This window comes from Providencia sp. CIM-Carb-044, from assembly GCF_033901115.1.
In the GTDB taxonomy this organism is placed as follows: Bacteria; Pseudomonadota; Gammaproteobacteria; order Enterobacterales; family Enterobacteriaceae; genus Providencia; species Providencia hangzhouensis.
The window spans coordinates 109,608-224,950 of record NZ_JAXADV010000006.1 but is presented as its reverse complement, the minus strand read 5'-3'; the positions used below and the strand labels follow the sequence as shown (position 1 = coordinate 224,950).

Genomic DNA, 115,343 nt, shown 5'->3' with positions numbered 1-115,343 from the left:
GAGCCATTCAGAGGCCCGAGGTAAAGCATGAGCCAACGTATAACAATAGACCCAGTCACTCGTATCGAAGGTCACTTACGCATTGATTGTGAAATTGAAGATGGAAAAGTCACCAAGGCTTGGGCTTCAGGCACGATGTGGCGTGGTATGGAAGAGATAGTCAAAGGAAAAGACCCTCGTGATGCATGGATGATCATGCAGCGTATTTGTGGGGTTTGTACTACAGTGCACGGTATTGTGTCGGTACGCACGATTGAGAGCGCCTTAAATATTGATGTGCCAGTGAATGCGCAGTATATCCGTAATATGATTTTAGCCGCGCATACTATTCAAGACCATATTGTCCATTTTTATCAATTATCGGCGTTAGATTGGGTGGATATCACCTCTGCGCTGAATGCAGACCCAAATAAAGCGGCAGAAATTTTGAGAGGCGTTTCGACGTGGCCACTGAATAGCCCAGAAGAGTTCACGCGAGTTCAAGATAAAATTAAAAAACTGGTTGCCAGTGGGCAATTGGGTATTTTTGCTAATGGATATTGGGGGCACCCAGCGATGAAACTATCGCCTGAGGTGAACTTAATTGCTGTAGCTCATTACTTACAAGCCCTCGAATGTCAGCGTGATGCTAACCGTATTGTGGCATTATTAGGAGGTAAAACGCCGCATATTCAAAACCTTGCTGTTGGTGGTGTCGCAAACCCTATCAACCTTGATGGTGTTGGGGTTCTGAACCTTGAACGCTTGATGTATGTAAAATCCTTTATTGACCGTTTAGGGGATTTTATCGAGCAAGTGTATAAGATTGACGCAGCGGTGATTGCAGCAGGCTACCCTGAATGGCTCGAAGTCGGTCAAGGTGCGAAACATTACATGTGTATGCCTGAAATGCCAATGGACGGTAAAAATGGGAATTTTCTATTACCTGGCGGGTATCTAGAGAACAGTGACTTTAGTACTTATCGCCCCATTACTAGCCATACAGATGAGTATTTGATCAACGGTATCAAAGAAAGTAGCAAACATGCATGGTACAAAGAAAATGAGCCACAAGCACCGTGGGAAGGCACCACGAACCCGGATTACACCGGCTGGGATGATGACGGTAAATATTCATGGGTAAAAGCACCAACTTTCTATGATAAAACCGTTGAGGTCGGGCCGCTCGCTGATTTGTTGTGTAAATTAGCGGCAAAACATGAACCGACAGAAAAACACTTTAATGATGTGGTAAACCTGTATCAAACACTGACAGGTAACAATATTAGTGTGGACCAACTGCATTCCACATTGGGGCGGATTATCGGACGTAGTGTTCGTTGTTGTGTACTGAATGAAACCTTGTCAATTCAATGGCAAGCGCTGGTGGACAACATCGCAAAAGGGGATCACACCACCTTTGTAAAACCCGTATTCCCAGAAAATGCCACCATTAAAGGTGTCGGTTTTGGTGAAGTACCTCGAGGTTTATTATCTCACTGGGTCGTGATCAAAGACGGTAAAATTGAAAATTACCAAGCGGTAGTGCCTTCTACTTGGAATTCAGGCCCACGTAATTTCAATGATGAGCCAGGCCCTTATGAGCAAGCATTGGTAGGAACTCCTGTCGCTGACCCATCTAAACCCCTTGAAGTGGTGCGGACCATTCACTCATTTGACCCTTGTATGTCTTGTGCAGTGCACATTGTTGACCCTGAAGGTGGCGAAGTCACTAAGGTTAAGGTGCTGTAATGCGTATTTTAGTCTTAGGTGTTGGCAATATACTGTTGAGCGATGAAGGGATTGGGGTACGCATCGTTGAGGCTTTAGAACAGCGCTATCACCTACCTGAATGCGTAGAAGTGCTTGATGGTGGAACTGCTGGAATGGAGTTAATTGGCCCAATGGCAGATAGAGACCATTTGATCATTGCCGATGTTGTGTTATCGAGCCAGAAGGCTGGCTCGATTTTAGTCTTGCGTGATGACGAAGTCCCTGCGCTGTTTACACGTAAAATTTCCCCACATCAACTCGGTTTATCAGATGTGCTATCCGCTTTGCATTTAACCGATGAATTCCCACAGCGGCTAACATTAGTTGGCGTTGTACCTGAATCCCTCGAACCGCATATCGGTTTGACGGCAACAGGGCAGGCCGCTTTAGAGCCAGCTTTACAAAAGGTTATTGAGGTTTTGCGAAGCGAAGGCTTGGAAATCATAGCGAAAGAAGAGAGTTTGCATGCCGGATGACATATTAGGTTATGAAACTAACCCTCGGCCTCAGGTTGAGGCCGCATTTACGCGCGTTGCTGAACAATCGATGCATGATTTGTCATTTTTGCATCCAACGATGCCTGTGCACGCCAGTGAGTTTGCCCTGTTTGAAGGGCAATGGGTGGGTGCGGTGATTACGCCATGGATGCTCAGCGCGATTATTCTACCGGGGCCTGAGCAATATTGGCCTCGCCGCGTGGTCGGTGACAAGGTTGGGTTAATCCTCCCCTATGGTGAAATGACTTATACCGTAGGTGAATTAGACGGCTTAACTCAATATTTTGCTTGCTCATTAATGTCGCCATTAGAAAAAAAAATGACACCAGAACAAGGTATTCACCTAACGGATGATTGCCAGCGAATATTGTTATCGCTCCCAGTTAGTGACCCGAATATTCCTCAAGCACCTGAACGTAGAGCATTGTTTGCCCGCCACTTAAGGGGGCAGGATGCATGAGGTTTCGTTATGCCAAAGTACGATAGAAATTATTGAACAGCAGGCGAAAAAAAATGCAGTTAACCGAGTCACCGGTGTTTGGCTTGAAATCGGCGCACTCTCTTGTGTTGAAGAGAGTGCGTTTCGCTTCAGTTTTGATGTCGTTTGCCGTGGTACGGTTGCAGAAGGCTGCCAGCTCCACATTATTTACCAGCCCGCACAAGCATGGTGTTGGGATTGCAGTGAAATAGTGGAAATAGACAGCCACCAATCGGTTTGTCCATGCTGTCAGGGGTTGAACCTGAAAGTGGAAAGTGGGGATAGTTTGCGCATCAAAGAGTTGGAAGTGGAGTAGCTTTTTGAGCTGAGCTTGAGGTGTATCAACTAGACTCAATGGACTATGTATTAATCTAATTTAACAATTTAGCGGTTGGGAGTGAAACTTATGTGTAGTACTTGTGGATGTGCGTCGGGAGAGCGCAAAATTGAGGGGGATGACCACCATCACGGCCATGATCACCACCAAGGTCACAACAATCATGATCACGACCATCACCATGATCATGAACCTAATGGGCAAACGGTGATCATTCATCACCATTATTATCATCAAGGTGATGTCCACAACCATTATCACCAATATGAACCCGCACCTGCTGAAAGCAAGTCTAAAAAGCATAAACACAAACATAAGCATAAACATATTTATCAAACGGCTGAGGCAAGTTTTAAACCGGCTGGGGAGCACCATGACCTTGATTATGGACACGGTGAAGCAGGTACTCATGCACCGGGGATTAGCCAAAAACGCATGCTACAAATTGAGATGGATGTGTTAGATAAAAATAACCATCTGGCGGAACATAACCGTGAGGATTTTTGCCAGAAGAATATTTTAGCGCTAAACCTCGTTTCTAGCCCCGGTTCAGGAAAAACCACCTTGTTGACAGAAACGTTGTTAAGACTGCGTGACAGAATTAATTGCGCAGTGATTGAAGGTGACCAACAAACCACTAATGATGCACAACGGATCCGCGAAACGGGTGTGCCTGCGATTCAAGTGAACACAGGAAAAGGCTGTCACTTAGATGCACAAATGGTCCACGATGCAACAGCACGTTTAGAATTAGCCGATAACAGTTTGTTATTTATTGAAAATGTTGGGAATCTCGTGTGCCCTGCCAGTTTTGACTTAGGGGAACGCCATAAAGTAGCGGTGCTGTCAGTCACGGAAGGGGAAGATAAACCTCTCAAATATCCACATATGTTTGCGGCAGCAGATATCATGTTATTGAATAAAATTGACTTATTGCCATACCTGAATTTTGATGTCGAAGCCTGTATTGCTAATGCCAAACAGGTGAATCCCAATATCCAAGTTATCCAAGTGTCTGCGACATGCGGCGAAGGGATGGATGCATGGCTGGCATGGTTGGAGACACAGCTATGTGCTTAGGTATTCCGGGCAAAATAGTGGCAGTTGGTGAAGATATTCACCAACTCGCTCAAGTGGATGTTTGTGGTGTAAAACGCGATGTGAATATTGGCCTCATTTGTGAAGGGGAAACCGTCGATTTATTAGGCCAATGGGTATTGGTACACGTCGGGTTTGCCATGAGTATCATCAATGAAAAAGAAGCGCAATCTACCTTGGATGCGTTAACCGCGATGAGCCAGCTAGACCATGAAGTCAGCGATTTTAGTGGTTTAAATGCAGGAGCAACAGATGCAGTACGTCGATGAATTTCGCGATCCTGTTCTTGCAAAAGCGCTATTAGCGCGTATTCATCAACGGGTGAGTGAAATACCCCAAGCGAAACGACGCCCATTACAACTCATGGAAGTCTGTGGTGGCCACACCCACGCGATTTTTAAATTTGGAATTGACCAGTTATTACCAGCTGACATTGAATTTGTTCATGGGCCCGGTTGCCCTGTGTGCGTTTTGCCAATGGGACGAATTGATAGTTGTATTGAAATTGCACAGCACCCTGAGGTTATCTTTTGTACTTATGGCGATGCAATGCGTGTTCCGGGGGAAAAGGGGTCTTTACTCGACGCCAAACGCAATGGGGCGGATGTCCGTATCGTTTATTCACCGCTAGATGCTTTGGCATTGGCAGAGCAGCATCCTCATCGGCAAGTGGTTTTCTTTGGCTTAGGCTTTGAAACCACAATGCCGAGTACGGCAATTACCTTGCAGCAGGCGAAGCGACGCCAATTAGCAAATTTTAGTGTATTTTGCCAGCACATTACGATCATTCCTACCTTGCGTAGCTTACTTGAGCAACCGGATGTCCGTATTGACGGCTTTTTAGCACCGGGACACGTGAGTATGGTGATCGGGGCGCATCCCTACCAGTTTATTAGCGAAGACTTCCATAAACCCTTGGTGGTCACAGGGTTCGAACCCTTAGATATTTTGCAGTCGTTAGCCATGCTAGTTGACCAAATCGCTGATGGTCGTTGTGAGGTAGAAAACCAATATAAACGCGTTGTGGCCGATGAAGGTAACCTGTTGGCACTTAAAGCGTTAGAGGAAGTTTTTGAACTTAAACAAACCAGTGAATGGCGTGGGTTGGGGGAAATTGCAGGCTCAGGGGTTCAATTAACTCAAGCTTACCAATTTTTTGATGCTGAGAAGCGTTTTCAGGTACAACCCCATAAAGTGGCAGATGACCCGCAAGCACGCTGCGGTGAGGTGTTAACAGGGCGCTGTAAACCGAACGAATGTACGTTGTTTGGGCGCCGTTGTACGCCACAAACGGCTTTTGGCGCATTAATGGTTTCTTCTGAAGGTGCCTGTGCAGCTTATTACCAATATCGTCGGGAGGCATAAATGAGTCGTGATGCTAACAATGTGGTGACGATGGCCCACGGAAGTGGTGGGCAGGCGATGCAGCAATTGATTGAACAGTTGTTTTTGCAGGCGTTTGCAAACCCAGCGTTGAATGAGAGGGAGGACCAAGCTCGACTTGCCTTGTCGGAAATGACCGCATTGGGTGACCGTTTGGCATTTAGTACCGATAGCTATGTCATCGACCCGATTTTTTTCCCGGGAGGCAATATTGGTAAAATAGCCGTTTGCGGCACAGTGAATGACGTTGCAGTTAGTGGGGCTACCCCCAAATATCTTTCTTGCGGTTTTATCTTGGAAGAAGGTTTTTCCCTGACTGAATTGCAGGTTATTGTCGAATCTATGGCGGCAACGGCAAAAGCGGCCGGTGTGGATATTGTGACAGGCGATACCAAGGTAGTGCAGCGCGGGGCCGCAGATAAAATCTTTATCAATACGGCAGGTATTGGCGTGATCCCGTCCAATATCCAGTGGGGAGCTCAGCATATTCAAGTTGGGGATAAAGTGATTGTTAGCGGTACGTTGGGTGACCACGGCGCGACTATCTTAAACCTGCGCGAACAACTCGGGTTAGAAGCGGAGCTTTGCAGTGATTGTGCTGTATTAACGCCATTGATAGCTCCGCTGCGTGAAATTGACGGCATTCGGGCATTACGAGACGCAACTCGTGGTGGCGTAACGGCAATTCTACATGAATTTGCCCAAGCCAGTGGCTGTGGAATTGCTGTTAATGAGGGGGATTTACCCGTCTCTTCTGCAGTTAGGGGCGTGTGCGAGCTATTGGGTTTAGAGCCGTTAAACTTTGCCAATGAAGGCAAACTAGTGATTGTGGTGAAACCTGAAGCGGAAAATGCGGTGCTTGCTGCACTACACCAGCACCCATTAGGGAAAGATGCCGCCACGATTGGCTGTGTGACTGAGCAAAAACAAGTCAAATTAGTTGGGATCTTCGGTACATCAAGGTTATTAGATTTGCCTCACAGCGAGCCTTTACCCCGTATTTGTTAATTAAAAACGCCCTATAGATAAAACCTATAGGGCGTCCAAATTTATTAACGTCTTAACATGCCTTTATCGATGATAAACTCGATAATGGTCTCTAAGCCGACTTTTTTCTTTAAGTTAGTAAACACATAGGGCTTTACTGGTCGCATTCTTGCGGTATCGGCTTCCATCACTTCTAATGAAGCGCCGACATACGGAGCAAGGTCAATTTTGTTTATCACCAGTAAATCGGAATGGGTGATCCCTGGCCCACCTTTACGTGGAATTTTTTCGCCTTCAGCAACATCAATAACATAAATGGTTAAGTCTGCCAGCTCTGGGCTAAACGTCGCGCTGAGGTTATCGCCGCCACTTTCCACAAATACGATATCAAGGTTTTTATGGCGGATGGCTAACTCTTCAACGGCCGCTAAATTCATTGATGCATCTTCACGAATAGCGGTATGAGGGCAGCCGCCAGTTTCAACACCAATAATGCGGTCTGCATCTAGTGCTTCGGCACGGGTTAAAATTTTGGCATCTTCTTGGGTGTAAATATCATTGGTGACAACGGCAATTTGGTAAGTGTCGCGCATGGCTTTACATAACACTTCTAATAATGCGGTTTTTCCTGAGCCGACCGGCCCACCGACACCAATTCTTAAGGGTTGATTATATTCTTGCATAGCATTTTCTCATGAACGAAAAAGTCGTGTGTATTGGGTTTCATGCCGACTACTGGCAATAATTTGTGCAGGTGTAAAACTACCAATATCGTCTATTGGCCAGATTGCCGATTGCGCAACCACCTCGGGTATGCGCTCAGCAAGGGTAAATAAAATATTTTGCCCCGCGCTTTGCCCTAAAGGGATAAGCTTAACACCTGACATCACCGTGTTTTCTAGCCAACCCCATGCATACGCGGTGCACAATTTTTCAACGTCAATTTGCCAATTTACCGCGGCGAGGGCGAAGGCCATTAGCTGGGTTTGTTTCACGCAGGTTTGCAGGTTAGCATCCAGTTCAATGCCTAGTTGAGGCAGCAACCGTGCAAAAGCAATTCCTCGTTGTCGCTCTTCTTGGCGTAGTTCTTTGGTTTCACGGCTGGCAATCATAAATTCACACCAATATTTCACCGCTTCAATATCACCAAGGGAAAGGGAAGTCTGAATTTGCCGTAAAACGGGAAGCTCTAATGTTGCAATGGCATGCGTCATTTGTGCGGTTAGCCAGCCTGCAAGGGTATCTGGTGTTGTTACCCAACCTTTTTCAATCGCCCATTCTAAGCCTTGTGAATAGGTAAACGAGCCAACAGGTAAAGAAGGACTAACTAACTGGTATAAGCGCAGATCTGCTAACATAGGCACACTCCCTGAACCTGATTAGTGATGGTGATCATCGTGGCCGTGATGGTGGTGATGACCACTGGATGAGCCGCCATAAGCCCCCGGTTCCGGTTGGTATTTTTCTAAACCGACACTAACCGTAGCACCTAACCCACGCGCCATATCATCTAACACATGGTCATGAAAATAACGGCACCAACCCGCTTCAATTTGCAAAGGAACATGGCGGTTGCCTAAGTGATAGCAAACGCGGGCGAGCAACAGAGCGTCATCGCTGTAAACGGTAGAAACTTGCTCTTTCGCGGCTTCGATTGTGACTAACTCACCGTCTTCAGTGGATAAAACGTCGCCTTCTTTCAGGATGGTTCCACGTGGCAAAAATAGCCCCGCTTCTTGCCCATCACTTAAGGTAACTTTTAAACGGCTTTTGGTGCGTTCATCCATGGTTAAGCACAGGGTTAATGCACTTGGTGAATGGGGTTGTGGGGCAACCACTTTAATAAATTTTTTCATTTTCTGGCTCTTTTAATTAGGGGTCAGAATAAAAAGTAACGTTGTGCCATCGGTAACTCAGTCGCAGGTTCGCATACCAGTGGGATACCATCGGCTTTGACGATATAAGTTTGCGGGTCAAGTTCGATATGTGGCACATAACTGTTGTGCACCATAGAGGCTTTGCTAATATTTCGGCAGCCTTCAACTCGGCCTATTTGGCTCTGTAAGCCTAATTTTTCAGGAACACCTGCTTCAATACCTGCTTTTGACATAAAAATCATTGAGGTATGGTATTTCGCTTTACCTAACGCTCCAAACATCGGGCGGTAATGTACAGGCTGTGGTGTTGGGATTGCGGCGTTAATATCTCCCATTGGCGCATAGGCGACCATTCCCCCTTTCATAATTAGGGCGGGTTTGATGCCAAAAAATGCAGGGTCCCATAATACGATATCAGCTAACTTGCCTATTTCTATCGAACCGACTTCATGGGCGATACCGTGAGCGATAGCGGGGTTAATGGTGTATTTCGCCACATAACGTTTGATACGGTTATTATCGCTTTCTGGTGTGTCACCTTCTAAAGTTCCGCGCTGTAATTTCATTTTATGGGCGCACTGCCAAGTGCGAGTGATAACTTCACCAACGCGACCCATGGCTTGTGAGTCTGAAGACATCACAGAAATTGCGCCCATATCGTGCAAAATATCTTCCGCAGCAATGGTTTCACGGCGAATACGAGATTCCGCAAAAGCCACATCTTCTGGAATTGATGGGTCGAGATGGTGGCAAACCATTAACATATCCAAGTGCTCATCAACGGTATTGATGGTGTATGGCATAGTTGGGTTGGTCGATGCAGGCAGAATATTCGGTTCTCCGACGGATTTGATGACGTCAGGGGCATGGCCACCGCCAGCACCTTCCGTATGGAACACGTGGATCACTCGTCCTGCAATGGCTTTCACGGTTTCTTCATAAAAACCGCCTTCATTTAACGTATCTGAATGGATAGCCACTTGCACATCCATTTCATCAGCCACATTCAAGCAGTTGTGAATAGCCATTGGGGTAGCGCCCCAGTCCTCGTGAATTTTTAAGCCAATGGCACCCGCTTCAATTTGTTCGCGAATCGCTTCGGGCCTACTGACGCAGCCTTTACCAAATAGCCCGACGTTGATCGGCAGTTCATCAACAGCTTCTAACATGCGGTACATATTCCAAATACCGGGGGTGACGGTAGTGGCATTAGTGCCAGCCACAGGGCCAGTTCCACCGCCTATAAAGGTGGTAACACCGGAAACAAGACCTTCTTCTGCTTGTTGTGGGCAAATAAAATGGATGTGGGTATCAACGCCGCCCGCGGTGATAATTTTACCTTCGCCTGCAACTACTTCGGTACCGGGGCCAATAACAATATCGACATTGGGTTGAACATCAGGGTTACCTGCTTTACCAATCCCCGCAATACGGCCATTTTTGATCCCGATATCCGCTTTAACAATGCCCCAATGGTCTAAAATAATGGCGTTGGTGATTAGCACATCGACACACAGGTCACTGGTGACTTGGCTTTGGCCCATGCCGTCACGAATAACTTTACCGCCACCAAATTTGACCTCTTCACCATACGTGGTGAAATCTTTTTCGATCTCTAGAAATAATTCTGTATCAGCTAAGCGTAAACGGTCACCTGTTGTTGGACCAAACATATCTGCATACGCTTGACGAGAGATTGTTTTCATTATTAATTCTCACTCTCTAATTTACCCATGACTTTGCCATGGAAACCATATATTTCTCGCTTGCCGCTAAAAGCCACGAGTTCAACTGTGCGGCTTTGTCCTGGTTCAAAACGTACTGCCATGCCCGCAGGGATATTCAAACGAAAACCGAGTGTATTTTCGCGTTCAAATTTTAGGGCGTCGTTGACTTCATAAAAATGATAGTGAGAGCCAATTTGAATCGGGCGGTCACCATGGTTGGCAACTTGTATCGTTTGGGTTTCTCGGCCTGCATTTAGTTCGATATCACCCAAAGCGTGGTTGACTTTAATTTCACCGGGGATCATTTTGTTACCTATACAATCGGGTCGTGAATAGAAACCAGTTTTGTGCCATCAGGAAATGTACATTCCACTTGGATGTCTTTGATCATTTCTGGCACGCCTTCCATTACCTGCTCTGCGGTTAATAGGGTTCGGCCTTCGCTCATTAATTGGGCGACAGTTTTACCATCACGTGCGCCTTCCATAATCGCACAACTGATCAGCGCGACGGCTTCAGGGTAATTGAGCTTTAGCCCACGGGCTAAACGCCTTTCAGCAACGAGGCCTGCTGTAAAAAGCAATAATTTATCTTTTTCTCTTGGGGTTAATTCCATTTTTTGCTCCTAAAAAACGTTTAAGTTGCCCAAATACGCGGTGGTTCTGGGCAATAACCTAACCAATATTGTCTTGTTGCCTGCCAAATATGGGCAAAGCAAGCCATCATCGGCTCGGTTTGAGAACCTAATAACCGTAATACTAAAATGCCGTCTACATCAGTTAGCCCATATTCAAGCGGTCTCACTTCCGTAGAGAAAAACACGGCCAAACTCTCGTGAAGTTCAGCTTTTAACTCATCGCTGGCGGGGTAGATATGCAAGGAGCCGACCATAGGAAATTCACGCATGACGGCTGATTGTTTTTGCGAACCTTCGATAAATATGGATTCCGCCAAGGTGAGTTTGTCATCAATATAAAACTGCAAGCGGCCCCGAATATCACCGTTGTCGAATTGCTCGTTTAATACTGGGCGCCCTAAACATTGGATTTCCCAGCTGATAAATTTTGATGAACTAGCGATTCGAACGTGGGTTTCTAAGCGAACTTGAGCCTCAGGGAAAAAAATATTTTCTTGAGGTAGCCATTCTAAGAACCCATTGGGCGCAACAGTTAATGTTTGTACTTGTCGCGCAACACCGCCCGCACTGCGATAAAATTTTGTCGCACCGGGCGTGGTCAATAACGCATGGGCGTGTGGTTGAACATCAATATTAATAAGGAGTTTATCCCCCCCGACAACGCCACCGGGTGGATGAAGTAAATAGGTGTGTGCAATTCCTTGCTCGGGGTAGAATGGCCGCTGAACCATTAAAGGGCCGATATGTTGTTTATCCGTTAAGCGGGTGACGCCACGTTTTAGTTCATATCGTAAGAAGATTTCAGCTAACCAGCCTGATCCTGAAAAATCAGACATACTTTCTCCTGCAACTCAGTCAACTAAAAATACGCGAACATGTTTAGCTATACCCCAGCCAAAATTGGGTATTTGTGATGTAAAAGCTAATGCAAGTAGGGTAGGATGTGAATGAACGCCAAAAATCATTATTATTATGCAGTGTCGTAGGCTGCATGTGTATGCCGCGCGATTCTACACCTTATATCGAAAATTGCCTTTCAATTAAACAGCATTTTATTTAGAAAATATAACAACCATCAAAATAACAGTAAAAAATGAGCGTATATCTATATTGCGATTTCAACGTAACCGGACTATATTCTCAGCCGCACAGATATAGAGCTGATATGTTTCATTACTTTATATCTATTCAACAATCCCTTTTCTTGGGAAGTCATTCTGACATTAACAGCAGTTTATAGAGATTATGGAATATAAATTCTTTCTTTCAGAAAGCCAGATGGTGTTAAAAGCGTTTTATATTGAAAGCGCGATGATAGCCATGCTAACTGGCGCGAAAGGAAATATCGTGATCAATGGCCAATCCATTGAAATTGAAAGCGATGTCACCTTAATTATTCCTAAATACAGCCAAGTTTCCTGTAATATTGTGTGTAATACCGTGAAGCAGCCGCTTGAGTTGCACACGCTGTCGATGTCAGCAGAAGAATTACAAGCGGTATTTTTATTACTGAAAACATTGATGAAGTCCGGTGCGCCTCTGACTAGCCACCAACCCATCTACCATATTTCTCCCCCAGAAACTGTGAGAGATAACTTTAGTTTGCTAAAACAATGCTTACCATTAAAAAAACAGAGTGCATCCCAAGAAGCATTGTTAATGAAACAGAGCCTATATTTTATTTTAATGGCGATATATCAAGAAGGTATCGATATTCTGAATCTTTTTCGTTTCAATTACGATGAACCGAAAAACCAAGCGATCACCCATTTGATAACCCAAGAACCGCAAAAAAAATGGCATTTAGACGATGTTGCGAAAGCGTTATTTACGACCCCTTCAACGTTGCGCCGCCATTTGAACCGCGAAGGGGTGTCTTTTCGCCAATTATTGTTAGATGTTCGCATGGGGATGGCATTGAATTATTTAACGTTTTCGAATTATTCTGTTTTTCAAATTAGTCATCGCTGCGGTTTTGGTAGCAATGCTTATTTTTGTGATGTCTTTAAGCGAAAATATAATATGACACCTTCTCAGTTTCGGTTGCAATCAAGGCAGTCGAACGACCCTAATTTTATTACTAATTTGTCCTTGCGATCTAACCCAATTGAATTTGACAAAGAAATTGATGAGTAGTTGTTAAGATAGGTCAAATAACGACTTAATTTTGACGGTTTCTCTAATAAATTCGCTGTTCTATTGATGTAGCGCCTAGCAATCAGGGCATTAAATTTAATATAACTCATATTGGTTACTCTACACATAGCGAATATCTCACCGATAGCGACACCAATGAAAATAACGGCATTGGTGGTTTGAAATAAAAAATAAAACCTATCTATAGAGGGATGTATGATTAAAAATATCGTTGCAGCAATGTGCCTGATGGGGCTCACACTGCAAGCTCAAGCCGTGGAACCTACTCAATCACAAACCTTACGTTTAGCTATTGGTTCAGAGCCCACTGAAGGATTTGACCCTATGCTTGGGTGGAGCCATGGCAGCTATCTACTGTTGCATAGCCCATTATTGAAACAAAAGGCTGACCTCTCATGGCATAGCTATATGCTTGAAAGTTATCAACATAATGCCGATGGTAAACAGTGGACACTTAAGCTGAAAAAAGGCTTAAAATTTTCCGATGGCTCACCATTGACCGCCAAAGATGTGGTTTTTACTTATAACAATGCCGCGGCAAGTGGCGGTAAGGTGGACATGGGCAACTTTGCCAAAGCAGAAGAAGTTGACCCGCTAACCGTGAAGATCACGTTATCTTCCCCACAAAGTACCTTTGTTAATGTACTAGGTTCGCTAGGGATTGTTTGTGCAGATAAATATGATGCGAAAACCTATGCACATAACCCGATTGGCGCAGGCCCTTATCGCTTAGTCGCATTCCAGCCGGGGCAGCAATTGATTGTCGAGCAAAATCCGTATTATGCAGGGCCAAAAAATGACTTTGGTAAAATGGTCTTTGTCTTCCTTGATGAAGATGCGGCCTTTGCTGCGGCACAAAGCAATCAACTGGAAATCGTTCGTATCCCTGCCGCAGTAGCAGCGAATGCTAATGATGTGAAAAACATGAAATTGGTTGAGCGCTATAGCGTGGAAAACCGCGGTATCTCTTTCCCGATTCCACCCGCGGGTGAGAAAGATGCTCAAGGTAACCCTATCGGTAACGACATCACTTCTGATGTTGCTGTCCGTAAAGCGATTAACTATGCACTTGACCGTAAACTATTGGCAGAATCCGTATTAGAAGGCTTTGCCGTACCGGCTTATACTGGCGTCGCAGGGCTGCCATGGAATAACCCAGACTCCGCTTTTAAAGATGGTGACCTTGAGAAAGCCAAATCTATTTTAGAAGGGGCAGGGTGGAAGCTGAATAAAGAAGGCCTACGTGAGAAAAATGGCAAAGTGGCGAAACTGACATTATGGTATGCCAGTGGTGATACCACACGTCGTGACCTTGCTCAGGCAATCCGTTCAAGCTTAAAACCGATTGGTATCGAAATGGATTTAAAATCGGGAAGTTGGGAAACCGTTGAGCTACAGATGCATGCTAACCCAACATTGTTTGGTTGGGGAAGCTTAGACCCGATGGAAATTGTCCATAATTACAGCAGCAAAGCAGCTGGTGTTGGTTTTTATAACCCCGGTTATTATAAAAATGCGGCAGTTGATGAACTAATCGAAAAAGCGTTAGCACAAGCTGACCAAGACGCAGCGATTCCATTATGGCAACAAGTGGATTGGAATGGTAACACGGGTGTTGGTATTAAAGGCGATGCCCCATGGGCTTGGTTGATGAACCTGCAACATATTTATTTACTGAATAATTGTGTTGATTTAGGGACTAGTGCCCCTGAAATTCATGGTTCTTGGTCAGTATTAAATAATGTCGATGAATGGGCGTGGACCTGTCAGTAATGCGAACCGCACTCGGGCTTTTATTGCGATTTATTTGTTTATTAACCGTAACGGCAGCGGGAATTTTTATCCTGCTGAGTTACTCGCCTATCGACCCAATAAAAGCCTATATCGGCAATGACTTACTGCATGTTCCCCCTGAGCAATATGCGCTAATTGCCGCGCGATGGGGGCTTGATCAGCCATTATGGGTACAGTTCTGGCGTTGGTTTTCACAAGTGTTACAGGGGGATTTTGGCTATTCCATGCTCTATAACACCCCAGTAATTCAAGTGATTGCTGACCGCCTTGCGCCTTCTTTAGCTCTACTTATTAGTTCTTGGCTGTTCTCTGGAGTTGTTGGTTTTGCGTTGGGTTTAGTGGCTGGGCGTTATTTAAACCGCTGGCCAGACAAACTCATCTCAACATTATGCTATTTACTGGCTTCAATTCCTGTTTTTTGGGTAGGTTTGCTGTTGTTGTCTTTGTTTGCGGTGACATTACAGTGGGCTCCGATATGCTGTGCTTGGCCGATAGGCTTGGATGAGCAAACGGCAACATTTTCACAGAAACTTCATCACCTAGTTTTACCTGTCATTGCGTTGGGTATATTAGGCGTGGGTAATATCGCATTGCATACACGTGCCAAAGTTGTTGAAGTGATGAGCAGTGAATTTATTCATTACGCACAGGCTCAAGGGGATAATGGTTGGTCGATGATTGGGTTTCATGTACTAAAACATGCTATTACCCCCGCAATTTGTTTACAGTTTGCTTCTATTGGTGAATTACTAAGTGGGGCATTATTAGCAGAAAAAGTATTTGCCTATCCAGGCTTAGGTCAGGCGACGATAGATGCGGGGCTACGTGGAGATATTCCCTTGTTGATGGGGATCGTCATGTTATGTGCCGCGATAATATTTTTTAGCAATACGGTAGCTAACAGCCTACTAAAAAAAGTGAATAAGGGAGTGATGAGAGCGTCATGACATATAACCCTAATCGCGCTTTATTTAAGTTAGCTTTTTCGTTGCTTTTGCTGGTTGTTGTCAGTATCTATGCGTTTGGTCTCTCCCTCAATGATATTGAAATGAATTTACTCGATAGGCGTTTGCCACCTTCGTGGGCGCATCTATTTGGTACAGATAATTTAGGGCGTGATTTATTTGCCAGAACCTTTCAAGGGGTGGCAACTAGCTTGCAAATCGGCCTTATGGCAGCGGTTACCAGTGGTTTTATTGCACTTGTCATGGCCGGTTTATCTTCAATAAGCAAAGTGATGGACTATGTAGTGCGTGGCGTTATTGATGCCATGTTGGCATTGCCACATCTTTTATTACTGGTATTGATTTGTTTTACGCTGGGTGGCGGAAAAATGGGGGTGATTTGGGCCGTTGCACTGACGCATTGGCCAAAATTAGCCTTAATTTTACGTTCGGAGTTACAACGAGTTAGCCAGTCAGATTATATTATGTTATCTCAACGTATTGGTAACAGTGCGTTTTACCGCTGGCGTTATCACTATTTACCGATGATTTTGCCTCAATGGATGGTAGGAACGTTGTTAATGTTTCCCCATGCGGTTTTACACAGTGCGGCGTTAAGTTTCTTAGGCTTTGGTTTATCGCCCCATGAGCCCTCATTGGGTATTTTATTGTCCGATGCATTGCGTTATCTCAGCACAGGAGCTTGGTGGCTGGTGGTTTTCCCAGGCATTGCCTTAGTTGGGCTAGTGTTATTATTTGACCAATTTGCTAAAGCTTTGCAGCAGCTTTGGTTGAAGGGGGCCGTATGTTGAGTCTTGATAATCTCACCGTGGATGTCGCGCAATTTCGTTGGTTAGGGCGCAAGCGTTGGGCTCCGTTACTACAAGGGATTTCATTGGATATTCAGCCCGGTGAGATGGTTGCACTGGTGGGTGGGAGCGGGGAAGGCAAGAGCTTGTTATTACAGAGTGTTTTGGGGTTACTTCCCCATAATATGCGCTGTCGTGGTGGTATTCACCTTAATGGTAAAAAACTGACCGAACAAAACAAAGCGCAGCACCGTGGTAATGCATTATGCTATATACCTCAAGGGGTTAGCGCACTTAACCCATTAATTCGTATCGGCCCACAATTAGAACGTGCCGCAGTGTTAAGTGGGCAGCATATTAAAATGCACGATGTTGCGCGGCACTTACAGCAATATAATTTGCAAAGCTCACTAGTGGATAGCTACCCAAACCAGTTATCCGGTGGAATGGCAAAGCGGGTACTCGCCAGCAGTGCGACACTCTCTTGCGCGCAATATATTTTAGCGGATGAAATTTCATCATGGCTGGATGATGACCATGCTACACAACTGCTCGAAAATATTAAATCGCTTTGCCACGATGGCCGAGGGGTTTTATGGGTCACCCATGATTTATCCATGGCTGTGCGTTTTGCTGACCGTATTGCCTTATTGCGTAACGGAGCGTTGGAAGAAGTGTTAAGCAGCCAAAAGCTACAACAAGGCGGCGGTGGAAAATGGCTGCAATCGTTGTGGAATGCGTTACCGGAACATCAATTTATGGCAAGTAAATGAGTATCACTGAACCTATTTTACAAGTAAATAATTTATGCATTGAACAAGGTGGGCAGCGGCTGTGGGATGGCTTTAGCTTATTACTGACTAGCGGTGAACGTCTTGGGATATCTGCGCCCAGTGGTTTTGGGAAAACCACGTTGGGCCGAGTATTAGCTCAGTGGCAACATGCACCCCAAGGAACCATTTTGTTTGAAGGGCAACCGTTACCTCAACAAGGTTATTGCCCAATTCAATTAGTCCCCCAACATCCCGAAAAAAGCTTTAACCCCTATCGCAAGGTGGGGGCGAGTTTATTTGATGCTTGGCAGCCAGAAACCCATTGGTTAGAGCGCTTTTCGATTAAACCTGCTTGGCTTGAAAGGCTTCCCAGTCAGTTATCGGGTGGTGAACTTGCTCGTATTGCGTTACTGCGAGCCCTTGACCCGCGAACGAAAATTTTAATTGCCGATGAAATCACCGCACAGTTAGACGCCAATTTGCAAAAAGAAATTTGGCAGTTGTTAGTGAAATTATCCGAAGAGCGACCACTCGCAATGGTTATTTTTAGCCATAACAAAGCGTTATTAGAGAAAGTGTGTAGCCGTATTTGGGGAGTTAGCAAAACCTAGATGAAGTTCGTGTATTGACAAAAATATTTTTTTATTAATAATCGTCCCGTGTCCTAGGACGTGAGACAAGGCGGAATTTAGAATATGAAAAGTCAAGATATACTGATTCTTTTAAAAATAATTTCGATGCATATCGATTTGAATCGTCAGAATTTCGATAGTGATACTTTTCATTTATATGAAAGTAAAGTTGATTGGGGGGATATGTTTGAGGGGCAGGATGCTTCGGGAGAGTCATCCGCGGATTTTTCTTTAGCTCATGTTGATGATGATATTTTAGTCGTCGTAGAGGATGAATGGACAGAAAAAGGGCTAAAGCCTAGTTATAATGAGGAAAGCGCGATTAAAAGCCGTTTTTCTGTCAGAAACCTTGAGTTTTTGACAGGAATTAGTAAGTCACAAATCAGTTTAGGCTTAAATCGTATGTACGATGTTGGTCTAGCGAAGCCAGATAGAAGATTAGCGATTCCCAAGGTGAATACTAAGGCTTTATTTGATTTTATTGCTTTTGGAATCAAGTATGTTTTTCCTGCAAAGGAAGGTGAGCTGACAAGGGGAATTGCAACATCAATAGCAGCTCCTGTATTAAAAGGAAAACTAATGACATCAGGAGAATTTCCTCTTGTATGGCCAGATCCAAGAGGAAAGACAAAAGGATTTGCTATTGAGCCATTACATTCTAATATTATTCGTGCAGTTCAATTAGATAGTAGGCTGTATGCAATGTTAGCTTTAGTTGATGCGGTTAGGATTGGCAGACCGAGAGAGCACAATCTATCCTTAGAAAAACTAAAAATCATTTTTGAGGAAGTTAAATGAGCGAGAAGGTTAACTTACAAAAAAGTATGTTACTGGTGGTTGCAGATGCATTAGGTGAAGAGCTATTAGCTCAAGTTGTCTTTGTTGGCGGTTGTACTACAGGTTTGTTAGTCACTGATGAATATACCAAAGAGCAAATTAGATATACTGATGATGTTGACTTGGTGGTCGATATAGTTGGTTATGCTAAGTGGAGCCAATTACAAGAAAAGTTGAGAGAACGAGGATTCAGGGAAGATCCTTTTGATGATGTTATCTGCCGAATGTTAATTGGTGAACTCAAAGTTGACTTTATGCCTGTAGACCAAAATGTATTAGGTTTTAGTAATCGTTGGTACAAAGAAGCTGTAGAAATGGCATGCCAATATCAATTAACTCAGAATGTCACTATAAATTTAATTCGGCCTGAATATTTTGTTGCCACAAAATTAGAGGCGTATCTAGGTAGAGGGAATGGTGATTTATTAAGTAGTCGAGATATTGAAGATATTTTAAATATTTTCGATGGAAGAGAAAGTATTGTTGAAGAGATCTCTCAGTCAAGTACAGCATTAAAAGAATATATTTCAAATAATTTAGCTTTATTGATTAATGAATATGATTTTGAAATGGCAGTACAGAGCACTAGCCAAGGAATTCGTTCACGAGAAGATGTTATTTTTGAAAGATTAACCGAATGCATCAAACATTAACGCGAACAGCTAAAGAGCTCTCATGGTTATTTGCAACTCAAATGGGGGCTGATAGAAAACAAAATAAAGATTTATATGCGTTAATTGACCGAGGTAATTTTAATTTGGTGATTGCTTTTGACGTTTCAACGTCATCTCCAGCTACTACTGAAATGGCTAAATTCTTCTTTGAGATAGTTATTCAAGAATTAAATTCAATAGAGCAGAGCCACTTAACTGAAAATATCGTTGATCATATTTTACAGCTTGGATTTAAAGGAACTAAAGCTAAATATAAAATTGGGAAGGCGAGCTTATTAGTTATTGGAACTTTTAATTCGGGGGAATCTGTTTTCTGTTTTCATACGGGAGATATTCGTTTAGGTAACTGGAAAAAAGATAAATCGATAAATTGGCTTACTAATGTTCATACTGGTGCTAATCCACTCGGCGAACCTTTTGTACAAAGTATGTTGAAGGATGAAAATAGAAAAATAGTCACTCGATGTTTTAATTTACAAAAAGCATTTTTACTTGATTATAAAGAAGTCACTGAGGTGGATTGTCGGCTAATTATTGCAACAGATGGTTTTTGGGCTGAATGTGATAATGAAAAGCAACAAGCCATTATTGAAGGAAGTGAATTTTCAGTTCAAGATGACTTATCTGTATTGGTTTTAACGTGGGATCGTGATGATAAATTGCCATGTAATCAAAATGGGCTATTGATACTTTGATACCCACAGTAACTTAAAGTGCCACTTGGCTAATTACATGTGTGATTAGCCTGAAAACGAAGTTCACTCTAGGCATTTTTGACAAATGTCATAGGGATATCTAAACCCATCCTCTATTTTAAACCCCTTAAATGAAAATGATAACCATTACTGTTATTGGGGTGAATATATGTCTTATCGTTTAAAACGGCACCAATTGGCGCATTGTATTGCACTCACTTTAGGTATAGGAACTTTGGCGACACCAATTGGGTTCGCTGCACCAGCAGTGACATCGGACAAACTGATCGTCACGTCTTCAACAGGTCAAAACCGTTTGTCACCGAGTGAACAGCAAGAAAAAGGCAAGCTTGAAAAAGTGGCTGGTGGAACAAATTTAGTTGTTATCGAAAAAGAGACTCGCCTTGCGACCTTACAAGATGCTCTTGATTATCAGCCAGGGCTAGTGATTCAAAATTTCTTTGGGGGGATTGACCAGCCACGTTTGAATATTCGTGGGTCTGGAGTACAAAGCGCACCGCTTGCTCGTGGTGTATTGCTGCTCCAAGATGGCTTACCCGCAACAGATGCAGACGGCAGTTTTCACATCAGCACCTTAGAAATGCGTGATGCGCGGATGGTAAGTGTACGCCGCGGCGCAAATAGCCTTAACCCACAAAGTAATAGTTTGGGAGGTGAATTGGATGTGCTCTCTTACACGGGGCGAAACGAGCAAGGCCGCCTACGTTATGAGTACGGCTCCCATGGTCGCGAAGGGTTACAAACGGCATTTGGTGGAGTTTCTGACGATGGGGTATTTGATGGTCGTGTTAATTTCACTTATGACCATTTTGATGGCTATCGCAAACACTCTGCTTCTCAACGTAAAACGTTACGCAGCAACTTTGGTTATGTGACTAATAACTTTGAAAACCGAACTTGGTTGAGTTGGACAGATTTGCGCTTTGACGTTGCGGGGCCTGTTTCTGAAGAGGTACTCAATAATAACCCCACAGATGTGTACCCAATGGTATGGTTACGTGACCCACACCGTAATGTTGAGCAATTCCGAGTGGCTAACCGCTCTGACTGGCAAGTGGATAACCAAGCGATTGGCGCTGGAGTTTGGCACATTCGTACTCATGATAATTTTACTACTCCCGCTTACTACCGTTTTAGCCGCAGCCACAGTGAAGGGCTACAATTCACCTATAATATTGAAACTGAACCCGTGACATACCGTACGGCACTTGCATGGGACCAAATGACCTTGCAGACTGAATTAATGCAAAACCGTAAAGGGACACCGGCAGACAAAACAAAAATAGGCAAATATGATGGCCGAGCTGAAAACCTCTATGGCAGTGTGGGGGTAGACTTACATATTACACCAACAGTGACAGTTAACTTAGATGTCAAAGGTACGCATGCACGCCGTGACGTAGAAAAACGGCAAAGTCATTTGTCGTTAGACCAAAGTTGGACATTTTGGACACCAAAAGCGGGGGTTATTTGGCGCCCAACGGAAAGCCAGCGCTACTTTGCTAATATCAGTGCGAGTGAAGAACCTGCAACATTTTGGGAAATTATTAACTCTAGCAATGGAAAACTGACGAAACTCTCACCACAAAAAGCCATTACTTATGAAATTGGTGGAGAAGGGGATGTCACTGATGGGTTGAAATGGAACCTTGCGCTGTACCGCAGCCAAATTAAAGATGAGTATATTACCACTTATGACAGTGCAGGGACGGTTGTTGGCGTGTTTAATTATGCCGCGAAAACCCGCCATCAAGGCTTAGAAGCTGGGCTGACAGGACGTGTTGGCGCAGGGCCGGGGGATATCAATTACCGAGTTTCATGGACTTATAATGATTTCCGTTTTATGGGGGGAGAGTATAACGGCAACTATATCGCAGGTATTCCTCGCAATATTGTCGCTGCCGAGGTGTTATATGAAATTGGGGATTGGAGCTTCGGGCCAAATATTCATTGGGCGCCAACGGATATGGCTGTTGATCACCAAAACAATCTCGATATTCAAAAACGTAAACATTACGCCGTATTAGGGCTTAAAGGTAGCTATAAACCAACAGAGCAGTGGTCTGTGTATTTATCGATGGATAATTTAATGGATGAACGTTATGCGACAACATCAGTTGCTAATCAGACCGTCACAGCAAAAGATAGCACCTTGTTCCCCGGTATGGGCTTTAATGTGAATGGTGGTGTAACCTATAACTTCTAATAATGAATAAACGCATTAATATTCGTTAATGCGTTATTCTTAAAATGGGCGCTGTGCAGAAATAGATAATTTCGTTAAGTAGTTTTCATTATGGATATGCACAGTGTCTTTCTCGATATCAATAAACCCTTTTTGCCGCCACCCAGAAACTAACCGACTGAGTGTTTCGTAACGTATGCCTAATTTAGCCGCGAGCTGGCCCCGAGATAAAGGCAAAACAATATTTGAAGTCAGTTGCTTATGCTTTAAATCGAGAATATAGGCCGCTAGCCGTTGTTCAGCAGAACTCGAAGTTAGCCAGTCGATATGGTTAATGTTCTCATATAGTTTGCTACTAAAACGCCTTAGCAGTTTCTCCATAATTTGCGGGCAGGCATGGCATAGTCGTAAAATATCGCGTTTATCAAGTAGCAAAGCTTCACCGTCGGTTTTTGCCCGTAAACTCATGGGATAACGGTTGTGAGGCATAAAAACGGCTGCGATGGCAACAATTTCCCCCGTACAAAACAAACCAAAAATTTTTTCTTCACCCAAATAGGTGTGGCGATACACTTCCATTTGCCCGCTGATCATCAAGGGGCAATGCTTAAATGGTTCCCCTTCATGGTTCAGAATTTCACCACTTTTAAAGCGAACATGGCCACAATTTTCCAGCAGTAATGCCAGTTTCTCATCTTCTACCCCATTAAACAGTAAGCACGATTTAAGGGCATTGAGTGATTGTGCATGGGGGAAAACGTTTTTGACAAATGTCATAGGTCATCCTCTTACGCCGTCTTAGAATAGCTTAAGTATAAATGATAATCATACACATTATCAATTGAGATGTTAGCAGAGAGCTGAATAACCCTATGATAAATAATGCTTTTAGATTCGCCGCCGTTTTTCTAACTTTTGGTGGAATAGCCAATGTATATGCATCACAAGCTGTTGATTTCACAGATATGTCAGGTGATAAAATTCATTTATCAGCCCCTGCAAAACGTATTGTTGTGATCCCAATCCCTGCCGCTTCGATGTTAGTTGGCATGGATGAAAGCAGTGAAAAATTAGTCGGAATGCATCCTTTTGCAAAGGTTGCTGCGCGAGATGGCATGCTAAGCCAAATGTTTTCTCCTGTTCTACAAGTGAATTCAAATGTGGTGGGTAACAATTTTACGCCAAACATTGAAGCATTACTTAATGTGGAGCCCGATTTAGTGTGGCAATGGGGGCATCGAGGAGATGACATTATTTCTCCTATGCGTGATGCAGGGCTCACTGTTGCTACGTTAGATTATGGGCAAGAACGCTATACGCAAGAGTGGGTTCGCCTAATGGGGCAAACACTTGGCCACAATGATAAAGCGCAAAAGATGATCCAGTGGCGGCAACAAGTTGTCGATGCATTATCGGCAACCACCGCTCAAATCCCAGAAGCGCAGCAGCCCCGAGTCCTGTACCTATCCCATTTTAACCAAAGTATTCAAACATTTGGCTCAACATCACACAACAATGCAGATTTTGCACTGGCGGGTGGGGTGAGCTTAAACCGCGACCTCACTGGGCCAAGAACCCTTAATATTGAGCAAATTCTGGTTTGGGACCCTGACATTATTCTATTAGGTAATTTCGAAGAAGGGTTATCGCCAGCTGATGTTTACCGCAACCCTATGCTAAGTGAAGTCACCGCCGTGAAAAACCAGCGTGTGTATAAGCTCCCTATTGGTGGTTTTATCTGGGATGCACCAAACCAAGAAACACCACTGTACTGGCAATGGTTATCGATGATTTTTCACCCAGAAACGATGAAAATGCCATTGCGTGAGGAAATTCGCCTTAGATATCAGCAACTTTATGGCTATGACGTGTCAGATGAGCAAATTGACGGAATTTTGCAAATAGAGATGAACAAAAGTGGTCAGCACTATCTTTCTTTGATGGGGAAACCGCATGCGTAAGCCCCAATATCTTTGGTTCATTTTTGCTATTGGCCTATTGTTGACTTTTGTTTTGGCCCTAAGCTGTGGGCGTTACCCAGTTTCGTTTTCCGCGGTTTGGCATATTCTCTATGACACTATTTTTGGTAATGAAATGATGGGGAACTATAGCCGAACGGAACAAAATGTGGTGCTGAATGTGCGCTTACCGCGTGTTCTGATAGCAGGAACGGCAGGGGCTGGGTTGGCGGTTGCGGGGGCGGCTTTGCAAGGTATTTTCCGCAACCCATTAGTTGGGCCGCAAATTATTGGTGTTTCATCAGGGGCTGCATTGGGTGGCGCGCTAGCTATTTTATTATTTTCTTCTTTGTTGGTCACCATTTCATTGGCTTTCATCGGTGGGTTGTTGGCTATCGTGCTGGTTTTCTTATTGGGTTTGAATCGCCAAGGCAGCCAGCTATTAATGTTGATCCTTGCTGGAGTCATTATTAATGCTTTTTTTGCTGCATTAATTTCGTTAATTACCTATTTTGCAGACCCAAACAACACGTTACAAACCATTGTTTTTTGGCTTATGGGCAGCTTTGCCAGTGCGTCTTACCTCAAACTCAATATTGTTTTTCCGGTTGTGCTGGTCTGTGTCTTGGTCATTTTTGCGCTGCGTTTTCGTATCAATGTGCTGTCCCTTGGGGAAGAAAATGCACAAGCTTTAGGAATGAAAATTAATAGAACCCGCTGGGCTGTGTTACTCAGCGTAACCTTGATCACCAGTGCGACAGTGGCGGTATCCGGCACCATCGGCTGGGTAGGGCTGATTGTTCCACATATTGCACGGCTAATGGTAGGGCATGATCACCGGATATTACTGCCTGCCAGTGCGGTCATTGGTGGGATTTATATGGTAGCTGTCGACACCTTTGCACGCAGTATGACGAATGCAGAAATTCCATTAAGTGTGATCACCGCACTGATCGGCGCCCCTATTTTTGCACTACTGATCCACACATTGAATAAAAAGGTGGCCGATTTATGATCCAAGTTGAACACCTTAATTTCAAAATAGCCCAACGCCAATTATTTACGAATGTTAGTTTTCGGCAACCAAAGGGCAGTATTGGCGCGATTTTAGGGCCAAATGGCCGCGGAAAAACAACTTTATTAAAACTACTACTCGGCTTACAAAAAGGATCAACAGGCAATATTTCCCTAAATGCACCCGTCGCTTATGTTCCACAGCTTAGTGGTTCACTGTTTCATTACTCTGTTCGCACTATGGTGAGTCTCGGGCGTATTCGTCATTTACCTTGGTATGCCTCACCCAATGAAAAAGATAACCAAATTGTAGAGCAGTGTTTAGCGTACTTAGGCATAAGCAAATTTGCTGACCAACCCTTTAACTGCCTCAGCGGCGGGGAAAAACAAATGGTCATGATTGCGAGGGCATTAGCCAGCGAACCAGAAATTCTGATTCTTGATGAACCGACATCCGCATTGGACCTTGCCAACCAAGACAGTGTGCTCAGCGTTTTACGTGATTTAGCCATACATCGCGGAATGACTATCTTATTCACGAGTCATTATCCACAACATGCGCTGCATATCGCTGATTATTCACTGTTGTTATTTAACGGCAGCGGTTGTTTATTTGGTGAAACTGAACAAATTTTAACGGAAGAAAACCTGACACAACTGTACCAATTACCCGTCGCAATTACGCCAATGGATTATCAAGGCCGGCAGACCCAAGGGGTCATTCCGCTATTTAGATAACTGAATGAAAACGATTGAATTAAGGAATATTAAACGATGAGCAATAACACAATAACACCTTCAGAAGCGCTGATTATCAATCAGTTAATTAATTATACTGAACAAGGTATTGCAAGCCGCGTATTAGCGAAAAATGGCGGGGGAAATATCACCTTATTTGCTTTTGATAAAGGCCAAGCGCTGTCTGAACACAGCGCCCCTTTTGATGCGATTGTGATGGTTGTTGAAGGGAGCTTACAACTTACCATCGAAGGAAAGCCTGTAATGGCTAAACCGGGGGAAGTTGTCAGAATGCCTGCTAATATTCCTCATGCGGTAGATGCGCTTGAGCCCGCAAAAATGCTGTTAGTTATGTTACGTGAGCCTGAAACGGCTTGTACACATTAACTTGGAGGTGAAAATGGACCAATCATTTACCGCCCACGAAGCAGGGCACAAATTTCTAGCACGCTTGGGGAAAAAACGTTTACGCCCAGGGGGAAAAGAAGCAACCGAATGGTTACTTAGCCAATCAGGGTTACACAAGAACAGCCAAGTTCTTGAAGTCGCGTGTAATATGGGAACCACCGCCATTGAAATTGCCTCCCAATTCCATTGTCATATTACGGGTATTGATATGGACAAGCAGGCGCTCGTACAAGCACAAAAGAATGTTGCGAATAAAGGGCTAACAGATTTAGTGACAATCCAAATGGCGGATGCATCAAAACTACCGTTTGAGGACAACAGTTTTGATGTGGTTATTAATGAAGCCATGCTAACCATGTACGGCGATAAAGCGAAAGCGAAGCTATTGCAGGAGTATTATCGAGTACTAAAACCGGGTGGCTGTTTATTAACCCATGATATTGCATTTAAGGATGCCCAAGCTGTTCAAAGTGTGGTTTCCCAAATGCAGCAAGCGATTAATGTTAAAGCACAGCCATTACCTGAAGCGCAATGGATAGAATTATTTCAACAAGCGGGCTTCCAGCAAGTGTTATCTCACACTGGGCCAATGACGTTGCTATCACCAAAAGGGTTGATTTACGATGAAGGTATTTTGGGTGCCCTAAAGATTATCCGTAATGCATTGAAGAAAGAAAATCGCCCCCAATTTTTGCGTATGTTTCGTCATTTTCGGCAAAACCGTGGAAAATTGAATTATATTGCAGTCGTTAGCGTGAAGTAATTAATAGGAAGATCTTGCGCAAGGATGCGTGACTAGTACTGAATAACCTTTCATTATCTGTTGTTAATAATAATAATTCTTATATTTATCTTGATTCTTAGTTACTGTTGATAATAATTATTTGATAAAATAATAAACAGTAATTTAGTTATGCATTGTGATTTATTTTTTAGATTCAATAACAGCAATTCTAATAATGTAAAGGTTTAATTTAATGAAAATAAAGCATTTTTTTATTATCTCCCCTTGCTTTCTCCCTTTTATTTCCCCCTCCGTATTTGGTGCCGATAAAAAAGAAGAGTCCATAACCGTATCTGCTACACGTGGTTATAAAACCGTTTCAGAAATGGCACAAACCACATGGGTGATTGATAATGCTGAAATTGAGCAGCAAGCTGAAGGTGGAAAAGAATTAAAAGATATTTTAGCGCAGCTTATTCCAGGAATGAGTGTCAGTGGCCAAGGGCGGACAAACTATGGCATGAATATGCGTGGCCGTTCAATGATTGTGATGGTGGATGGAGTACGCCTTAACTCTTCTCGTAGTGATAGTCGCCAATTAGATTCTATCGATCCTTTTAATATTAATCATATCGAAGTTATTTCAGGCGCAACGGCGATGTACGGTGGTGGTAGCAGTGGTGGCTTGATTAATATTGTGACGAAAAAAGGCCAAGAAGAAAAACAAGTTTCCCTGCAATTAGGTGGAAAAACAGGCTTTAACAGTGGTAAAGATCACGATGAAAATATTGCTGCAGCAGTAAGTGGTGGTAATGAGAACGCTCACGGACGTGTTTCTGTTGCTTATCAACGCTATGGCGGTTGGTATGATGGCAAAGGTAATGCGATTAATATTGATAATACCCAAACAGGGCTGCAATTTTCTGATCGTTTGGATGTGATGGCGTCAGGTACTATCAAAATCGATGAAAAACAACAGGTTCAAGCTGTTTATCAGCATTATAAAAGTGAGTCTGATGGTAAACACGGCCTCTATTTAGGAAAAGATTTTTCCGCAGTTAAAGGACAAGGTGAAGCTTATAACAGCAGTAAATTAAGTTCTGACCGTTTGCCGGGAACTGAGCGTAATTTGCTCAATTTACAATATTCAAATGCAGATGTATTTGGGCAGGATTTTGTTGCACAAGTTTATTATCGTGATGAATCACAAAAGTTTTATCCTTTCCCAACCCTTACAGGCAAAGATGTTACAAGTATCAGCTCATCGGATCAAAAAACCAATTTTTATGGAACTAAGCTGACGTTCAATAGCCAACCTATCGATGAATTAACGTTAACTTATGGTGTGGATGCAGAGCATGAGCAATTTCGTGCGAACCAAATGTTTTTTGATTTAGATAAAGCGAAAGAATCCGGGGGAATGGACTTAACTAAAGCTTTCCAAATTGGCCGCTATCCAAGCTATACCACGACGAATATGGCGACATTTTTACAAAGTAGTTATGACATTACGCCAATGTTCACGTTAAGCGGTGGTGTGCGTTATCAGTACACAGAAAATAAAGTCGATGATTTTATTGGTTATGCACAGCAAGAAGCGATTGCTAACGGCAAAGGTAAATCAGCCGATGCAGTACCGGGTGGGAAAACGGATTACAACAACTTACTGTTTAACGCAGGGCTGCTGGTTAACTTAACCGAAGAGCAACAAACATGGTTTAATTTCTCTCAAGGCTTTGAAATTCCTGATATTGCTAAGTATTACGGAACAGGTGATTATGCGAAGACCCCAGATGCCAATGGCCACTATCATCTCAATAAAAGTGTTAACATTAATGATACCAAGGTAAAAGGAATTAAGGTTAACTCTTTCGAGTTAGGATGGCGTTACACAGGGGAAAACTTACGCACACAAGTTGCTACCTATTATTCTTTGTCTGATAGAAGCTACGGCATTAATAAAGATGACATGACCATCTATATGAAAACCGATAAACGCCGTATCTATGGGGTAGAAGGTGCGGTGGATTACTTCTTTGCTGACTCAGATTGGAGTGTTGGAAGTAACTTCAATCTACAAAAATCAGAAACTAAAGTGGATGGTAGTTGGGAAAAATGGAGCGTTGATTTCGCGAGCCCATCAAAAGTGAATGCCTATATTGGTTGGGAGCCGAATGACTGGGCGCTACGCTTACAAAGCCAGCAAACGTTCAATTTAACGGATGCGGCTGGTAAGAAACTCGATGGTTATAATACCGTTGATTTATTAGGAAGTTATATGCTACCAGTGGGTAAAGTTAGCTTTGCTGTCGAAAACCTGCTGGATAAAAATTACTCCACAATTTGGGGACAGCGGGCACAAAGCTTATATAGCCCTAAATATGGCGCTGCAAACCTGTACGATTATAAAGGCCGTGGCCGAACTTTTGCCCTTAATTACAGTGTGACTTTCTAATTTGATATTTTAACTAATGATAAGCCACTGTACAGTGGCTTTATTCATACCAACCTATTTAAATTTAAGGTAAAAGATTTTCCATGAAATTATTTCTCACAGGATTATTGTGCTTACTAAGCTTTTGGGGGCAGGCAAAAACGCCAACGGTGATTACCGACTTACAAGGTCGTGAAGTCACAGTTAATCTTCCCGTTGAAAAATTATTTTTGGTGGATAGTCGTGATATTTTGCCAGTGGATATTGCTGCGGGTAAAAGTGGGATATCTCGTATTGCGGGTTGGAGTGATTCGCTTACACAATACGCGCCAGATTTAAAACAAGCTTATTTCAGTGTGTTACCTGAATTAGACAAAATTCCAACCTTAAAGAAAACTCGTGAAGCGGGTCTTCAAGTTGAAAAATTGATCGAATTAATGCCTGATGTGGTAATTATGCATAAGGCTAATTATGGTGCGATGCGTGATAGCCAAATTTTACCGCAACTTGAAGCCGCCGGTATTCAAGTTATTTTTATTGATTTTCGAATGGATATCGCGAAAAACACGCCGAAAAGCATTTTATTATTAGGGAAATTATTAGGAACACAAGAAAGAGCTGAACAGTTTGCGAAACTGTACCAAGAAAAATTAGATGCGATTGAAAGCCAATTAGCTCAGCCATTTCCAACTGTTTTGATTGAAGCGAATGCAGGGTTATTTAGCGATAATTGTTGTCAACTTTATGGTCGTTCAGGTTACGGTTCTTTAGCGGCTCTGGCAGGTGGAAATAATCTAGTTGCAGATAGCTTTCCTGCAAAAGGGGCTGAAAGTTCCATTGAGAATATTATTACATTAAACCCAGAATATTATTTACTGACAGGCGCCGATTGGCACAACTTTAATCGTCGTTCGCTCGCAGTAAGCTTAGGATATAATGCAAATAAAGCTAACGTGCAGAAGCAGTTATCAGTATTAATGGATAGACAAGGGATCTCTTCATTAACGGCAGTTAAAGAAAAGCGCGTTATGGCGATTTACCATAATTTTTACAACAATCCGATGAATATATTTGCCATTGAAGCTATGGCTAAATTTATGCATCCAGAACGATTTAGCGCATTAAATCCAGAACAAAACTTAGTCGAATTCCAAAATCAATTTACAGAGATCCGAGAAACTGGCGTGTTTTGGGTGAGTTTATAAAAATAGGGCTGCTAACTTTTTGTTGGTAATAGAAACTAACAAAAAGTTAGGTTGCTAATTTGTCTCTGCATAGCTTCCCATTTATCAATAAACTCTCTGAAACCCCTTATTCTATCATATCTCCCAGTTTTTTTATAAACTGGGAGTATTGCTATGTTAGTCATGGCAACTAAAAATTTGTTAGCTAGAATCAAGAGATAGATCACAAATTGCTCAAATCTTGATTGAGTCTCCATTATTATCTAACTAATATTTAGTTAGGCTTAAAATAAGTTTGGTAGAAAATGAAAATTATTCAAGACAACTTTGAAATGTTATTGGCAGTTATGAAAGGAATTGCGGGCCAATTTGGCGACAATTGTGAAGTGGTATTACATGACCATAGCAAAGGGTTAGAAAGTAGTATTGTTGCAATTATTAATGGCCATGTTACGAAACGAAAGGTGGGAGACCCAAGTAGTAATTTAGGGCTTGAGGTACTGCGTGGGACAGATGTTGATGGCGACAAATACAATTATTTTACCCAAACCAAAGATGGGAAAATGTTGCGTTCAACTTCAATTTATTTACGTGATGAAACTGGCAAAGTTTCTGGGGCGCTTTGTATTAATCAAGATATCTCAGAATTTATTGCCGCAGAAAAAGCCATTCAAGGCATTACACAACGTAATAGTATTGAGCAAGATACGGTTAAGGAAGTTTTTGTCACGGACGTTAATGAAATTTTAGATCACCTTATTCAAGAATGCATGCAGGTTATCAAAGTCCCTGTCATCAATATGGGTAAAAAAGAAAAAATGGATGCAATTAAATTCTTTGATGATAGAGGTGCTTTCTTAATCAAAAAAGCAGGTGAGAAAATCTGTGAGTTTTTAAATATTTCCAAATATACCCTTTATACCTATTTAGCGGAATTAAAAGGGGAAGACAATAATGAAGAATAAGAGAGGTTTTTATGCCAATAACGCCTTACGTTGCTTTAGACTTACAGCAACTTGAAAAAAATGTCAGAGGCATGACAGGCAAGCTAACACAGCAAGGTATTGAACACTGGCCGCATATAAAAACACATAAATCAGTAGAATTAGCGAAATTTGAGATCGCCTGTGGTGCAAAAGGAATTACATGTGCCACATTGCAAGAAGCGACGGTTATGGCGAAAGGCGGAATTGATCATATTCTGCTTGCTTACCCAATGATTGGTGAACAAAAATGTCAGCAATTTATTGAGTTAGCTAAAAAAATAAAATTAAGAACGATTATTGATAGCCTACAAGGTGCTGAACAATTATCAGCAGCAGCAAAGCAAGAAAACCAAATTATTGAGGTCTATATTGCTGTTGATTATGGTGCTCACCGGGAAGGTATTCAATTAGATGACTTAGAGCCATTTGCACTGGCAATACAAAAATTACCTAATTTGAAAATTATTGGTGTGTTTACTTATGCAGGAACAATATACCAATACCGAACCGAGCCTGAAATACGTAAAGCGGCAAAAGCAGAAGCAGATCTTTTATTATCTTGCCAAGAACGGTTAGAAAAATTGGGTATTACAGCGCCTCGGACATCTGGCGGGTCAACACTATCTTCATTCTATGCTGATGAATTAAAAGGGATTACAGAGTCACGGGCTGGGAACTTTATTTTTGGAGATATGAATGCTATCTATGGTGGTATTTATACGCCTGAAGATTGCGCTTTAACAATAAGAACAACTGTTGTGAGTATTCCTATTGAGGGGTATGCAACAGTAGATGCAGGGACAAAAACATTAACTTCTGACCAATCTGCAGAACCAGGCTTTGGTTATATAGTGGAAGACCCAACTATAAAACTAGTTAAATTAAATGAAGAACATGGCTATCTTCGCTATGACCCAAAACAAATTAAATTAAATATTGGTGATGTATTAAATATTATACCGAATCACAGTTGTGTCATTCCTAATTTAACAAACAAAATATATGCATTAAATAATAATGAAATAGACCATATTATTACACCAGACGCACGATATTAAATATCGGAGAATAAAATGTATAAATTAAATGAACAGCAACAACATGAGTTGCTAGAGCTTCTTTGTGCCTTAATTCGGCATAAATCCGAAAACCCGCCAGGGGAAGAACAACAAGTTGCTGAATTTATATATCATTATTTTAAACAAGAAAATATTGATGTTGAAATGCAAGAGGTAGCTCCTGGTCGTCCAAATGTTATTGCACATTTAAAAGGTTCAGGAAAAGGTAAACATTTATTATTTAACGGTCATATAGATGTTGTGCCTTGTGGCTGTGGTTGGAGTACCGAGCCATTCGACCCTGTGATTAAAGATGGAAAGGTTTTTGGGAGAGGGGCTGCAGATATGAAATCTGGTGTTGCTGCAATGATGTATACGGCAACATTATTAAAACGTAATCAAGATACATTTTCAGGTAATTTAACTTTAGTATTTAATGTGGATGAGGAGAGAATTAATCTTGGCATGCTGCATTATATTAAAGATGGAATTTCTGCAGATTATGCCATTATTGGTGAGCCAACTTCTCTTGGTGTATGCATCGCACATAAAGGCGTTAGCCGCTATAATTTAAGTACTAAAGGCACTGCAGGCCATGCAGCAAAAACTCGTTATCCTGATAGTGCAATTTCTAAGATGTCTAAAATACTACCTGCTATAGAACAACATCGCGCTTCTGTTGAGGAAATTAGTCATCCACTATTAGGTAGTGCTTCAATGATTATAACCACTATTAATGGTGGCACAGCTCCGAATATTGTTCCTCAGCATTGTGATATTGAAATAGATAGAAGACTCGTTCTAGGGGAAGAAAAACAAGAAATAGAAGCGAGATTACATCAAGCTATCGCGCAATATAATAAAGGTGAAGAGATAGATTATCACTTAGATAATTACTTATTTATTCCCGCTTCAGATATCCCAGCGGATCACGAATTAACTAAAGTTGCATTAGATACAGTGAGCCGTTTCACAGAAAAAACAGCGCTACCTGAAATATTTGAAGCGACATGTGAGGCGCCTTTTTTCTCGGTTACCAGCCAGATCCCTACACTTATTATGGGGCCTGGGGGACTAGCTCAAGCTCATGTTAAAGATGAGTTTGTTGAAATAAAAGAGTTATATCTTGCGGCTGAAATTTATTATGACATGGCAAATACATTGCTGAATAAATAGGAAAAGTGAATGAATATTGAGAAGAAATTAGAAGAAAAAGGAATTAAACTTGCCACACCAGGGGCACCAAAGTTTTCATATGTATCTATTAAGCAGCATGGTGATTTACTTTATACATCAGGCCATGATTGTCAAAAAGATGGAGTATTAATTTATAGCGGTACGTTAGGTAAAGAATTAACAGTCGAGCAAGGCAAAGAAGCAGCAAAACAGTGTATTGTTAATATATTTTCCTCGTTAAAAGCCTATTTAGGAGATTTAGATAAAATTGATGAATGTATAAAATTATTGGGCTTTGTACAAAGCACTGATGATTTTAAAAATCAGCCACAAGTCATGAATGGAGCTTCAGATTTTTTAATTGAAATACTCGGTGATAAAGGTAAGCATGCACGTTCAGCAATAGGTACGAATACATTGCCTTTTGATACGCCAGTGGAAATAGAATTAATATTAAAGCTAAAGTCGTAAATAATAGATAACAACTAAAGATTATTAATAAAATAAATCTGCGGAGTAAATATTATTCCGCAGGGTCCTGTTACGTCTTAAAGGTACTTAATTATGTCACTACATGCGAGTAAAAGACTAAAGCGCTGGCAGCTTATTGCGCTTACATTTTTGTTGATAGCAGGTATCATTAACTTTTTAGATAGAGCATCACTCTCTATTGCTAACTCTACAATAAGTAAAGAATTAGGATTTAGTGCAACCCAAATGGGATTACTGTTATCAGTATTTTCATTTGGCTATGCGTTATGCCAATTACCTATAGGTATGGTAATGGAGCGCTTTGGAGTTAAAAAGATTTATGGCTTTGGTTTGTTCTTATGGTCGTTAGCACAAACGGTTACAGGGTTATTATCTTCATTTACCCATTTAATTATTGCGCGAGTTATTTTAGGTATTGGTGAAGCCCCACATTTACCTACGGGCGTTAAAGTCGTTAATGATTGGTATAATATTCGTGAACGAGGGTTACCTATGGGGATTGTCAATATGTCCTCTACGTTAGCTCAAGCGCTGGCTCCACCTTTGCTCATTGCATTAATGTTAGCTTTTGGCTGGCGTACAATGTTTATTATTATCGGTATTAGTGGGATTATTCTGTCTATACTTTGGTTTATTTTCTATCGTAATCGTGAACAATTAGAATTAACAGATGATGAATTAAACTATTTAAATGATGGAGCTCCACCATCTTCAACGAATAAAGTTTCTTTCAAAGAATGGGCATCATTATTTAAACAACGTTCTTTATGGGGAATGATTATTGGGTTTAATGGTGTGGGTTATATGGTTTGGCTATATCTAACATGGTTGCCCGCTTATCTTGAAAACTCCAGAGGTTTAAGTCTAGAAAAAACTGGATGGGTTGCCGCAATACCCTTTTTATTTGGTGCGCTTGGAATGCTCGTAAATGGTGTTGTTGCAGACTATGTGGTAAAACGTGGTGCTGACAAAATGAAAAGCCGTAAATGGATGATTTGCTTAGGCTTATTATTTGCTGCCATATTTACACTACCTGCTGCTTATACTGACAGCACATTTTCAGCTGTTGCTTGTATTAGTATGGCCTTGTTTTCTATTCACTTTGCAGGGACTTCTGCTTGGGGATTGATTTTAGTTTCAGTGCCTTCTCGTTTAATTACCTCAGTGAGTGGTATTCAAAATTTCGGTGGTTTTATTGGAGGGTCATTTGCTCCGATTATTACCGGTATTATTATTGACCAAACACATTCATTTACCTTAGCTCTTGTTGTTTGTGCAACGGTCGCATTCCTTGCATCATTGGTTTATTTCTTCTTTGTTAATGAACCAATTAAAGACCCTGCAGAGATGGAAGTAAAAGTAATATAGTTAAATTTTATGGCCACTTTTTATAAGTGGCTTTTCTATAAAAAACAAATCTTATATTGATGCTCTAATTAGGTCATTGTTTGTAATTGATTGTTTTTATTGTCTGTTATTCGATTTTTTAATTCAGTATAAATTTAATCATCAAAATTGGAATATGTAATTCTAATAAATAATATGCTAATAATAACCAGCCACATGATTATATGTTTTTAATTTTCCAAAGGAGTTTAAAATGAGAAAGGTTATTATATCTAGTGTATTATTTGCTGTATCTACAATTTCATTTAACTCAATGGCAGCAGACAAAAATACGGTTACACCTGAGAATATGACTTGCCAGCAATTTATTAATTTAGATCCTCAAAGCTGGGCACCTGTTGCGTTATGGGTAACAAACCAAGAAATGCAATTTAAAGGTGGAGATTATGTTGCGCTAACAGAGCAAAGTGTTGCTGAGGTCCCTCAGATTGTTGAGTTTTGTAAGAAAAAACCGGAAGGCACTCTGCAAGATTATTTAGCATCTAAGAAATAATGCTAACTATTATGCCATGGAGGGCATAATAGCCATTAACAATGAGAAAAATGAGTTTTTATACTGTGGTAGATTAGAAACTACACTTTAGAAACATTGAATCGATATATCTTTATATTTTTATTTATTTACAGCTAATTTATCGACTAAAAAATCGATAAATGCACGTGTCTTAGCCGGTAAAACAAAAGTATTTGGATAAAGTAATTGAATATTTTGTTTCGGTAAACGGTATTCGGGTAACACATGAACTAAACGCTCATGCTGCAAGTCGTCGTCAACCATCCAAGCAGGGCAGATAGCAATACCTAAAGAGGCTAGCACCATATGGTGAATAACGGCCGCAGAATTAGACTCATATTGGTTTTTAATTAAAGGTAAGTAATATTTTTCATTTTTTGAATTCTGTAAAAAATATTGAGGATCTTGCCAGTTTAATAGCGCATGGTTAATCCATGGGACATTTGCTAAATCAGTGAGTTGTTTGATTGGGTATTTTTTTAGAAATTCAGGAGTGGAGACTAAGTAAATCTCATATTCACCTAGTTTTTTCATTTTAAGAGATGAATTTTTTAAATTACCTAATCGAATAGATAAATCGAGTTTTTCTGTGATCAGGTCATCTAATGATGAGTTAAATGAATATTGTAACCTTAACTTAGGATAAAGGCGGCAAAATTCAGGGAGTAGCGGCAAAATAAAACGTTGGCCAAATTCACTCGTTGATGAAAAACGTAGCAAACCAGCAATATTCGTTCCTAAATTTTGGCTTTTTTCGAATGCTTCATCTATTTGATTTTGAATACGTTTAAAGTCGTCATAAAAATGTTTTCCTACCTCTGTTAATGCAATATTTCGCGTGTTTCGTGTTAGCAAGCTTACATTAAGCTGACCTTCTAATTGTTTGATATCGACACTAACCATAGAGCGACTTAGCCCTAAAATATCTGCGGCTTTAGTGAATGAACCCGAATCAACAACCTGTAGAAAACTGATAATCTTTTTAAGATTTCTTTGCATAATGATAACGATTGTTCTTTTTTATTAAACAATCATGTTACCTCCCTTGTATCGACAAAGAAAGTACTTAAACCTATTCTTTGCCACCGGAGGAAGTCCATGACTTATCGATACAAAATTGCCACAGTATTTTTACTCGGTTTCTTTATTGATTGTATTAATATTTTTATGTCAGCGATAGCATTGCCTGACATTGCTGCATCATTTTCAGCAAGCCAATCTCAAGTGGCTTGGGTTGCCAATGCCTATATTTTAGGTTTAGTTCTGGTGATGCCAATCAGCTTATGGTTAGCAGGTAGGTTAGGTAACCAAAAATTACTGTGTTATTCCATGCTACTTTTTTCTATTGCAGCTTGGCTCAGTGGAAGCAGTGATTCAATATATAGCTTAATTTTTTGGCGCTTTATCCAAGGGGCTGCGGGAGGGTTATTAATTCCGGTAGGTCAGGCGTTAGTTTTCGCATTATTTCCAAATAATGATCGCCAGCGTATATCAACATTGATTATGACAGTCGCGTTAATTGCTCCCGCATTTTCACCTGCAATTGGCGGCCTAATTATTGATTCTTTGTCTTGGCATTGGGTCTTTTATTCTAATTTACCTTTCTCATTACTAACGGCAGTACTCGCTTGGATATGGATAAAAAATGATGGGAAAAAAATAAGAGAAAAGCCAGATATTTTGGGGCTAATAATGGTGAGTTTAAGTTTGTTAAGCCTATTATTATCATTCTCTTTTTATAATGATTATCACAATTTGCTATTGGCTTTGGCGAGCTTTTTTACTTCTGTATTCGTATTTATTGTTTACCTTAAATATGCCCAAAAATGTCGAGAACCTATTTTAAATTTTCAGTTATTGAAAAATAGCAATCTGCGTAATGCTTTTATTGTTTACTATGCTGTTCCCGGTATTTTTACGGGAGTTAATTTACTCAATATTTTTAATCTACAAGAGAACATGGGGTTCAGTGCAGCAAAAACCGGGCTATTTATGGTGCTATATGCATTGGGGGCGGTAATATCAATGTTAACTGGTGGACGTCTTTACTTACAGATAGGAAAAAAACGATTATTTATTATTGGTATTACATTACATAGCCTTGGTATTTTTCTGCTTTATTGGGTCTCATCTTCCAGCCAGCTCAGTTTATTGATAATTGCTTATTTATTGATGGGGATGGGTGGAGGGTTGAGCGCCAATACTGCACAAATTAGCTCGTTGATGGATTTCAATGACAAAGATTTACTTCAAGGTAGCGTGTTATGGAATATTAATCGACAAGTCGCATTTAGTGTTGGTGCAGTCGTATTTATTTCTATATTTAGCTTAATGACTTTCTCGAGTGATTTATTACGCTATCAACTTACGTTTCTTATTGCATCAATACTCGGGTTACTTTCATTAATTTCAGTGATCAAGGAAAAATAAATGAGTGAAACAATGGAAAGAGCGCAGCAAAGCGTGGTGGATTTACATATTCTTATTGAGGATATTTTTACAGGGCGTCGTGGTAATAAAAGTTTGGCGCCGTTATTAGCCAGCTTCGATGACAACTTCAAAATGGTTACCACACAAGGCCATTGTATTGGATTAAATGCAGTGACTCAGTTATTTAGTCAGAATGTAGGGGCTAGAACATCATTTTCTACAGAGTGTATTAATCTGATTCCATTGCGCGAAGACAATGGCTATTGCTGGGTTCAGTATCAAGAAAAACAGCAAATAAATGGTATTGAGTCGTTAAGAATTTCGACTGCATGTATCAGGGTCGAACCCGAAAAGTGTGTTTGGGTTTATTTGCATGAAACACCGGTAGTGTAGTTTTCCATGGTTTTAGTGACCATAAAAAAACACCTGCCGGAGCAGGTGTTTTTAGATATAAATAAATCAATTATTCGTCAAGGAAGCTGCGCAGAACTTCTGAGCGGCTTGGGTGACGTAATTTACGTAACGCTTTCGCTTCGATCTGACGGATACGCTCACGGGTAACATCAAACTGTTTACCAACTTCCTCAAGGGTGTGGTCAGTATTCATGTCGATACCAAAACGCATGCGTAGCACTTTTGCTTCACGAGCGGTTAAGCCTGCTAACACTTCGTGAGTTGCAGAGCGTAAGCTTTCTGACGTTGCAGAGTCTAAAGGCAGCTCTAAAGTTGTATCTTCAATAAAATCACCTAAATGTGAATCTTCATCATCACCGATAGGGGTTTCCATAGAGATAGGTTCTTTAGCAATCTTCAGTACTTTACGAATTTTATCTTCCGGCATTAGCATGCGTTCTGCCAGTTCTTCTGGCGATGGCTCACGGCCCATTTCTTGCAGCATCTGGCGAGAGATACGGTTCAGTTTGTTGATAGTTTCAATCATGTGAACCGGGATACGAATAGTACGTGCTTGGTCAGCAATTGAACGCGTGATAGCTTGACGGATCCACCAAGTTGCATAAGTTGAGAACTTATAACCACGGCGATATTCAAACTTATCAACGGCTTTCATCAGACCGATGTTACCTTCTTGAATCAGGTCAAGGAACTGCAAGCCACGGTTGGTGTATTTCTTAGCGATAGAAATTACCAGACGTAAGTTTGCTTCAACCATCTCTTTCTTCGCACGGCGTGCTTTCGCTTCACCGATAGACATACGACGGTTGATATCTTTAACTTGTTCGATAGTCAGACCCGTTTCTTCTTCAATTTGACGCAGTCTTTGTAGGCAACGCAGAATTTCTTCTTCAACTTCAAGCAGTTTTTCTGACCAAGGCTTGTTCATTGCTTTTGCAGCAGTTAACCAAGTTTCACTGGTCTCATTACCACTGAATAAAGTAATGAAGTTTTTCTTCGGCATCTTACACTGCTCAACACATAGTTTCATGATGGTACGCTCTTGTAAGCGAACTCTGTCCATCATTTCACGCATGTTATTGACCAGATAGTCAAATTGCTTAGGAACTAAACGGAATTCTTTAAATACTTCGGAAAGCTGCTCAATAGCGGCAGCCGTTTTTGCATCACTACGGCCATATTGTTTAATATGTTGACGCGTTTTTTCATATTGCTCACGAAGATCAGAGAATTTTTGACGCGCTAATTCAGGATCGATGCTGTTATCGTCATCGCTATCGCTGTCATCGCCGTCTTCATCTTCTTCGTCTTCGTCATCGTCTTTATCAAGCTCTTCTTGTGGTAATTCAGAGCCAACGTGAGTCGCTGTTGGTGCAAGATCTTCTTCCGCGTTAGGGTCAACAAAGCCAGTAATTAAATCAGATAAACGGCTTTCTCCTGCTTCAACACGGTCATATTGCTCAAGAAGATAAGTGATAGCCTCAGGATATTCAGCAACAGAGCACTGAACCTGATTAATACCATCCTCGATACGTTTTGCAATGTCGATTTCGCCTTCTCGAGTGAGAAGCTCGACGGTTCCCATTTCACGCATATACATGCGAACAGGGTCGGTTGTACGGCCGATTTCACTTTCAACACTGGACAGCACTTGTGCAGCGGCTTCTGCTGCATCTTCATCAGTATCGGAAGTATTTTCAGCCAAAATTAAATCATCGGCATCAGGTGCTTCTTCCATGACCTGGATGCCCATGTCATTAATCATCTGAATGATATCTTCGATTTGATCTGAATCGACGATATCTTCCGGCAGATGGTCGTTGACCTCAGCATAGGTTAAGTAACCTTGCTCTTTACCCTTGGTTACGAGTAGCTTAAGCTGCGACTGCGGGTTTTGCTCCATAAGACGGTATCCACACTTCTGAGTATTTAGATTGGTGTCGGTCGGCGAAACATTCGGCCAACAAGAACATACAAAGGGAATATTTATTATTCGCTACGCCCTTTATTTTCGTAGCATTTTACAGGCATTTGCCTTGTGTTTATCGGCACTTAAGCCGTTTAAAATATTAATTCTGTTTTGGGTTAGATTATGTTTTCACTCTGGAAAGAGTGATTAAGCGGACTTCTTCGCGCTCTTCTGGGGTCAGCCCTTCAGTTCGTTCTTTTGCTATCAAATAGTCGAAACGTTCGTCGAGTGCGCTATTAAATAGATGGTTTAAGGCATCTATAAAAGTATTTTCCGCTATCTCCTCTATTTCTATATCGTTCCACGTTGCCAGTTTTTCAAGCTGTTTCGCAAATTTATTATCACGATAACGCTCTAGCAACTGCCCAGTTGACATTCCGGGGGTGGAACGGCAGACATCGACCAATTCCTGAAATAGAGAAAGCCCCGGCATTTGAATATGGGCAATTCCCTCTAATGAGGGAACAAGCTCCGAAAAGTTCGGATTCTGTACCAACAGCGCGATAAGTATTCGCATTGTGGTTGGTTTTAATTTGGGAGCCTGATAGTTAACTTGTTCTGTGCTCTCTCTATCAATCATAGCAAGAACTTGAGAAATATCCGGTATACCAATAAAATTTCCTAGCTCTTGTGCCATATAAAGGCGCAGCGTTTCACCAGGTATTTGCTTAATCAAAGGGATAGCCAGTTTACTAAATTTTGCTTTCCCTTCTTGCGTTTTTAAATCTACCTGTGGCACAAGTGAATCAAATAAAAAAGCAGAAAGGGTTTGAGCATCCTTCATGCGTTGCTCAAAAGCGTCTTTGCCTTCTTTACGTACTAATGAATCTGGGTCTTCGCCGTCTGGTAAAAACATAAAACGCAATTGACGGCCGTCCGTCAGATAAGGTAGGGCTGTTTCAAGTGCTCGCCATGCCGCTTCTCGGCCAGCGCGGTCACCATCATAGCAACAAATAACCGTATCTGTTGAACGATAAAGTAACTGAATATGTTCTGAGGTTGTTGATGTACCCAGTGAAGCAACCGCATAGCGGATATCGTACTGAGCAAGTGCAACAACGTCCATATAACCTTCAACTACCAGTAATTTTGATAATTCATTACTGTTTTGTGTTGCTTCATAAAGGCCAAATAACTGGCGACCTTTATGGAAAATATCGGTTTCAGGGGAGTTCAAGTATTTAGGAAGAGCATCTCCTAATACGCGTCCACCGAAGGCAATCACACGACCGCGCCTATCCCGAATTGGGAACATGACACGCTCTCTAAAGCGGTCATAGACTCGGCCATTATCATTTGTCACTAACATGCCAGCATCATCAAGCTGTTTGCGACTTTCTGGGTTTACAGCAAACTTTTTGAGCAAGTTGTCCCAGCCCGCAGGGGCGAAGCCAATCGAAAAATGCTCTATAATTTCAGTGCTTAAACCACGTTGGCTTAAATAATCTTTCGCTTTATTAGCAGAAGGATGACTTAAGGCAGCACAGTAAAATTGATTAATTTTTTCCATCAACTGATATAAATTTTGCCGTTGATGAAGTTCTATTTGGCTTGAACCCGTTCCTTTTTCATATGGGACATCAAGGCCGTGTAGTGCAGATAATTCTTCGATAGCTTCGACAAAATCGAGTTTGTCGTAATTCATCAAAAAATCGATGGCATTGCCATGCGCACCACAACCAAAACAGTAATAAAATTGCCTTTCACCATTTACAGTAAAAGAAGGCGTTTTTTCATTATGGAACGGACAACAAGCGTGATGGTTTTTACCCTGTTTTTTTAACGGAACTTTTGCATCGACTAAATCAATGATGTCGGTTCTTGCTAACAAGTCATTGATAAATGAACGCGGAATTCGTCCAGCCATAAGCCTCTTTTTCGCCTGTTGATGAACGATAATAAGCCGCGCTTCCTTGTGGAAAGCACGGCCTTTAACTGCTTAGCTATTTACTACTACAAAAACTGAGTGACTACGAGAGAAACTAAAGTTTTGTATTAGCTATCGTCTGCAATGAATGCGGCTTTCACCGCAAACAATTAGTACAGACGAGTACGGCGTGCGTTTTCGCGAGCCAGTTTCTTAGCGTGACGCTTTACAGCTGATGCTTTAGCGCGTTTACGTTCAGTCGTTGGTTTTTCATAGAATTCACGACGACGAACTTCAGCTAAAACACCTGCTTTTTCACAGGAACGTTTGAAACGACGCAGTGCAACGTCGAATGGCTCGTTTTCACGTACTTTAATTACCGGCATGTGCCTCTCACCTCAATAGAAATCGGTTTGTTGCTGGTACTGATTCACCAGCCTTCATTTAAAATGGTGCGGAATTTTACTTCAATGAGTACGGGTTTGTAAAGTGCCGTATAAAATTGAATCACACAAGATTACCTGATTTGCAGTTCATTTGATGAAAAAGCAAACAAAACCAGATAATAATGAGAATTAGCCACACGAAATTTTTTATTACAGGGGACTGATTATAGACTATACAGTCAGGAAAGTCAGCCTTTTGACAACATTAATTACGCGATTGAACGAAAATAGTGATAGACTTGCGGTTATGCAATAAACAAGGGTAGTGCAATGCGTGTTTTAGGTATCGAAACCTCTTGCGATGAAACTGGTATCGCAATCTATGATGATGAGTGTGGCTTATTAGCCAATCAATTATACAGCCAAATTAAAGTTCATGCAGACTATGGTGGTGTCGTGCCTGAATTGGCTTCACGTGATCATATTCGTAAAACAGTGCCGTTAATTCAAGCAGCGTTGAAAGAAGCCAATTTAACCAGTGAAGACATCGACGCTGTAGCTTACACTGCGGGCCCTGGTTTGGTGGGGGCTTTAATGGTTGGTGCAACTGTTGGGCGTTCATTAGCTTTTGCATGGAATGTTCCTGCCGTGGCCGTTCACCATATGGAAGGCCATTTATTGGCACCGATGTTAGAAGAGAAAAGCCCTGAATTCCCTTTTGTTGCGTTACTGGTTTCAGGTGGGCATACCCAGCTTATCAGTGTGACGGGAATTGGTGAGTATGAGCTACTTGGCGAGTCCATCGATGACGCGGCAGGTGAAGCGTTTGATAAGACAGCTAAATTATTAGGCTTAGACTACCCTGGAGGCCCTGTGTTATCTCGAATGGCAGAGCAAGGCACAGCAGGTCGTTTTGTTTTTCCTCGTCCAATGACCGACAGACCAGGGCTGGATTTCAGCTTCTCAGGGTTAAAAACCTTTGCAGCCAATACTATTCGTGAAAATGCGGATGACGACCAAACCCGTGCAGATATTGCGAGAGCCTTTGAAGATGCGGTGGTAGATACGCTTGCGATTAAATGCAAACGTGCATTGGAGCAAACTGGTTTTAAACGCTTGGTGATGGCCGGCGGCGTTAGTGCTAATCGTGCTCTCAGAGCTAAAATGGAAGACGTTCTCAAACAGCGCGGTGGTGAAGTTTTTTATGCGCGCCCTGAGTTTTGTACAGATAACGGTGCGATGATTGCGTTAGCGGGGCTTATTCGTCTTAAAGGTGGAACAACGGCAGGGCTTGGTGTAACAGTTCGCCCGCGCTGGCCTTTGGCTGAATTACCACCCTTAGAAAAATAATCATTGTTAATGAATTCATATTTTTTGTAAAAAGGGCTGGATGACAGCCCTTTTGCTATTCAATTAGATATTAATGTAAAACAACAACCGCATCTTCAAGTCGGCTTGAGCGTGCTTTTACCATCGTTGATGTCTCTGTGCTTTGCTCTACCAGTAATGTACTTTGTTGTGTGATGGTTTCGAGCTCACTGACTGCTTGGGTAATGTCGGCGATACCAGCCGCTTGTTCAGAGGTCGCTTGGCTAATGTGGGTGATCAATTGAGTGACGTTTTGTATTTGGTCAACAATTTCCTTCATGGTATCTCCTGCCGTATGGACTTGATTTTTTCCTGAATTGACTTTCTTTTCACAATCATTAATTAATTCGCGAATATCATTCACTGCGCTTGCACTGCGGCTTGCAAGGCTACGGACCTCATTGGCAACCACAGCAAAGCCTTTCCCTTGTTCACCTGCACGCGCGGCTTCTACCGCCGCATTTAACGCGAGTATATTAGTTTGAAATGCGATGTCTTTAATCACATCAGTGATGGAATTGATTTTGCTGGTACTACTGACAATTTCATTCATGGTATCAACAACAGCTTCCATCATTGCGCCCCCACTGACTGCGGTTTCGCTGGTGGTATTGGAAAGTTGATCAACTTGAATAGTATTATCGGCATTCATTTTTACAGAAACGGACATTTGGTTCATTGTCGCAACGGTTTGTTGCATGTATCCGACGGTTCTCTGAGTATGTGTTTCTAATTCATGACAGTCAGAAACCAAAGATTCACTGCCTTTGCGAACGTTATCAACTTGTTCGGAGACATCTTTGATTAACCAGCGGCAGATTAACCCCAGTTGCCCAATAGAACGTAATATTAAGCCAATTTCATCTGTGCGCTGCATATGGTTAACGCTATGTCGATTTCCTCGTGCAATACCAAGTGCTTGTTTGGTGATGTCTTCCAATGGCGCTGCTAGCATTTTTTCAAATACCACATTACCGATCAGTAACGTGATAAATGTACAGGCACTCATCATCATAAGCGGTGCGATTGGCTGGGGAATGAAGCTTGCCATGATGAGCCAAAGAATAAATAACAAACTCATGATTAGCCGGATACGCGAACGCGTTGAATATGTTGAAAAGTGAAATGGCATTTTTTTAGAAAGCACAATTCCCTTAAAAATTTTTCGTTGGCTTTTATTTTCATTCATTGCGTCATAAATGGGTTCTACCGTAGCAATTTCTTCACGTGTTGCGCGTGTCCGAATAGACATATAGCCTGTAATAGCCCCTTTTCGTTCCATTGGAATGATATTGGCTCGAACCCAGTAATGGTCGCCATTTTTGCGACGATTTTTCACAATGCCAGTCCAAGGTTCTCCTTTTTTAAGTGTTGCCCACATGTCGGCAAAAGCTTCCTTGGGCATATCCGGATGGCGGATAATATTGTGTGGACGTGTTAATAACTCATCTAATTCATAACCACTAACCTGTACAAAGAAATCATTAGCGTGGACAATATTTCCTTGCAAATCGCTGGTTGTCATCAAGGTGATATTTTCATCTAATACATATTCGTTTTGAGTGATATAAGGGGTTCTGCTCATTATAAATACCATTATTATTGTTTAATTTTCCTTTTATATAGTCGACAGCTTTTAAATATTCCTTAGTAATAAATTTGCAATTATTTAACTTTTTTTTAAAAGTGTGCGCTGGTTATGGCAAAAATGTAACGTAGCACAAATTGCTATCAGTACAGTTTTAAGGAGAGATATCGAACGGTTGTTGTTGGGGGAGTTTTTGGAAATTTTAAACAAGGCAAATAGCATAAAAAAAGAGCTGAAATCAGCTCTTCTTAGGAAAAATCATATTAACGATTAGTCATCTAGTTCTTGTTCTTTGGTTTCTTGGGCTATTTCTTTATTGGTTTTTTGCTTTTTGTTTTTTAGTTTTTGCCAAATACGGCTTTCTTGACCGCGCCAAAGGCGTTGTATATTACCGTGATGGCGAACTAACACTAAACAAGACAGCATGGCGACAGGGAAGGTAAATTCAGGTTTAAACCACCAAACATAGAAGGGGGCAAGTAAGGCGCTGACAATCGCGCCGAGTGATGAGTAACCACTAAGCAATACCGTAAGTAACCATGTCCCTGCGACTAAACCAGAAAGATCCCAACCAATAGCAGCAATTGAACCAAATGCGGTTGCTACCCCTTTTCCGCCTTTGAAACGAAAGAAAATGGGATATATATGCCCAAGACAGGCTGCAATTGCAACAAAGCCAAGATAGAATGGCTGCACATTTAAATAATAAGCAAGCCAAACTGGTATCATCCCTTTTAATACGTCACAAATGAGTACTCCGGCAGCGGCTGCTTTACCGCCTACACGTAATACGTTAGTTGCACCAGGGTTACCAGAGCCGTGTTGACGGGGGTCGGGTAGTCTCGCCAAACGGCAGATCAGTATCGCACTCGAAACTGAGCCACAAAGATAGGCGAAGATTATCATGCCAAGCGCGGTTGCACTCATAGCTAACTCCAAAAACGGTTAAGGCCATAAATTCACTTCAGTCTTGGATAATACGCATATTTTTGCTGAAGTGGTATCAATTCAGTACATAAATGAGAAAATGACGTGATGGATATCGTATTTATTGAGCAATTATCAGTCATCACCACGATTGGTGTATATGACTGGGAACAAGATATTGAACAGAAACTCGTGCTCGATATCGAAATGGGATGGGATAACAAACGCGCGTCTATGAGCGATAATGTAGAATATTGCCTAGATTATGCCAAAGTTAGTCAGGCTATCCTAGCTCATGTAGGGAATAACAAGTTTGGGTTAGTAGAACGTGTTGCTGAAGAAGTTGCACAGTTATTGATGACACAGTTTGCTAGCCCATGGGTTCGTATTAAGGTGGCTAAGCCGGGAGCCGTGGCGCGAGCCAAGCAGGTTGGGGTTATTATAGAAAGAGGCATGAAAACCGCTTAAATGATGACTGGCGGTGTTTAGCCGCCAGTTTTATGGTCGTTAGATGATTTGTTGCTGCTGCCAATCTGTTACCGCTTCAATGCGTTGTTTTGTAAGTTCTTGGCGAATTTCAGGGCCTTTAAATCCCTGTTCAACGATAGGTTTGACATCAACCGCTTGTGCGATAGTAAAAGCCTGCTTGAAATATATCCCTTGTGGGTACGTTTGCTGTTCGAGCCCTAACCGGCCTCTTGCATCCGCTTCACTGATTAAACTCAGTTGTTCAATACGTTCTGGTTTACGCCAGCTATCAAGCCCATCAAAAATCGCAATTAGCTCATTAGCAGGTAATTTATTGATAACATGAATTTTATCATGATAGCGTGCCGCTAGACGGGCTAAGTCACGAGCCGTAGTGGGTACTTTTAATCTCGCGCAGAGAGTTTCTATTAATGGAATACCTGCCTCACCGTGGTTTGGATGACTCGGCCAAATATCAGGCGGTGTCAGCGCTTTACCTAAATCATGGCATAAGGCAGCAAAGCGAATATCCACATTATTAGATAGCTCGGCAATCACTTTCATTACCATTAGAGTGTGGATACCCGTATCAATTTCAGGGTGCCATTTTTCAGGGGCAGGAACACCAAATAACGCATCAACTTCAGGAAAAAGTACAGCTAATGCACCACATTGGCGTAAAACATCAAAATACACCTGTGGAGAATTTGATTTCAGCGCTTTTTCTGTTTCCGTCCAAACGCGCTCAGCGGTGAGGTAAGATAATTCCCCTGTAGCGGCCATTGTTTGCATCAAGGTTAATGTTTCTGGTGCGATAGTAAAACCATGCTCAAAGTAGCGAGCAGCAAAACGAGCAACCCGCAAGACCCGTAAAGGGTCTTCAGAAAATGCATCAGAAACATGCCGTAAAACACGGCTCTTGAGGTCTTTCACTCCTTGGTATGGGTCAACAATTTCACCTGATTCACTTTGTGCTATCGCGTTAATTGTCAGATCGCGACGTAGCAAATCATCTTCAATGGTCACATCAGGTGCGCTATAGCAGCTAAAACCAGTATAGCCCGCACCAATTTTACGTTCTGTTCGGGCTAAAGCGTATTCTTCATGGGTTTTTGGGTGCAAGAAAACAGGAAAATCTTTTCCGACTTGTTGAAAACCTTGCGATAGCATTGCCTCGGGGGTTGTACCAACCACCACGTAGTCTCTATCTGAAATAGGTAGTCCAAGAAGTTGATCACGCACTGCGCCACCCACGAGATAGACTTTCATTTGAATGGCCTCAATTACATCCAACCATCATTACGTTTTTTACGACGCGGAATAATGTGCGGTAAAATCAAACCTAAAATTAAGCCAACACCGGCAACACCACCGCCATACATAAACCATTGTAAGATTAATTCGCGACGGCGATCATCTAAGTTGACCTCTGCAATCTCTAGCTTTTTACCGGATTTGATCAACTCATTTTTTAATTTTTCATTTTCGGCTTTTAGCTGGCTGACGATATTGTCATTATCAGCCACTTTTTGCTGCATATCTGCAGTTCGTGTATTCCACGTACTGTCGATATTGTCGAGTTGTTGACGTAGCTTTTGATTCTCAGCTTCAAGTTCTGGAATGCGGGTTTTCATGCTTGGAGTATTGCTGAGTTGGTCAACAGGTAACCAGACCGTTCTACCTTTTTCATCGCGAACTTGTGCAAATTTGTTATCTGTGGAAAGCAGTTCAACCGCTTCCCCGGCATTGAGCGTACCTACAATACGATATTTTGTGCCAGGTCCACTATGAACGTATGTGGATAAATCATCTGACACATAACGTTTTTCTGCTGCATGTGAATTTAAGGAAAGGCCTAGCCCCATGATTGAAATTAATAATAATGGAATTTTTCGCATGGTATTTACAGTCTTTTGATGGTGAATGAGTTTTATATTAATTGAATACTAATGAGTAAAACGCGAGGGTGCAAATCCTAAACGCAGATGTCTCTACAGTCTAAAGGAGAATGAGAACTATCCTAACTGTCTAAATTACCCTTATTTTTACTTTGTTTTCAATATAACTCACTGAAAGAAATATGACAGGTAGAATTTTTGTTTATCATACAGTTTCTTTTCTCAGCTTAGCTTGATTGGGGTAATATGAGTGAAGTGAAATAATTAAATAAGGATATGTATGAGCCACGTAGAGGTTGAACTCAAACTTGCCGCTAAGAGTTCCGCAATAGAGGCTGTACGACAGTGTCTATCGACATTGTCTCACCAATACAGTGAGCCGACGAAGTTAACCAATATCTACTTTGATACGGCAAATAAGCAGTTACGTCAGTGGGATATGGGCTTACGTATCCGCGGTTGTGATGGTCGTTATGAAATGACAATGAAAACGGCTGGGCAGGCGATAGGCGGCTTACACCAACGGCCTGAATATAATGTTGACATTGATTCACCTGAGCTTGATTTAGCCGCATTACCGGCTGAAATTTGGCCTGAAGGCACTGATGTTTTACAGCTTCAGTCTGAATTAAATATCCTCTTTAGCACCAATTTTACCCGTGAAAAATGGTTAGTGACTTTTGAAGATAGCGAAATAGAAGTGGTTTTTGACCAAGGTGAAATTTCCTCTGGCGCAAAGGATTTGCCTATTCAAGAGTTTGAACTAGAACTAAAAAAAGGCTTTATTGCTGATGTACTCAATTTAGCGAAGAAATTTGCAGATATCGACGGCTTACATTTGTCATCACTTAGCAAAGCTGCACGTGGTTATTCATTGTTATCGCCGACAAAAGCGCCATTAACTCCTCCAAATTCGGTGTTTGACTATGAAGAGTACCCCCTCGAAAAATCATTAACGCATATGCAATTACTTTGCCAGCAGCATGAAGACTACTGGTTAGCAAATGGCAGCAATGCACGCCAAGGCTTCAGTGAGTTTTTACGTTTTGTTCAGGCATTTTTAGTGCATTACCAAAATTCTGTACCTCACTTTATTCATGACACTCCACTGGAACAATTACGTTCAGATATTGCCGATGAAGCAATTAGTGCTGAGGATTTTTGCTATAGCAGCCAGTGGTTAAAGTGTAAATTAGCCTTTATCCAGTGGTTAAGTGCTTTAACCTATCAAGAAGCCCATTAAGGTATTGATAATATGCATGCTTTTCCTGAGTTATTACAAAGCCAAGGTGAACGCGTTTTAAGCCAGTTAGCGGAACAAACGAATGAATTATTACCGTTAAATGAACAAGAAATTCAAGTGCTTGCATTTAGTGATTTTGTGTTAAAGCAAGTATTAGCACATCCGCGGTTTTTACTTGAAATTCGCTCTCGACCACCACAAGCCGATGAATGGAAAAGTTATGCATCATGGTTAGCTCAAGATTTGTCATCTGTTAGCAACGAAGACCACTTGATGCGAGTGTTGCGCTCATTTCGTCATCATATGTTAGTGCGCTGTGCATGGATGCAAGTGCTAGAAATAAGCACGCAAAAAGAAACGATTTATCAGCTCAGTATATTGGCGGAAACTTTGGTTGTTGCAGCGCGAGACTGGTTGTATCAAGAATATCGTCAGTCATGGGGAACACCTTGTAATGCAGAAGGAAAACCGCAGCCGCTGTTGGTTTTAGGGATGGGGAAGTTGGGGGGCCGAGAGCTCAATTTTTCTTCTGATATTGACCTGATTTTTGCTTATCCAGAAAATGGGGTTACCCAAGGTGGCCGAAAAGAGTTAGATAATGCGCAATTTTTTACGCGTTTAGGGCAAAAATTGATCCGCGTACTCGATCAAGTGACGGAATATGGCTTTGTTTATCGGGTCGATATGCGTTTACGGCCATTTGGAGATAGCGGCCCGCTGGTTTTTAGCTTTTCTGCGCTTGAGGATTATTACCAAGAACAAGGGCGAGACTGGGAACGCTACGCGATGGTTAAAGCCCGTATTATGGGCGCTGATAGCCTCCATTATGAGGAGTGTTTGCGAAAGCTTTTGCGTCCTTTCGTTTATCGTCGCTATATCGACTTTAGCGTGATCCAATCCTTACGCAATATGAAAAATATGATTGAGCGAGAGGTTCGGCGTCGTGGTTTGGTCAATAACATCAAATTAGGTGCTGGAGGGATCCGCGAAGTTGAATTTGTTTCACAGGTTTTCCAACTCATTCGAGGGGGACGAGAACCTGTTTTACAGTCGCAATCTTTATTTTCAACGTTACAAGGGATCCGTGAACTCGCATTGTTAACCGAAGATCAGGTTAATATTCTGCAAGATGGCTACCTTTTCTTGCGTAGAGTCGAAAATTTACTGCAATGTATTGATGACCAACAGACACAAACACTCCCCGAAGAGGCTTTAAATCAAGCGCGTTTAGCGTGGGGGATGGGCTTTGCTGATTGGCCTGCATTTTATCAGGTTTTGAGTCAAAAAATGGTTGCGGTGCATCAAATATTCACCGAGCAAATAGGACAGGAAGATGACTCTGAGAACATTGATGTATTCGATGAAATTTATATCACATTATGGCAAAGTGAATTATCAAAAGAAGAATTAGCCAGCTATTTGCCGTCTAAAAGTGAAGAGATTGCACAACGTATCATTCACGGTATAGTGATGTTCCGTCATGATCTCAATAAACGCACCATTGGTCCTCGAGGGCGAGATGTTCTTGATGAATTAATGCCTAAATTATTGGCTAAAGTCGGTGAGCGTGATGATGCAGGACAAGTCATTGAGCGCATCACACCACTGTTACTGAGCATTGTTAGCCGCACTACTTACCTAGAGTTAATGCTTGAATTTGATGAGGTTTTGACGCACGTTATTCGTTTATGTGCGGCTTCACCTATGATAGCGGAACAATTAGCTCGCCACCCATTGTTACTTGATGAGTTACTCGACCCTCAATCGTTATACCAACCCTTACCGCTAACGGCATATCGTGATGAGCTGCGCCAATATTTAATGCGCGTTCCAGAAGATGACGAAGAACAACAACTTGAAGCATTACGTCAATTCAAACAAGCTCAATTATTGCGTATCGCTGCTGAAGATATTTCAGGTGTTTTGCCGGTAATGAAAGTCAGTGATCATCTGACTTACCTTGCGGAAGCAATTATTGATGCGGTGGTGCACCAAGCGTGGCAAAAAATGGTAAAACGCTATGGTGAGCCAGCGCATCTAGAGCAAAGTGACAAAAAACAATATGGGTTTGCGGTATTAGGTTATGGAAAGCTAGGCGGCTGGGAACTGGGCTATGGCTCTGACTTAGACCTTGTTTTTCTCTTCGATTGCCCTTTAGATGTGGTCACCAATGGTGAACGTTCCATTGACGCTCGCCAATTTTACTTGCGTGTTGCTCAGCGTATTATCCATTTGTTTAGTACTCGAACCCCTTCTGGTGTGTTGTATGAAGTTGATGCGCGACTCAGGCCTTCTGGTGAATCAGGAATGTTGGTCAGTACCATACAATCATTTGATGATTACCAAAAAAATGATGCTTGGACATGGGAACATCAAGCGCTAATTCGAGCTCGAATGGTGTTTGGTGATGAGGATTTACAACGGCAATTTATACAGACTCGCCACGAAACTTTGTGTATGCCAAGAGACCCTCAAACTTTGCAACAGCAAGTGCGTGATATGCGGTTAAAAATGCATCATCACCTAGGAAGTCATCAAGTTAATGAATTCGACTTAAAAGCGGATCCTGGTGGGATCACTGATGTTGAATTTATCGCACAATACTTAGTTTTGCGTTTTGCCGCAGAAAATAATGCGCTAACACGTTGGTCTGATAATGTACGTATTTTCGAGTTGATGGCGCAGTATGGTTTTATGCCAGAAGATGAAGCGAATGCTTTAACTCTAGCGTATGTCACAATGCGTAATGAGCTCCATCACTTAGCATTACAATCACTACCAAGCCGTGTAGAGATAAGCCAATTTTCTCAGCAACGTGAACAAGTTTTAGCGAGTTGGCAAAAATGGCTTGAAGAATAAAGAACAAACGCATTTTATTTAGCTAAACAGCGCAATATGCTAGTATTGTTGCTAATTATTATCAGATTTCCTTTTTAAGACTGGAGTGCAGGATGAAAGTAACTCTTCCGGATTATAAACAAGCCGGTGTGCTGGTGGTTGGTGATGTTATGTTAGACCGTTATTGGCATGGTCCCGCAAACCGTATCTCGCCAGAAGCCCCTGTCCCGGTTGTTAAAGTCACAATGGTCGAAGAGCGTCCCGGTGGTGCGGCTAACGTCGCGATGAATATTGCGTCATTGGGTGCAAATTCACGCCTTGTGGGGTTAACTGGAATTGATGACGCGGCAAAAGCACTCACTAAAAATTTAAATGCCGTGCAGGTTCGTTGTGATTTTGTGGCTATCCCCACCCATCCAACCATTACTAAATTACGCGTACTTTCACGTAATCAGCAACTTATTCGCCTCGATTTTGAAGAAGGTTTTGAAAACGTGGATGTTGCCCCTGTACTGGAGCGCATAGAACAAGCACTGCCACACATTGGCGCACTAGTACTGTCTGACTATGCAAAAGGGGCGTTAACTCATGTTGAGAAGATGATAGCGCTCGCCAACAAGGCCAATGTTCCAGTCTTGATTGACCCGAAAGGAAACAATTTCGAACGTTACCGTGGGGCAACTTTATTGACGCCAAATATGTCTGAGTTTGAAGCGATTGTTGGGCCATGTAAAAACAACCAAGACGTTGAAGAAAAAGGCATGAAGCTGCTTCAGTCATTGGAGCTTAAAGCGCTGCTAATTACGCGCTCAGAACAAGGTATGAGCTTAATTCGCCATGATGAAGCCCCATTGCATTTACCGACTCAAGCACAAGAAGTGTTTGACGTGACGGGGGCAGGGGATACGGTTATTGGTGTTCTCGCTGCCTCTATTGCATCTGGCCGCCCATTACATGAAGCCTGCGCATTAGCTAATGCCGCGGCAGGTGTGGTGGTGGGCAAATTAGGGACTTCAACAGTTTCGCCTATTGAATTAGAAAACGCTATTCGTGGCCGTGCTGACACTGGTTTTGGTGTTATGACTGAAAGTGAATTAAAACAAGCGGTTGAGAATGCAAGACTGCGCGGTGAACGTGTGGTGATGACTAATGGCTGTTTTGATATTCTCCATGCTGGGCATGTGTCTTATTTAGCTAACGCGCGTAAATTGGGTGACCGCCTAATTGTGGCTGTAAATAGCGATGCTTCGACACGCCGCTTAAAAGGTGAAACACGTCCAGTTAACCCATTAGAACAGCGTATGACCGTTCTAGGGGCTTTAGGGGCAGTAGATTGGGTCGTGGCTTTTGAAGAGGACACTCCACAGCGTCTAATCGCAGAAGTTTTGCCTGATATCTTAGTTAAAGGGGGGGATTACCGCCCTGAAGAGATCGCGGGCAGTGCGGAGGTATGGGCCGCGGGAGGCGAAGTTAAAGTACTTAACTTTGAAGATGGTATTTCTACAACCAATATCATCAAAAATATCATGAAAACCAGTTAATTTATCATTATTAATTAGCGAGTTAATAACCTCACGTGGATATGTAAAAACGCCGTGAGGTTTTTATTTATCTAAAATCAATGTGGCGTCAAATGTTGACGTCATATTTTTTTTTGCTTTAGATTTTGATATCACAATATGACGTCATGGAATAGACGATAGGGGGGGAATATGATTAAAAGCAGTAATGTGATGACGATAGACGGCCATCCTGCATCTGTTATCTATGAAGCTGAAATTAAAGCGTTTCGTGGTAAGTTTTTAGATGTAAGTGGTTACTGTGATTTTGTTTCTGATAGCATTGAAGGGTTAAAAAAAGAAGCGCGAATTTCTTTAGCAGAATACATCGAAGGCTGCCAAGAAGAGGGGATTAACCCGTTCAAAGAACAAGAAACGGTAAAGTCATTTACGCTACGTTACCCAAGCCGCTTAGAGGCTTATTTAAATGCGGTAACAACTGAGCATAATGTTTCTAAAAATCAGTATATTGTTCAGCTGCTTGAGCGTGAATTGAATATCAAATAATAAAAGTGACGCCTTAATCGGTGTCACTTTTTCAATTTAATTACTCAGCCGTTTTTTCTTCTACATTTAAATGGGCTTCGAGTGCGCTGACGCGTTGTTCCATCTTCGCTAATTTTTCACGGGTGCGTAATAAGACTTGAGTTTGAATATCAAATTCTTCACGACTGACTAAGTCTAATTTGCCGAGTTGTGATTGTAACAGTGAACGCAGTTTTTTATCAAAATCTTCACCTAAATCGCGTACGCCTTGTGGTAAAGCGCCTTGAATTTGGCGGGCAACTTGTTCAATTTTTTTCGGATCGAGCATTTCGCGGGTCCTTAAGTTTATCAAAATATTGTTGTGAATTGTTGGGACTAGTTTAATACCTCTTGCTGCCTTGCGCTAGCTTGAATTATTTAGAGAGAGGTTTAGAGCCGGTAGTGAAATTAACCTTGATAACTCTAAGTTTTTATTCATGTTTTTTTGGCTAAAAGTGTGAGTCATTCGCCAATTTTGATTATCATCGTTGCGAACTTGAATTATTGGCGTTATATTAATTGCGTATATCTCAGGGCGGGGTGAAAGTCCCCACCGGCGGTAAACATGCATCACGCATGAAGCCCGCGAGCGCTTTATCATTTTTATGGTAAAGGTCAGCAGACCCAGTGTGAATCTGGGGCCGACGGTTATAGTCCGGATGGGAGAGAATTAACAGTATATGCATGTTTGTGCGATTACGCACAATAGTGTTCTGCATACCTGAATAGGTAAATGCCTTTTATTGGCTATTTATATATTCACCATTTCTCGTATTCCTAAGACTGCCTTGATTCTGGTAACTAGTTAATAACTATTTAAGAGGTTTTTTACCATGGATCATTCGCTACTTTCTGTATTTGGCAATCCTATCGAACGTGTTGAAAATGCTATCGAGGCATTACGCCAAGGTAAAGGTGTTCTTGTTCTTGATGATGAAGAGCGTGAGAACGAAGGCGATTTAGTTTTTGCAGCAGAAACTATGACCGTCGAGCAAATGGCATTTACCATTCGTTATAGCAGTGGGATCGTGTGCCTTTGTATTACCGAAGAGCGCCGCAAGCAACTCGAACTACCTATGATGGTAGATAACAATACGAGCCAAAATCAAACAGGCTTTACTGTGACCATTGAAGCCGCACAAGGTGTGACGACAGGTGTTTCTGCCGCAGACCGTATCACCACTATTCGTGCCGCAATTGCAGATAACGCCGTTCCTTCAGACCTTAACCACCCAGGACATGTTTTCCCTCTGCGTGGCCGTGAAGGCGGGGTATTAACGCGTCGTGGCCATACTGAAGCGTCTATCGACTTAGCAATATTGGCAGGTTTCAAGCCAGCCGGTGTGCTGTGTGAGTTAACCAATGATGATGGTTCTATGGCTCGTACCCCAGAAGTGGCTGCGTTTGGTCAGCAACATGGTTTGACTGTGGTGACGATTGAAGACTTAGTTCAGTATCGTCAGTTGCAGGAAAAGAAAGCGAGCTAATCTTTTTTCTCGTCATATCTTGAATATTATCTAATGTAATGGTTTTAGTTATTTAGGTAATAAATAGTCTGTTAAGCATATAGAATGTTATAAAGGCCACTGAGTTGCACACCTCGTGGCCTTTTCAATTTTTTTGATGATCATACTCATAATTAGCCCACTGTGTTTTTTGCTGGAAAGCGTATGCTGTAGGGAGAAACTAATTGAGTTGGAGTTGAAATCATCATGTCATTAAATACTTCGATGGTAAAAAATAAGATCCCTGCCATTTTTATTGGTCATGGTAGCCCTATGAATGCGATTGAGGATAACCCTTACACTCAAGCGTGGGAAAATCTCGGTAAAGCCTTACCTCGGCCACGCGCAATTTTGGTGATTTCAGCCCATTGGTATACGCGCGGTACTGCTGTGACTTCGATGTTAAAACCAAAAACGATTCATGATTTTGGCGGGTTCCCCGAAGCCTTGTATCAAATCGAATATCCAGCTTCTGGTTCTCCTGAATTAGCTCAGCAAGTTGTTTCATTACTCGCCCCTGAGCCAATTTACCTTGATGAACAAGAGTGGGGATTAGACCACGGTACATGGGAAATTTTGCTGCGTATGTATCCAGAAGCGGATATCCCCGTGATCCAACTGAGTATCGATGGTAGCAAGCCCGCCACTTGGCACTATGAACTCGGTAAAAAATTGAGTGTTTTAAGGGAGAAAGGCGTGCTGATTATGGGCAGTGGCAATGTTGTCCACAATTTACGGGCGATGAATTGGCAGAACTCTCATGCTGAGCCGTACCCGTGGGCAATATCTTTTGAAAAATTTGTATATGACAATCTGCAAAGTCATGAAACGCCTCACCCACTGACTAAAGGATTAGAACGGGAGGATGGTAAATTATCTAACCCATCACCAGAACATTACTTGCCTATTTTACCTATTTTAGGAACTTGGGATGGTCAAGAAGAGATCAGTACACCGATTGAAGGAATTGTGTCGGCATCGTTAAGTATGTTGTCTATTCAGGTAGGGTAAGTTTTCTGCAATATAATTGACTAACAAAAAGCCCAAATCATATTGCTATGTTTGGGCTTTCCTTTTAACGCTAAATACGATTAGTCGATGATCGTATGTGGATAAAAGCGTGATAAGTCTTGAGTGATCAGTTCCTTATCTTCACGAATACAGATCCCCGCAGGTTGATCATTCACCAACCAGCTTCCGACTAAGGTGTAGTTACCTTCAAATTGTGGAAGTGGATGGAACTGTTGAATAATCATACCTTCTTCGCCGTATGGGCCGTCTGCGGCTGCAATTTCCTTACCATTTTCGATAATACGGATATTAGCTCCTTCACGAGAAAATAATGGCTTAATAACGTATTTTTCGAGTTCTGGCTGGGTTTTGCCATCCGCAAAATAGGCAGGCAGTAAATTTGGGTGATCTGGGAACATTTCCCATAACATAGGCAATAAGGCTTTGTTAGAAATGATGCTCTTCCATGCAGGTTCTAACCAGCGTACGCCAGCGTCTTGCAATTTAGTCGAGAAAATTTCTCTTAGCATAAATTCCCATGGATATAACTTGAACAGGTTGCTAATCACCTGATCTTGGGTATCCGAAAACTCACCTTTTTCACCTAGGCCAATTTCATCGATATATAAGAATTCAGTGGCAATACCCGCTTCATTTGCACAGTCTTGTAGATATTGAACGGTACCGCGATCTTCTTCAGTATCACGGCAACAAGACATATGCAACAAACGAAAACCATACTGATCTTTTAATTGCGTAAAGCGCTCGATCAATTGCTCTTGAATGCTATTAAACTGATCGGCATTTTCAGGGAGTTTTCCTGCTTCAATTTGATCTTCTAGCCAGATCCATTGGAAAAATGCAGACTCGTATAGTGAGGTTGGAGTATCCGCATTGTTTTCCAATAGCTTAGGTGGGTTAATACCATCGTAAGCGAGGTCAAGCCTAGAATATAACGAAGGTTGTTCGCTTTTCCATGAGCTGCGAACAAATTCCCAACAATGCTTAGGGATCTGAAAACGTGCCATTAACTCATCGTTTTCAACAACACGTTCAACCACTTTTAGGCACATTTGATGCAACTGTTCGGTTGCATCTTCGATTTCTTCAATTTGTGCCATAGTAAATTGGTAATACGCATCTTCTGACCAGTAGGGCTCACCATACATAGTATGAAATTCAAAGCCAAACTCAGAAGCTTTTTCGCGCCAGTTTGGGCGCTCTACTATAGGAACTCGTTTCATTACTTATCAACCACCCATCGAACGGGAAGAAGAGGTTGATTTTGCAGAAGAAGATGAACGCTGTGCCATCGCTTGTTTATTTACGGTGTCACCAAAACCGCCACGGGTAACTGTTGAAGTTGTTGGTGGTTTAGGTGCCATGGCTGTTTTTGGTACGCTCATGGAACGGCCACCTGCAACAGCAGGGCCATAGCTTTTACCTGAAGCGTCAACAAACTTACCATTGGCAGGGCTAGCTGGGTTTTTTGAGCTGAATAATGGTTGTGATGCAGCGCTACCGCCCATCATACGGCCCATCATATAACCCATCATTAATGGCATCCACATGCTACCGCCGCTGCTTTGTGCTTGAGCCGTTTGTTCACCATTTGTTGAGCTAGTGCCTGCAATACCTGCTTGAGCCGGAGCTTGAGTACACATAGCTTCACCAAACTCAGCAATACAGTCAGCTTGAGTTTCATATTTAGGTGCAGTTTTAGCGGCTTCTTGTAGCGCATTATTGTAGGCGATAGTGCACTGTTCTGCTTGTGATGGGTTCGCTTGGCTACAGTCTTGTGCGTTTGTGTACAATGAGACGGTTTCATCACTTTCTTCACAAGCGGAAAGCATAAATACGGCATTGACCGCAACAGCCACAGGCGCTAAACGGTATGAACGCCAAGACTTACGGAAGGCGCTCTGATTAATATCTTTGGTACGCTTCATGGTCATGGTAATTACCCTGAATTTAATTAAGTAAGATGTTTTTAGATGTTAGCTCTAGGATAGGGGATAAACGCTGAAAATTAAAGCAGAAATATAGGAGAAATGAGCTGAATTTATCATTTTGATAACTTTTTGCTATTTTTTCCTATTTAGCATGGTATTAGTTAAAGGGAAAAATAATATTTTTATTTTATATCAATGTGTTAACTATTGGCTGTTTTTTGCTCTAGCGCGCAGTAATAAGAGTGAGAATTAACTGAATTTGTGCCAGAGGCTAATAAAAAGGGGTTGTAAGCGGTTCAATTAGTGCAAATTAGCAATTCTAAACGATTTACTTGGCTTCCTTCAAAAAATAACCCGCTATATAAGCGGGCCATTATATCATTTTCAAATAAACTAAGAATTTTAATTCATTTTTGGCGCGTTGGTATTACGAATAATACTACTTGCAGAGGTTGAAATCTCTTTACCTAAATTCGCATTTAGGCGGGCAATATCGTCTTCGTTCAGTGTGCCACGAGCAAATTCGATATTCAGTTGGTTAATCATGTAGTCATAACGTGCATTAGACAGGTTTTGTTTCGCTTGGTATAGCGCAGTTGTTGCTGTCAACACGTCAACAATGGTACGAGTTCCTACTTGATAGCCGGCTTCCATCGCATCTAATGAGCTTTGTGCGGAAACAACGACTTGTTTGTAGGCATTAATGCTACTGATTGACGATGATACGTTATTAAATGATGAGCGAACTAACTGAATCACATTACGGTAAACGCTTTCTAGTTGTTCACTAGCACCTTGGAAACCATATTGTGCTTGTTCAACCTGAGAACTGACTGCGCCACCAGTATACAGTGGAATGCTTAAATTTAAGCCAATGCTATTTTGACCATTATAGCTGTTGGTCGCACCACCACCATATGGAGTATTATAACCGCTGCCGTGTTGGTAACTATTTGTGACTGATGTTGATGCATCTAAGTTAACTGTTGGCATGTGGCCTGTTTCTGCTAAGCGAATATTTTCACGAGAAACATCTTGTGCTAAACGTGCGCTTAATAGGCTGAGGTTACGCTCTTCTGCTTCTTTTAGGATAGCGTTGATATCGCCCAACTCATTGGTTTTAAAGCGGTCGATATTTAAAGAAGCAAGTTGGCTGTAGTACACGCCACTGACTTGACGCAGTTTTTCAATCGCATTTTCTAAATCATTGCGGCCAGCGACTTCTTGTGCAATAACGCTATCATAGTTTGCACGGGCGTTTTGCACGTCGGTAATGGCAACAAGGCCAACGTTAAAGCGTTGTGTAACTTGGTCTAATTGGCGATAAACGGCTTCTTTATTTGCTTCAATATAAGATAACGCGTCAATCGCTTTTAACACATTAAAATACGCAGTTGCAGTATCTAAAATTAATTGCTGTTGACTTGTTTGGTATGTGACATCAGAAATACCCGCGGTTTTTTCTTGGATAGTCAATTGACGCCATTTCGACATATCAAACACAACTTGAGTGAGTTTCAGTGAAGCATTTAAACCTGTGCTTTCAGTATTTCTTGCGTCACGGTAACCACTGCCGTAGCTAGCCCCTGCACCTAAACCTAATTGTGGCAATAATGGGCTGCGAGATTCATTAATTTTTTCAAAAGCTTGATTACGTTCAGCTAATGATTTTCTTAATTCAGGGTTACTTTCTTTGGATTTTTGGTAAACCTGTAGTAAATCTTCTGCATAGCTATTGGTACTGAGACCCACAAAACTCATCGAAATTAAAAGGGGAAGCAGTTTCTTCATTTTGATTCCTTGATTAAACAGCAAATTAAGTTGAGTCTGTTGCCTAAAACGTACCATGCCTAACTAGGCGATAGATATTAAATTATCCGTTTTAGAGACAGTTATTAAAAACAGACACTACGTTGCTCTTTGATTTGAATAATGGCGCTTATTGTAACAGAGTATCACTTCTATTAACGGTAGCCTTTTGTGCCATTTTGTCTCAATTTATTAAACATTACCTCATCTAAGGTTAAAAAACCTTAAAAACTGTTTTAATCCACAATTATTTCCTTAAGATGGAATAATTGGGTTTGGAGAATGAAATGACAAAACAAATAGAGCAGCCAATTAAATACGGCAAAAATGATGTTGAAATTATATCCAAGCGTAAATTATTTAACGGTTTTTTTCAAATGGTTGAATATCAATTTCGTCATCGCCTTTTCGCGGGGGGATGGAGTAAAGAAATTCGCCGTGAAGTTTTTGAACGCGGTCATGCCGGCGTGGTTTTACCCTATGACCCGAAAGCAGATAGTGTTGTTTTAATTGAACAAATTCGGTTGCCAGCGATTGAGACTAGTGAAACACCCTGGTTACTTGAAGCAGTAGCTGGAATGATAGAGCAAAACGAATCACCGGAAGAGGTTATTCGTCGTGAGGCCGTTGAGGAAGCTGGGCTTATTATTGGTCGCACTGAAAAAGCGGTAAGTTATCTTTCTAGCCCTGGCGGTACGACTGAACGTATGCATGTATTTATCGGTGAAGTTGATAGCAGCCAAGCGAAAGGTGTTCATGGGCTAGCGTCAGAAAATGAAGATATTTGCGTACATGTGGTTAGTCGAGAGCAAGCTTTTCAATGGGTTGAAGACGGCACAATTGATAATGCAGCAACAGTGATAGCGATTCAATGGTTACAACTTCACTATCAAAAACTTCATGAAAAGTGGATGAAACTGTGTTAAATAACGATTAATCTGATGAAGTGTGTGCTGATTATCAGAAAGTTAGAAAGTAAAGCTTTAAGATAGTTGTAAGTATGTTGAGCTTTTATATAGTTGTAATGAATAGATTAGGTACTAAATAATATTTAAGAAAAGGAATACTTTTGGACAGCCAGCTTGAAGTGACTGCAAAGAACTCTAAAGTTGTGAGAATTTTACAGGTTACTGATACGCATCTTTTTGCTAATACAGAAAATACGCTTTTAGGGGTAAATACTTACCGTAGCTATCAGGCGGTACTTGATGCTATCTCAGAGGAAAATCTCCCAATCGACTTAATTGTGGCGACAGGGGATTTAGTTCAAGACCAATCACCACAAGCTTATCAGCATTTTGCGGATGGTATTGCGCGTATTCCTGCTCCTTGCGTATGGCTTCCTGGTAATCATGACTATCCACCGGCTATGGTCAAAACACTCAGAATTGCTGGGATTTCAAGCGCTAAACAAGTTTTAATTGGTGATGAGTGGCAAATCTTGATGCTTGATAGCCAACTTCAAGATGTACCTCATGGCGAGCTTTCTGAGCAACAGTTAGAGTGGATGAAAGCCAGCTTAGATGCTGAACCTGAACGTACTACATTGATTATGCTGCATCACCATCCTCTAGCCTCGGGTTGTACTTGGCTTGATCAGCACAGTTTGAGAAATTCACATATTTTAGCTGATTATTTAAAAAGCTACTCAAATGTTAAAGCGATGCTATGTGGCCATATTCACCAAGAAATGGATGAAAACTGGCACGGTATTCGGTTGTTGGCAACGCCTTCTACCTGTGTGCAATTTAAGCCTCACTGTACTAATTTTGCGCTTGATACCGTCGCGCCAGGCTGGCGATATTTAGAATTAAGTATTAATGAACAAGGGCAAAGGCATATTACAACCCGCGTTCATCGCTTAGATACAAGGGAATTTAGCCCTGACCTTGACTCAGACGGTTATTAATTCGCTTATGTCAACTCTACTTTATATTCATGGTTTTAATAGTTCCCCTCAATCAGCTAAAGCCAATAACTTAAAGCAATGGATTGAGGTGAATTATCCACAAGTTAATATGATTGTACCGCAGTTACCGAATTACCCTCAGCAAGCTCAAGCTATGTTGGATGATATTGTCCAACAGCATCAGCATGAGAAAATGGGGTTAGTCGGCTCTTCGCTCGGCGGTTATTTTTCAATTTGGTTTTCAGAGCGTTATCAGCTTCCTGCTGTCGTCGTAAACCCTGCGGTACGTCCTTTTGATTTACTGCAAGATTACTTAGGCGACAATACAAACCCATATACTCATGAACAATATGTGTTGGAAGAAAAGCACATTAATGAGCTAAAATCCTTATACATTGAAAGATTAACATCCCCTCAGCTTATCTGGTTGTTACAACAAATGGGCGATGAAGTACTTGATTATCGAGAGGCTGTTGCCTATCTTTCAAAGTGCAAACAAACTGTGGAACCTGACGGTAATCATGCCTTTATTGGTTTTGACGCTTACTTTTCTCAAATTGTTGATTTCCTACAATTGGCAGAGAAATAGTGTCAAAACGTATGAACACTGTTATTATCAACAGTAACTCACTGATTGAATAGTTCAATTAATCACCTATTACCGCAGAATGACAACATGACTCAATCTAGTTATAACGCAGAGGCCATTGAAGTCCTCAGTGGTTTAGAGCCTGTTCGCCGTCGTCCGGGGATGTATACCGATACCAGTCGACCGAACCATTTGGCTCAAGAAGTAATTGATAATAGCGTCGATGAAGCGCTTGCGGGGCACGCGAGCCATATTGAGGTTATTTTACATGCCGATCAATCCCTTGAAGTAATTGATGATGGGCGCGGTATGCCTGTCGATATTCACCCAGAAATGAAAGTGTCAGCGGTTGAGCTGATCCTGGGGCAATTACATGCGGGGGGGAAATTCTCCAATAAAAACTACCAATTCTCAGGTGGTTTGCATGGTGTCGGGATTTCTGTCGTCAATGCGTTATCAAAACGTATTGAAGTTACTGTTCGTCGTGATAGCCAAGTGTATCAAATTGCCTTTGAAAACGGCGATAAGGTTGAAGATTTACATGTAATAGGGACTTGTGGAAAACGCAACACAGGGACTAGAGTGCATTTTTGGCCAGATGGCAGCTATTTTGATAGTCCAAAATTTTCAGTAACTCGTTTAACTCATAATTTAAAAGCCAAAGCTGTTTTATGCCCTGGCGTGAAAATCACGTTTAAGGATAAGCTCAACGATACAGAGCAAAGTTGGTGCTACAGTGACGGGTTGACCGATTACCTAATGGAGTCAATTGACGGCCTTGAAGCGTTACCCCCAAAGCCATTTACAGGTGAATTTTCAGGGGAAACAGAAGCCGCACAATGGGCGTTGCTCTGGTTGCCTGAAGGTGGTGAATTACTGACGGAAAGCTACGTTAACCTTATCCCAACAGCACTAGGTGGAACCCATGTTAATGGTTTACGCCAAGGGTTGCTCGATGCGATGCGTGAATTTTGCGAATTCCGCAATATATTGCCTCGTGGTGTTAAGCTCTCAGCTGATGATATTTGGGAGCGCTGTACTTATGTGCTTTCCGTTAAAATGCAAGATCCACAATTTGCGGGGCAAACCAAAGAGCGTCTGTCTTCTCGTCAATGCGCTGCGTTTGTTTCGGGCGTGGTAAAAGATGCCTTCAGTTTATGGCTTAACCAAAACGTGCAAGTGGCTGAACAGCTTGCAGAAATGGCAATTTCTAGCGCGCAGCGTCGAATGCGTGCAGCGAAAAAAGTGGTGCGTAAAAAACTCACCAGTGGCCCTGCTTTACCGGGTAAATTAGCTGATTGTAGCTCGCAAGACCTGAGTATGACGGAATTGTTCCTTGTAGAAGGGGACTCCGCAGGGGGCTCTGCAAAACAAGCGCGTGACCGCGAATACCAAGCTATCATGCCGCTACGCGGTAAAATTCTCAATACATGGGAAGTGTCTTCTGATGAGGTTTTAGCTTCCCAAGAGGTACATGATATCTCTGTTGCCATTGGAATAGACCCTGATAGCGAAGACCTTAGCCAATTACGCTATGGGAAAATTTGCATCCTTGCGGATGCGGACTCCGACGGCTTGCACATTGCTACATTGCTATGTGCGTTATTTGTCCGTCATTTCCCAACATTAGTAAAAGCAGGGCATGTCTATATGGCAATGCCGCCGTTATATCGTATCGATTTAGGCAAAGAAACGTTTTACGCCCTTGATGAAAGCGAAAAAAATGCTGTACTTGAACGCCTTAGCCGCAAGCGAGGTAAACCCAATGTTCAGCGATTTAAAGGGCTGGGGGAAATGAACCCACTGCAATTACGTGAAACGACATTAGATCCAAATACTCGTCGTCTTGTACAGCTAATTATCGATGATGAAAACTACCAAGAAACACTTGCGGTCATGGATATGCTTCTTGCGAAAAAACGCTCTGAAGATCGCCGTAATTGGCTGCAAGAAAAAGGCGATATGGCTGAAATTGATGTCTAATATCCGAATTGCGATGAGAAAGGAACGAATTGAATGAGTGAAATTACTCATGATGGCGTAGAGCGCTTACCGCTTCATGCTTTCACTGAAAATGCCTATCTGAACTATTCGATGTACGTCATCATGGATAGGGCATTACCGTTTATTGGCGATGGGCTTAAACCTGTTCAGCGCCGTATTGTGTATGCAATGTCAGAACTTGGCTTAAGCAACACTGCAAAATATAAAAAATCCGCCAGAACTGTGGGTGATGTTCTCGGTAAATATCACCCACACGGTGATATCGCTTGTTATGAAGCGATGGTCTTGATGGCGCAGCCGTTTTCTTACCGTTATCCGCTGGTGGATGGTCAAGGAAACTGGGGGGCACCGGATGACCCTAAATCATTCGCAGCAATGCGTTATACCGAATCACGACTATCCAAATACGCTGAAATTTTACTCAGTGAACTTGGCCATGGCACCGTCGATTGGGTACCAAACTTTGATGGTACGCTAAACGAGCCCAAAATGTTGCCTGCACGTTTGCCAAATATTTTGTTAAACGGTACAACGGGTATTGCGGTTGGGATGGCGACAGATATTCCACCACATAACGCCCGAGAAGTGGCTCAAGCTTTGGTTGCTTTACTGGATAAACCTACGCTAAATCTTGATGACATCATGGCATTTGTGCCGGGACCTGATTTCCCTACGGAAGCAGAAATTATTTCTTCCCGTGATGATATTCGTAAGATTTATCAAAATGGGCGCGGCTCTGTACGCATGCGTGCGGTGTGGGAAAAAGAAGATGGTAATGCTGTTATCACGGCTCTCCCTCATCAAGTTTCTGGGGCGAAAGTTTTAGAACAAATCGCCAGCCAAATGCGCGCGAAAAAATTGCCGATGGTTGAAGATTTACGCGATGAATCTAACCATGAAAACCCAACACGTTTGGTGATAGTTCCACGTAGTAATCGTGTTGACCTTGAACAGGTTATGACGCACTTATTTGCGACAACGGATTTAGAGCGTAGCTACCGCGTTAACCTTAATATGATTGGTTTAGATAACCGACCTGCGGTAAAAGGGCTTGTTGAGATCTTAAATGAGTGGATCGCTTACCGTCGACAAACTGTACGTAATCGCTTAAATCACAGGTTAGAAAAAGTATTAAGACGCTTACATATTTTAGATGGTTTATTGATTGCTTATCTGAATATTGATGAAGTCATTGAAATTATTCGTACAGAAGATGAACCCAAAGCGGTTTTAATGTCACGTTTTAATATCAGTGATACCCAAGCTGAAGCTATTTTAGAGTTAAAATTACGCCATTTAGCCAAGCTCGAAGAAATGAAAATTCGTGGCGAGCAAGATGAATTAGCCAAAGAGCGCGATGATTTACAAGCGATTCTTGGGTCTGAAAGACGTTTAAATACGCTGATTAAAAAAGAGATTCAAGCTGACGCCAAAGATTACGGTGATGACCGTCGCTCCCCATTGCATGAGCGTGAAGAAGCGAAAGCAATGAGCGAACATGAAATTTTACCGTCAGAACCGATTACCGTTGTGCTTTCTGATATGGGGTGGGTGCGAAGTGCTAAAGGGCATGATATCGAGCCGACTAACCTAAATTATAAAGCGGGAGATGGTTTTAAAGGGGCTGCGCGAGGTAAGTCAAATCAGGCGGCGGTATTCCTTGACACAACAGGGCGCAGTTATTCTGTGGATCCGCTTGAATTGCCTTCAGCGCGTAGTCAAGGTGAGCCTCTAACGGGTAAGTTAACTCTGCCTCCAGGTGCATCCATTGAACATGTATTGATGGCGCCTGATGAGCAGAAATATTTAATGGCTTCTGATGCAGGTTACGGTTTTATTTGTACCTTCAATGACTTAGTCACTAAAAATAAAACTGGTAAGGCCTTAATTTCTTTGCCTGAAAATGCAAAAGTATTGGCACCAATTGAACTGCATAATGAACAGGAAGATTTGCTGTTGGCAATTACCAAGGCAGGGCGTATGTTAATATTCCCTGTGGCGGATTTACCCCAACTTTCAAAAGGTAAAGGGAATAAAATTATCAATATTGCAGGTGCGCAAGCGGCAACTGGCGATGATTTATTGACTTGGTTGATGATTTTGCCTGTGGGGGCATCAATGACCTTGCATTTCGGTAAGCGGAAGCTGAAGTTTAAAGCAGAAGACTTACAAAAATATCGTTCAGAACGAGGTCGTAAAGGGACGTCGTTACCGCGTGGAATGCACAATATTGAGCGTATTGATATTGAGCCAGTAGAGTCTGAATAATTAACAAAGAACAAACCTTATAAACCTTTTTTAGTATGAACTTCAAAAGGTTTATAAGTAGATAATATTCATCATGGAGCTGAAAAGCTTCTTACAATTTGGGGTTAGTATGTTAGCGCTTATTAGAGCGATCATTGTTATTATTTATACGATTGCGGTGTGTGTAGGGGGCGGGATTTACTGTCTATTTAGCCCTCGTAACCCAAAACACGTAATGACATTTGGTCACATGTTCGGGCGGTTATCAGTCGTTTTTGGGATTAACATTATAAATCGTGTACCCGAGAAAGCTAAGAGCTATGGCCCGAGTATTTATATTGGTAATCACCAAAACAATTACGATATGGTGACTATGTCAAATGGGGTATTACCAAGAACGGTAACCGTTGGTAAAAAAAGCTTGGTTTATATACCTTTTTTTGGCTTTTTATATTGGATAACGGGTAATATTTTAATTGACCGCGCTAATCGCTCTAAAGCCCATAACACAATCACGCAAGTTGCTGACCAGATTAAAAAACGTAAAATTTCTGTGTGGATGTTTCCTGAAGGTACTCGCAGCCGTGGTCGTGGTTTACTGCCATTTAAAACGGGGGCATTTCATGCAGCGATTGCAGCAGGGGTACCGATTGTGCCTGTTTGCGTTTCTAGTACACAAGGTAAAATTAAGTTAAACCGTTGGAATAACGGTACTGTCATTATTGAAATGCTAGACCCTATTGATACATCGCTTTATAGCCGAGAGCAAGTGAGGGAGTTATCTGAGCATTGCCATGCTTTAATGGAAGCCAAAATAAAAGAACTCGATCTCGAAGTCGAAGAAATGGCAAAACAAGGCAAATAACTTAATTCATTGAATTTATTTAAAAATGGGCAATATACAAATATTGCTCATTCTTTTAGGTTGAATACAGCATAAATTGACTTTATTGTTTCCTACCTGTCTTATTTCCTTTTTTAATTACTTACCCTTACTATTTATAATCTTATTAATTATATTTTTACACATTTGCTAGATATTTTTAGAATTTAGCCTTTTTTCGCGATATCATGGCTTACAAATTATTGCGACCTTAAATTGTTGTATCTAAGTTGTTATATTGCTGGGTCCAATCATAAATTAGCCATTTTATAGGCTGAAAATCTACAATACTAAATAATAAAATGCGCTGGAATTTTTGTTTAGCGGAGAATTTATGTCATTCAATCGATGCCAAGCCCTGATAGCGGCGGGGGTGGCTCTATGTTTGTCCTATGTGCCAATTTATGCAAATGCAGAGGGGGCGACAGCTTTACCTGTGCCACCATTATTAGAATCACGGTCTGGACAGCCATTATTTTTAACATTACAAAAAATTCATTGGTCTTATGATGGAAAATATTCAGCCGATATTTGGGGAGTAAATGGTTCTTCCCCTGGGCCGACAGTCAAAGTAAAAAATGGCGATGACATTAAGCTTATTTATAGTAATCGCTTACCTGAAGCCGTTTCGATGACAATCAGCGGGTTGCAAATACCAGGAACACAAATTGGTGGAGCGGCAAGGTTAATTTCACCTAATGCGGACTGGTCTCCAGTGATCCCGATACGCCAAAATGCAGCAACGCTTTGGTATCATGCAAATACTCAAGGGAAAATGGGCGAGCAAGTCTACAATGGTTTATTGGGGATGTGGATCATCGAAGATGATGTGACGAAAAACTTGCGTTTACCTAAACACTATGGTGTTGATGATTTTCCTGTCATTATTCAAGATAAGCGTTTAGATAATTTTGGCGTCCCTGAATACAAAGCCGATGAAAATGGGTTTTTAGGCGATTCATTACTGGTTAATGGCGTACAAAATCCATACATTGAAGTTTCTCGAGGGTGGGTACGTCTACGATTATTAAATGCGTCGAACTCCCGTTATTATGTGATGAAAATTAGTGATGGTCGCCCATTTTCATTGATTGCATCTGATCAAGGGTTATTAACTGTACCTGTTAGTGTTCAGGAACTCCCATTAGCACCGGGGGAACGGCGTGAAGTCTTGATTGATATGGCGAAAACGCAAGAGTTAACCATTACTGCGGGCGAGTCGGCTACCTTTATGGACCGTTTAAAAGGGCTATTTGAACCATCGAATAGCTTAATTTCAACCAATGTATTAACTATCAAGGCAACTGGATTAATGTCATTGGTAACGGATGGTTTACCGGCACAATTAGTTGAAGATAAAACGCAAGTCACATCCAGTATTACACAACGTAATATTCACCTTAATGATGGTTTTGGTATTAATAATGCGACTATTGATACAAACAGGGTTGATTTCTCAAGCCGCCAAGGCAATTGGGAACGTTGGGTTGTGACGACGAATGAACCGCAAGCATTTCACATTGAAGGTGTGCGCTTTAAGGTCTTAAACCGTAATGGTAAACCAACACCGCCAGAAGATTATGGCTGGAAAGATACAGTGTGGGTTGATAGCCGAGTTGAATTATTAGTTCAAATGATGCAACCGTCCTATAACCATTTCCCGTTCTTATTTTATAGCCACAATTTAGAGAAGGCGGATTTAGGGTCTGTAGGGCAGTTGGTTGTTGCACCGCAAGACACCATGCAATAATTCGTATTACAACAATATTGAATATCCAATAAGCAGGCATTTAGCCCGCTTATTGGAAGGATAACAAAGCTAGCTTAGCGCCACTCGAATACCAAAGGCGATTAATACAACGCCGAGAACCTTATCAACGTATTTTTGCACTTTTGCCAGGCCTTTTCTTACAGGGGCACTTTGGATTAAAAATACTAAAATAGGCCAGTAGATGACGGCTAAACCCCAAATAATAAAGGCAAACCACAGCTTTTCGCCAACAGTGGAATTAATATCTAGCACTTGGGTAAAAACCGCTAAAAAGAACAGCGTGGCTTTTGGGTTTAATACATTACAGAGAAAACCTTGCATAAAGGCTTTTTTGAATGAAACAATTTCGTGTTTACTGGTTGTTAGATCAACGCTATGGCCGGATTGCGGAAGTAAGCTTTTGACACCGATCCAAATTAAATAGGCTGCACCCGCGTATTTTAAGATATTAAACAGCCAAGGCGTAGTTGTAATCAAGACAGCGAGGCCTGCAACACAGTAAGACATATGCAAAGCGATAGCGACTATCACACCACATGCAGACATTAATGCGGCAGAGCGTTGATAGCGTGCTGAATTTTTAACAATCAAAAAGAAATCTGGCCCTGGAGAAAGCATACCGAGTGCAGCGATGGTCGCAACCATAATACTCGTTTCGTACATGTTATAATCTCTTTTCCCGTTCAATGTTGGTAAATAAAAATGACCTGCTAATGACACTCATATTTAGACTGGTCTTAGAGGGTTCATTTTGTTTTTAAATGTTATTTTTAGTCATAAGTTTATCAATTCGAGTATAAGTGATTCAAACCTGTTTAAGGAAGTTTAAATTTAGTCGACGAAGCAATTCTCTTTCCGTATAGTGTGCTCAATTTTTATATCTTGTTTCTAAGGTGAGTAGATGAATATTAGCTTAATCGCAGCAATGGCGATCGATCAGGTTATCGGCATGGAAAAAGCGATGCCTTGGAATTTGCCGGGGGATCTAGCGTGGTTCAAACGAAATACGTTAAACAAACCGGTTATCATGGGCCGTGTTACCTATGAATCAATTGGGCGCCCATTGCCACAACGTGTGAATATTGTATTAAGTAGTGCTCCTGGTACTGATTCTGATGTTATTTGGGTAACGTCAATTGAAGAAGCATTGGCTGCAGCGCAAGCAATTGAAAATGTTGAAGAGGTGATGGTAATTGGCGGTGGTAAAGTTTATCAACAATTTTTACCGCTAGCGAATAAATTATATTTGACTCACGTTGATGCTGAAGTTATCGGAGATACTCATTTTCCGGCTTATGAGCCTGATGAATGGGATTCTATTTTTACCGAATACCATGAAGCTGACGAAAACAATACCCATGGTTATTGTTTTGAGATCTTAACTAAAAGAGACTAATTTTTAGTTAGAATGCAAAAATGGCGCTTAATTGCGCCATTTTGCTATAACTTGCAATTAACTAGGCAAAAAATTACTCTTTACGGCTTTTTTGATATGACTTTTGCTGGTGGTACTGCTTAGTTTCCCAATGGAATAGCGTTAATTCCCCTCCCCAGCAGCAACCCGTATCTAAAGCATAAACGTTATCAGGAGTGCATTTCCCTTCAAGGGATGCCCAGTGACCAAAAAACACTGAGTAATCCTCAGGAATTTTACTGGGTAGATCGAACCAGGGTTTTAGCGGAGCGGGCGCTTTTTTAGGGTTTTCCTTGCAAATCATATCTAGCTGTCCGTTTGGAAAACAGTAGCGCAGGCGTGTTAAGGCATTGGTACTAAAACGCAAACGAGCTAGCCCCATTAAGCTTTCAGACCAGTTATTTGGCATGTCACCATACATGGAGTCGATGAATAATGGATATGCATCACTAGACAGCACGGCTTCAACTTCCCTTGCACACATTCGTGCTGTTTCGATATCCCATTGTGGTGTTATACCTGCATGAGTCATCAAGATCTTTTTTTCTTCATCAATTTGTAATAAAGGTTGGCGACGTAACCAATTGATCAATTCATCAAGATCAGGTGCATGTAATAACTCATCGAGGTGATCTTTCGGCTTGTTACGACTAATTTTACAGTAAATTCCTAACAGATGGAGATCGTGGTTGCCAAGCACTAAACGTGCGGCAGAACCAAGGCTTTTTACATAGCGTAAAACTTGCAGTGATTCAGTTCCGCGGGCAATGAGATCGCCTGTTAACCACAGTGTGTCTTTGGTTGGATCAAAATGGACGCTTTCCATCAAGTCACGGAGCTCACGATAACAACCGTGAATATCACCTACTAAATATGTCGACATAATTAATTAATCAGTGTTGGGATAGCAAGACGAAAAGCAGGGATATCAACGTGGAAACTGTCCCCTTGTGTGCTTATCATCACATAATAACCTTCCATCGTACCCATTGGAGTTTCAAGGATTGCGCCACTGGTATAACGGTATTCTTTTCCTGGTGGGATAAGCGGTTGTTCACCAACCACGCCTTCACCTTGAACTTCGGTCTTATGGCCATCACTGTTAGTAATGAGCCAATAACGGCTCATTAATTGAATAGGCTCTCGTCCTAAATTACGAATGCAGATAGTGTAAGCAAACACATATCTCGCAATATCGGGTTGAGATTGGCTTTCTATATAGACACTCTGAACTTGGATGCTTACATTCGGCTCATTAAGCATAGTGCCTCCTTCAACAGACTATTCTGAACGGTTAGAGAGATAGTTTGCCATTTTACAATATTGTTCAACAGAAATATTTTCTGCTCGGGTGCTTAAATCAATACCCAGTTCTGTTAACTCTTCAACGCTGAATAAATCCCCTAAACTATTACGAATCGTTTTACGGCGTTGGTTGAAAGCTTGTGTGGTAATACGGCTTAAAAATTTAATATCTTTTACCGGATATGGGTTTTCACGATGAGGAATCAACCTAACAATGGCTGAATCTACTTTTGGCGCTGGTGTAAATGCGGTTGGTGGTACTTCCAACACAGGCACCACGTTGCAATAATATTGCGCCATAACACTCAAGCGCCCAAAGGCTTTGCTACCTGGTCCTGCAACCAGACGATTCACCACTTCTTTTTGTAACATGAAATTCATGTCAGAAATAGAATTGGTGAATGTGAATAAGTGAAACATTAACGGTGTGGAGATGTTGTAAGGCAAGTTACCAAAAACGCGCAGGGGTTGACCTGCTTGTTTGGCTAATTCACCAAAATCCACTGTCATTGCATCTTGCTGAATGATAGTCAATTTATCTTTTAGTTGAGGATGAACGTGTAAACGTGCAGCAAGATCACGGTCAAGTTCAACTACGGTCATTTTATCGATTCGGCTACCGACAGGTTCGGTTAAGGCACCTAAGCCGGGACCAATTTCTACAATGGACTGACCTGGCAGCGGGTTCATGGCATCCACGATGCTGTCGATAATAAATTGGTCAGTTAAAAAGTTCTGCCCGAAACGTTTGCGGGCAAAGTGCCCCTGATGGACTCGATTATTCATGTATTCTTAGATGTCATTTGGATAGCTAACTTTAATGCGGTGATAAAACTTCCCGCATCAGCATGACCCGTCCCCGCGAGCTCAAGGGCTGTCCCATGGTCGACAGAGGTACGGATAAAAGGCAGGCCGAGAGTGATATTTACTGCTCTGCCAAAACCTTGGTATTTTAACACAGGAAGGCCCTGATCGTGATACATTGCTAACACTGCGTCTGCATGGTCTAAATACTTAGCTTGAAATAGGGTATCTGCAGGCAATGGCCCAATCAAATTAATTCCTTTTGTACGTAGGCTTTCAAGTGCAGGCTCTATAGTATCAATTTCTTCGGTACCCATATGGCCGCCTTCTCCTGCATGTGGATTTAAACCACAAACATAGATGGCCGGTTTTTCAATACCAAATTTTGTTTGTAAATCATGGTGTAAAATGGTGATGACTTCATGAAGACTTTGTTGGGTAATAGCGGCCGACACGTCCTTGAGTGGCAGATGCGTTGTGGCTAATGCAACACGCAGTTCTTCGGTAGCTAGCATCATCACAACGCGTTCACAGCCACTTCGTTGTGCAAAAAATTCAGTGTGACCACTAAATGACATGCCTGCATCATTAATAATCCCTTTATGTACGGGACCTGTTACAAGCGCTGAAAATTCGCCATTTAAACAGCCGTCACATGCTTTTGCTAAGCTCTCCACAACATATTGGCCATTATCAACATTGAGTACACCTGCCTTTGCAGGCGTTGCTAAATGAACAGGTAGAACGGATAAGTGACCTGCAGGCTGTACTTCATTAATTGAATTGGGGGAATATTCAGTTAATGTCAGAGGCAAATTTAGCGCTTTGGCACGCTGGAGTAATAAATCAGGATCGGCACAAGCAACCAACTCAACAGGCCATTGCTGTTGAGCTAGCTGAATAAGTAGGTCTGGACCAACCCCGGCTGGCTCGCCGGGGGTGATAACAACAGGCTTAATTTGTTTTTTCATCTGTAGATTGGCTGTCACGACCATCAACCATTTTCACGTAAGCAGAAGCACGTTGTTCTTGCATCCAGCTTTGTGCTTCTTCGTTAAATTTACGATTAAACAGTAAACGGTAAGCTTGATCTTTTTGCGCCGCGTCTGTTTTATCAACGTTGCGTGTGTCTTCTAATTGAATTAGGTGCCATCCAAAGTTTGATTGAACAGGTTGGCTTAATTCACCTTTATTCAGTCTCATTAGCGCATCGCGGAAAGCTGGGTCATAGATATCAGGCATATTCCAACCTAATTCACCGCCTTTTAACGCACTACCTGGGTCTTCAGAATTTTCTTTTGCTGCATCTTCAAATGAGATTTTGCCTGAACGAATTTCCTGAGCAATTTTGGTTAATTTTTGTCTTGCCTGTGCATCATCCATAATTGGTGATGACTTAATCAAGATGTGGCGTGCTTTCACTTCTGTGACAGAAATAGGTTGGCTGCCACCACTGACATCGTTAACACGTAAAATATGGTAGCCGACACCAGAGCGAATAGGGCCGACAACATCACCTTTTTTCGCATTTTTCAGTTGTTCAGCAAACACAACGGGTAATTCTTGCAGGCGTGACCAACCCATATTACCGCCTTTCAGTGCTTGAGGATCTGCTGAATAAGCGATAGCTAACTTACCGAAATCTCCGCCTTTTTTCAGTTCAGCTAAAATTTTATCCACTAATGCTTCAGCGGTTTTTAGTTGTTCCTGTGTTGGGTTTTCTGCTAACGGAATCAAGATATGGCTTAAATTAACGCCCATCTCATAATTTGCTTGTGAGCTCATTTGTTCAGCAAGAGAATCAACCTCTTGAGGTAAAATAGTCACTCGACGGCGAACTTCATTGTTACGCACTTCAGCAATCAGCATCTCTTTACGAATTTCGCTACGATACTGATTCATATTGATGCCATCAGCGGTTAAACGTTGTTGCATTTGCTGTAGTGTTAAACCGTTTTGACGAGCGATATCAGTAATAGTTGCATCCACGGCTTCATCTGGAATATTGATTTGCATTTGGCTAGCCATTTGCAAAATGATGTTATCCATAACGAGACGCTCAAGGATCTGATGACGCAGAGTTTGATCATCAGGCACCTGTTGACGTGCGTTCTGAGCATTCAGTTTTACTGTGTTGATCATATTCTGGACGTCACTTTCCAGCACAACACCGTTATTGACGACCGCAGCCACTTTATCCATTTGCTGAGGCGCAGCCAAAGCAGTGGAGCTTGCGAACATCAGTCCCAGAATAAGCGTTCTCCAATTCTTCATAATGGTCCTATAAATATTGACTTTGATTCCGCAAAAGCGGGCTAATCTCTTTTTACTCGTCATACTTCAAGTTGCAGTGTTGTTGACTGCGCTCATTCGCACTAGTCACATACTTGTGTATGCTCCTAGCGACTCAGTCACTTGTCGCCTAACTGCCCCTGAGTTATTGACAGTAACTCTATGTTATTTTTATCAGAAAGCACGTTGATAAGGCATAATGCCACTTTCTAACATCTTCTGACTACCTAAACTATGATTGTTATTTAGGCCTCTAAGTTCCACATTGATTGACCATTTATTATCATATTCACTGCTGAACTTCTCTTTTTGCCAACCAACTATCTTACGTTCATAGCCAAGATTGACCGCCCAGCAGCAAGTATTGTATTGCAAACCAACAAGTTGGCTCGCAGGTTGCTGTTGTTTGGTATCATAATAATATGAGCCCACAAAACCCCAGCGCTCGCTTAATGGCCAACTAACTACAGTACCCACCTGTGAAATACCACGTTGGTATTCAGGCAGTGTATAGGTATAGCCGCCATTCGCAGTATCTTCACGACGGAAGGTCGCTTGAATATAATCGCGGTCAACGAAACGGTAGTTCAACTGAACTAAACGATCGGCATCTAAACGGTATTCTGCAACCGCATTCCCCATGGTGACATTACCGAGGCGGCGGTCATATTGTAAACCACCACGCAAGCCCCAGTTATCATCAATTCGCCACATACTGTCGGTAGCCCACAGTAAAGAACCTGTATTGCTTTTATCGTCAATTGGGCGGTTTGAATTCCCTGCTCGAGGGCGTTCGAAATAATAAATTTGACCCACTGAGAAATTAAACCGCTCAGCTAAAGCATCATCATACACGCGGGTTGTAACACCTGTGGTGAACTGATTTGCAGAGGCGATACGGTCAAGGCCACTGTAAATTCGGTCACGGAATAAACCGCTATAGTCTGACTGCAATAATGAAGAGTCAAAGTTATTGATATTATCTTGATCTTTATACGGAATATATAAATATTGGACACGTGGTTCTAATGTTTGAACGAAATCACTACCTTGGAAAAGGTCTCGTTCGAAGACAACTTTTGCGTCACTTTTAAACATTGGTAGAACACGAGTCACATTTTTTTCTAAGCTATCATCTTTATTTGAGCGTGGGATATCTTGGTCGTAATGAGTCGCATACAATTTGATGCTGTTATTCATATTCGCCCAGCCATTAGATAATGGCAGGTTCACTTCAGGCTCAATGTGCAAGCGAGTTGCATCTGGGTTATTTTTCCCCACACTAGTAAAACGAGCAGCTTGTGCGTAAGTATGCACATCAAAGGCACCTAAATTATTTTTATAATAATTGAAGTCCACTTGTGGCTCTGCTTTATAAGCACGTTTGTTGGGGTTATCAGCAAAAATTTGGAATTGTTTGTGAGTAACTTTTGCATTCCAGTTTGTATCTGAATAACCTGCACTGAATTTTTGAGTGGCATAGCCATCAGTGGTGCTACCATACTGGGAACTAAAGTCAGTAAAATAGCTAGGGTCGCTCACTTTGGTATAGTCAGAGCTGAAGTTCCAGTGTTCCGCGTAAGTCCCAGAATGGCGCCAATAGAATAACCAACGGTCATCACTATCACGGTCTTCACGCTTACCACGTTCTTTGTCCTTGATATAAGCTCGGTCATGATTTAGAAAATCAAAGGCCACAGTGCCTGTACCAGGAGCAATGAGGTAACGGAATTCATTGTTTAATTTTACACCACGGTGGGTCATAAACTGTGGGGTAATCGTGGCATCGTAGTTTGGCGCAATATTCCAATAATAGGGTAATGAGAACTCTAGCCCATCGTTACTTGAATAGCTTCCCGTCGGAATTAAAAAACCGGAACGGCGTTTATTACCAATCGGCAATTGCATATATGGGCTATAGAAAATAGGCACGTCACCCACTTTAAAACGTGCATGCCAAATTTCAGCCACTTCTTCTTCGCGGTCGATAATCACTTCAGAGCCCGCAACGCTCCAGCTATTATTGCCGGGTAAACAGGTCGTGAATGTGCCGTTTTCCATAATAGAGTAACGGTTTTCACCACGCATTTTCATTTTTGTCGCGTCACCACGTCCCTGACGGCCTACCATCATGTAGTTACCATCATTTACATCAGTGTTTTTATTATCTAAGTTAGACCACGCAGAAGGGCCTTTTAAGATAATTTGTGGGTCATCGTAGTGAACATTACCCGTGGCGGTTACTTCACGGACAGGCAGCTCACCCGCAGTTTCTGTTTGCGTGAGTTTAACCTTATCAGCGGTTAATGTTTGGTTCCCTTGTTGAATATCGACATTGCCTTCATATTCAACAAAATTAGGGTATTCACCACGGACATCTTCAGCGGTAATGTGAATCGGCAGGTCGTTAGGGTCACCTTTTACAATCGGTTTTGTGTAAACAGGGACACCCAGCATACACTGCTGTGCAAGGTCAGCATGCGCTTGCTGACTATAAATTGCCGCCCATACCATGGTGGCGAGTAGTGTTGGATAGCTTTTTTTCATCATTAAATATGGGGTTCCGTCATCATTGGCATCGCCAGCAAACGCTCAAAGACTAACTTAGCCAACCACTTTGCGCCAGTATAATGTAAGAAACTTTACGCGCGGGTAGTTATGCATAGAGCTGAATGAATAGTATGATAATGCAAAATTGCATTTTGAGCATTGAAGAATTGAGGGATATATGCACTATTGGGGCAAAATTATTGGCGTTATACTCGCAATCGTCTCTGGATTGGGTTTTTGGGGGGCGCTAATTGGGTTAATTATTGGGCATGGTTTTGATAAAGCATCGATTCAACGTAAATTTGCAGGGAGAATGAATAAGCGTGATCGCCAAATTATTTTCTTTGCTAGCACTTTCCAAATTTTGGGGCATTTAACGAAGTCCAAAGGCCGTGTAACCGAGACAGATATTCAGCTTGCAACCAATTTAATGGACAGAATGCAATTACACGGAGAAACACGAAAAGCGGCTCAACAAGCATTTAGAGAAGGCAAATCCCCTAACTTTCCATTACGTGATGTATTAAAACAATTACGTATGGCCTGTTATGGCCGTTTTGACTTAATTCAGATGTTTCTGGAAATTCAATTACAGGCGGCTTTTGCAGATGGGCAGCTACATCCAAACGAACGAAAAGTATTGTTTATTATTGCTGAGGAATTGGGTATTTCTAAGGTTCAATTTGAACAGTTCTTGGATATGATCCAAAGTGGTCGCCAATTTGGCCAAGGGTACTCTCAGCAGCAATCAGGAGGGTATTATCAGCAATCGAATGGCCCAACCCTTGAAGATGCTTGTAAAGTCCTTGGTGTGTCCCCGAGTGATGACCCAACAAAAATTAAGCGTGCCTATCGTAAATTAATGAGCGAACATCACCCAGATAAATTGGTTGCGAAAGGTTTGCCACCAGAAATGATGGAAATAGCGAAGCAGAAAGCGCAATCAATCCAAGCCGCTTATGACTTAGTTAAGAAGGAGCTCGGCTTCAAATAAATTTCCCCGTCATATTTCGCGCCGCAGCGTTGTTGGCTGCGCTCGCGAACCCTAGTCACATACTACTGTATGCTCCTAGGGATTTGCTCTCTTGCCGCCTAGCTGCAACACGAACTATTTAAGGGAAATCAGGGGAATAATTAAAATGGATTATTTCGCTCCCGTTTTTTGTTGGCTGCGCTCGCGAACCCTAGTCACATACTACTGTATGCTCCTAGGGATTTGCTCTCTTGCCGCCTAGCTGCAACACGAACTATTTAAGGGAAATCAGGGGAATAATTAAAATGGATTATTTCGCTCCCGTTTTTTGTTGGCTGCGCTCGCGAACCCTAGTCACATACTACTGTATGCTCCTAGGAATTCGCTCTCTTGCCGCCTAGCTGCAACACGAACTATTTAGGGGAAATCAGGGGAATAATTAAAATGGATTATTTCGCTCCCGTTTTTTGTTGGCTGCGCTCGCGCACCCTAGTTACATAGTTATGTATGTTCTTAGGGTAAAAACAAACGGGAAAATAATCAGCGCAAAAATAGAGTGAGTTAATTTCTGCACTGGTAATATTGAAATCTAATCAATCGATTAGAGACCGTTAAAAATCCGGTGGGCAGGTAAAATGCATTGGCGTGCCGTATTCAGGGTGGGTGATGTATAATTCCTGAGCATGTAATTGTAAGCGAGTCGCTAGCGCTTTGGCCTCATCGTGAGCATAGAAGCGATCACCAAGGATAGGGTGACCTAACGCTAACATATGGACTCTAAGTTGGTGCGAACGACCCGTAATAGGGGAAAGCTTTACGCGAGTGGCTTGTTCTTCATATTGTAAAACTTGGTACTCGGTTTGTGCTGATTTCCCTGTTTCGAAACACACTTTTTGCTTAGGGCGGTTTGGCCAATCACAAATTAACGGCAAATCAACCAAGCCTTCTTCTTTTTCTAAATGACCCCAAACACGAGCAATATAGAATTTTTTCGGCTCACGCTCTCTAAATTGGCGTTTAAGTTCGCGTTCAGCTTTTTTGTGCAGTGCCACAACCATGACGCCACTTGTCGCCATATCTAACCGATGTACGGATTCAGCGGCGGGAAAATCACGCTGAACACGGCTCATAATGCTGTCATGGTGCTCTGGCGCTTTTCCGGGAACAGAGAGTAACCCGCTAGGTTTATTCACCACAATGATGTGATCATCTTGGTAAAGTATATGCAACCAAGGTTCAACAGCAGGTTGGTAGGGTTCCATCATAACGTGTGTAACTCCGAAGCTTTTAAATAATTTCTCCCTCAGATGAGGGAGAAATAAGTGACTATTTTAGTTTACGCTTACTATAATTCAAATTACTAATAATAAGCTATTTGAATGAGCGACAGCGTACTCACAGCAAGTCGGCTACTGATGAGTTACCACAACTAAACGAATCGCATCTAGTCGCCATGTAGCTTGGTCGATATTAGTCATCAGTTGTTGGCGTTCTTCCTCAATAATATCAAGTTCTTCATCACGAATATTTGGGTTGACCGCTTTTAGTGCTTCTAAACGAGAAAGCTCCAACGTTAGCGCCTTATCAGCTGCTTCTTTTGCATTCTCTATCAATGCTTTGGCTTCTTTTTCGATCATTGGCTCAGATAAGCGTAATACCGAATGAACCTCATTTTGTACTGCATTGACCAGTTTGCTTGCCATATGGCGGTTAATGGCATTTAATTGGCGGTTAAAACTTTCAAACTCAACTTGAGATGATAAGTTATTACCTTTTAAATCAATTAATAAGCGTACCGGAGTTGCGGGTAAGAAACGGCTAATTTGCAGATTCTTAGGCGCTTGAGCTTCTACAACGTAAATCAGTTCAGTCAATAAGGTGCCAACAGGCAGCGCTTTGTTTTTCAATAAAGAAACCGCACAGCTGCCGGTATCGCCAGATAGCACTAAATCTAAACCATTACGAATAATAGGGTGCTCCCAGCTGATAAACTGCGTGTCTTCACGAGAAAGTGCTTGCTCTCTATCAAACGTGATGGTGCAACCATCTTGAGGAAGTCCTGGGAAATCAGGTACTAACATATGGTCTGAAGGTGTGAGGATAATCAGGTTATCACTTTTATCTTCTTGATTAATACCGACAATATCAAAAAGATTGAGTGCAAAGTTAACCAATTCGGTATCGTTATCACCTTCACCAATTTCTTCAGCCAACAGATTGCCAGACTCGCCACCGTTTGAATGCATTTCAAGTAAACGGTCACGGCCTTGTTCCAATTGCAATTTCAAGCTGTCATGCTCTGCACGGCAGGTTTTAATAAAATCATCAAAACCTTCTGTGACTGTCGGTTCAGCCATAAATTGCAGTAATGGTTGGTAGTATTTATCGTAGATAGCTCGGCCTGTTGGGCAGGTATGTTCAAAGGCATCTAAGCCTTCGTGATACCAGCGGATCAACACAGATTGTGCGGTATTTTCTAAATAAGGCACATGAATGCTGATATCACGGCTTTGTCCAATACGGTCTAAACGGCCGATACGTTGCTCGAGTAAGTCTGGATTAAACGGCAGGTCGAACATCACCAACTGGTTAGCAAATTGGAAGTTACGCCCTTCAGAACCGATTTCAGAACATAATAGAACCTGCGCGCCTTCTTCTTGAGAGGCGAAATAGGCAGCAGCTCGGTCACGTTCTAATAACGATAACCCTTCGTGGAACACGGCAGCACGAATCGCTTCGCGTTCACGTAACACTTGCTCCAATTGTAGTGCAGTTGCGGCTTTCGCGCAGATCACTAACACTTTTTCATGGCGGTTTGCGGTCAAAAAGCCCATTAACCACTCAACCCGCGGGTCAAAGTTCCACCACGTGGCGTTTTCACCTTCGAACTCTTGGTAAATTTGCTCAGGGTAGAGCATTTCTTTTGCACGTGTTTCAACGTCTTTTTTACTGCCCATAATACCAGCCACTTTAATTGCGGTTTGGTATTGGGTGGGCAATGGCATTTTTAACGAATGCAATTCACGACGAGGGAAGCCTTTGACGCCATTTCGGGTATTTCTGAACAACAGGCGGCTAGTACCATGGCGGTCCATTAACATGTTGATCAGCTCTTGGCGCGCGGCATTGCCATCTTCACCTTCAAGGTTTGCAGCCTTTAGCAGTGGTTCGATATCTTGTTCTTTGATTAATTCGTTAAGTAAATTTTGCTGGTCATTAGTCAGTTTGTCACCCGACAGCAACAGTGAAACCGCATCAGCAACAGGACGGTAGTTTTCTTGCTCAGCAATAAAGTCTTGGTAATCATGAAAACGGCTAGGGTCAAGTAAACGCAGGCGAGCGAAGTGGCTTTCTTGGCCAAGTTGCTCTGGTGTTGCCGTTAATAGCAAAATAGAAGGAATATTTTCAGCTAATGTTTCAATAACTTGATATTCACGGCTCGGGGCGGTCTCACTCCACTGTAAGTGATGAGCTTCATCGACAACCATCATATCCCAGCCCGCTTCAACTAATTGGTCAAAACGCTGCTTGTTACGACGGACGAAATCCAGTGAACACAGAACGAGTTGTTCTGTTTCAAATGGGTTATCGCTATCATGCTGTGCTTCACTGTAACGGCTATCATCAAACAAAGAAAAACGCAGATTAAAGCGGCGTAGCATCTCAACCAGCCATTGGTGCTGTAAGCTATCAGGAACAATAACTAAGACGCGCTCTGCACGGCCTGCCATTAATTGCTGGTGGATAATCATCCCCGCTTCAATGGTTTTACCTAAGCCGACTTCGTCAGCGAGTAATACGCGCGGATGGTGGCGTTTTCCCACTTCATTGGCAATATGTAATTGGTGTGGGATCAGACTTGCACGAATACCGCGTAGGCCTGTCGCTTGGTGTTTGACTTGCTCGCTTTGGAATTTGCGCGCACGAAAGCGTAAAGCGAAACGGTCCATACGGTCAATTTGCCCAGCAAATAGACGATCTTGCGGCTTATTGAATGTGAGCTTGCTGTCGAGGAACACTTCTCTAAGGCTCACACCGGTTTCTTGCGTATCTAAACGTGTGCCGATGTAAGTCAATAATCCTTTATCTTCTTCAATGCTTTCAACTTGAAGTTGCCAGCCTTCGTGGCTGGTAATGGTATCACCTTCATTAAACATCACTCGGGTAATAGGGGCATCACTGCTAGAGTAAAGGCGGTTTTCGCCACTAGCAGGAAAAAGCAACGTTACCATACGGGCATCAATTGCCACGACGGCACCTAATCCAAGTTCGCTTTCTGTATCGCTGATCCAGCGTTGACCAAGAGTAAATGGCATAGATTTAACTTAATTCCATAAAATTGAGAGTTTATTTTTTAGATTTTTTAAGACAATTTTTATCAGTGTCTTCGCCCAGTGTTGGTGTAGCTCATTAATAGTTACACAAGGAAGAGTTCGAATTATTTTAAAAATAGTCGTTACCTGATGATTAATTATACACATTTAATTATTCAAATTGCAGCAAAGTGAGCACTAAGGCGTTTGCTGGGCTTGTGGCCGAGACAATGAGTCAGTCTATTTGAATTATAATGAGTATTGTTGATTATCACGCATAATTTGTGTAGCCAGACGTGCGAGACACCAAAGGGGCGATATATTAATTCAACCGAAGGCTATCGTCACCTGTTAAAAAAACATCAAAGGTAGAATAAATTTTAAAACAACAGGGTAATTTGCCCAGTTAGTAGGGTATCAAAGTCATCTTGTAAGAAAGGCAAGATAGCATCTGCTATTGGTTTGATTTGCTTGGAAATATAATGTTCGTAATCCGGTTTTGCCGTGATGATTTCCAGCGGTTCAGGCCCTGCCTGAGTGATAATATAGTTTATCCAACCACCATTTTGATATTGCAAAGGGCGCTGTAATTTTAAATTATAGTCATCAGCGGTACGAGCCGCTCGAACATGCGGAGGAACATTTTTTTGGTAATCAGTCAATTTTCGGCGCAGGCGTTTACGGTACACTAAACGGTCATCATATTGGCCTGAACGAATATTTTGCACATATTCACGAATATATTCACGGTAAGGTTGGCGATAAAAAATACGGGTATAGAGCTCTTTTTGGAATATTTGTGCTAAGGGGGTCCAGTCCGAGCGAATGGTTTCCAGCCCTCTAAATACCATGGTGTCTTTACTCAGCCCTGCATAGCGTTTTTTACTCCCCATTTCAGCACCACGTACCGTTGGCATCAAAAATCGGCGGTAATGGGTTTCATATTCAAGCTCTAAAACCCCCTCTAATTGCCATTCTTCAGCTAAATGTTTTTTCCACCAGCTATTCACGTAATCACGTAAAGCAAAGCCAATTTTTTGCGCTTGCTCTTCATTGTGGGCATCTCGTAACCATACAAATGTGGAGTCGGTATCCCCATAAATAACTTGGTAACCCTGTGACTCAATCAAACGTTTGGTTGTACGCATAATTTCATGGCCACGCATGGTGATTGATGCAGTCAGTCTTGGGTCAAAAAAACGGCACCCTTCAGCGCCTAGTACCCCAGCAAATGCGTTCATAATAATTTTCAACGCTTGGGATAGTGGCGCATTATGCTCTTTTTTGGCTTTATCCCGTTCTTGCCAGATATGGCTGACAATATCGGGTAAACAGTGGGTTGTACGAGAAAACCAAGCTTGGCGAAAACCAGGAACAGAATATTCAAGGTCTGGATGCGCTAATCCTTCAATCATACCCGCAGGGTCGATGAGAAAAGTTCTAATAATTGAAGGATATAGGCTTTTATAATCCAAAACTAATACGGAGTCATATAGCCCAGGTTGGGAGTCCATGACAAAGCCCCCGGGGTTCAGTTGCATTTTATGTTCCGTCAGGTTGGGAGCGACAAAGCCAAGGCGGTGTAGACGGGGAATATAAAGGTGTGAGAATGCTGCGACAGATCCGCCCATTTTATCAACAGCAAGGCCAGTTACTGTTGAACGTTCTTGCAAGAAAGCCATTAAATCCGTTTTTTCAAAGATCCGATGGACTAAAATACAATCTTGAATATTGTAGTGTGCTAGAGCGGGTTTATCGTGAGCAAAGCGGCGGTTGATTTCATCCATTCGGTCATAAGGGGTATCAATCGCTTTACCTTCGCCAAGGAGTTCTTGAGCGACAAACTCTAAACTAAATGATGAAAAACTCCATGTTGCTGCTTTTAATGCATCAATACCATCAATAATTAACCTGCCTTCAGCAGCGGCAAAAAATACACCTTGCTTAAAGCCATGCTCTCGCCACTCCAATTTTTTGTTTTGTCGACCAAACAATAATGGGATGCCATAACGCTCAGCATGCTTTTGTAATACTTGTAAGTCGAATTGGATTAGGTTCCAACCAATGATGGCATCAGGGTCGTATTGGTGAAGCCATTCATTGAGCTTATGAAGTAATTGCGGGCGGCTATTCACATAGATTAAGCGATGTTCAGAGCTCAATGCAGGCCCTTGTTCTGGCCCTAACATAAATACCACATTGTCACCACAACCAGACAGCCCTATAGAATAGAGTTCACCATGTTGGCTGGTTTCGATATCAAGGGAAACAGCTTTGACTAGGGGACGGTAGCCTTCACAAGGTTTTAGTTGAAATTCTCCTTGCTGATTTTGAGAAAACCAGACAGAGGCCGCGATAAAGCGTTCCATTAGATACCGTTCACTTGGGCGAATATCTGTTTCTAATAATTCGACACCCAATTCGTTGCAGCTTTTTTCAAGATTCTGTAATTGTCGATATTGCTGGCAATAAATCGCATAGACTTTTTCGTGTTTAAAATCAATTAATTCAAGGAGCCGGTAGGTAATATTGGGTTGTTCATCTAATAGATGCTTTACTTGAGGGAATTGAGATTCAGCTAAAAAACCAATGGCTTTTTGATAGGGAACAGTGACCTTTTGAGGTTGGTTATCAGTGAGTAGCCAATAAGAGACCTCAACACCGTGGCGGGTGTCTTTCCAGTGACGGCTAAGAATAAAGCCTCTTTCTGCTGGAGCGATAAGTTGGGTCATTAGGCTACTCGCATAAAACTCGCATAAAAAATAGTTACGATAAATATACGCGAATAGTGTGAATTTATACAGTGCTAATTATTGGAAACGCTTGTGATACTCAGTAAAGCAGACGCAGCGCTTTGTCCCTGTAATAGGTATTGAGTATCACCATCGTAGGCAATATTCCCTTCTGCAATAACCAGTGTCCGCGGGGCAATTTGTAAAGCATCATCAACATTATGCGAAACCATTAACAATGTGATTGATTTTTCTGCACAAACTTCCCTGAGTAATAGCAGCATTTCTCGGCGTAATGCAGGGTCGAGAGCTGAAAAAGGCTCATCAAGTAATAAAATTGGTTGATTGCGGATCATGCAGCGTGCTAATGCCGCGCGTTGACGTTGCCCCCCCGACAGTTGTGCTGGTAACCTATCTAAACATTCACTCAGGCTGACACGGCTCGCCATTTGCTCGACTCGCTGAATTTGCGTTTTATTCAGGCGTAAATTGGGTTGCAGCCCAAGACCAATATTTTGCCGGATCGTCAGGTGTGAAAATAAATTATTTTCCTGAAATAACATAGAAACAGGGCGCTTAGCTGGAGGGCTAAAAGTATGGTCTTCGCCATTGAGCGCAATTGTACCGCTTTTGGGAAATTGAAAGCCGCTAATCAAGCTTAATAGCGTACTTTTCCCAGCACCACTTGGCCCCATAACTGCCACAGACTCACCAGACTGAACAGAAAAATCAAATGACATTGTCAGGTTGTCGTATTGGTAATCTAGCTGAGTCAATTTAATCATGGTGTTTTCCTGAGATACGTTCAATCAAGCTAAATAAGCAAAAGCAAAGTAATAATAATAACATGGCCGTAACAGCCCCATCGTTTGACCGGTAAGCCCCTATTTGCTGATAAAGATAATAAGGGAGCGTGCGGAAGTTATCATTGCCAAATAACGCGACAACACCAAAATCACCAATTGAGATAACACAAGCAAATGCGAGAGCTTGGGATATAGGTTTGCGTAATGCTTTAAGTTCAATAAGTTGGAAACGATTAAAACCAGAAATGCCAAGTGATTGGCACAATGGGTTATAGCGCTCAGCGCTGTCTCGCATGGGGTTTTCTAATACTTTTAACGCATAGGGAATGGCTAACAAAGCGTTAGTCATGATAACTAATGGGTAAGGGGATTCAGGTAAGCCCACCGTTTCATTAAAAAAGATAAAAAAACCTGTCGCGAGCACGATACCGGGCATGGCTAAAATAATTAACCCACTAAGTTCTAAGGCTTGCCCTAGACGAACTGCTTGGCGTAAGCGCAATTCACGGCTGCTCCATAACAACATTAAGGTAAGTGCCACGCAGACAGCGCCAGCACACAGTGCAATAAACACAGAGGTTGCCGTGGCTTGCCATAAGGCAGGTTGCTGCAATACCGCCCAAAGTTGCCCATTTAAGCCATCAAAAATAACAGCGAACAGCGGGGGCAGTAGCAATAACATGGCAGCGATAATGAGCAGCAGGTCACGAATACGACGAAATGCGTTATCAGCGGGGTCAACCCATTGCGCTTGTTGGCTAAACCCCACTGAAAATACACTATTTACTCTATGGCAGATAAACATTAAACCGACACAGAAAAACAGCTGGATGAGCGCCAAAAGGGTGGCTCGTCCTAAATCAAAATCATAATTAAGTGCTTGGTAAATAGCCAATTCGATGGTGGTTGCTGCCGGGCCGCCTCCCAGAGCGAGAACAGTCGCAAAGCTGGCAAAGCACAGCATAAAAATTAACGCAGCAGTAGGTAATATTTGCCGCCGTAAATAAGGCCATTCTAAAATAGTAAATTGCTGCCACTCATTAAACCTCAGTTGTGCTGCAATCTGCCGTTGCTCAATAGCGATATTCTCTAAAGATTGCAATAGCATACGTGTTGCCAGTGGCATGTTAAAAAATACATGCGCTAACAAAATGCCTTTTAGGCCATAAGGTGAAAAGGTGTAATCAAGCCCCAGTAATTGACAAAGTTTAGCTAGCCAACCCGTCTGCCCGTAAACCGATAAAATACCAAATACGGCAACTAATACTGGAAGAACCAATGTCATTGCACATAGGCGTAAAAATAGAGTTCGCCCAAAAAAACGACGGCGATGTAATGCTCTTGCGAGAAAAATGGCAGGGATCACAGAAAAAATAGCGGATAAAAAAGCCTGCCAAAAGGTAAACCCAATCACATGCCACAAATAGCTATCGCTAATAATGTCAGCCATTGAAATTTCAGGTGCAAAAAACCACAGTGCACCAAAACTAATGAGTGCAACCGTAATCAGTAATCCGGAGGCCAATGCCCCCGGTAGTAGAGACAAATTAATTAGCGACTGACGGCGGTTTGCCATAAACGAGTCCAATTTTGGCGTTCTTTGGCCACTTCTTGAGAACTAAATTGTAAGGCTTTTTCAGGTAGAGGTAACTGGTTGTATACCTCAGGTAAGGGAATATCAATGACCGGATACATCCAGTTTGTTGTTGGCAGGGTATTTTGGAATTCAGGTGTTAAGACAAACTGCAAGAACTGCTTGGCAAGCTCCGGCTGTGGGCTATTTTTCAGCCTTGCTGCCACCTCAACTTGCATATAGTGACCCTCATTAAATAATGCCGCAGCATAGTTATCTTTTTGGTCATTAAGCATTTGATAACCCGGCGATGAGGTATAACTGAGTACAAAATCACCTTCCCCTTTTAAGAACAGGCCATAAGCTTCACTCCAACCTTTAGTTACGGTAAGTGTTTTGCCTGCCATTTTTTGCCATGCATCCGCAGACTTGTCGCCATACAGTTTTTCAATCCACAGCATTAAGCCAAGTCCGGGCGTACTGGTTCGAGGATCTTGGTAAATAATTTTCCAATTATTTTCACTATTTAATAATGCATCCATACTTGTTGGTGGTTGTTTAATTTTATTAGTGTCATATATGAATGCGAAATAGCCATAGTCATAAGGAATGAAGGTTGAGCTATCCCACGAAATAGGCAGCTTCAATGCACTGGTATTAATGTCGGCAGGAGCAAACAGGCCTGTTTTTTCAGCAGAATCTAATAAATTATTATCTAACCCTAAAATCACATCTGCTTTGCTTTTTTTTCCTTCCATTCTGAGTCTGTTTAGCAGGGCTACACCATCCCCCAGCGCCACTATTTTTAATTCACAATCGCACTGCGCTTCGAAGTTTTTTTTAATTTGCGGTCCTGGACCCCACTCTGCGGCAAAGGAATCGTAGGTATAAACAGTAAGCGTTGGTTTATCCGCCCATGCTAATTGACTTAAACTGAGTGCACCAAAGGTAAAGAACGATGCTATAATTTTGTTTTTAAACATGCTTTTTCCTGCGCTAAAAGATAGTGACACAGGATTTGAGGAGAAACCGGTGCAGATATGCAGACGGAGGCTCAAATCCCTACGCCGGTATTAACCGGATCAGGTTCTACGGGTTATTTCTCAGCCGAAATAACTTCGGCACCCCGTTGAGATGTTCACTATTGTAGTGACTTCAGACATATCTGCAAACTGTATTGATATAGGTTTACCAGTTTAGGTATGTGTGAAACAATTAGGCATCTTTCAAATTTGGTTATTGAGGTAGTCTGTGATTGATGATGATGGCTACCGCCCGAATGTAGGAATTGTAATTTGTAATCGGCAAGGGCAAGTTTTATGGGCCCGCCGCTATGGTCAACACTCATGGCAGTTTCCTCAAGGAGGCATCAATCCTGGGGAATCGCCGGAACAGGCGATGTATCGTGAGCTATACGAAGAAGTCGGGCTACAGCGTAAGGATGTCAGGTTATTGGCATCTACCCGTAATTGGTTACGTTACAAATTACCCAAGCGTTTGGTGCGTTGGGATACAAAACCTGTTTGTATTGGGCAGAAACAGCGTTGGTTTTTACTTCAACTTCAATGCAATGATGCCGATATAAACGTGCAGCGCAGTAAGTCGCCAGAATTTGATGGCTGGCGATGGGTCAGTTATTGGTATCCTGTTAGGCAGGTGGTTTCTTTTAAACGTGAGGTTTATCGGCGTGTCATGAAAGAATTCGCTCCCGTAGTTATGCCTTTACAGGAACAAAAATTACCACAACGGCCCTCTTTTAATAACCGTAGGCGTGGAGCAAAGTAGCCTATGTTGACGCGTTTACGTGAAATTGTCGAAAAAGTTGCAATGGCGACAAGTTTGACTGATGCGCTAGAAGTGTTGGTGAATGAGACCTGCAAAGCAATGAGAACAGACGTTTGTTCCATTTATTTAGCTGATCACCCTCGCCAATGCTATTACTTAATGGCAACCCGCGGGTTAAAAAAACCTAGCGGGATTGCTATTCGTCTAGGTTTTGATGAAGGTGTCGTAGGGGCCGTAGGGCGCCAATCTGAAATGCTCAATCTAGCCGATATTCGTGAACACCCTCAATATAAATTCCTGCCTCAGCTTAAAGAAGAACAATTAAAAGCTTTCTTAGGTGTTCCCGTGGTATACCGTCGCCAATTATTAGGTGTGCTGGTCGTACAGCAACGGGAAAAACGCTTGTTTAATGAAACCGAAGAATCTTTCATGGTAACGCTGTCGATGCAACTCGCCGTGATTTTGTCGCAAGCACAAGCAAAAGGTATTTTTGGGCAATATCGACAAAATAGAATTAAAGCGATTCCTGTATCACAAGGAATTGCAATGGCTTATGGATGGCAAGATAGTTCCCAACCTTCTTTAGATAGTATTTTTCAAGCAAGCGCTATTGATATCGATAAAGAAAAACAACGCCTTGTCGTCGCCCTTGAAAGTGCTACAGCGGAATGTCGTCGTATTAGTAAACGTTTTATGGCGAGCTCAGCAAAAGAAAGTGCGGCGATATTTGATCTCTACAATCATTTGCTTAGTGACCCACAGCTAAAAAAACACCTGTTTGCCGCCATCAATGATAACGCAACCGCTGAATGGGCAGTTAAAACAGTCATTGAAAATTATGTAGAGCAGTTTTCTCGCCTGCGTGACCTTTATTTAAGGGAAAGAGGGGCAGATTTAAAAGCATTAGGTCAACGCTTATTATTTCATCTTGATGATTCACTTACCGCAAATGAGCAATGGCCAGAACGTTTTATTTTAGTTGCTGATGAATTAAGTGCTAGTGTATTGGCTGAGTTACCTATTGAACAACTTGCCGGTGTAGTTGTGCGTGACGGAGCAACGCATTCTCATTCAGCTATCTTAATCAGAGCTATGGGAATTCCTGCGATTATGGGGGCGGATATTGAGCCTTCGTTATTACATAACCGCCATTTAATATTAGATGGTTACCGTGGTGAGCTCTTTATTGAACCTGAAAATTTAATTGTTCAGGAATACCAGCAAATCATTGAAGAAGAAAATGTTATTAGTCGCTTAGCGGAAGGAACTCTTGAACAAGATGCAGCACTTAAAGGCGGCGAACAAGTTCATATTTACCTTAATGCAGGCTTAAGTCCGCGCTACGAGCAACAGATTAACACAGGGGTTGATGGCGTTGGCCTGTATCGTACTGAACTGCCTTTTATGTTGCACAATGGTTTTCCCTCGGAAGATGAGCAAAAACAACTCTATAAAGAAGTTTTACAACTTTTCCCTACCAAGCCTGTAGTGTTAAGAACCCTTGATATAGGGGCGGACAAACAGTTGCCATACATGCCAATTAGCGAAGAAAACCCAAGCTTAGGCTGGCGCGGTATTCGCATCATGCTGGACCAGCCCGAGATTTTTTTAATCCAGCTAAGGGCTATGTTACGGGCGAATATGCTCTCGGGTAATTTACGTATTTTATTACCGATGGTGACCAGTGTTAATGAGATAGACGAAGCAATTTTGCTGATAAAAAGAGCAAGAGACGAAGTGAGTTTTTTATTAAAAATGCCAGTTGAGATGCCCCAAATTGGTATTATGCTTGAAGTTCCTTCTTTGCTATTTCTATTACCGGAAATAAAAAAACGCGTTGATTTTATCTCTATCGGGACTAATGACTTTACACAATATTTACTTGCTGTTGACCGTAATAACACCCATGTAGCGGCGCTATATGATAATCTTCATCCCTCAATTGTGCGCTTTTTAGCAAAAGTAAGTGAAGAGTGCCAACGCCTTCAACTCCCTGTAAGTGTTTGTGGGGAAATGGCAGGGCAGCCACTCAGCGCAATGGTATTAATTGCTCTAGGATATCGCTCCTTAAGTATGAGTGGGCGTAGTGTTCCTCGCATGAAATATTTAATCCGCCAGCTTGACCCAACCTTGATGTCGCAGTTAGTACCGAAGTTATTGGCTGCGGAAACGAGTGATAGTGTCAGGCTAGAGGCGAGTGAATTTATGGAGCAACACCATTTAGGCGGTTTTGTACGTGGTGGGATTTAACTTACAACAAGATGTAAGTATTTAATTTGGTTTAGTTTGAAAAATATCAAGTATAAATGACTATACTTTTTGTTGTATGCTTCAGGGGCTTCACAAATTGAAGCCTGTTGAATACGTAATAGTCGACGAGTAGTTGGCTTAATGATTAAAAAGTGGGGAACAATGAGTAACAACTACTTAGCATTTCCGGAAATAGATCCTGTTATGTTCTCAATTGGGCCAGTATCGTTACACTGGTATGGCTTTATGTACCTTGTTGGCTTTGTTTTTGCCCTTTGGCTAGCAGGGCGTCGCGCTGCAAAACCCAATAGTGGCTGGACAAAAAACGAAGTAGAAAACTTGCTGTATGTTGGCTTTGTTGGCGTATTTGTCGGTGGTCGGTTAGGTTACGTTTTCTTTTATAATCTCCCTGTTTTTCTTGACGATCCTTTATATCTATTTAAGGTTTGGGATGGTGGCATGTCCTTCCATGGCGGCCTAATCGGTGTGATATGTGCCATGATGTGGTTTGCTCACCGTACTCGCCGTCGTTTCCTGCAAGTATCTGACTTTGTTGCACCATTGATCCCATTTGGCTTAGGCATGGGCCGTATTGGGAACTTTATTAATGGGGAGCTATGGGGACGAGTAACACTCGATACGCCATGGGCATTTTTATTCCCACATTCACGCAGTGAAGATATTCAACTTGCCGCACAGGACCCTTCGTTATTACCCATATTAGAGCAGTATGGTGTGCTACCAAGACACCCATCACAGCTTTATGAAATGTTCTTAGAGGGAATTGTTCTGTTCCTTATTTTGAACTTATTTGTGCGTAAACCTCGTCCAATGGGGAGTGTTTCTGGGTTATTCTTGATTGGTTATGGTGCATTTAGGATCATAGTTGAATTCTTTAGGCAACCAGACGCACAGCTTGGTTTATTTGGTGGTATTAGTATGGGACAAATTCTATCAATTCCGATGATTATTATTGGAGTTCTGATGATTGTTTGGGCTTACAAATATGGCAAAAATGTGCCAGCCCATAAGCCACTAAAAGAGCCTACAAAGAGTTAATAAATACAATTATTGGGGCTAACTTAGTCTGTTGAATATAACTATTTTGTAAATAAAGCAATGAAGTACAGCAAGACAAAGGTTAGCCACTTAAGTTATTTTTTTAAAAGAGAGTCACTATGAAGCCGTATCTTGATTTATGCCAACGTATTATTGATGAAGGGCAATGGGTTGAGAATAAACGAACAGGTGTTCGTTGTTTAACCGTTATTAACGCTGACCTTGAATATGATGTGGGCAATAATCAATTCCCCTTGATTACGACTCGTAAAAGCTTTTATAAAGCGGCGATAGCTGAGCTTCTTGGTTATCTACGTGGCTACGACAATGCGGCTCAATTTCGTGAAATTGGTTGTAATACATGGAATGCCAATGCAAATGAGAACCAAGCATGGCTGAATAACCCTTATCGCAAAGGTGAGGATGATATGGGCCGCGTATATGGTGTTCAAGGGCGCTCATGGCAACGCCCAGATGGAACACATTTAGATCAGCTGAAAAAAGTCGTCAATAACTTAAAAAATGGAATTGATGACCGCGCAGAAATTATCACTTTTTATAACCCTGGTGAATTTGAAATGGGTTGCTTGCGTCCCTGCATGCATACTCATACTTTTTCATTGTTAGGTGATACCTTACATTTAACATCTTACCAACGTAGCTGTGATGTACCGCTCGGTTTAAATTTCAACCAAGTACAATGCTTTGTTTTACTCGCTCTAATGGCTCGTATTACAGGGCATAAAGCAGGTAAGGCTTACCATAAAATTGTGAATGCACATATTTATGAAAACCAACTGACTTTAATGCGTGATGTCCAACTAAAACGTGAGCCGTTTGCTTCCCCTTCATTGTTTATTAACCCCAAAATTCAGTCATTAGAAGACCTCGAAACATGGGTGACTTCGGATGATTTTACTCTCGAAGGGTACCAGTGCCATGAGGCTATCAAATATCCGTTTACTGTTTGATTAGCGAATAAATTGTTTACTAAGATGGTTTTATCGAAAAGCCATCTTAGTATTGTGTTTTTACATTTCATCAACCTCCCTCCTTTATCTATCCCATCTTTCTTAATGAATTTTATCTTGGTTCATAATTAATTTACTTTCTTGCATTTATTTTGAATTAACTATTTCTTTGCGAAGCAGCTCGCAAATTGACTTGTATTGTTATGCATTTATTTATTTTGTTGCGAAGCGTTATGCAGTTTGTAATGACAAACCTCGCTAGACAGATTTTTTTTGGCAATCTCTGTCTTGCATATAAAAAGTGGGGTCACAACAAAATGAAAGTTGAATTAAATACAACGCAGCGTGGTTTCACCTTAATTGAGATTATGATTGTTTTATTTATTTGTTCTTTTGTTATTTTTTCTGGTTTATATCAATGGCAACAGCAAGTAGAAAGGCAGCGGTTAATCGATGCGGCTAGGCAAGTATCTGAGTTTATTTATAGCCAAATGACAGAAGGTGTCTATTTAAATAGGTATCAAATATTATCCGTTAAGGCTGGTAGAAATGATTGGCAGCTTGATGTTAAAGATGCGAACAGCAAGCAAGAGGTTGGCAAGTTAACAGCAAAAAGGCACCAAGGAATAGAACTTAGTAAAGCAAGCCGTACTTCAATTCAGCTATATGGTAAGCAGGGAACGATCCGTGCTTTTAGCATAGAGCTAAAAAATCAGGATCAGCAAATCACAATTTATATTTCTTCATTAGGCCGTATTAGAAGCTGTAGTCATAAAAAAATGACAGGGGTACCTAAATGTTGAATCCCTTAAATAACGATAAATTAAAAAAACAGCAGGGATTTACACTCATTGAAATATTAATGGCAATGGCTATCAGTAGCATTGTTTGTGTATCAGCGATGAGTGCTATTCCTACATTATTTAAGCAAACCTATCGAACTTACATTCAATACCAAATAGACAAGGATATAAGGCAAACATTGATAAATATGGAAAAAGATTTTAGAAGGATAGGTTACTGTAGTAGCCTAAATTGTGGTGAAGAACCTTTAAAAATCACATCAAAATTTTTAAGCAAAGGGAATAACTCGTGCATTATTTTTGCTTATGACCAAGATTTATCGGGTAGGTGGGAAGATATTAAATCCAAATCTAAAGATTCTGATTATTTTGGTTATCGGTTAAATAATGAAAAATTAGAGTCTAATCGAAATGTCCGAAATTGTGATGGGACTCGTTGGCAATCATTATTTGATGAGAAGCTAATCAAAGTTAAAAAATTAGCATTTGATTGGCGGGAAAATACCCAATTACTTGAAATGGAAATAAGCCTTAAAACAGAGTTATTACCTAATCAAACATTTAATTACCGGATAGCGGTCTTAGTTAGAAATCTATGAAGAATATAGAGCAACAACAGGGAAACGTTTCTCTACTTATGGTTATTATTTTTATCACAATAGGCACATTATTGATTAAATCGGTGCATTTTTTCCAAGAACGAGCTCGGGATGAGTTGCATAAGGAAATTAAATATTTCGATGCTTTTAATAAAGCAGAGTCAGCTCTTGCTTGGGGGGGAACATTACATTGGGATAGTCAATATAGAGGATTAAAGCGTTGGGTTTGCCAGAAAGAGGAAAATCAACAATGGAAAAGTTGCTTAAAACATTACAAAGGGGTGGATTTCGTGCTGTCGGGGCAAAGTCATTATCGCTTAGGGAATGATATTAAAGTTTATCGATGGGTAGTATGGGATGCAAATAAGCAACAGTTTTTCTCTCGTAAAAAAGGGTGGTTAGATTATTGCCCAGTGATAAAAAAAGGATTTTGCTAATGAAAACAAAGCAGCAAGGATTTGCATTAGTAGAGGCAATGATTGGCGTGGTTATTTTTGCTATTTCACTGGTAGCTTTGGTAAACTATTCGCAATATATCATATTGAATTTTAATAAATTGTATATGAATTCTTCGGCCATTAGAGTGTTACATAGTACATTAGAGAAAAGCTCAATGTTAGGGGAACCAATATCAGGGGAGAAAAATTCTTCCATAGATCCAAATTTGCGTTACCCTGAGTGGAAAATACAAACAACTCGCTTACCGCGAGCCGATAACTGTACTGAGTTAATGGTATCGTTAACGATAAAAAAACAGCCATTTTCATTAAGCCGTTGGTATTGCTCAACAGGAGAGTACTATGTTCCAAGTGTATCATTCTAATCAATTAGATTTATTAAAAGATCTAATGACTCATTTAATGAAAAATGAACCACTTTCTCACCCTTTTGAGCAAGAAATAATTTTAGTACAAAGCCCCGGAATGTCACAATGGCTGCAAATCGAACTTGCTAAGCAGTTTGGTATTGCTGCAAATATTAACTATCCCTTACCTGCAACGTTCATTTGGGACATGTTTAGGCGAGTCTTACCGGATATTCCAAAAGAAAGCGCTTATACCAAGCAAGCTATGACATGGAAACTAATGACAATATTGCCAACTGTCATTAATGAGGAAGAATTTGAACCTTTAAAGCATTATCTTCAAGAAGATACAGATAAACGTAAACTTCATCAGCTTGCTGGTAGGATTGCTGATTTATTTGACCAATATTTGGTTTATCGCCCACAATGGGTTGGAGTATGGCAAAAAAATGAACTAATAGAGGGGCTAAGTGAAAATCAACTATGGCAAAAACGTCTATGGCAGTGCCTTGTTGAATATTCAAATGAACTAAAACAGCCACCTTGGCATCGAGCTAATTTATATCAACATTTTATTGATACATTATCATTGAACCCTGATTTAGGAAAATTGCTGCCAAAGCGTATTTTTATTTGCGGTATCTCATCTCTTCCACCTGTTTATCTACAAGCTATCAATGCAATAGCAGAACATACAGATGTTCATTTAATGTTCACTAACCCATGTCGCTATTATTGGGGGGACATTCAAAGCGCGTCGTTTTTAGCTAGGTTGCAGCAAAGGAAACTTCGTCATTATCTTGATAAACATGAAATTTCACGCTTTAAACTCGAAGAGCATATTCCTAATTTATTTAATGAAAATGGCGAACAGGATATCGCAAATCCACTACTCGCCTCGTGGGGAAGGTTAGGTAGAGACAACCTATACTTTATTTCTCAAATCAATAATGCGAATGAAATTTCGGCCTATGTTGATACTGAACGAGCCAATTTATTAGAGAATGTTCAGCAGGATATTTTAGATCTCGAAAACCATGCTCAATTAGGGACAACATTAGAAAATTATGAAACGAGTATTGGTAAACGACCAATCAATGAGCTAGATGATTCGATAACATTCCATTTATGTCATAGTGCACAGCGTGAAGTCGAGGTATTACAAGATCATTTGCTTTCTCTCTTTGAGCAAGATTCATCGCTAACACCGCGTGATGTGATAGTCATGGTGGCCGATATTGACAGCTATGCACCCTATATTCAGGCTGTTTTTGGTAATACGGCATCAACTCGTTATATCCCATTTTCAATTTCAGATAGAAAAGCACTGCAAGCTCACCCAATTTTACAAGCATTTATTATGCTACTCGACTTACCTCAGAGTCGTTTTTCAACGGAGCAAGTTCTTAGCCTACTTGAAGTTTCTGCTTTTTCTCAACGTTTTGGTATTGATGAAAGCGAGTTAAGTTTATTACGCCGCTGGGTTAATGAATCAGGGATCCGCTGGGGGCTTGATGACGATAATGTACGTTCTTTTGCTTTACCAGTGATAGGGCAAAATACATGGGAATTTGGCTTAAGTAGAATGTTGCTTGGCTATGCAATGGATAGCAGAAATGGCCCGTGGAATGGTATTTTACCTTATGATGAGTGCAGTGGCTTAGCCGCCCAGCTTGCCGGGAAATTAGCGCTATTAATTAATACACTAAGAGAATGGCGCTCTTTATTAGCACAAGAACGCCTACTTGAAGAGTGGAAAGAACTTTGTCAGCAACTACTTGATAGCTACTTTATGGTTGATGGGGAAACTGAACTTGTTCTCGCACTATTAACAGAACAGTGGCATCAAATCATTGATAATGCGATAATTTCAGGATATGAAGAACAAGTTCCATTGCGTTTAATTCGTGATGAACTTTCAGTTCGCTTTGATGATGAAAAAATTAGTCAACGTTTCTTGGCTGGAGCCGTTAATTTTTGCACTTTGATGCCAATGCGTTCAGTACCATTTAAAGTTGTCTGCTTACTGGGTATGAATGATGGTGCTTATCCGCGAAATATACCACCATTAGGATTTGACTTGATGGCGGAAAAACCTGTTCGTGGAGACCGAAAACGCCGGGACGATGATAGATACCTATTTTTAGAAGCATTAAATTCAGCATCTAAACAACTTTATGTTAGTTATATTGGGCTTTCTATTCGTGATAATCAGCCTTGTAATCCATCGGTATTAGTTACTGAATTAATTGATTATATTTGCCAAAGCTTTTGTTTAGTTGGTGATGAAACTTTGACTATTGATGAAAGCGCTAAACGATTAAGTGAGCATCTGGTCATCCAGCATAATAGAGTCCCATTCGCAAAAGAAAATTTCTTGCCTGAAACGCCTTATCAGAGTTTTGCGAGTGAGTGGTTACCTGCCGCAAAAACAACAAATAAAGTTGATGAACCATTTTGTTCAATACTTGAAACTCGAGAGCCCATTACTGAAATTTCTTTAGAACAATTATTACGATTTTATCGTCACCCTATCAGGGCATTTTTTCAACAGCGTTTGAAAGTCCATTTTTCTATTGAAGAAACCGAACTGCCAGAAGAAGAGCCATTTAACTTAGGTAGATTACAACGATATAAAATTAATGATCAAATTTTAGATTTACTTGTCAAAGATAAGAACATTGAGCCTTTTTATTCTGCTTTAAAAGCATCGGGTCAGCTGCCTGCTAGGCAATTTGGTCAACTTTTTTGGGAACAGCAGTTGAACGAGATATCGCCATTAGCTGAAAAAGTTAAAGAACATGATATGCAGCTATTTGATTATCCATTAGATTTTCAGTTAAATGGGATAAAAATTACTGGTTTATTGAAAAATATTCATGAAACAGGAATGGTACGATATCGCCCGGCTTACTTAACTGCTAATGATGGGGTACAGCTATGGGTGGAACATTTGCTATTTAACTCGCAAATTGGTGAAGGGGAAAGCCTTGCACTAGGAAGAGATAATAGTATTTGGCAGTTTGCTGCTATTAGCAAAGAAGATGCATTGGCTTATCTACAAGATTTAGTCGTAGGCTATTGTGAAGGGTTTAATTCCCCGTTAATTCTTCTTTCTCAAAGTGGTTGGAGTTGGGTTAAAGCTTGCTTTGATAAAAAGACAAAACAGTACGATTTTTCGAGTGAAGAAATTCAACAAAAAGCATTATCTGCTTTGCTCCAAAGCTTACAAGGAAGTCAGATGCAAAAAGGTGAGATGGAAGACGATTATGTGTCAAGAACTTGTAGAAGCATTGATGATGCGATGATTAAATCTTTGTTATCAAACACTCAACGGTTTTTATTACCGATGACAAAATACTTGAAATGACAGGAGAGCAACAAAGGATGCAATATTTATCCAAAAATATCGCTCATCTATTTTTATTACTGATAATTTTTTTCGGTGGTCAAGCAATAGCAGCGCAACCACTTTGGCAAGTTTTGCCTGAAACAGTAAATAAAAGTGAAAGAGACCCTAGGGAATATAAAGCCATCAAACTTAGTAATGATATGACGGTTTTATTGGTATCAGATGCCAAAGCAACAAAATCATTGGCTGCGGTATCGATACCTGTTGGTAGTATTGAAAACCCAAATAGCCAATTAGGGCTGGCTCATTATTTAGAGCATATGGTTTTAATGGGTTCCAAAAAGTACCCAGAGCCAAGTAGTTTCTCTGAATTTTTGCAAAAACACGGTGGTAGCCATAATGCAAGTACCGCTTCTCATCGTACTGCTTATTACTTTGAAGTTGAAAATGGTGCATTAAAAGAAGCGACGGATAGGCTTGCAGACGCATTAGCTGAGCCACTTTTAGACCCGATTAATGCAGACAGAGAACGTAATGCAGTTAATGCAGAACTTACAATGGCACGTTCTCGTGACGGGATGCGTATATGGCAAGTACGTTCTGAAACATTGAACCCATTACACCCGAACTCACGTTTTTCGGGGGGGAATTTAGAGACTCTGAAAGATAAACCTAATAGCAAACTACAAGATGAGCTTGTGGGTTTTTATAAGCAGTATTATTCTGCAAACCTAATGAATGCAGTGCTTTACGGCGACCAATCTATCGAATCATTAGCGAATATTGCACAGGAAACATTTGGGCGTATACCTAATTTTAACGCAAGTGTTCCCGCTGTTAATATCCCAGCAGTAACGGATAATGAAAAAGGCATTATTATTCATTATGTGCCAGCGCAACCGCAAAAAGCCATACAAATTGAATTCAGTATTAAAAATAATATGGCAGATTTTCGCAGTAAAAGTGACAACTATATTAGTTACTTAATTGGTAATAGAAGCCCCGGAACATTGGCTGATTGGTTAATATCGCAAGGACTTGCTGAAGGTATCAGTGCCTCTGCCACTCCAAATTTAGATAGAAACTATGGTTCATTCTCTATTTATGTGACATTGACTGATAAAGGGTTACAAGAAAGAGACGAAATTATTGCAGCTATCTTTTCTTATCTTGAGTTAATTAAAAATGATGGGGTCAATAAAAGTTACTTTGATGAAATAGCAAAAGTTCTCAATTTATCATTCCGTTATGGTTCAATTGTCAGGGATATGAACTACATTGAATGGTTATCAGACCAAATGATTGATGTTCCTGTTAATCATGTTCTTGATTCAGATTACATTGCAGATAAGTATGACCCTGAAGCGATTAAACAGCGTTTATCAGAGCTCACTGCGCAAGAGGCGAGGATTTGGTTTATTAGTCCAAATGAACCGAATAACAAAAAAGCCTATTTTGTCGATGCACCGTATCAGGTCAATAAAATCACAGCAAAACAATTTAAAACCTGGGCAAGTTTAGAATCTAAAATGAATTTTAAATTACCTGCTTTAAACCCGTATATTGCTGATAATTTATCACTAATTAAAGCTGATAAGGTTTATAAACACCCCGAATTCATCTATCAAGATGGCAATACACGAGTGTTATATATGCCAAGTCAATATTTTGCAGATGAGCCAAAGGCGAGTATCACTTTATCATTACGTTCTAACCAAGGTGATAAAGATGCTAAGCAACAAGTAACGGGCTCTTTATTACAATATATCGCTTCATTGAAAATGGATGAACTGCAATATCAGGCATCTGTAGCTGGCATGTCTGTCTCTGTTTCTCAGGGAATCGGTCTGCAATTAAATGCCAGTGGTTACACCCAACATTTACCTGAACTCTTTTTATCCATGATAAAGCTATACCTGAATTTTGAGCCAACGGAACAAGAATTAGTTCAAGCGAAATCTTGGTATAAAGAGCAAATTGAAGTTGCTAATAATGCGAAAGCTTATGAGCTAGCCATGCAGCCGCTTCAGCGTATTAATAGTGTACCTTATTTTGAGCAAGAACAACGTTTAGCCGAGCTAGATAAAATTTCATTGCAAGACATCACTAACTACCGTGAAATGATAGTTAAAAGTGCAGCATTACAAGCGCTGGTCTTTGGTAATATGACTGAGTCGCAAAGCATTAAAACTATTAAAGATGCACAGCAATTATTAAAGAGCGAAGGTACCAATTGGTGGCGTGGTGATATTGTAGTTATCGACAAAAATTACCTAGCAGATTTCCATAAACAGGGGAATAGCTCAGATAATGCACTTGTTGAAGTCTTTATTCCAGACGGTTATAGCCGCATTGATGGCGCAGTATTATCAGGTATTCTTTCTAAGGTAATTCAGCCTTGGTTTTATGACCAATTAAGAACCAATGAGCAACTGGGTTACGCAGTATTTGCTTTTAAAGCAGGGCTGGGGGATCAGTGGGGAATGGGCTTTTTAATTCAAAGTAATGCCAAAACACCGAGTTACTTGAATACTCGTTACCAACAATTTTATCTTCAAGCATTAGAGAAACTGAAAAAGCTGCCGATAGATGAATTTAATCAATATAAACAATCCATTATCACGGAGATGAATCAACCACCTCAAACATTCTATGAGGAGGTAGGCCGTTATTCATCTGATTTTTCGAGAAATATTTTCAGTTTTGATACTCGTGAAAAAGTTATTGCAACTTTAGGGACAGCAACGAAAGAACAAGTCATTGAGTATTATGAAAATGCAGTTATAAAGCACAAGGGGTTAGCAGTAAGCTCCCAAGTTATAGGCCAAGGAGTTGATACTAAAGTAGGGTATGCTCATCTGAAAGATTGGGTGCTTTACCCAACAGCTTCTCAGTTGCAAAAGATTTTACCAATAAAGGAAGATGCTGAGTGAATAAAGTGCAGGTAGAGTCCCAATTACTGAATGTTTTTTCCTTACCTCTGCGTGGGCAGCGGTTAATCGAAGCATCTGCAGGAACGGGTAAAACATATACAATTGGTATACTTTATCTGCGGCTTTTATTAGGTCTGGGAGGCGTTAATGCGTTTCCTAGGCCGTTAAGTGTTGAAGAAATTTTAGTTGTAACATTTACTGAGGCTGCGACGAATGAGTTACGGGGACGTATTCGTCAACGTATTCATGATATGCGCTTAGTTTGCTTAAGAAATGGCGTTGGTTTCGAGTCGCAGCCTGAGTATCTTGAATTATTAGCTGAGCTTTCGGGGGAATCCCAAAGAAAATTCGCTGCGCAATGGTTGCAGGCAGCGGAAAGGCAAATGGATGAAGCCGCGATATATACTATCCATGGTTTTTGCCAAAGAATGCTAGTTCATAATGCATTTGAGTCGGGAGTATTGTTCGAACAAACAATGATTCAAGATGAATTTCCGATTCAAAAACAAGCTTGTGCAGACTTTTGGCGCCGCCATTTTTATCCTCTGAATTACTCCATGACGAAAGTCATTCAGTCACTGTGGACTAGTCCTGAAGCATTACTTTCGGAGATTAAACCTTTCTTGCAGGGTGACATTCCTTTAATTATTAACCAACCGAAACAAGTAGAAACTCTAGAAGAACGGCATCAGCGGCTAATCTTGTTAATTGAGTCAGTTAAAACGGCCTGGTTAGAAAACTCAGCGGATTTTGAGAAGCTTATCACTGATTCAGATGTGGATAAACGAAGTTATAGTACTCGTTTTCTACCTACATGGCTGATAAAAATAGGCGAATGGGCTCAAGAAAAAACAGAAGATTATCAGCTTCCTAAAGATCTTGAACGTTTCTCACAAACGGTATTACATAAAAAATCAAAAAGTGGCTTAGGGCCAGAACATATTGTTTTCCAAAGTATAGATGAGCTACTTTCTCAATCATTAACTCTAAAAGATCTGGTTATTCCACTGGCCATTTCAGAGGTGAGGGAAGCGATTACTAATGAAAAACATAATCGTGGTGAAATGGGGTTTGATGATTTATTGACCCGTTTAGACGGTGCTCTTGCTCAAGAAAGTGGGAAATTTTTAGCTCAAGCTATTAGTCAACGATTTCCTGTTGCGATGATAGATGAGTTTCAAGATACAGATGCACAGCAATACCGTATTTTTCAAAGAATTTATCGGGAAGTTAATGACAGCGCATTACTTTTCATCGGCGACCCTAAACAAGCTATATATGCTTTTCGGGGCGCAGATATTTTCACCTATATCGAAGCAAAAAATGAAGTTAGTGCTCACTATACATTAGAGACTAATTATCGTTCATCGCAAAATATGGTTGAAGCTATTAATCACTTATTTGGCCGCTGTCAGTCACCATTTATTTTTGAGCAAATTCCTTTTCAACCCGTTAATTTCGCTAAGCAAAATAGCGGTAAAAAACTTATTCATGATGGCGAAGTGGTCAAAGCACTTACATTTTGGCAAGTGGAAGCAGAAGGTGTCTCAGTTGCTGAATATGAACAGGCAACAGCTTCACAATGTGCAGCGCAAATCGCACAATATTTACAAGGCGGGTTTCAGGGTAGTAGCTATTTTGACAATAAAGGAGCACATACTCCTGTAGAAGCTTCTGATATTACTGTGTTGGTTCGTAGCCGACGTGAAGCAGTATTGATTCGTGATGCTTTAAATCGGTTAAATATCCCTTCTGTGTTTCAATCTAATCGGGAAAGTGTATTTTCAACACCAGAAGCGAGAGATTTACTGTGGTTACTACAGGCAGTTTTAACACCAGAAAAAGAACGTGTTTTACGAAGTGCATTGGCGACAGGAATATTGGGTTTAACCGCTAAACAAATTGATGACCTAAACCATGATGAAAAATCGTGGGAAAAAATTGTAGATGAATTTGCTCGTTATGGCATGGTGTGGCAAAAACGAGGCGTGCTCCCCATGCTTAGAATGGTCATGGCGCAGAGGCAAATTGCAGAAACGTTGTTATCAGGTGCTGATGGAGAGCGTCGCTTAATGGATGTGATGCATATTGGTGAGCTGTTACAAGAAATGTCATTACAGCTTGAAGGTGAGCACACACTAACACGTTGGCTAGCGCAACAAATTGCCCATCCTGATCATCAATCTGACGTACAACAAATGCGTCTTGAAAGTGATAAACATTTGGTGCAGATCAGTACCATACATAAATCTAAGGGCCTTGAATATAAGATTGTTTGGTTGCCTTTTGCGAGCAATTTTCTACCCCAATCTAAAGGTTTATATCACGATAGAACGGATTATGCAGTACGGCTAGATTTAAACGATAGTGAAGAAAATGTTGCTCTAGCTGATGAAGAGCGTCTAGCGGAAGACCTACGCTTATTATATGTAGCACTCACAAGGGCTATCTATCACTGTAGTGTCGGTATTGCACCATTAATTAAAGGTAACAGAAAAAAAAGTGGTGAAACCGATTTACACTTATCTGCGCTGGGTTACGTCATCCAAAAAGGGCAAGCAGGAGATAGCCTACTACTGAATGATATGCTGGCTGAAATTAGCAATGACGTTATTGATGTTGCAGTGATTAATCAGCCTAAGTCGGAACGCGTATTGTTAGAACAAAATGATAGCGTAAACTTATCGGCAAGAGCAGTGACTCGTCATTTTAATGACCATTGGCGTGTTACCAGCTATTCTGGGTTAAGTTACGGTTCAAGCCATACTGAATCAGAAGAATCAGTTTCAGCATTGCAATTTGCTAATTCATTAGCCCCTAATATGGATATTGAGGCTAGTGTTGATGTGGAGCAACAGGAAGACGAGTCTCTTATCCTAACTCCTCATCAATTTCCTAAAGGTGCATCACCGGGAACATTTTTGCATAACTTGATGGAGGAGATTGATTTTAGTGGGCATGTTTCTCAAGAATGGTTGTCTGAAAAACTTGAATCCTCAGGGTTTGACATACAGTGGGCACCAATGCTGCAAGAATGGCTGCATGCAATTGTACAGGCACCACTATCAGAAGACGGCTTATGTTTATCTGCATTACAGGCTCAAGACCAATTGGATGAAATGCAGTTTTATCTCCCTATTGATTCCCTATTGAGTGCCAGTCATTTAGATAAGATAACGCACCAATATGACCCATTATCACAACGTTGTCCTCCGCTAAATTTTGAGAGAGTTCAGGGTATTTTAAAGGGGTTTATTGACCTCACCTTTTACTGGAAAGGCAAATTTTATCTTCTTGATTATAAATCAAATTATTTAGGGAAAGATGCCAGTTTTTATACCCAAGAAGCCATGGCTGAAGCGATGATAGACCACCGCTATGATTTGCAATATCAACTATATTTGTTAGCGTTACATCGTTACCTCAAGCAAAGAATGCCTAATTATGATTATGAAACTCATTTTGGTGGCGTTTATTATTTATTTTTACGAGGCATAGATAATATTCACTCAAGTAACGGCATTTTCTTTTATCGCCCTATAGAGCCTTTTATTGAAGCGTTAGATAGCTTATTTAAAAATGTTCAGCAAGGGGAAGCAACTTAATGAAGTCCCTATTTAATCAAGCTATTGAGAAGCATATCTTTACACCTCTAGATGTGCAATTTGCTTACAGCATTTCTGATGATAAGTGTCCTATAGTACTTATGATTGCCGCACTCCTTAGCGCAGAAACTATGGTTGGGCACGTTTGCCTAGCACTGGCGGATGTTGACCCCGAAAAATTGTTTGCGGGAAGGCACCCAGAGTTAGCAACTGCGTTTTGGCAAAAAATGGGAGAGCCGAGTGAGCAAGAGCTCTATCAAACGCTCAGACAAGCAAATGCAGTGTCATTATCAACAGAAAACAAAATCTCTCCTTTGGTGCTTTCAGGGGAATATTTATATTTTCAACGGATGTGGCAATATGAGCAGTATGTTGCGAAATTTTTCTCTAATACATTAATAGATAAGCAAAATAATGTTCAAATTAAGAATGTACTAGACAGCTTATTTCCCATTACTGATGATATAGATTGGCAAAAAGTTGCAGCAGCAGTTGCTGTAACGAGTAAGGTGTCAATTATATCAGGGGGGCCAGGAACAGGAAAAACCACAACAGTTGCACGTATCCTTGCTGCATTAATTAAACTTGAAACTAAGTATCACCATAAAATTAGAATAGAGTTGGCAGCTCCAACCGGTAAGGCGGCAGCTAGGTTGACGGAGTCCCTCGGCGAGGCGATGAAAAAAATGCCTTTAACCGATGAAGAACGCGCTGTTTTGCCTAATCATGCAAAAACATTGCACCGTTTACTAGGGGCTCAACCTGAGAGCCAGCAGTTTCGCTATAACCGAGATAATCGTTTATCTCTTGATGTACTGATTGTTGATGAAGCCTCAATGGTAGATTTACCCATGATGAGCAAATTACTTGAGTCATTACCTGAAAATGCAAAGTTAATATTTCTAGGTGATAAAGACCAATTAGCCTCAGTCGAGGCAGGGGCAGTATTAGGGGATATCTGTCAGTTTGCTGATAACGGTTATAGTGCAGAAAGAGCGTCCCAACTTTCGGCGTTAACAGGGCATTCAGTTGAATCTTATGCATCACCAAGCGGCCCAGTTATTCGTGATAGCCTATGTTTGCTACGTAAAAGCTACCGTTTTTCGGCAGATTCAGGGATTGGCCAACTCGCTTTTGCTGTAAATGAAGGTAATGTTTCTAGAGTTCAACAGTTACTAAATCAGCAGCGGCCAGATGTACATAGTTATATTCAAGAAACCGCAGATGATTACGCGAAAATTTTATTAGATGCCGCTGAAAATTATAAGGAATATCTATTAGCGGTTAAAAATAAAGAAGATCCTGAGCAAGTTTTGAAAAAATTTAACCAATATCGGGTACTAACAGCTCTGCGAGAAGGCCCTTTTGGCGTCATTGGCCTTAACGATAAATTGGAAAAATTATTTCATAGGCAAGGGATAATAAACCGTCCATATAATTTATTGAATAAACACTATGCAGGCCGGCCAATTATGATTAGCCGTAATGACAGCCCATTAGGACTCTTTAATGGGGATATAGGCATCATTTTACCGGATGAAGAAAATACACTGAGAGCCTATTTTCAATTTCCAGATGGGACTATTCGTGGGGTACAACCTAACCGACTTCCACAACATGAAACAGCTTATGCAATGACCGTTCATAAATCACAAGGTTCGGAGTTTGCTCATACCGCATTAGTTTTACCAAATGTATATTCTCCCGTAATGACTCGTGAGCTGGTGTATACGGCGATAACTCGAGCTAAAAAAGAGCTATCTCTTTATGGCAGCCCAAAGGTATTACGTCGAGCAGTTGAAACACCAACCAAGCGGCGAAGTGGTTTAGCGACCCAATTAATGTGACTAGTTTATATGTAAGTTACGTGAATATTTAACCCAAAAGTAAAGGTAATGAGATGGATAACCAGCAAGCAATGACGGCAATTACAGTAACATTAAATGCAAGACTTGAACCGATTAGGCGTGGTGATTTAGAAGATGCATTTAATGAAGTCATGAAAAGCATGGGTAAAAATATCCATGTTACAGGTGGTGGAACATTATTAAGTGATAATGGCGAAGCGCAAGAATGCGATATAGAAATAGCACTTGAAGAAGCTAGTGACGAAAATATCAGTTTAATTATTCAACTTTTTTCTTCAATGTTAGCTCCAAAGGGCTCTCGTTTATTCATTCATGGCGAAGATGTTCGAATCGATTTTGGCTCAGATGAAGGCATGGCTATTTATTTCAACGGGACAGAGCTCGCTGATGACGTTTATGAAAATGGGGATATCAATGAAGTATTCGATACTCTAGATGAAGCAGTGGAAGATATTGGGAGTATTCACGGGGTCTGGGATGGCCCGACAGAAACGGCATTTTATTTTTATGGTACTTCTTTCGCTGAGATGAAAGCTGCAATACAGCCGCATTTAGACTCCATTCCTTTGTGTGAAAAAGCAAGGGTTATTCAGATAGCTTAGTGGCTATTCATTTGTGTTAAAGCCATAGCCCAAACTATGCATCCTTGTATAGTTTGGGGTTAAAGTAATTGACTAAATAGCAATCATTTTGAATATTCTAATATTTACTTATCAGCTTGGTTTTTTAAATCTAAAATCAATATTTTAGAGCGGCGCTGGTAGTTATATAAAGCCTGTTTTTTCATTGGTAACATCTCAATCTCCGCGGGGGTAAAACCACGCTCTTGAAACCAATGGATGCTACGAGTTGTTAGTACAAATAGCTTGTCTAAACCAAATTGTTTTGCTTGTACGGCAATACGGTGCAGTAACTCCTCTCCCCTAGATGAACTACGGTAATCAGGATGAACAGCGACACATGCCATTTCACCTAATTTTTCTTCTGGGTAAGGGTAAAGCGCCGCGCAAGCGATGACTAAGTTATCACGTTCAATAATGGTAAATTTATCAATTTCCATTTCTAATTGCTCACGTGAACGTCTAACTAAAATCCCTTGCTGCTCTAATGGGCGAATAAGTTCTAATATTCCACCAATATCATTAATGTTTGCACGGCGGATTTGTTCCGCGCTTTCCATGACTATTTGGGTACCAATACCATCGCGAGAGAATAATTCTTGAATTAAAGAACCATTTTCTTGGTAGCTCAATAGGTGGCTACGGCGGACACCCCGGCGACAAGCTTTTGCGGCTCCACGTAGAAAACGCACGGTTCCTGAGTAGTAATCGCCCTCAGATTCCAGCTCTTGAATACGGTTTTCTGCTTCATTTGGGAATAATTCGGACAAAATATTGCCTTCTTTATCTACTACACCTTGTGAGGAGCAAAAACCGATCAGTTTTTCCGCTTTCATTTTTACTGCTAATTGAGTTGCAATTTCTTCAGAGGTCAGATTAAAACTTTCTCCTGTGACTGAGACTGCAACCGGCCCAATCAACACAATGGAACCATTATCTAACTGATTATTAATGGCTTCTTCATTAATACGGCGGATTCTTCCGCTGTGGCAATAATCAATGCCATCATCAACCCCTAGAGGTTGAGCAATAACGAAATTACCACTAACCACATTAATATGTGCGCCTTGAAGCGGGGTATTACCTAAGCTCATAGATAACCGAGCCGTGATATCTAATTGTAAAGCTCCAGAAGCTTGTTTTACATATTCAAGTGTATTCGCATCTGTTACGCGAGTATGTTTATGATAAACCGCATCATATTTGTGTTCAGCTAAGATATCCTCAATTTGAGGCCTAGCACCATAAACGACAATAATTCGGATGCCTAAACTATGCAATAATCCTATATCATTGACAATGCTAGGAAAATTTTCATGCGCAATCGCTTCACCACCAAGCATAATAATGAATGTTTTGCCGCGGTGGGCGTTTATATAAGGGACCGAATGGCGAAACTCATCAACCAACTCGGTGCTGCGCTCTTTCATAACAACCCTCTTAATTGAATTTTTATTCGTTAATAATGTATTTTTATTCTTTTTGTCGGGAAATATCAAGTAAAAGATGGGATAAAAAAAGTAACATTTTTATTTTTATCGTTTACATATCTCTAAATTTAACTAGATATACTCTACGAAAATTAAATTGCATAAAATTGACACAGAAAGTCACTCACAAATATTTTCTCTCGGTATGATTAGGTTATACTCATTAATGTAACTCTATAGATGCTTTGGTATATTCTTAATGACAGAGTGCAAATGATTAGTTAGAGTGCGTATTTCAAGTCTAATTATTAGCAATTATCCTAAAATCACTTTATTTTTCAGTTCTAGGTTCGGAATTATTGATGAGTCACCAAGATCACAACCCATCGAAGCGTCGTTTTATTCAGGGCGCAGCTGCAGTTATGTTACTGAGCATTAGCCCATTCGGTTTTTCTGCGAGTAGCAGCGTGGTGGCTGTGCGCATTTGGCCTGCATCCAGCTATACCCGGGTAACATTGGAATCTAGTACTCCATTGAAGTACCGCCAGTTTGTGCTTAATAACCCTGAGCGTATTGTGGTCGATCTTGAAGGGGTGCAGTTAAATAATGTATTAAAGGATATGGGAACCCAAATTCAAACACGTGATCCTTACCTTAAACTGGTTAGAGTTGGGCAATTTGATCCGAAAACGGTTCGCTTGGTATTTGAAGTTAAAAATAAAGTTAGTCCTCAATTCTTCTCGATGGCCCCTGTTGCGGAATTTAAGCACCGCTTAGTTCTTGATTTTTATCCAGGTAAAGGTGTTGACACCAATGATGATCCTCTATTGGCATTACTTGAGGATTATAATAAAGGTGATCTTGAGGAAAGCATGCCTGCTCAAGCGAAGAAGCCTGGAAAAGCAGGAACGGATCGCCCCATTATTATTATGATCGACCCAGGGCATGGTGGTGAAGACCCTGGTGCGATAGGCAAATATAAGACACGTGAAAAAGATGTGGTTTTACAGATCGCACGGCGCTTAAAAGCTTTGATAGATAAAGACCCTAAAATGCGTTCCTATATGACTCGTAATGAAGATGTCTTTATTCCGTTAAAAGTCCGAGTGGCGAAAGCACGTAAAATGCAGGCTGATTTATTCGTTTCAATTCATGCAGATGCGTTTACTAACCGTTCAGCCCGCGGTTCTTCTGTTTTTGCGCTATCAACGAAAGGTGCGACCAGTAATACGGCTCGCTACCTAGCACAAACACAAAACGAAGCGGACTTAGTGGGCGGTGTGAGTAAAAGTGGAGATGTGTATCTCGACCATACGATGTTTGATCTCGTGCAAACAGCGACGATTAACGACAGTTTGAAATTTGGTGACGAAGTACTAAAACGGATGGGAAAAGTTAACAAGTTGCATAAAAATAGAGTTGACCAAGCCGGGTTCGCGGTGTTGAAGGCTCCAGAGATCCCATCAATTCTCGTTGAAACGGCTTTTATTAGTAATTTAGAAGAAGAGCGGAAATTGAAAACAGCTAAATTCCAACAACAAATGGCAGAATCCATTTTTGAAGGGGTAAAAGCTTATTTCCGTAATGGCGGTGCATTAGCAATTCGCAACTAATTAATTTAAATCAGATTAAAATAAAGAAAGGTGATAAACGTGTGTGAGTCGCCTTTTTTTGTTTTTATCGATGGGTAAAAATAGAATTTATTATAGTGGTACTAAAAAGGTAATTGAATTAGAAAGGGTATTTGAAAGAATTGGTTGCGGGGGCTGGATTTGAACCAACGACCTTCGGGTTATGAGCCCGACGAGCTACCATGCTGCTCCACCCCGCGACTGAAGAGGTAAAAAATTGGTTGCGGGAGCTGGATTTGAACCAACGACCTTCGGGTTATGAGCCCGACGAGCTACCATGCTGCTCCATCCCGCGACTGAATTTTTACGACTTTATACTGCAGATTTTTTGTTACTTTACTGATTTAATCAGTAATTGGTTGCGGGGGCTGGATTTGAACCAACGACCTTCGGGTTATGAGCCCGACGAGCTACCAAGCTGCTCCACCCCGCGTCCGATGCGGGCACTATACTCGGGATGAGATCTGATGCAAGTTTTTTCGTGTTTTTTTTTCAAAATTTAGCATTTACAGAACAAAATCTGTTCTGTCTGCCTGTTTTTTGCTCTTTAGTGAGTAGAGAGAGGAAAATAACCTAACTAAATATATTTACACGTTTCATTCCCTAATTGGGTTTGCTATTGTGCGCTTCATATTGGATTGTTGGATTTATTTGGGTGGTAGAGCATGAATATAGGGCTAACAAAAATCGTCAATAAACAAATAGTAAAAAAATGGTTAGTAACCAGCGTATTTCTTTCCTTATTAGCTGGATGCCAAACCCATCCAACGGATAAAGGCCAACAATATAAAGATGGTCGCTTAGTACAAGATTTACAGAAAGTAAATCAAGTGAATGTACAGGGGCGACCAATAAATGCGCCAGATTTTAATCAACAAGTTAATGAAATTAAAAATGCATCACCGCGATTGTTTAAAAATAACAACGATACCTATCATGCTATAGAAAACTGGTTGATGGCGGGGGGGAACCCGGCTCAATTGGCAAATTTCAATTTAACCGCTTTCCAAATGGAAGGCGCTGATAATTATGGAAACGTACAATTTACAGGGTATTACACACCTGTGATCGAGGCGCGCCGTATGGCTCAAGGTGAATTTCGTTATCCGTTGTACGGTATGCCGCCAAAAGGAAAAACACGCTTACCTAGCCGAGCGGCAATTTATAATGGTGCCCTGAGTGATCATTTAATTTTAGCTTATAGTAATTCGCCGGTTGAAAATTTTATGATGGAAGTTCAGGGAAGTGGTTATGTTGATTTTGGGGATGGCAGCCCACTGAATTTCTTTGGTTATGCAGGTAAAAATGGTCACGCCTATAAAA

At 41.4% G+C, this 115,343-nt stretch carries 100 protein-coding genes, 3 tRNA genes and 2 riboswitches (2 of these 105 cut by a window edge); of the genes, 66 read left to right on the top strand and 37 right to left on the bottom strand.

The window, feature by feature from the left end; all coding sequences use genetic code 11:
- From hybB to hypE, 9 genes are all read left to right on the top strand, one after another.
- Positions 1–31, top strand: the 3' end of a protein-coding gene (gene hybB, locus SJ312_RS14045) for a Ni/Fe-hydrogenase cytochrome b subunit (RefSeq protein ID WP_004257947.1). The gene continues 1,157 nt to the left of window position 1, outside the view; only the last 31 of its 1,188 coding nucleotides appear in the window; its start codon lies beyond the left edge, outside the window; its stop codon occupies positions 29–31.
- Positions 28–1,731 carry a hydrogenase 2 large subunit gene (gene hybC, locus SJ312_RS14040; RefSeq protein ID WP_004257943.1) on the top strand — a complete coding sequence of 568 codons (1,704 nt, stop codon included), beginning with the start codon at positions 28–30 and terminating at the stop codon, positions 1,729–1,731. Before hybB ends, hybC begins: the two co-directional genes overlap by 4 nt.
- Complete coding sequence (locus tag SJ312_RS14035) at positions 1,731–2,228, top strand: HyaD/HybD family hydrogenase maturation endopeptidase (RefSeq protein WP_072503048.1); 498 nt, start codon at positions 1,731–1,733, stop codon at positions 2,226–2,228. Before hybC ends, SJ312_RS14035 begins: the two co-directional genes overlap by 1 nt.
- Positions 2,218–2,709: a hydrogenase-2 assembly chaperone gene (hybE, locus tag SJ312_RS14030; RefSeq protein ID WP_004257937.1), complete on the top strand. Its 492-nt coding sequence runs from the start codon at positions 2,218–2,220 to the stop codon at positions 2,707–2,709. Before SJ312_RS14035 ends, hybE begins: the two co-directional genes overlap by 11 nt.
- A complete protein-coding gene (hypA, locus tag SJ312_RS14025; protein ID WP_004257935.1) occupies positions 2,702–3,043 on the top strand; it encodes a hydrogenase maturation nickel metallochaperone HypA in 342 nt (113 codons plus the stop codon). The genes hybE and hypA overlap by 8 nt, the downstream gene beginning before the upstream one ends.
- 90 nt (positions 3,044–3,133) lie before the next feature.
- The gene (gene hypB / locus SJ312_RS14020) at positions 3,134–4,144 is read left to right on the top strand and encodes a hydrogenase nickel incorporation protein HypB (protein WP_187710071.1); all 1,011 of its coding nucleotides are present in this window, start codon (positions 3,134–3,136) and stop codon (positions 4,142–4,144) included.
- Positions 4,135–4,431, top strand: a complete 297-nt coding sequence (hybG, locus tag SJ312_RS14015) for a hydrogenase maturation factor HybG (RefSeq protein ID WP_165879942.1) — start codon at positions 4,135–4,137, stop codon at positions 4,429–4,431. Before hypB ends, hybG begins: the two co-directional genes overlap by 10 nt.
- Complete coding sequence (gene hypD, locus SJ312_RS14010; RefSeq protein WP_319868053.1) at positions 4,415–5,527, top strand: hydrogenase formation protein HypD; 1,113 nt, start codon at positions 4,415–4,417, stop codon at positions 5,525–5,527. Before hybG ends, hypD begins: the two co-directional genes overlap by 17 nt.
- Positions 5,528–6,553 (top strand): hydrogenase expression/formation protein HypE, encoded by a 1,026-nt coding sequence (gene hypE, locus SJ312_RS14005; RefSeq protein WP_110591242.1) that lies wholly within the window; start codon positions 5,528–5,530, stop codon positions 6,551–6,553.
- A 44-nt stretch (positions 6,554–6,597) separates the two neighbouring features.
- Here the strand turns inward: hypE and ureG are convergent, their stop codons facing one another.
- The 7 genes from ureG to SJ312_RS13970 are packed head-to-tail and all read right to left on the bottom strand — an operon-like array spanning position 6,598 to position 11,609.
- Positions 6,598–7,215: an urease accessory protein UreG gene (ureG, locus tag SJ312_RS14000; protein WP_004257918.1), complete on the bottom strand. Its 618-nt coding sequence runs from the start codon at positions 7,213–7,215 to the stop codon at positions 6,598–6,600.
- A 9-nt stretch (positions 7,216–7,224) separates the two neighbouring features.
- Positions 7,225–7,890, bottom strand: coding sequence for an urease accessory protein UreF (locus SJ312_RS13995; protein ID WP_165879909.1), 666 nt, complete (start codon positions 7,888–7,890; stop codon positions 7,225–7,227).
- Between the two features lie 21 nt (positions 7,891–7,911).
- Positions 7,912–8,388 (bottom strand): urease accessory protein UreE, encoded by a 477-nt coding sequence (gene ureE / locus SJ312_RS13990; protein WP_165879911.1) that lies wholly within the window; start codon positions 8,386–8,388, stop codon positions 7,912–7,914.
- A gap of 23 nt (positions 8,389–8,411) precedes the next feature.
- A complete protein-coding gene (gene ureC, locus SJ312_RS13985; protein WP_072503028.1) occupies positions 8,412–10,115 on the bottom strand; it encodes an urease subunit alpha in 1,704 nt (567 codons plus the stop codon).
- Between the two features lie 2 nt (positions 10,116–10,117).
- Positions 10,118–10,441, bottom strand: coding sequence for an urease subunit beta (locus SJ312_RS13980; RefSeq protein WP_004257906.1), 324 nt, complete (start codon positions 10,439–10,441; stop codon positions 10,118–10,120).
- An 8-nt stretch (positions 10,442–10,449) separates the two neighbouring features.
- Positions 10,450–10,752, bottom strand: a complete 303-nt coding sequence (locus SJ312_RS13975; RefSeq protein WP_004257904.1) for an urease subunit gamma — start codon at positions 10,750–10,752, stop codon at positions 10,450–10,452.
- A 20-nt stretch (positions 10,753–10,772) separates the two neighbouring features.
- Entirely contained in the window at positions 10,773–11,609 is an 837-nt protein-coding gene (locus tag SJ312_RS13970) for an urease accessory protein UreD (RefSeq protein ID WP_319868051.1), read from the bottom strand.
- Positions 11,610–12,018: 409 nt separating this feature from the next.
- Here SJ312_RS13970 and SJ312_RS13965 point away from each other — a divergent pair, with 409 nt between their 5' ends.
- The 10 genes from SJ312_RS13965 to SJ312_RS13920 all read left to right on the top strand — a co-directional run bounded on the left by SJ312_RS13965 (position 12,019) and on the right by SJ312_RS13920 (position 22,315).
- On the top strand, positions 12,019–12,909 hold the full coding sequence (locus SJ312_RS13965; RefSeq protein ID WP_004257901.1) for an AraC family transcriptional regulator: 891 nt from the start codon (positions 12,019–12,021) through the stop codon (positions 12,907–12,909).
- 240 nt (positions 12,910–13,149) lie between these two features.
- Positions 13,150–14,703 carry an ABC transporter substrate-binding protein gene (locus SJ312_RS13960; RefSeq protein WP_072503052.1) on the top strand — a complete coding sequence of 518 codons (1,554 nt, stop codon included), beginning with the start codon at positions 13,150–13,152 and terminating at the stop codon, positions 14,701–14,703.
- Entirely contained in the window at positions 14,703–15,671 is a 969-nt protein-coding gene (locus SJ312_RS13955) for an ABC transporter permease (protein ID WP_319868048.1), read from the top strand. The genes SJ312_RS13960 and SJ312_RS13955 overlap by 1 nt, the downstream gene beginning before the upstream one ends.
- Complete coding sequence (locus SJ312_RS13950) at positions 15,668–16,480, top strand: ABC transporter permease (protein ID WP_004257889.1); 813 nt, start codon at positions 15,668–15,670, stop codon at positions 16,478–16,480. Before SJ312_RS13955 ends, SJ312_RS13950 begins: the two co-directional genes overlap by 4 nt.
- Positions 16,474–17,250 (top strand): ATP-binding cassette domain-containing protein, encoded by a 777-nt coding sequence (locus SJ312_RS13945; RefSeq protein ID WP_153674080.1) that lies wholly within the window; start codon positions 16,474–16,476, stop codon positions 17,248–17,250. Before SJ312_RS13950 ends, SJ312_RS13945 begins: the two co-directional genes overlap by 7 nt.
- A gap of 14 nt (positions 17,251–17,264) precedes the next feature.
- Positions 17,265–17,861, top strand: coding sequence for an ATP-binding cassette domain-containing protein (locus tag SJ312_RS13940; RefSeq protein ID WP_319868058.1), 597 nt, complete (start codon positions 17,265–17,267; stop codon positions 17,859–17,861).
- 84 nt (positions 17,862–17,945) lie between these two features.
- On the top strand, positions 17,946–18,680 hold the full coding sequence (locus SJ312_RS13935; protein ID WP_072503034.1) for a hypothetical protein: 735 nt from the start codon (positions 17,946–17,948) through the stop codon (positions 18,678–18,680).
- Entirely contained in the window at positions 18,677–19,372 is a 696-nt protein-coding gene (locus SJ312_RS13930) for a hypothetical protein (protein ID WP_072503035.1), read from the top strand. The genes SJ312_RS13935 and SJ312_RS13930 overlap by 4 nt, the downstream gene beginning before the upstream one ends.
- Entirely contained in the window at positions 19,357–20,088 is a 732-nt protein-coding gene (locus tag SJ312_RS13925) for a hypothetical protein (protein WP_072503036.1), read from the top strand. The genes SJ312_RS13930 and SJ312_RS13925 overlap by 16 nt, the downstream gene beginning before the upstream one ends.
- A 169-nt stretch (positions 20,089–20,257) precedes the next feature.
- Complete coding sequence (locus tag SJ312_RS13920) at positions 20,258–22,315, top strand: TonB-dependent receptor family protein (RefSeq protein ID WP_272574984.1); 2,058 nt, start codon at positions 20,258–20,260, stop codon at positions 22,313–22,315.
- A 39-nt stretch (positions 22,316–22,354) separates the two neighbouring features.
- On the opposite strand, the gene SJ312_RS13915 is transcribed toward SJ312_RS13920, so the two are convergent.
- Positions 22,355–23,071 (bottom strand): Crp/Fnr family transcriptional regulator, encoded by a 717-nt coding sequence (locus SJ312_RS13915; protein WP_319868044.1) that lies wholly within the window; start codon positions 23,069–23,071, stop codon positions 22,355–22,357.
- Between the two features lie 95 nt (positions 23,072–23,166).
- Here SJ312_RS13915 and SJ312_RS13910 point away from each other — a divergent pair, with 95 nt between their 5' ends.
- The 13 genes from SJ312_RS13910 to SJ312_RS13850 all read left to right on the top strand — a co-directional run bounded on the left by SJ312_RS13910 (position 23,167) and on the right by SJ312_RS13850 (position 36,366).
- Positions 23,167–24,255, top strand: a complete 1,089-nt coding sequence (locus SJ312_RS13910) for an ABC transporter substrate-binding protein (RefSeq protein WP_319868043.1) — start codon at positions 23,167–23,169, stop codon at positions 24,253–24,255.
- On the top strand, positions 24,248–25,267 hold the full coding sequence (locus SJ312_RS13905; protein ID WP_110591249.1) for a FecCD family ABC transporter permease: 1,020 nt from the start codon (positions 24,248–24,250) through the stop codon (positions 25,265–25,267). The genes SJ312_RS13910 and SJ312_RS13905 overlap by 8 nt, the downstream gene beginning before the upstream one ends.
- Positions 25,264–26,004, top strand: coding sequence for an ABC transporter ATP-binding protein (locus tag SJ312_RS13900; RefSeq protein WP_004257851.1), 741 nt, complete (start codon positions 25,264–25,266; stop codon positions 26,002–26,004). The genes SJ312_RS13905 and SJ312_RS13900 overlap by 4 nt, the downstream gene beginning before the upstream one ends.
- Positions 26,005–26,040: 36 nt before the next feature.
- The gene (locus SJ312_RS13895) at positions 26,041–26,391 is read left to right on the top strand and encodes a cupin domain-containing protein (protein WP_004257847.1); all 351 of its coding nucleotides are present in this window, start codon (positions 26,041–26,043) and stop codon (positions 26,389–26,391) included.
- A gap of 13 nt (positions 26,392–26,404) precedes the next feature.
- Positions 26,405–27,175, top strand: a complete 771-nt coding sequence (locus SJ312_RS13890; protein WP_004257844.1) for a class I SAM-dependent methyltransferase — start codon at positions 26,405–26,407, stop codon at positions 27,173–27,175.
- Between the two features lie 214 nt (positions 27,176–27,389).
- Positions 27,390–29,591, top strand: coding sequence for a TonB-dependent siderophore receptor (locus tag SJ312_RS13885; protein ID WP_164565464.1), 2,202 nt, complete (start codon positions 27,390–27,392; stop codon positions 29,589–29,591).
- Between the two features lie 83 nt (positions 29,592–29,674).
- Positions 29,675–30,775: an ABC transporter substrate-binding protein gene (locus SJ312_RS13880; protein WP_004257836.1), complete on the top strand. Its 1,101-nt coding sequence runs from the start codon at positions 29,675–29,677 to the stop codon at positions 30,773–30,775.
- Positions 30,776–31,059: 284 nt separating this feature from the next.
- On the top strand, positions 31,060–31,719 hold the full coding sequence (locus tag SJ312_RS13875) for a transcriptional regulator (RefSeq protein WP_004257829.1): 660 nt from the start codon (positions 31,060–31,062) through the stop codon (positions 31,717–31,719).
- A gap of 11 nt (positions 31,720–31,730) precedes the next feature.
- On the top strand, positions 31,731–32,798 hold the full coding sequence (locus SJ312_RS13870) for an alanine racemase (RefSeq protein WP_110591253.1): 1,068 nt from the start codon (positions 31,731–31,733) through the stop codon (positions 32,796–32,798).
- A 15-nt stretch (positions 32,799–32,813) separates the two neighbouring features.
- On the top strand, positions 32,814–33,974 hold the full coding sequence (locus SJ312_RS13865) for a M20 family metallopeptidase (protein WP_319868037.1): 1,161 nt from the start codon (positions 32,814–32,816) through the stop codon (positions 33,972–33,974).
- A 9-nt stretch (positions 33,975–33,983) separates the two neighbouring features.
- Complete coding sequence (locus tag SJ312_RS13860) at positions 33,984–34,445, top strand: RidA family protein (protein WP_319868036.1); 462 nt, start codon at positions 33,984–33,986, stop codon at positions 34,443–34,445.
- Positions 34,446–34,538: 93 nt separating this feature from the next.
- A complete protein-coding gene (locus tag SJ312_RS13855; RefSeq protein WP_153674088.1) occupies positions 34,539–35,834 on the top strand; it encodes an MFS transporter in 1,296 nt (431 codons plus the stop codon).
- A gap of 232 nt (positions 35,835–36,066) precedes the next feature.
- Complete coding sequence (locus SJ312_RS13850; protein ID WP_319868034.1) at positions 36,067–36,366, top strand: HdeA/HdeB family chaperone; 300 nt, start codon at positions 36,067–36,069, stop codon at positions 36,364–36,366.
- A gap of 120 nt (positions 36,367–36,486) precedes the next feature.
- Here the strand turns inward: SJ312_RS13850 and SJ312_RS13845 are convergent, their stop codons facing one another.
- The gene (locus SJ312_RS13845; RefSeq protein WP_094961088.1) at positions 36,487–37,386 is read right to left on the bottom strand and encodes a LysR family transcriptional regulator; all 900 of its coding nucleotides are present in this window, start codon (positions 37,384–37,386) and stop codon (positions 36,487–36,489) included.
- 99 nt (positions 37,387–37,485) lie between these two features.
- Between SJ312_RS13845 and SJ312_RS13840 the strand changes: the two genes are divergently transcribed.
- Both SJ312_RS13840 and SJ312_RS13835 read left to right on the top strand, forming a co-directional pair.
- Positions 37,486–38,817 (top strand): MFS transporter, encoded by a 1,332-nt coding sequence (locus SJ312_RS13840; RefSeq protein ID WP_187710077.1) that lies wholly within the window; start codon positions 37,486–37,488, stop codon positions 38,815–38,817.
- Positions 38,818–39,210, top strand: a complete 393-nt coding sequence (locus SJ312_RS13835; protein ID WP_110591258.1) for a hypothetical protein — start codon at positions 38,818–38,820, stop codon at positions 39,208–39,210. It abuts the gene before it with no gap.
- A 70-nt stretch (positions 39,211–39,280) separates the two neighbouring features.
- On the opposite strand, the gene rpoD is transcribed toward SJ312_RS13835, so the two are convergent.
- From rpoD to rpsU, 3 genes are all read right to left on the bottom strand, one after another.
- Complete coding sequence (gene rpoD, locus SJ312_RS13830; RefSeq protein WP_071585863.1) at positions 39,281–41,215, bottom strand: RNA polymerase sigma factor RpoD; 1,935 nt, start codon at positions 41,213–41,215, stop codon at positions 39,281–39,283.
- A gap of 106 nt (positions 41,216–41,321) precedes the next feature.
- Positions 41,322–43,067, bottom strand: a complete 1,746-nt coding sequence (gene dnaG / locus SJ312_RS13825; protein ID WP_110591259.1) for a DNA primase — start codon at positions 43,065–43,067, stop codon at positions 41,322–41,324.
- 170 nt (positions 43,068–43,237) lie between these two features.
- Positions 43,238–43,453, bottom strand: a complete 216-nt coding sequence (gene rpsU / locus SJ312_RS13820) for a 30S ribosomal protein S21 (RefSeq protein WP_001144069.1) — start codon at positions 43,451–43,453, stop codon at positions 43,238–43,240.
- 330 nt (positions 43,454–43,783) lie between these two features.
- On the opposite strand from rpsU, the gene tsaD reads away from it, so the two are divergent.
- Positions 43,784–44,803: a tRNA (adenosine(37)-N6)-threonylcarbamoyltransferase complex transferase subunit TsaD gene (gene tsaD / locus SJ312_RS13815; protein ID WP_196732484.1), complete on the top strand. Its 1,020-nt coding sequence runs from the start codon at positions 43,784–43,786 to the stop codon at positions 44,801–44,803.
- Positions 44,804–44,873: 70 nt separating this feature from the next.
- Here the strand turns inward: tsaD and SJ312_RS13810 are convergent, their stop codons facing one another.
- Both SJ312_RS13810 and plsY read right to left on the bottom strand, forming a co-directional pair.
- Positions 44,874–46,406 (bottom strand): methyl-accepting chemotaxis protein, encoded by a 1,533-nt coding sequence (locus tag SJ312_RS13810; protein WP_319868030.1) that lies wholly within the window; start codon positions 46,404–46,406, stop codon positions 44,874–44,876.
- A 273-nt stretch (positions 46,407–46,679) separates the two neighbouring features.
- Entirely contained in the window at positions 46,680–47,336 is a 657-nt protein-coding gene (gene plsY, locus SJ312_RS13805) for a glycerol-3-phosphate 1-O-acyltransferase PlsY (protein WP_004257775.1), read from the bottom strand.
- A gap of 108 nt (positions 47,337–47,444) precedes the next feature.
- Here plsY and folB point away from each other — a divergent pair, with 108 nt between their 5' ends.
- Complete coding sequence (gene folB, locus SJ312_RS13800; protein WP_004257772.1) at positions 47,445–47,804, top strand: bifunctional dihydroneopterin aldolase/7,8-dihydroneopterin epimerase; 360 nt, start codon at positions 47,445–47,447, stop codon at positions 47,802–47,804.
- 39 nt (positions 47,805–47,843) lie between these two features.
- Here folB and SJ312_RS13795 read toward each other — a convergent pair whose 3' ends face one another.
- Both SJ312_RS13795 and SJ312_RS13790 read right to left on the bottom strand, forming a co-directional pair.
- Positions 47,844–49,073: a multifunctional CCA addition/repair protein gene (locus SJ312_RS13795; protein WP_094961093.1), complete on the bottom strand. Its 1,230-nt coding sequence runs from the start codon at positions 49,071–49,073 to the stop codon at positions 47,844–47,846.
- 14 nt (positions 49,074–49,087) lie between these two features.
- Positions 49,088–49,702, bottom strand: coding sequence for a TIGR04211 family SH3 domain-containing protein (locus tag SJ312_RS13790; RefSeq protein WP_036958005.1), 615 nt, complete (start codon positions 49,700–49,702; stop codon positions 49,088–49,090).
- A 280-nt stretch (positions 49,703–49,982) separates the two neighbouring features.
- Here SJ312_RS13790 and SJ312_RS13785 point away from each other — a divergent pair, with 280 nt between their 5' ends.
- The 4 genes from SJ312_RS13785 (at position 49,983) to SJ312_RS13770 (ending at position 55,849) form a co-directional block, all read left to right on the top strand.
- The gene (locus SJ312_RS13785) at positions 49,983–50,945 is read left to right on the top strand and encodes an inorganic triphosphatase (protein WP_319868029.1); all 963 of its coding nucleotides are present in this window, start codon (positions 49,983–49,985) and stop codon (positions 50,943–50,945) included.
- Between the two features lie 12 nt (positions 50,946–50,957).
- On the top strand, positions 50,958–53,804 hold the full coding sequence (glnE, locus tag SJ312_RS13780) for a bifunctional [glutamate--ammonia ligase]-adenylyl-L-tyrosine phosphorylase/[glutamate--ammonia-ligase] adenylyltransferase (protein WP_165879928.1): 2,847 nt from the start codon (positions 50,958–50,960) through the stop codon (positions 53,802–53,804).
- 92 nt (positions 53,805–53,896) lie between these two features.
- Entirely contained in the window at positions 53,897–55,324 is a 1,428-nt protein-coding gene (hldE, locus tag SJ312_RS13775) for a bifunctional D-glycero-beta-D-manno-heptose-7-phosphate kinase/D-glycero-beta-D-manno-heptose 1-phosphate adenylyltransferase HldE (protein ID WP_110591262.1), read from the top strand.
- Positions 55,325–55,495: 171 nt separating this feature from the next.
- A complete protein-coding gene (locus SJ312_RS13770; protein WP_004257748.1) occupies positions 55,496–55,849 on the top strand; it encodes a type II toxin-antitoxin system HicB family antitoxin in 354 nt (117 codons plus the stop codon).
- A 40-nt stretch (positions 55,850–55,889) separates the two neighbouring features.
- Here the strand turns inward: SJ312_RS13770 and ubiK are convergent, their stop codons facing one another.
- Positions 55,890–56,156, bottom strand: coding sequence for a ubiquinone biosynthesis accessory factor UbiK (gene ubiK, locus SJ312_RS13765; RefSeq protein WP_004257742.1), 267 nt, complete (start codon positions 56,154–56,156; stop codon positions 55,890–55,892).
- Between the two features lie 233 nt (positions 56,157–56,389).
- Positions 56,390–56,542, top strand: a riboswitch (FMN riboswitch).
- 158 nt (positions 56,543–56,700) lie between these two features.
- Here ubiK and ribB point away from each other — a divergent pair.
- Entirely contained in the window at positions 56,701–57,354 is a 654-nt protein-coding gene (gene ribB, locus SJ312_RS13760; protein WP_153674092.1) for a 3,4-dihydroxy-2-butanone-4-phosphate synthase, read from the top strand.
- 225 nt (positions 57,355–57,579) lie between these two features.
- Complete coding sequence (gene ygiD / locus SJ312_RS13755; protein WP_405029955.1) at positions 57,580–58,383, top strand: 4,5-DOPA dioxygenase extradiol; 804 nt, start codon at positions 57,580–57,582, stop codon at positions 58,381–58,383.
- A gap of 80 nt (positions 58,384–58,463) precedes the next feature.
- On the opposite strand, the gene SJ312_RS13750 is transcribed toward ygiD, so the two are convergent.
- The 3 genes from SJ312_RS13750 to tolC all read right to left on the bottom strand — a co-directional run bounded on the left by SJ312_RS13750 (position 58,464) and on the right by tolC (position 62,126).
- The gene (locus tag SJ312_RS13750; RefSeq protein ID WP_153674093.1) at positions 58,464–59,627 is read right to left on the bottom strand and encodes a glutathionylspermidine synthase family protein; all 1,164 of its coding nucleotides are present in this window, start codon (positions 59,625–59,627) and stop codon (positions 58,464–58,466) included.
- 6 nt (positions 59,628–59,633) lie between these two features.
- Positions 59,634–60,338, bottom strand: coding sequence for a DUF1190 family protein (locus SJ312_RS13745; RefSeq protein WP_319868027.1), 705 nt, complete (start codon positions 60,336–60,338; stop codon positions 59,634–59,636).
- 399 nt (positions 60,339–60,737) lie between these two features.
- On the bottom strand, positions 60,738–62,126 hold the full coding sequence (gene tolC / locus SJ312_RS13740; protein ID WP_036958003.1) for an outer membrane channel protein TolC: 1,389 nt from the start codon (positions 62,124–62,126) through the stop codon (positions 60,738–60,740).
- 305 nt (positions 62,127–62,431) lie between these two features.
- Here tolC and nudF point away from each other — a divergent pair, with 305 nt between their 5' ends.
- From nudF to ftsP, 7 genes are all read left to right on the top strand, one after another.
- Positions 62,432–63,070 carry an ADP-ribose diphosphatase gene (nudF, locus tag SJ312_RS13735; protein ID WP_004257715.1) on the top strand — a complete coding sequence of 213 codons (639 nt, stop codon included), beginning with the start codon at positions 62,432–62,434 and terminating at the stop codon, positions 63,068–63,070.
- 143 nt (positions 63,071–63,213) lie between these two features.
- Positions 63,214–64,053, top strand: a complete 840-nt coding sequence (gene cpdA, locus SJ312_RS13730; protein ID WP_004257710.1) for a 3',5'-cyclic-AMP phosphodiesterase — start codon at positions 63,214–63,216, stop codon at positions 64,051–64,053.
- Positions 64,054–64,060: 7 nt separating this feature from the next.
- Positions 64,061–64,642, top strand: coding sequence for an esterase YqiA (yqiA, locus tag SJ312_RS13725; RefSeq protein WP_096864098.1), 582 nt, complete (start codon positions 64,061–64,063; stop codon positions 64,640–64,642).
- A gap of 87 nt (positions 64,643–64,729) precedes the next feature.
- On the top strand, positions 64,730–66,625 hold the full coding sequence (gene parE / locus SJ312_RS13720) for a DNA topoisomerase IV subunit B (RefSeq protein ID WP_319868025.1): 1,896 nt from the start codon (positions 64,730–64,732) through the stop codon (positions 66,623–66,625).
- A gap of 33 nt (positions 66,626–66,658) precedes the next feature.
- Entirely contained in the window at positions 66,659–68,914 is a 2,256-nt protein-coding gene (gene parC, locus SJ312_RS13715) for a DNA topoisomerase IV subunit A (protein ID WP_096864070.1), read from the top strand.
- A 109-nt stretch (positions 68,915–69,023) separates the two neighbouring features.
- Entirely contained in the window at positions 69,024–69,758 is a 735-nt protein-coding gene (locus SJ312_RS13710; protein WP_036958188.1) for a 1-acylglycerol-3-phosphate O-acyltransferase, read from the top strand.
- Positions 69,759–70,110: 352 nt separating this feature from the next.
- Positions 70,111–71,526: a cell division protein FtsP gene (gene ftsP, locus SJ312_RS13705; protein ID WP_004257690.1), complete on the top strand. Its 1,416-nt coding sequence runs from the start codon at positions 70,111–70,113 to the stop codon at positions 71,524–71,526.
- A 69-nt stretch (positions 71,527–71,595) separates the two neighbouring features.
- Here the strand turns inward: ftsP and SJ312_RS13700 are convergent, their stop codons facing one another.
- A complete protein-coding gene (locus SJ312_RS13700) occupies positions 71,596–72,210 on the bottom strand; it encodes a LysE family transporter (protein ID WP_004257687.1) in 615 nt (204 codons plus the stop codon).
- Between the two features lie 238 nt (positions 72,211–72,448).
- Between SJ312_RS13700 and folA the strand changes: the two genes are divergently transcribed.
- Positions 72,449–72,943: a type 3 dihydrofolate reductase gene (folA, locus tag SJ312_RS13695; protein ID WP_004257684.1), complete on the top strand. Its 495-nt coding sequence runs from the start codon at positions 72,449–72,451 to the stop codon at positions 72,941–72,943.
- Between the two features lie 73 nt (positions 72,944–73,016).
- Here folA and apaH read toward each other — a convergent pair whose 3' ends face one another.
- The 6 genes from apaH to lptD form a co-directional block, all read right to left on the bottom strand.
- On the bottom strand, positions 73,017–73,844 hold the full coding sequence (gene apaH, locus SJ312_RS13690; protein ID WP_036958002.1) for a bis(5'-nucleosyl)-tetraphosphatase (symmetrical) ApaH: 828 nt from the start codon (positions 73,842–73,844) through the stop codon (positions 73,017–73,019).
- Between the two features lie 2 nt (positions 73,845–73,846).
- Positions 73,847–74,224 (bottom strand): Co2+/Mg2+ efflux protein ApaG, encoded by a 378-nt coding sequence (gene apaG / locus SJ312_RS13685; RefSeq protein WP_004257676.1) that lies wholly within the window; start codon positions 74,222–74,224, stop codon positions 73,847–73,849.
- Positions 74,225–74,242: 18 nt separating this feature from the next.
- Complete coding sequence (rsmA, locus tag SJ312_RS13680) at positions 74,243–75,052, bottom strand: 16S rRNA (adenine(1518)-N(6)/adenine(1519)-N(6))-dimethyltransferase RsmA (RefSeq protein WP_004257672.1); 810 nt, start codon at positions 75,050–75,052, stop codon at positions 74,243–74,245.
- Complete coding sequence (gene pdxA, locus SJ312_RS13675) at positions 75,049–76,041, bottom strand: 4-hydroxythreonine-4-phosphate dehydrogenase PdxA (RefSeq protein ID WP_110591264.1); 993 nt, start codon at positions 76,039–76,041, stop codon at positions 75,049–75,051. Before pdxA ends, rsmA begins: the two co-directional genes overlap by 4 nt.
- Positions 76,025–77,344: a peptidylprolyl isomerase SurA gene (surA, locus tag SJ312_RS13670; protein WP_094961104.1), complete on the bottom strand. Its 1,320-nt coding sequence runs from the start codon at positions 77,342–77,344 to the stop codon at positions 76,025–76,027. Before surA ends, pdxA begins: the two co-directional genes overlap by 17 nt.
- A 192-nt stretch (positions 77,345–77,536) precedes the next feature.
- Positions 77,537–79,909 carry an LPS assembly protein LptD gene (gene lptD / locus SJ312_RS13665; RefSeq protein WP_319868057.1) on the bottom strand — a complete coding sequence of 791 codons (2,373 nt, stop codon included), beginning with the start codon at positions 79,907–79,909 and terminating at the stop codon, positions 77,537–77,539.
- Positions 79,910–80,090: 181 nt separating this feature from the next.
- Here lptD and djlA point away from each other — a divergent pair, with 181 nt between their 5' ends.
- Positions 80,091–80,906, top strand: a complete 816-nt coding sequence (gene djlA, locus SJ312_RS13660) for a co-chaperone DjlA (protein WP_004257658.1) — start codon at positions 80,091–80,093, stop codon at positions 80,904–80,906.
- A 590-nt stretch (positions 80,907–81,496) separates the two neighbouring features.
- On the opposite strand, the gene rluA is transcribed toward djlA, so the two are convergent.
- From rluA to thiB, 6 genes are all read right to left on the bottom strand, one after another.
- On the bottom strand, positions 81,497–82,150 hold the full coding sequence (gene rluA, locus SJ312_RS13655) for a bifunctional tRNA pseudouridine(32) synthase/23S rRNA pseudouridine(746) synthase RluA (protein ID WP_110591266.1): 654 nt from the start codon (positions 82,148–82,150) through the stop codon (positions 81,497–81,499).
- Positions 82,151–82,294: 144 nt separating this feature from the next.
- Entirely contained in the window at positions 82,295–85,201 is a 2,907-nt protein-coding gene (gene rapA / locus SJ312_RS13650; RefSeq protein WP_110591267.1) for an RNA polymerase-associated protein RapA, read from the bottom strand.
- Between the two features lie 377 nt (positions 85,202–85,578).
- On the bottom strand, positions 85,579–87,930 hold the full coding sequence (locus tag SJ312_RS13645; protein ID WP_165880110.1) for a DNA polymerase II: 2,352 nt from the start codon (positions 87,928–87,930) through the stop codon (positions 85,579–85,581).
- A gap of 74 nt (positions 87,931–88,004) precedes the next feature.
- The gene (gene thiQ / locus SJ312_RS13640) at positions 88,005–88,715 is read right to left on the bottom strand and encodes a thiamine ABC transporter ATP-binding protein ThiQ (protein WP_319868022.1); all 711 of its coding nucleotides are present in this window, start codon (positions 88,713–88,715) and stop codon (positions 88,005–88,007) included.
- Positions 88,708–90,312, bottom strand: coding sequence for a thiamine/thiamine pyrophosphate ABC transporter permease ThiP (gene thiP / locus SJ312_RS13635; RefSeq protein WP_094961110.1), 1,605 nt, complete (start codon positions 90,310–90,312; stop codon positions 88,708–88,710). Before thiP ends, thiQ begins: the two co-directional genes overlap by 8 nt.
- Positions 90,288–91,292, bottom strand: a complete 1,005-nt coding sequence (gene thiB, locus SJ312_RS13630) for a thiamine ABC transporter substrate binding subunit (protein ID WP_094961111.1) — start codon at positions 91,290–91,292, stop codon at positions 90,288–90,290. The genes thiP and thiB overlap by 25 nt, the downstream gene beginning before the upstream one ends.
- 58 nt (positions 91,293–91,350) lie before the next feature.
- Positions 91,351–91,448: riboswitch (TPP riboswitch) on the bottom strand.
- Between the two features lie 112 nt (positions 91,449–91,560).
- Between thiB and rppH the strand changes: the two genes are divergently transcribed.
- From rppH to SJ312_RS13565, 13 genes are all read left to right on the top strand, one after another.
- Complete coding sequence (gene rppH / locus SJ312_RS13625) at positions 91,561–92,094, top strand: RNA pyrophosphohydrolase (RefSeq protein WP_004257639.1); 534 nt, start codon at positions 91,561–91,563, stop codon at positions 92,092–92,094.
- Positions 92,095–92,097: 3 nt separating this feature from the next.
- Complete coding sequence (gene ptsP / locus SJ312_RS13620; protein WP_319868019.1) at positions 92,098–94,344, top strand: phosphoenolpyruvate--protein phosphotransferase; 2,247 nt, start codon at positions 92,098–92,100, stop codon at positions 94,342–94,344.
- Positions 94,345–94,506: 162 nt separating this feature from the next.
- Entirely contained in the window at positions 94,507–95,403 is an 897-nt protein-coding gene (lgt, locus tag SJ312_RS13615; RefSeq protein ID WP_094961113.1) for a prolipoprotein diacylglyceryl transferase, read from the top strand.
- 119 nt (positions 95,404–95,522) lie between these two features.
- Positions 95,523–96,374 (top strand): thymidylate synthase, encoded by an 852-nt coding sequence (locus tag SJ312_RS13610; protein ID WP_094961114.1) that lies wholly within the window; start codon positions 95,523–95,525, stop codon positions 96,372–96,374.
- Between the two features lie 317 nt (positions 96,375–96,691).
- Positions 96,692–97,177 carry a prepilin-type N-terminal cleavage/methylation domain-containing protein gene (locus SJ312_RS13605; protein ID WP_036957998.1) on the top strand — a complete coding sequence of 162 codons (486 nt, stop codon included), beginning with the start codon at positions 96,692–96,694 and terminating at the stop codon, positions 97,175–97,177.
- Positions 97,171–97,776 (top strand): prepilin peptidase-dependent protein, encoded by a 606-nt coding sequence (locus tag SJ312_RS13600; RefSeq protein ID WP_004257611.1) that lies wholly within the window; start codon positions 97,171–97,173, stop codon positions 97,774–97,776. The genes SJ312_RS13605 and SJ312_RS13600 overlap by 7 nt, the downstream gene beginning before the upstream one ends.
- A complete protein-coding gene (locus SJ312_RS13595; RefSeq protein ID WP_110591274.1) occupies positions 97,773–98,213 on the top strand; it encodes a DUF2509 family protein in 441 nt (146 codons plus the stop codon). The genes SJ312_RS13600 and SJ312_RS13595 overlap by 4 nt, the downstream gene beginning before the upstream one ends.
- The gene (locus tag SJ312_RS13590) at positions 98,213–98,599 is read left to right on the top strand and encodes a prepilin-type N-terminal cleavage/methylation domain-containing protein (protein WP_110591275.1); all 387 of its coding nucleotides are present in this window, start codon (positions 98,213–98,215) and stop codon (positions 98,597–98,599) included. The genes SJ312_RS13595 and SJ312_RS13590 overlap by 1 nt, the downstream gene beginning before the upstream one ends.
- On the top strand, positions 98,577–101,951 hold the full coding sequence (gene recC, locus SJ312_RS13585; protein WP_319868014.1) for an exodeoxyribonuclease V subunit gamma: 3,375 nt from the start codon (positions 98,577–98,579) through the stop codon (positions 101,949–101,951). The genes SJ312_RS13590 and recC overlap by 23 nt, the downstream gene beginning before the upstream one ends.
- 17 nt (positions 101,952–101,968) lie before the next feature.
- Positions 101,969–104,866, top strand: a complete 2,898-nt coding sequence (gene ptrA / locus SJ312_RS13580) for a pitrilysin (RefSeq protein WP_319868012.1) — start codon at positions 101,969–101,971, stop codon at positions 104,864–104,866.
- On the top strand, positions 104,863–108,471 hold the full coding sequence (gene recB / locus SJ312_RS13575) for an exodeoxyribonuclease V subunit beta (RefSeq protein WP_110591278.1): 3,609 nt from the start codon (positions 104,863–104,865) through the stop codon (positions 108,469–108,471). The genes ptrA and recB overlap by 4 nt, the downstream gene beginning before the upstream one ends.
- Positions 108,471–110,318, top strand: a complete 1,848-nt coding sequence (gene recD / locus SJ312_RS13570) for an exodeoxyribonuclease V subunit alpha (RefSeq protein WP_110591279.1) — start codon at positions 108,471–108,473, stop codon at positions 110,316–110,318. The genes recB and recD overlap by 1 nt, the downstream gene beginning before the upstream one ends.
- A 53-nt stretch (positions 110,319–110,371) precedes the next feature.
- Positions 110,372–110,941 carry a hypothetical protein gene (locus SJ312_RS13565; RefSeq protein WP_094961122.1) on the top strand — a complete coding sequence of 190 codons (570 nt, stop codon included), beginning with the start codon at positions 110,372–110,374 and terminating at the stop codon, positions 110,939–110,941.
- Between the two features lie 104 nt (positions 110,942–111,045).
- On the opposite strand, the gene argA is transcribed toward SJ312_RS13565, so the two are convergent.
- Positions 111,046–112,389 (bottom strand): amino-acid N-acetyltransferase, encoded by a 1,344-nt coding sequence (gene argA, locus SJ312_RS13560; RefSeq protein WP_036957996.1) that lies wholly within the window; start codon positions 112,387–112,389, stop codon positions 111,046–111,048.
- A 362-nt stretch (positions 112,390–112,751) separates the two neighbouring features.
- Between argA and amiC the strand changes: the two genes are divergently transcribed.
- Complete coding sequence (gene amiC / locus SJ312_RS13555) at positions 112,752–114,002, top strand: N-acetylmuramoyl-L-alanine amidase AmiC (RefSeq protein WP_004257585.1); 1,251 nt, start codon at positions 112,752–112,754, stop codon at positions 114,000–114,002.
- A 141-nt stretch (positions 114,003–114,143) separates the two neighbouring features.
- Here amiC and SJ312_RS13550 read toward each other — a convergent pair.
- The 3 genes from SJ312_RS13550 to SJ312_RS13540 form a co-directional block, all read right to left on the bottom strand.
- Positions 114,144–114,220 (bottom strand) — tRNA-Met (locus SJ312_RS13550).
- An 18-nt stretch (positions 114,221–114,238) separates the two neighbouring features.
- A tRNA-Met gene (locus SJ312_RS13545) sits at positions 114,239–114,315 on the bottom strand.
- 61 nt (positions 114,316–114,376) lie between these two features.
- Positions 114,377–114,453 (bottom strand) — tRNA-Met (locus tag SJ312_RS13540).
- Positions 114,454–114,685: 232 nt separating this feature from the next.
- Here SJ312_RS13540 and mltA point away from each other — a divergent pair.
- Positions 114,686–115,343, top strand: partial view of a murein transglycosylase A gene (gene mltA / locus SJ312_RS13535; protein ID WP_004257581.1) — the 5' portion only. Its footprint extends 464 nt past the window's final position; 658 of the gene's 1,122 nt are visible here — the first part of the coding sequence; it begins with the start codon at positions 114,686–114,688; its stop codon lies beyond the right edge, outside the window.

Bases quoted from the DNA above. Each gene is read 5' to 3' on its own strand.
- hybC (WP_004257943.1), top strand. From the start codon at position 28: ATGAGCCAACGTATAACAATAGACCCAGTCACTCGTATCGAAGGTCAC.
- SJ312_RS14035 (WP_072503048.1), top strand. From the start codon at position 1,731: ATGCGTATTTTAGTCTTAGGTGTTGGCAATATACTGTTGAGCGATGAA.
- hybE (WP_004257937.1), top strand. From the start codon at position 2,218: ATGCCGGATGACATATTAGGTTATGAAACTAACCCTCGGCCTCAGGTT.
- hypA (WP_004257935.1), top strand. From the start codon at position 2,702: ATGCATGAGGTTTCGTTATGCCAAAGTACGATAGAAATTATTGAACAG.
- hypB (WP_187710071.1), top strand. From the start codon at position 3,134: ATGTGTAGTACTTGTGGATGTGCGTCGGGAGAGCGCAAAATTGAGGGG.
- hybG (WP_165879942.1), top strand. From the start codon at position 4,135: ATGTGCTTAGGTATTCCGGGCAAAATAGTGGCAGTTGGTGAAGATATT.
- hypD (WP_319868053.1), top strand. From the start codon at position 4,415: ATGCAGTACGTCGATGAATTTCGCGATCCTGTTCTTGCAAAAGCGCTA.
- hypE (WP_110591242.1), top strand. From the start codon at position 5,528: ATGAGTCGTGATGCTAACAATGTGGTGACGATGGCCCACGGAAGTGGT.
- ureG (WP_004257918.1), bottom strand. From the start codon at position 7,215: ATGCAAGAATATAATCAACCCTTAAGAATTGGTGTCGGTGGGCCGGTC.
- SJ312_RS13995 (WP_165879909.1), bottom strand. From the start codon at position 7,890: ATGTTAGCAGATCTGCGCTTATACCAGTTAGTTAGTCCTTCTTTACCT.
- ureE (WP_165879911.1), bottom strand. From the start codon at position 8,388: ATGAAAAAATTTATTAAAGTGGTTGCCCCACAACCCCATTCACCAAGT.
- ureC (WP_072503028.1), bottom strand. From the start codon at position 10,115: ATGAAAACAATCTCTCGTCAAGCGTATGCAGATATGTTTGGTCCAACA.
- SJ312_RS13980 (WP_004257906.1), bottom strand. From the start codon at position 10,441: ATGATCCCCGGTGAAATTAAAGTCAACCACGCTTTGGGTGATATCGAA.
- SJ312_RS13975 (WP_004257904.1), bottom strand. From the start codon at position 10,752: ATGGAATTAACCCCAAGAGAAAAAGATAAATTATTGCTTTTTACAGCA.
- SJ312_RS13970 (WP_319868051.1), bottom strand. From the start codon at position 11,609: ATGTCTGATTTTTCAGGATCAGGCTGGTTAGCTGAAATCTTCTTACGA.
- SJ312_RS13965 (WP_004257901.1), top strand. From the start codon at position 12,019: ATGGAATATAAATTCTTTCTTTCAGAAAGCCAGATGGTGTTAAAAGCG.
- SJ312_RS13960 (WP_072503052.1), top strand. From the start codon at position 13,150: ATGTGCCTGATGGGGCTCACACTGCAAGCTCAAGCCGTGGAACCTACT.
- SJ312_RS13955 (WP_319868048.1), top strand. From the start codon at position 14,703: ATGCGAACCGCACTCGGGCTTTTATTGCGATTTATTTGTTTATTAACC.
- SJ312_RS13950 (WP_004257889.1), top strand. From the start codon at position 15,668: ATGACATATAACCCTAATCGCGCTTTATTTAAGTTAGCTTTTTCGTTG.
- SJ312_RS13945 (WP_153674080.1), top strand. From the start codon at position 16,474: ATGTTGAGTCTTGATAATCTCACCGTGGATGTCGCGCAATTTCGTTGG.
- SJ312_RS13935 (WP_072503034.1), top strand. From the start codon at position 17,946: ATGAAAAGTCAAGATATACTGATTCTTTTAAAAATAATTTCGATGCAT.
- SJ312_RS13930 (WP_072503035.1), top strand. From the start codon at position 18,677: ATGAGCGAGAAGGTTAACTTACAAAAAAGTATGTTACTGGTGGTTGCA.
- SJ312_RS13925 (WP_072503036.1), top strand. From the start codon at position 19,357: ATGCATCAAACATTAACGCGAACAGCTAAAGAGCTCTCATGGTTATTT.
- SJ312_RS13920 (WP_272574984.1), top strand. From the start codon at position 20,258: ATGTCTTATCGTTTAAAACGGCACCAATTGGCGCATTGTATTGCACTC.
- SJ312_RS13915 (WP_319868044.1), bottom strand. From the start codon at position 23,071: ATGACATTTGTCAAAAACGTTTTCCCCCATGCACAATCACTCAATGCC.
- SJ312_RS13910 (WP_319868043.1), top strand. From the start codon at position 23,167: ATGATAAATAATGCTTTTAGATTCGCCGCCGTTTTTCTAACTTTTGGT.
- SJ312_RS13905 (WP_110591249.1), top strand. From the start codon at position 24,248: ATGCGTAAGCCCCAATATCTTTGGTTCATTTTTGCTATTGGCCTATTG.
- SJ312_RS13900 (WP_004257851.1), top strand. From the start codon at position 25,264: ATGATCCAAGTTGAACACCTTAATTTCAAAATAGCCCAACGCCAATTA.
- SJ312_RS13895 (WP_004257847.1), top strand. From the start codon at position 26,041: ATGAGCAATAACACAATAACACCTTCAGAAGCGCTGATTATCAATCAG.
- SJ312_RS13890 (WP_004257844.1), top strand. From the start codon at position 26,405: ATGGACCAATCATTTACCGCCCACGAAGCAGGGCACAAATTTCTAGCA.
- SJ312_RS13885 (WP_164565464.1), top strand. From the start codon at position 27,390: ATGAAAATAAAGCATTTTTTTATTATCTCCCCTTGCTTTCTCCCTTTT.
- SJ312_RS13880 (WP_004257836.1), top strand. From the start codon at position 29,675: ATGAAATTATTTCTCACAGGATTATTGTGCTTACTAAGCTTTTGGGGG.
- SJ312_RS13875 (WP_004257829.1), top strand. From the start codon at position 31,060: ATGAAAATTATTCAAGACAACTTTGAAATGTTATTGGCAGTTATGAAA.
- SJ312_RS13870 (WP_110591253.1), top strand. From the start codon at position 31,731: ATGCCAATAACGCCTTACGTTGCTTTAGACTTACAGCAACTTGAAAAA.
- SJ312_RS13865 (WP_319868037.1), top strand. From the start codon at position 32,814: ATGTATAAATTAAATGAACAGCAACAACATGAGTTGCTAGAGCTTCTT.
- SJ312_RS13860 (WP_319868036.1), top strand. From the start codon at position 33,984: ATGAATATTGAGAAGAAATTAGAAGAAAAAGGAATTAAACTTGCCACA.
- SJ312_RS13855 (WP_153674088.1), top strand. From the start codon at position 34,539: ATGTCACTACATGCGAGTAAAAGACTAAAGCGCTGGCAGCTTATTGCG.
- SJ312_RS13850 (WP_319868034.1), top strand. From the start codon at position 36,067: ATGAGAAAGGTTATTATATCTAGTGTATTATTTGCTGTATCTACAATT.
- SJ312_RS13845 (WP_094961088.1), bottom strand. From the start codon at position 37,386: ATGCAAAGAAATCTTAAAAAGATTATCAGTTTTCTACAGGTTGTTGAT.
- SJ312_RS13840 (WP_187710077.1), top strand. From the start codon at position 37,486: ATGACTTATCGATACAAAATTGCCACAGTATTTTTACTCGGTTTCTTT.
- SJ312_RS13835 (WP_110591258.1), top strand. From the start codon at position 38,818: ATGAGTGAAACAATGGAAAGAGCGCAGCAAAGCGTGGTGGATTTACAT.
- dnaG (WP_110591259.1), bottom strand. From the start codon at position 43,067: ATGGCTGGACGAATTCCGCGTTCATTTATCAATGACTTGTTAGCAAGA.
- rpsU (WP_001144069.1), bottom strand. From the start codon at position 43,453: ATGCCGGTAATTAAAGTACGTGAAAACGAGCCATTCGACGTTGCACTG.
- tsaD (WP_196732484.1), top strand. From the start codon at position 43,784: ATGCGTGTTTTAGGTATCGAAACCTCTTGCGATGAAACTGGTATCGCA.
- SJ312_RS13810 (WP_319868030.1), bottom strand. From the start codon at position 46,406: ATGAGCAGAACCCCTTATATCACTCAAAACGAATATGTATTAGATGAA.
- plsY (WP_004257775.1), bottom strand. From the start codon at position 47,336: ATGAGTGCAACCGCGCTTGGCATGATAATCTTCGCCTATCTTTGTGGC.
- folB (WP_004257772.1), top strand. From the start codon at position 47,445: ATGGATATCGTATTTATTGAGCAATTATCAGTCATCACCACGATTGGT.
- SJ312_RS13795 (WP_094961093.1), bottom strand. From the start codon at position 49,073: ATGAAAGTCTATCTCGTGGGTGGCGCAGTGCGTGATCAACTTCTTGGA.
- SJ312_RS13790 (WP_036958005.1), bottom strand. From the start codon at position 49,702: ATGCGAAAAATTCCATTATTATTAATTTCAATCATGGGGCTAGGCCTT.
- SJ312_RS13785 (WP_319868029.1), top strand. From the start codon at position 49,983: ATGAGCCACGTAGAGGTTGAACTCAAACTTGCCGCTAAGAGTTCCGCA.
- glnE (WP_165879928.1), top strand. From the start codon at position 50,958: ATGCATGCTTTTCCTGAGTTATTACAAAGCCAAGGTGAACGCGTTTTA.
- hldE (WP_110591262.1), top strand. From the start codon at position 53,897: ATGAAAGTAACTCTTCCGGATTATAAACAAGCCGGTGTGCTGGTGGTT.
- SJ312_RS13770 (WP_004257748.1), top strand. From the start codon at position 55,496: ATGATTAAAAGCAGTAATGTGATGACGATAGACGGCCATCCTGCATCT.
- ubiK (WP_004257742.1), bottom strand. From the start codon at position 56,156: ATGCTCGATCCGAAAAAAATTGAACAAGTTGCCCGCCAAATTCAAGGC.
- ribB (WP_153674092.1), top strand. From the start codon at position 56,701: ATGGATCATTCGCTACTTTCTGTATTTGGCAATCCTATCGAACGTGTT.
- ygiD (WP_405029955.1), top strand. From the start codon at position 57,580: ATGTCATTAAATACTTCGATGGTAAAAAATAAGATCCCTGCCATTTTT.
- SJ312_RS13750 (WP_153674093.1), bottom strand. From the start codon at position 59,627: ATGAAACGAGTTCCTATAGTAGAGCGCCCAAACTGGCGCGAAAAAGCT.
- SJ312_RS13745 (WP_319868027.1), bottom strand. From the start codon at position 60,338: ATGACCATGAAGCGTACCAAAGATATTAATCAGAGCGCCTTCCGTAAG.
- tolC (WP_036958003.1), bottom strand. From the start codon at position 62,126: ATGAAGAAACTGCTTCCCCTTTTAATTTCGATGAGTTTTGTGGGTCTC.
- nudF (WP_004257715.1), top strand. From the start codon at position 62,432: ATGACAAAACAAATAGAGCAGCCAATTAAATACGGCAAAAATGATGTT.
- yqiA (WP_096864098.1), top strand. From the start codon at position 64,061: ATGTCAACTCTACTTTATATTCATGGTTTTAATAGTTCCCCTCAATCA.
- parE (WP_319868025.1), top strand. From the start codon at position 64,730: ATGACTCAATCTAGTTATAACGCAGAGGCCATTGAAGTCCTCAGTGGT.
- parC (WP_096864070.1), top strand. From the start codon at position 66,659: ATGAGTGAAATTACTCATGATGGCGTAGAGCGCTTACCGCTTCATGCT.
- SJ312_RS13710 (WP_036958188.1), top strand. From the start codon at position 69,024: ATGTTAGCGCTTATTAGAGCGATCATTGTTATTATTTATACGATTGCG.
- ftsP (WP_004257690.1), top strand. From the start codon at position 70,111: ATGTCATTCAATCGATGCCAAGCCCTGATAGCGGCGGGGGTGGCTCTA.
- SJ312_RS13700 (WP_004257687.1), bottom strand. From the start codon at position 72,210: ATGTACGAAACGAGTATTATGGTTGCGACCATCGCTGCACTCGGTATG.
- folA (WP_004257684.1), top strand. From the start codon at position 72,449: ATGAATATTAGCTTAATCGCAGCAATGGCGATCGATCAGGTTATCGGC.
- apaH (WP_036958002.1), bottom strand. From the start codon at position 73,844: ATGTCGACATATTTAGTAGGTGATATTCACGGTTGTTATCGTGAGCTC.
- apaG (WP_004257676.1), bottom strand. From the start codon at position 74,224: ATGCTTAATGAGCCGAATGTAAGCATCCAAGTTCAGAGTGTCTATATA.
- rsmA (WP_004257672.1), bottom strand. From the start codon at position 75,052: ATGAATAATCGAGTCCATCAGGGGCACTTTGCCCGCAAACGTTTCGGG.
- pdxA (WP_110591264.1), bottom strand. From the start codon at position 76,041: ATGAAAAAACAAATTAAGCCTGTTGTTATCACCCCCGGCGAGCCAGCC.
- surA (WP_094961104.1), bottom strand. From the start codon at position 77,344: ATGAAGAATTGGAGAACGCTTATTCTGGGACTGATGTTCGCAAGCTCC.
- lptD (WP_319868057.1), bottom strand. From the start codon at position 79,909: ATGAAAAAAAGCTATCCAACACTACTCGCCACCATGGTATGGGCGGCA.
- djlA (WP_004257658.1), top strand. From the start codon at position 80,091: ATGCACTATTGGGGCAAAATTATTGGCGTTATACTCGCAATCGTCTCT.
- rluA (WP_110591266.1), bottom strand. From the start codon at position 82,150: ATGATGGAACCCTACCAACCTGCTGTTGAACCTTGGTTGCATATACTT.
- rapA (WP_110591267.1), bottom strand. From the start codon at position 85,201: ATGCCATTTACTCTTGGTCAACGCTGGATCAGCGATACAGAAAGCGAA.
- SJ312_RS13645 (WP_165880110.1), bottom strand. From the start codon at position 87,930: ATGACCCAACTTATCGCTCCAGCAGAAAGAGGCTTTATTCTTAGCCGT.
- thiQ (WP_319868022.1), bottom strand. From the start codon at position 88,715: ATGATTAAATTGACTCAGCTAGATTACCAATACGACAACCTGACAATG.
- thiP (WP_094961110.1), bottom strand. From the start codon at position 90,312: ATGGCAAACCGCCGTCAGTCGCTAATTAATTTGTCTCTACTACCGGGG.
- thiB (WP_094961111.1), bottom strand. From the start codon at position 91,292: ATGTTTAAAAACAAAATTATAGCATCGTTCTTTACCTTTGGTGCACTC.
- ptsP (WP_319868019.1), top strand. From the start codon at position 92,098: ATGTTGACGCGTTTACGTGAAATTGTCGAAAAAGTTGCAATGGCGACA.
- lgt (WP_094961113.1), top strand. From the start codon at position 94,507: ATGAGTAACAACTACTTAGCATTTCCGGAAATAGATCCTGTTATGTTC.
- SJ312_RS13610 (WP_094961114.1), top strand. From the start codon at position 95,523: ATGAAGCCGTATCTTGATTTATGCCAACGTATTATTGATGAAGGGCAA.
- SJ312_RS13605 (WP_036957998.1), top strand. From the start codon at position 96,692: ATGAAAGTTGAATTAAATACAACGCAGCGTGGTTTCACCTTAATTGAG.
- SJ312_RS13600 (WP_004257611.1), top strand. From the start codon at position 97,171: ATGTTGAATCCCTTAAATAACGATAAATTAAAAAAACAGCAGGGATTT.
- SJ312_RS13595 (WP_110591274.1), top strand. From the start codon at position 97,773: ATGAAGAATATAGAGCAACAACAGGGAAACGTTTCTCTACTTATGGTT.
- SJ312_RS13590 (WP_110591275.1), top strand. From the start codon at position 98,213: ATGAAAACAAAGCAGCAAGGATTTGCATTAGTAGAGGCAATGATTGGC.
- recC (WP_319868014.1), top strand. From the start codon at position 98,577: ATGTTCCAAGTGTATCATTCTAATCAATTAGATTTATTAAAAGATCTA.
- ptrA (WP_319868012.1), top strand. From the start codon at position 101,969: ATGCAATATTTATCCAAAAATATCGCTCATCTATTTTTATTACTGATA.
- recD (WP_110591279.1), top strand. From the start codon at position 108,471: ATGAAGTCCCTATTTAATCAAGCTATTGAGAAGCATATCTTTACACCT.
- SJ312_RS13565 (WP_094961122.1), top strand. From the start codon at position 110,372: ATGGATAACCAGCAAGCAATGACGGCAATTACAGTAACATTAAATGCA.
- argA (WP_036957996.1), bottom strand. From the start codon at position 112,389: ATGAAAGAGCGCAGCACCGAGTTGGTTGATGAGTTTCGCCATTCGGTC.
- amiC (WP_004257585.1), top strand. From the start codon at position 112,752: ATGAGTCACCAAGATCACAACCCATCGAAGCGTCGTTTTATTCAGGGC.